Below are 115,343 nucleotides of genomic sequence, written 5' to 3' on the forward strand. Positions count from 1 at the left end.
CTCGCGAGCGACGATCCGGAACTCGGGCTTCAGGCGGCGAGGCGCCATGCCATCGACCTTTCGCGTGATCCGCTCGACGAGCATCTCCACCGCCAGCTCGGCGATGTCGGTGCGCCCCGCGTCGACGGTCGACAGTGAGGGGATCGAGAACTTCGTCGCGTCGATGTTGTCGAACCCGATGATCGCGACGTCGTCGGGCACGGAGACCCCCGCCTCGGCGAGCGCACGGAGCGCGCCGACGGCCATTGTGTCGTTGAGGGCGAACAGTCCGTCGAACGTCGCTCCCGAGTCGAGCAGTGCGCGCGTGGCTGCCGCCCCGGTCTGGAGGTGCCAGAGACCGGCGGGTACGACGAGCGCGGGATCGGCGGGGATGCCGGCGGCCTGAAGGGCCTGGTGGTAGCCGCGGACGCGGAGCGTCGCCGAACCGAACGCGTTCGCCTCTTCGTCGTCGTCGGCTCCGATCACCGCGATACGCCGTCGTCCCATGGCGATCAGGTGTTCGGTCGCCGCGCGGGCAGACGACACGTTGTGCATGGAGACGTGGTCGGTCGGCCCGCCGAAGATGCTCTCTCCGAGGATGACCAGGGGGAAGGGGACCTTCAGTAGCTCGGCGTCGGATTCGCCGATGTTGACGGGGCTGAAGATGATCCCGTCGGTCAGGCGCAGGCGGCGTCCGGCGATGACGTCCAGCTCGTGTTCGCGAACCTGGTTGGTCTGGTCGACGACGACGCCGAGGCCACGGCGCTCCGCGGCGGCGATCACGGCGTCGGCCAGCTCGGCGAAGTACGGTTCGCGGACGGAGGGGATGGCGAGTCCGATGACACCGGTCTTGCCCGAGCGCAGTCCGCGAGCGGAGAGATTGGGCTGGTAGCCGAGTTCCTTGATCGCGACGAGGACCCGGTCGCGGGTCGTCGCGCGGACGTGAGGGTACTCGTTGATGACGTTCGACACCGTCTTGATCGACACGCCCGCGACCCGCGCGACGTCGTGCATGGTCGCGTTCATCACGCCCCTCCCGGCCGTACTGCCTCGCTCTACGAGGACTCGGCAAAGTGTAGCGTCGAGATCGCCGCGGGGCTGGGAGCGGCCTGTCCGCCTCCGCGAGTCGCGCCTTCGTCGAGGCGTGCGTGATCGCCGGAACGGCCTTTCGGTGTGTCGGCGGGAACTTTTCGGGATTGTCTTGACACCGGTGTCGGCTTCCGGAATAGTCAATTTGCAACGTTGAATGTACAACGTTGCAAACGCGATCGGCAAGCATCCGAGCTCCGGCACCCCCGCGAGTGTGCGAGGCAGAGCGGTGGATCGGATCGCGGGCGCTCAGACAAAGATGTCCAGCATCCGAAAGGAACCCCCACAGTGAAGACGAAATCAGTCGCTGCGGCAGCCGCGACCCTCGTGCTCGCCGGCGCTCTCGCGTCGTGCTCCGCGGGCGATGCGCAGCCCGACAGCACCGGAGGCGGGGGCGGTGGCGACGCCTCGAACTGCACCAACACCATCCCGAAGACAGATCTGCCCGTCGTGACCATGTGGGCCTGGTACCCCAACATGGAGACGGTCGTCGACAACTTCAACGCCGACAACGACGAGGTCCAGGTCTGCTGGACGAACGCCGGCGCCGGTGGTGACGCGTACGACAAGTTCCAGACCGCGATCTCGGCGGGGAGCGGCGCGCCCGACGTGATGATGGTCGAAGCCGACCGCATTCCGACGTTCCAGGTGCAGGATGCCCTGGTCGACCTCAGTGGACTGGGCTACGAGGACGTCAAGGACAACTTCTCGGACGGCGCGTGGAAGGACGTGTCGGTCGGCGACGCCGTCTACGGCGCACCGGTCGACGGCGGCCCCATGGGCATGATCTACCGCACCGACATCTTCGAGCAGTACGGCGTCACGCCCCCGACCACCTGGGAGGAGCTGGAGGCGACGGCCCAGACGGTGAAGGATGCCGGTGGTCCGGTGTTCGCGAGCTTCGCGGCGAACCAGCCGGCGACGGCCACCGCGTACTTCTACGGCAACGGCGCAGAGCCCTTCACCTATGACCCGAGCAACGAGGGCGAGATCGGGATCAACCTCAACAGCCCCGAGATCAAGGAGGTCCTGGACTACTGGGACGGCCTGGTCGACAAGGGCCTCGTGGGCACCGAGGACCAGTTCACCCCCGAGTACATCGCGGGTGTCATCGGCGGCGACTACGCGACATACCTATCGGCCGCGTGGGCACCCGGCTACCTCCAGGGCGCGGGCGTCGGCGAGGGCGCGGATTCCGGTGTGTGGGCCGCCGCGCCGATGCCGCAGTGGGACCCCGACAGCCCGATCTCGATCAACTGGGGCGGCTCGGCGTTCGTCGTGAGCAGCCAGGCATCCAACCAGGAGCTGGCCGCCAAGGTCGCGTTCGGCGTATACGCCGACCAGGCCTCGCTCGACGAGGGCTGGCAGCAGCAGATCATCTTCCCGCTCAACGCCAACGTGCTGTCGTCATCGGAGTTCCAGGACTACGAGGTGCCGTTCTTCGACGGCCAGCAGGCCAACAAGGAGGTGTACGTGCCGGCGGCCGACGCCTACACCGGCATGACGTACACGCCTCTCGGGCAGTACTACTACTCCGCGCTGACGAACCAGATCGCCGCCATCATCAACGGCTCGGCGACCGGCTCCGAGGCTGCGGATGCACTCCAGGCGGACGTCGTGGCGTACGCCGAAGAGCAGGGCTTCACCGTCCAGTGAAGCGAACCGGGGGCCGGTCCGCGACAGAGCGGACCGGCCCCCGGCCATCCCCATCACCTGATCTTGGAGCAACCATGACCGCCACACTCGCCACCGACAAACGCCCCAAGCGGCGCAAGTCGGCTGCCGCTCGGCAGAACCTCACCGGATGGCTGTTCGTCGGCCCCTTCGGCATCATCTTCCTCGCACTCCTCGTGCTTCCGATCGGCTTCGCGCTCTACCTCAGCCTCTTCCAGAAGTCACTCATCGGCGGCACGCGGTTCGTCCTGTTCGGCAACTACCTGAAGGCCTTCACCGACCCGTCCTTCCTCGACGGCGTGTGGTTCGTCGTCCGGTTCTCTCTCGTCCTCATCCCGCTGCAGATGGCGGTCTCGCTCGCGATCGCGCTGATCCTCGACATCGTCGTCACCCGGTACGCGCGCTTCTCGCGCCTCATGATCTTCATGCCCTACGCGATTCCGACCGTCATCGGCGCGCTCATGTGGGGTTTCCTCTACAGCGACAACTTCGGCCCGCTCGCCGAGATCTTCGAGCTCTTCGGGGCGTCGGCGCCCGACTTCTTGAGCACGAGCCTCATCTTCTACGGACTCCTCAACATCGTCACGTGGCAGTGGGCCGGGTACTACATGATCATCATCTACGCCGCTCTTCAGGGCATCGATCCGACCCTCTATGAAGCGGCCCGGATCGACGGCGCCTCGCAGTGGCAGATCGTGCTGCGGATCAAGATCCCGCTGCTCACACCGGCCCTCCTGCTCATCCTCGTCTTCGCGCTCATCGGCACGCTGCAGTTCTTCAACGAGCCGAAGATCCTCCAGCAGCTCGCCGCCGGCGCCATCCCCGACGACTTCACACCCAATATGTACGCCTATCAACAGGCGTTCTCGCTCGCGAACTACAACTACGGCGCGGCGATCTCCTTCGCCCTCGGCGCGGTGGTCTTCGTGTGCGTCTACATCTTCCTGTTCGCGACCCGCAAGCGAGGGAGCTTCACCTCATGAGCGTCACGCCCATGGAGCGCACGAGCGCTCGCCGCCCGTCCCGCCCCGTTCTCGAGCGTCGCTCGAGGCCCCGCAGTCCCGGACGCATCCCGCTGAACATCGTCCTCGGCTTCCTGATGCTGTACTTCCTGGTGCCCTTCTGGTGGCTCATCGTCAACAGCTCGAAGAGCTCGGCGGGGCTTTTCGGAGGCGGCAGTTCGCTGTGGTTCGCCGACGACATCAACTACGTCCAGAACTTCATCGACCTCTTCACCTACGGAGGCGGGATCTACGCCCGGTGGCTCGGCAACTCGGCGCTGTACGCCATCGCCGGGGGTATCGGCGCCACCGCCCTGGCGGTGCTGGCCGGCTACGGACTCGCGAAGTACACCTTCGTCGGCAAGCGGTTCTCCTTCGCCATCCTGCTCGGCGCGGTCATGGTGCCCACGACCGCGCTCGTCATCCCGACGTTCGTGCTGTTCGCGCAGATCGGCTGGACGAACACGATCTGGGCGGTGATCTTCCCGACTCTCCTGAACCCGTTCGGCGTGTATCTCATGAACGTCTACGCGCGCGATGCGGTCCCGGACGAGCTGCTGGATGCCGCGCGGGTCGACGGTGCGGGGGAGTTCCGGACGTTCCTCCAGGTCGCGCTCCCGCTCCTCCGTCCGGCGATCGTGACGGTCCTGCTGCTCTCGGTCGTCGCTTCGTGGAACAACTACTTCCTGCCGCTCGTCATGCTCTCCGACAACCGGCTCTTCCCCGTCACGGTGGGGATCGGGCTGTGGCAGTCGACGGCCTCGACCTATGGCGCCGCGGGTGGGCAGAGCCTCTGGAGCATCATCGTGCTCGGTTCGCTCGTCTCGGTGATCCCGCTCATCATCGCGTTCCTCACGCTGCAGCGCTATTGGCGAGGGGGTCTGGCCATCGGAAGCCTCAAGTAGCTCCACCGTCCCGCCTCCTCCCGACCGATCCAAGAAGAGAAGTATGATTCCCGCACGCCTCACCCTCGACCCCCATTTCGCGGTCGGGCCCGTCAACCGCCGCCTGTTCGGCTCCTTCGTCGAGCACCTCGGCCGGTGCGTCTACGACGGGATCTACGAACCGGGGCATCCGGCCGCCGACGAGCACGGATTCCGCACCGATGTCATCGACCTGGTCCGCGAGCTCGGCGTCTCGGCCATCCGCTACCCGGGAGGCAACTTCGTCTCGGGCTACCGGTGGGAAGACGGTGTCGGCCCGCGAGACGAGCGGCCGACGAGGCTCGACCTGGCGTGGCACTCGCGGGAGACGAACGAGATCGGTCTCGACGAGTTCGCCGTCTGGCTCGGCAAAGTCGGCAGCGAGATGATGTACGCCGTCAATCTCGGCACCCGTGGCGTGCAGGAAGCACTCGACGTGCTCGAGTACGCCAACCTCCGCTCGGGCACGACGCTGTCGGACCAGCGCTTCGCGAACGGGGCGGCAGAGCCGCACGACATCCGGATCTGGTGTCTGGGCAACGAGATGGACGGGCCGTGGCAACTGGGGCACGGTACGGCGCGCGCCTACGGCGAGCTGGCATCCAAGACCGCCCGAGCGATGCGTCAGATCGATCCCGACCTCGAGCTGGTCGTCTGCGGCAGCTCGAGCGCCCACATGCCCACGTTCGGCACGTGGGAGCGGGAGGTGCTGGAGGAGACCTACGACGACATCGACTTCATCTCGTGCCACGCCTACTACGAGCCGATCGACGGGGACTACGCCAGCTTCCTCGCCTCGGCCGTCGACATGGACGGCTTCATCGACTCCGTGGTCGCGACGGCCGATCACGTCAAAGCGGTGCGGGGGAGTGACAAGACGATCAACATCTCGTTCGACGAGTGGAACGTCTGGTACCAGTCCCGCTACAACGACGTCGACCGGATCACCGCCGTCGACGACTGGCCGATCGCGCCGCGACTGCTGGAGGACTCCTACTCCGTTGTGGATGCCGTCGTCTTCGGGAACCTGCTCATCTCGCTCATCCGTCACGCCGATCGCGTGACCGCCGCGAGCCTCGCCCAGCTCGTCAACGTCATCGCTCCGATCATGACCGAGCCGGGCGGGCCCGCCTGGCGGCAGACGACGTTCTTCCCCTTCGCCGCTGCGTCGCGGCTCGCGCGCGGAGTGACGCTCGAGCTGAAGCTCGAGTGCCCGACGTACGAGACCCCGCGCTACGGTGACGTGCCGATCGTCGACGCCGTCGCGACGTGCGACGAGGAGGAAGGCCGGACGGCGGTGTTCCTCGTGAACCGAAGTCTCGACGAGGAGGTCACGATCGAGGTCGACGTGCGGCTGCTCGGCGATGTCGACCTGGGCGACGTCGAATCGCTCCACGATGACGACATGCACGCGGCCAACACCCTCGAACGACGGGACCGGGTGCGCCCGAAGGCGAACACGACCGCGACCCTTCATGACGGGATCGTCGCCGTGACCCTTCCCCCCGTCTCGTGGACGACCCTCACGCTCGCTCGGCGCGCCGGCTAGTCGGATCGCCGGGAGTTCCATGAGCGGCGCGAAGCGGGTGACGCTCGAAACCCTCGCGCGTGAGACGGGCGTGTCCATCACGACGATCTCCAAGGTGCTCAACGGCCGGGGAGACGTCGCGCCCGCGACGCGCGAGCGCATCGAGGCGCACCTCCAGGAGCGCGAGTACTCGCGACCGGGCACGAGTCGGAGCGATGTTCTGGAGGTGGTGCTGCACGAACTCGATCCGCACTGGTCGGTCGAGGTCGTCGACGGCGTCCGCGCCGCCGCGGAAGCCGCAGGACTCCATGTGTCACTGGCGGTGAACGGCGACCGACACGCGCCGTCGGCCGACTGGGTCGCCGATGTCGTGCGTCGGCGACCGGCCGGCGTGGTGCTCATCTTCGCCGGGCTCCGGCCGGATGATCGGCGGAAGCTCGAGGCACGCGGCATCCCGTTCGTCGTCCTCGATCCCGCGGGCGACCCCGCGAGCGGGACCTCCGCGGTGGGATCGACGAACTGGCGCGGCGGGCTGCTCGCCACGAGACACCTGATCGATCTCGGCCACCGGGCGGTGGCGACGATCACGGGTCCGCCCGACATGATGTCCGCCCTCGCTCGCGCCGACGGGTACCGTTCCGCTCTGGCATCCGCAGATCTCGTGGCAGACCCCGCCTGGGTACGTCACGGCGACTTCCATGAGGGGAGCGGTGACTTCCACGCGACCGCGCTCCTCACGTCCCCCGACCCCCCGACGGCCATCTTCGCCGGGAACGACCTGCAGGCCGTCGGCGTGCTCCGCGCGGCCGGCCGGCTCGGCGTCGACGTGCCGCGGGATCTCTCGGTGGTCGGCTACGACGACATCCCCATCGCCCGGCTCACGACTCCTCCGCTCACGACGATCCATCAGCCGCTGCGGCGAATGGCGGAGCACGCGACGCGGATCGTGCTCGACATGCGCGACGGTCGCTCTGTCGAGGCGACGCGCATCGACCTCGCCACCTCGCTCGTGGTGCGGGAGTCCACGGCGCCGCCGCGACGCTGACCGTCGCTGTCCGCTCGAGCCGGCGTCGGCCGACATTGCCCGCGAGACTACATCCGCCCGCCGAGACTGCAGCAGGCGGCCGCAGTCTCGGGCGGCAGGTGCAGTCTCGCGGTGGGTGGGTGGTTGAGAGCGCTCTCAGGAAGTGGTGCGGTTCGCGGGGCTCGAGCTGCCCGTTGACAGACGCGAGCGAGCGACCTAATCTGTGAGAGCGCTCCCACGCGCCATCCGAACTACCGACGAGGAAGTCTGTCTTGACCGGAACACATCTCGCCCGTCGCGGAATCGCCGCGGCAACGCTCTCAGCGCTGGTCGCCACCGCGCTCGTCCCCGCCGTCGCGGCCTCGGCCGCCGATGAGACGATCACCACCCTGTACGACTTCGAAGACGGCACGTCCTCGCACATCCAGTGGGGTGCCGCCGGCGCCGGGGTGCAGGCCGTCGCCGATTCGGGAGTCGGCTCGTGGTCTGACTCGGTGCCCAACACGAACGTGCTGTCGTACGGCTTCGATCTCGCCGCCGAGCCCTTCTACGGCGGCATGGGATTCGAGTTCAGCGGCGCTCAGCCTGCGCAGGACTGGAGCGCCTACGACGGCCTGCAGTTCTGGATGCACAGCGACGGCAGCGCGTCATCGATCCAGGTGGAGCTGCTCGACGCCGTCTCCGCCGATTCCACCGTCCACGATCGCTGGGATGTCGTCGTTCCGCTCGGCGCTGCCGGCTGGAACCTCGTGAAGCTGCCGTTCTCGAGTTTCGGCTATGCGACGGACTTCCAAGACGGTGGGGCGCCGCACGACGGGTCGCTCGACCTCGACGTCGTCCGCGGACTGCTCTTCCCGGCGAACGCGGGCACGGCCGTCGTCAAGCTCGACGAGATCGCGCTCTACGCCGGTGCGGTCGTCGCCCCCTCCGTCGGCGTCACCGCGACCGCCCTCGACGTCGTCGAGGGGTCGGACGCGACGATCCCCGTCCGACTGTCGACCGCGCCGACGAGTGACGTGACCGTCGACTATGCCACCGTGGACGGAACAGCCGCGGCGGGAACCGACTACCCCGCGACGAGCGGCACTCTCACTTTCGCGGCAGGCTCGCGGGACGCGCAGATCGTCGTTCCGACCACCGCCAACGACACCGCCGAGGGCAACCGCACCTTCACGGTCTCGCTCGCGAATCCTTCCGGCGCCACGCTCGGCGCGGCGACGACGACCGTGACCATCCGCGACGACGACTCCGCACCCGCCGGCGCACTCAGCCTGCTGACCGACCCCGTGGAGGATTTCGAGTCGGAGCTCGTGCTGGGCGATCCGGCGGCGGTGCCGCCGCTGGGGTGGTTCGCTGCGCAGGGTGCGGGGAACGTTCCGTCGTTCGAGCGGGTGGCGGATGCGTCGCGTCCGGGTGCTGCGGACGGCAATGACGCCCTGAGCCTCGGGTTCGACACGTCGTCGTGGGCGGTCGTGATCGACACGTTCACGACCGGCGGGTCGACGTGGGATCCCCAGGATTGGTCGGCCTACCGGGGTGTGGGGTTCTGGATGCGCGGGTCGAACTCGGGTGCGCCGATGTTCGTGGACGTGCTCGACAACCGGAACCCGGGGTCGACGGTCGATGACGCCGAGCGGATGTCGGTGCGGTTCGTCGACGACTGGACGGGCTGGCGGTTCGTCGAACTCCCCTTCGCGGACTTCACGCGCAAGAACATCGGCAACGGTGCCCCCGACGACGGGTTCACGCTGACCGAGGTGCACGGTATCGGCATCGGTGTCGAGCAGACCCCGGCTCCCGTGACGCCCGACATCCTCATCGACGACATCACGCTCGTCGGTCAGGCGGACGCCAACCGTCCGCTGACGATCAACGTCGCACGGGCGATCTTCACGGTCGACGAGGGCGATGACGCCGAAGTGCTCGTGCGGCTGACCCGCGCGTCGGACGAGGACGTCACGGTGTCCTACCGCACGGACGAAGCGGTCGACCGCACGTCGACGGAAGACCTCCCCGCGACGCCCGATGTCGACTACGTCACGACGAGCGGTACCGTCACGATTCCCGCGGGCTCGCGAGACGCGATCATCACGGTCCCGACGATCGCCGACGGCAAGGCAGAGGTCGACGAGACCTTCCTGGTCCGGCTGTCCGACCCCGTCGGCGCCGAGCTCAATCCGCTCGCGGTCGCCCGCGTCAGCATCCTCGACAGCGACGAGCCGGTCGCAGGCCTTCTCGACGACTTCGAGAACGGTACGGCGGGGCTCGGCCAGATCGGGGATGCCACGCTGTCGACGCGCCTCATCGCGGCATCCGATGCTGATGCCTACGAGGGTCAGGACGTCTTCGATAACGTCCTCGACATCGACGGCAACGGCGGGTACGCCCGCAGCTTCGCGCAGCCGCAGGATTGGAGCGCCCAGGAGGGCATCGGGTTCTGGTACGAGGGCGAGGGCGACGGCCGCGACGTGACACTGCGCGTGCAAGACGCGACTCCCGTCGAGGCTGCCCCCGAAGACTGGACCCTCGCGTGGTCGGACGAGTTCGACGCGCCGGCCGGGACGGCCGCCGACTCCCGCTACTGGACCTACGAGACCGGTGGATGGGGCTGGGGCAACGACGAGTTGCAGTACTACAGCGACTCGACCGACAACGCCGCGCACGACGGCGAAGGCAACATGGTCATCACGACGCGCGCGGTCGAAGACCCCGCCGCGGCGGGCCTCGAGTGCTGGTATGGGCCGTGCGAGTACACGTCGGCGCGCCTCATCACGGAGAACAAGGTCGAAGTGCTGCACGGACGCATGGAGGCACGCGCCCAGATGCCGGCCGGTGAAGCGGGAATCTGGCCCGCGATCTGGACGCTCGGCAACGACTTCCGCGATGTCGGATGGCCGCGCACGGGTGAGATCGACATCATGGAGTTCGTCGGGAAGCTGCCCGACGAGATCTTCGGCACGATCCACGGCCCCGGGTACAGCGGCGGTCAGGCGTACGGCGACACGTACGACTTCGGCGAGAACCTCGGCGGTCAGTGGCTGACCTTCGCGGTGGAGTGGGAAGAGGGCGAGATCCGCTGGTATGTGCAGCGCGACGGCGGCGAGGAGATTCTGTACCACACCGCCACGCCCGCCGACGTCGCCCCGAGCGACTGGGTCTACGAGCATCCCTTCACTCTGCTGATGAACATGGCGGTCGGCGGCAACTTCGGTGGCCCGCTCGCCGACACCCTCGCCTTCCCGCAGGAGCTGAAGGTCGACTACGTCCGCGTCTACCAGGCGCCGGATGCCGTGGAGAGCTTCGAGACGACGTTCGTCGACGACGAGCCCGGATGGCGCTTCGTGCAGCTTCCGTTCGCCGACTTCGAGCGGTCGGCGGAGCAGCCCGACGGTGCGGCTGACGACGGCTTCGGCCGCACGTCGGTGACCGGCTACGAGGTCGAGGTGTCGGGTGCGCCGGCGACGGTCGAGTCGTTCGCCCGCTCGATCGGGATCTTCGCGGTCGCGGACGGTGCCGTGAGCCTCGACAAGGTGCAGGTGCTCGCCGACGTGACCGACCCCGGCGCGGGTGGCGGCGGCACGGGTGGCGACGGCACGGGTGGCGACGGCTCAGGCTCGGGCTCGGCGCCGGGATCGGGCGCGGCTTCAGGATCGGGGCAGGGCGGTCTCGCCGCGACCGGCGGCGTCGACCTGACACCGTTCGCGCTGCTCGCGCTCCTGCTCATGGGTGTCGGGGTGACGTTCCTCCGGCGCAAGCGGCTCGGCGTGCGCACCGAGCGCTGAGCTCGGGGAGCGATACCGAGCGCGGCATCCGTCTTCTTCTTCGGGGGACGGATGCCGCGCATCCGCATGTCCGGCTCAGGCTGTGTGATTCAGGAGGATGCGCGCAGCACGACGGACACGGGCAGGATCACGCCCTCGTAGTCGGGGGCGGAAGCGTCGGACGCCGGCTTCTGTGTGATCCTGCGAAGGAGGAGTTCGGCCATCCGGCGGCCTTGCTCGACGGTGTCCTGTCGCACCGTCGAGAGCGGTGGCGACGACTGCGATGCGAGCGGAAAGTCATCGAACCCCATCACCGCGACGTCGTCGGGCACCCGTCGGCCCGCTCGGCTCAACGCCTGGAGCGCACCGATCGCCATGAGATCGGATGCCGCGAAGACTCCATCGATGTCGGGTTCCCTCTCGAGCAGGGCCTCCATCGCTGCGGCGCCGGACTCCGAGGTGAAGTCGCCGATCTCGACGAGGGCGGGGTCGAACGCGGCGCCGAGACCGCGCTGGAATCCGACGAGGCGATCGACTCCGGCCGTCATATCCTGCGGCCCGGTGATCGTGGCGATGCGAGAGCGCCCGGATCGCGCGAGGTGCTGAGCCGCCAGCTGTGCACCGCCGAGGTTGTCCTGGTCGACGTAGGACGCTCGGAGGGACGGATCCATCGGCCGACCGCCGATCACGACGGGCACGCCGATGTTGCTCAGGCTGCGGGCGAGATCGTGGCTGCCGTGCTCGGAGACGAACAGCACGCCGTCGGTGTGCCCGCCGGCGAGGTAGCGGGCGGCGTCGGCGACCTGGGCATCGTCGTGTGCCATGACGATCGTCATCCACCAGCCCGACCCGGCGAGTCCCTGGCTGACGCCGCGGATGATCGACGCGAAGAACGGATCGCCGAACACCCGATCCTCTGTCTCGGCTGCGACGAGGGTGACCGTGTTCGTGCGGTGGGTCATGAGCGTCCGCGCCGCCTGATTCGGCACGTAGTTGAGCTTCGCGATCGCGCTCTCGACCCTGAGAGCGGTCGCGGCGTCCACGGCGAACGACCCGTTGACGACACGCGACACCGTCGCGCGCGAAACCTGGGCTGCCGCGGCGACATCTTCGAGCGTCACGCGCCGCGTCGTCTGCCGTGCCACGAATCCACCCCGTCTCAGAGCGGCCGCAAGACCGCCCCCGTCACTTTACCGAGGCCGGATTCTAGGATGGGTACCACGCATCCCACTCGGCCCAGACGAGGAGTGTTCGACATCGACCGCGATCCGCACGTGTGGCAGGGATTCGTCGTGCGCACCGCTGCGTTTCCCATCGCCGACCTCGTCAGGGCGATCGATCAAGATCCACTCGGCGTTGACGCCCTCCTCGCTCTCGCCGAAGCGGAGCGGTTCAGGCGGGCGTGCGCGTGGCAGAACCGCAGCATCGTGACCGAGATGCTTCCCGCGCTCCATTCGGGACGAGCCACGGACAACGCTCGTGCCCGGCGGCGACTGCGCGTCCTGGCGAGCTATCTGCAGCGCTACTACACACGCAACGAGCTGATCGGATTCTTCGGTCCCGGAGTGTGGGGAACGATGACGTCAGACGACGGCGACATGATCGCCGTCGAGTACACCGACACGATCAGGCTCGAGCCGAGCCTGGAGACGTGGGCGCTGATCGAGCTCGCGAAGGCGCTGTCGCACGGGGTTCGCCACCTCATCGCGCCGCACCGGAAGCCGGGTACGCACGTCGGACGGCGCGGCGCGGTGATCGCCGGGCGCCGAGTGGAGATGGATGCCACGCGCTTGGCGGTCCTCGGTGCCGTCGACGGGGCGCGAACGCCCGCTGATCTTGCATCCGAGCTGTCGCTGACGCAGGCGGACATCATGGCCGCACTCGACGCGCTGTGCGAGGTGGAGGCCGTCACCCATGAGCTCGCAGTCGCTCCGGTCCTCCGCGGTGAGGCATCGCTCATCGCGCAGGTCGGGCACGACGACCCCGCGGCGCGGCGGGTGCGCGGCATCCTCGAGAGTCTCGTCGTCGCACGAGAGAGCACGCTGGAAGCGCGGACCGCAGACGAGCAGATCGACGCGATCCGCGCGTTCGAGTCTCAGTTCGCCGAGATCGTGCGCGCGGAGTCCCCGCGTTCCGCCGATGCGAGTACGCGCAGGTTCCACCAGGACCGGCGGTCGGCGACGGTCGGCAGGACTCCACTCAGTCTCATCGGCGAGCGTCGGGCGCGCATCTCACTTCCTCAAGAGGGTGCTCGTACAGCGAACGACGTCGCGCGGGTTCTCCGGCACCCCGCCCGATGGCTCACGGCATCCGTCGGTGACGCGTTCCTCCGGGAGTTCTCCGCGGCATTCGACACGATGAGTCCCGACGGCGCAGCGATTCCCCTTCGATACCTGATCCAGACGGCCTACGACCTCAGTGCCGATCGCATGCTTCTCGAAGCGCCGCGCGCCGAACTGTTCCGGCGGTGGCAGCTCGTCCTCGCGGGTGCGGACGTCTCACACGAGGGCGAGATCGACCTGGGCGATGTCGCCCAGGCGGTCGCTGTCATCGAGGGCGTCTTCGCCTCCAAGCGCCCGATGTGGTTCTCCGGCAGGCTGCACAGTCCCGATGTCATGTGGCGTGGGGCACGGGCGTCGACCGGCGCCGTCGTCGGCGAGCTGCACCTCGCCACCGTCACGGCTGACGAGCACATCGGTGCGAGCTTCGCCCGCGCCGCGGAGCTCATCGCCGACGGATACGCGGCCCACCCCGGGCCGCACCCGCAGTTCGTCGTCCTCCACCCCACGGGACGCGACGAGACGAGTGCCTTGAGCTATCCCTCTCCACACCTCGCGCACGACCGCGCCGTCTACATATCTCTCGACGAGCCTTCTCGCGAGTTCGTTCCCACTCGCGGACGTGTCGTCAGCATCGGCGACTGCACCGTCTCGCGTGGTCCGGGGGGCGATCTGGAGATCACCGCCGGGGATGTCGGAGCGTTCCCCGCACTCGTCGTGCTCGGTGAGTTCGTGTCCAACCTCGTCTCGAGCGCCCATTCGCTCTATCCGCGCGATGTCCCGTCGCCGAGGGTCCGCGTCGGACCGATCGTGATCCATCGCCGTTCATGGGTGCTGCCGCTCGAGGTGATCGTCGGCCTGTCGGGTGAGGAGCTGCGCGACGTCCTCGAGGAGAAGGGCGTTCCCCGTCACACCTTCTGGAGGATCGGAGCGACGCGAAAGCCTCAGTTCCTGGACTCGCGCTCGGAACTTCTGTGCGCGAGTCTGCGTGATGCCGCGGATCGAATCTCGGGCGATACGAGCGCGGAGACCGTTTCACTCGTCGAGATGCTCCCCGCCCCGGAAGAGGCGTGGTTCCCCGACGAGGACGGATTCGCCCTGACCTCCGAGTTCCGCATGACGTTCATCGACTGACTCCTTTCACCGCTGTTGCACTGTCGGCGGACAGGTGCACCGCGACGCCATCGCTGCGCAGCGCGACATCCCGCATTCCGCGAGCAGCGTTGCGCACCGCCTCGGCATAGGAGGGCCCCTCCGCCATGATCGCGACCTGGCGGTCGTCCGTGTCTTGGATGGGTCTCATGACTCTTCTCGAGGTTGCGGCCGCATCGGCATGCACGACCCCGCGCCGGGCTCCCGCCTCCGCGAGTCCTTCGACGGAGCGCAATCGCGCGTGGCGATCTCCACCGCCGTACAGGATGGCCGCACCTCGACGGCTCGGATCCGACCAGGCGGGAGACTCCGCCAGGACCGGTCGCGGGTCGGCTCCGATGAGCGCGAGCGCCCAGAGGTCGTACGTGTCCGGCCCGCCGCTGAGCGCCGTGAGCTCCGGGAACTCGCCGCCCAAGCGCAATTGGCATTCGAGGATCTCCATCCCTTCGGCGCTCACCAGGAGCTCGGTGTGTGCGGGGCCGATTCGGTGGCCGACGACGGTGAGCATCGCCTCGACCTTCGCGATCGCCTCGTGCATCCTCTCCATCGGGAGCGGTGCGGGCATGCCCGAGCAGACGATGACGGGCGGATCCATCGCCATGACCTCGCACCCGGTCGCCGTGACGATGTGTTCACCGTGGACCGAAAACGTGTCGACGACCAGCACATCGCCCGCGATGAACTGCTCCACCATCACGGCGCCGGTGGGCGTGTCGGCCGTGCGAGTCGCCGCACGTCGCCAGGCGTCGTCGACATCTGATCTGCCGCATCGACGCGTGACTCCCGTGCTTCCTGCACCGCTGAGGGGCTTGACGACGACGGGCCAGCCGTGCGCATCACCGAAGCGGCGAATGTCGTCGGGGCCGTCGACGACGGCCGCCGGGACTCGCTGGAGCCCGGCGTCGCGGAGGGTTGTCCGGAAGACGGACTTGTCGAGCGTTCTGCGGACGGACTCGGGAGTCGGCGCCGTCGTCAGCCCCCACTCCTGCGCCAGCGTCGCGGCCGCGTGAGTGAGCGGGTCCAGCGGCGAGATGACCGCGGTGAAGGGATCCTCGCGGTGAAGTCGGCGGGCCACATCGAGATAGCGCGCCTCGTTCGCCTCATCCGACAGCACGATGACGTCCTCCAACTCCTCCATGCTGCGAAAGATGCGCGCCGCCGACGGGCCGATGATCGCGCTGATGCGTGCGTCCCAGACGTGGTGCAGCACCCGCTCAATCACCCCCGTCGGCGCACCGAGTACCAGGAGATGAACCCCGCCGGTCATCGCCATGACTCCGGTTCAGCCATCTGGGCGAAGTCCGCCCCTGCGAAGCGTGGAGGCAGATCGACGACCGGCACGAGATGCTGCGCCGCTGTCGCCGCGGCGGCCACGGCGCGTGCGGAGTCGGGCGCCGCGGAGAGGATGACGGCGACGGCATCCTCAGGCCCCCGATAGCACTGCACGGGATCCTGCGGCGAGCGCGGGCTCGTGATGTCGGTGACTCCCGCGACACCGTGAGCGGCGTCAACGTTCTCCACTCCCACCCAGCTGCCGTCCACATCGACACCGACGTAAGCGACGGCGACCACGCCGGCGCCGGAGGTATGTGTGGGTGCCGTCTGGGCGTCCACAAGCAGGTCCGTCATCCCGCCGTAGCGCTCCGCCGCTGACACCAGAAGAGGATCGCTGGGCGTCCAGGCGCGCATGGCGCTGGCTCTCCACCCGTCGCGGTCGCGACGGAGGTCGATCGTCCCGACGAATCCGGGAGGGAGCGTGACGTCCCCCGGCAGAGCGAGAGAGCCGTTCGGCTCGACGACCTCGCCGAGCACGGGAGCGCCGGCTTCCGCGCGCAGGAGGCGGGTGGCGGCGACCACCGTCGGCCTCCCGCTCGCCGAGACGATGATGCGCGCGCTCCGTTCGGCGCGGGAGTCGGCGGCGGGGAGGTGAGGGAGAGGGAGGATGCCGCGAGCGGCGCGGATCGCCTCGGCGACGGCGCTCAATGCGCCATCGAAGCAGGCGACGGCGTCGATGCGCTCGGGGACGAGAGCGTCGATGAGCCGGACGATGCGCTCGGCGTCGGCACCACGCGGGATCATCCCAGCGCGGTCGACCATGCTCGCGTGCGTGACGATCTGCGCAGCGTGCGCGATCAGGACCGTCGTGACGTCGGGCCGAGGATCTCCGCCCGCGTCCGGCGGAAGTGCTCCGAGGCAGAGCAGCACCGGTCGCTCGTCGACCGAAGCGGAGCGGTCAGTCACGCCGACCACCCCCCGGATGTCGCCGTCGGCTCATGAGGTGTCGGCAGACACCGCGCGGATGCGTGCGACCGAAACGCGACCCCGGCGAAGGCATCGTGGGCGCGTCTTGTCGCCTGCCGCGAGTCGGAACCCACCGCGAGCACTCCGACCGGGATGTGCAGGAGCGAGCGAACCTCCGGTGCGGAGTACGGGGGCGACGCGATCTGAGAGACGAGACCGACGCCGGCGCTGCTCTCTGCCCGATCCGCGCCGACGACGGCCACGACGACTCCCGGCTGCTGCGGCCCTGCCCAGAGCATCGAGGCCGCCTGGGCTCGAGGGTGTGCCTGCGGTGACTCGACGTCACGTCCGCACACGTGCGCTGCCCACAGCGCATAGACGTCGATCTCCGTGACGGCCAGGGTCAACTCGGCGTAGTCGCCGCCGGGACGCAACTGGACCTCGATGATGTGCGCGTCGTCCGCGGTGACGGCGAGCTCGACGTGACTCGGTCCGTCCCGCACGTCGAGCGCGTCGAGCGCGTCGTGAGCGAGTCGGATGGCGCGATGGGTCCAGTCGGCGGGCACCGGCGGGGTCGTCGCCGTCATCACGACGACGGGAGCCTCACGGGCGAAGGACTCGAATCCCACGATCGTCGCGGTGTGCGTTCCGGCGCGCGAGAAGCTGTCGACGGTCATGATCCGCCCGGACACCTGCTGCTCGACGAGCGCCTCTCCCGAGCGTGTGTCATCCGTCACCGAAACGGCGCGCGCCCACGCCTCGCCGATCGCCTGCGGACCAACGCCCGTCGTGACGCCGATGCTCCCGCATCCCCGCCGCGGCTTGATCACGACGGGCCAGCCATGCGTCCGCCCGAACTCGTCGATCGTCGCGAGGCTGACCGCGGAGGAAGCGGCGACATCATCGACCCCGCGTTCTGCGAGCCGGCGCCGTTGCAGGAGCTTGTCGTTGACCGCGTCGGCGGTGGCAACGCTCGTTCCATCCAGTTCGAGCCGCTCGGCGATGCGCGCAGCGACAGGCAGCCACCGGTCGTTCGTCGCGACGACCCGGTCGATGGGCATCCACTCGTGCAGCTCGACGCACAACGACAGGACGCGGTCGAGGTCGAGGTCCTCGTCGACGACGAACAGGTGTGCGAACTCGTCGGGTCGCTCCGCGGCGCGCAGTTCGCTCGCCGACAGCACGACGCTCAGCTGAGCGAGTGGATCGATATCCCAGACGGCGGCCATGACCGGATTGGTGGGCCCACAGAAGAGGAGGTGCATCGCGACCTCAGAACTGGGAGATCGTTCCGTGGCGACGAATGACGCGCACGGCTCGCGAGAACAGGAACATCCCGACAATGAAGGCGAGCGCCGACTCGAGAAGGAAGAACGTCCACATCGTGGGCTCCGGGAAGATCGTCCGCGAATCGATCAGCGCGTGTCTGAGCAGATCGAGCCCCCACGTCGTCGGCCACACGAGCGAGAAGGCGAAGAGCGGGCCCGGCAGTACGACGACGGGAAAGGCGATTCCGGAGAAGATCGCGATGACATAGCCGAGGATGTCGAGCACGGCGTCTCCGCGGCGGATGAGGAGGATGAGCGCCGCGAGTGCCAGCGCGATGCCCGTCACGGCCACGAGCATCACGAGCGAGATGAGCAGTGCGACGGGAAGACCCTCCAGGCGGAACCGGGCCCCGAGGAGGAAGACGGCGAGCACGAGCAGAAGGAGGCTCGCGAGTGTTGTGAGCGCGAAGCCCGCGAGCGCGGAGCCGAAGGTGAGCACGGTGGGCCGCACGCCGCCGGTCCACTGGATCTCGAGCGTTCCCGTCGCCCGGCCCGATTGCAGGTCGACGGCGACCGTCGTGATGACGCCGATGATCCAGGCGGAGACGGCCATACCGAGCATGAGCCAGCCTGGCAGGTCGTCCGTTCCGGCTGTCTGTTCGAGCCCGCTGGCGTTCCCGTTCACGAGGAAGGCCGCCCCGAGGAGAAGCGTCGGGAGGACCATCTGGTAGAGCGGCGTGAAGAGGACCGTGTTGGCCAACCCGAGCGGGTAGCGGATGGCCGTGCGGATGTTGCGGGAGAAGACGGCGAAGACGGCGATGAGCGAAGTCAATACTGGGACAGCCTTCCTGTCTTCTTCCCCCGCGCGACCGCGCGACGAAACGCGACGTCGGCCAGCGCCAGCAGGACGATCCCGATGAGGAGGAGATACGCGATCCGCAGGACGACGTCGGTCAGCTCGACCCCGAGCACGGCGTGACGGAGCAGAAGAATCGTCTCTGTCGGCGGCATGGCGCTGGCGACAGCCTGCAGCCAGCCCGGAAGGATCGCCAGCGGATAGGTCACGCCGCACAGGATCGCGACGGAACCCTCGAGAAGCGACAACACGCCGCCTGAGTCGCGCGTCGTGATGGTGACGGCGCTGAGGATCGCGCCGATGCCGATGAGAGCGGGGACCGAGGCAAGGAGGGTCGCGACGCCGCCGACGATCTGCGGCGCCCCGATGTCGACGCCGATCACGAACTTCAAGAGCAGGCCCACCATGAAGAAGACGATGGCGGCCGGGATCAGTTGCGCGATGCACGAGCCGACCAGCAGCGTCATGCGGGAAACGGGGGACAGGAGGATGACCTCGAGCGACCCGCGCGCACGTTCTTCCTGCAGCGACGATGCCGGACCCCACAGGACGACGCTCACCCACATGTACACGGACCATCCGATGTAGATGTACGCCGCGATCTCGGTCGTCCCGGCAGAGGCTTCGAAGGCGCCGATCGCGGCGGGGGAGGTGCCGGCGAATCCCGCCGCCTGCGCGACATAGGCCGCGGGGAGCGCGAGCGCCGATACGAGGACGGTGATGATGTTGGTCTTGTAGCGCCAGAAGGAGCGAATGTCGCGTGCGACGACCGCGCCGAGCACCGACGTCTCGCGGGCGACGCTCTCGGTGAGGGTCGTCATATGGTCCTCACTTCTCGGTGAGGTCGAGGAAGGCGCGGCGGAGGGTGACGGGAGACACGGTCAGGCCGCGCAGATCGAGGCCCGCGGCGATCATCGCCTGGGTGAACGCGGGGATGAAGTGCTCGTCGATCGAGCCCGTGAGCGTCACGTGCAGCTGCGTGTCCGTCACCTCCTCAGCGACGACAGCCACGGGAGCAGGACTGGCCGCGGCAGCGCGCGCGGCCGTCTCGGCATGCGCCTGCGCGAACGAGCACTCGATCGTGTGCGAGGCGCCGACCGCTGCTGTCAGCGCCCGCGGCGAGCCCGTCGCACGCAGAACCCCGTGATCGATGACGACGACGTCGTCGGCGATGAGTTCGGCCTCTTCGATGTGGTGCGTCGTGATGAGCACCGCATGGCCGTGATCGCGCAGGGACAGGATAAGTTCCTGCAGCGATGCTGTCACGTGGGGATCGAGTCCCGCCGTCGGCTCATCCATGATGAGCAGCGGCGGCGAACCGAGAAGGGCTCGTGCGATGACGAGGCGCTGCCGCATCCCCGTCGAGTAGGTCTCGACATAGTCGTCGGCACGCGATGTGAGATCGATCGCGTCGAGCACTCTGTCGATCTCATCCCGCTTCGCCTGCCCGCGCAGCCCCTTGAGGGCGCTGAAGAATGCCAGGTTCTGGCGACCCGTCAGCTTCCAGTAGACGCTGCGCTCCCCGCCGAGCACGACGCCGATGCGCCGACGGGCGGCCGCTTCGTCCGCCGCGGTGTCCACGCCCGCCACCTCGATCCGTCCCTCCGTCGGCGTGATCAGTGTCGAGATCATGCGAACGAGGGTGGACTTGCCCGCCCCATTCCGACCGAGGAGCGCTGTGACGGAGCGTTCGGGCACCGAGAAGGAGACGTCGCGGACCGCCCAGATCCCGTCTTTCGAGCCCGGATACCTCTTGCCCGCACCTTCCAGGCGCAGAGCCACGCCGTCATGCATGCGCAATCCTCTCCCGCGTTCGTTCGATGCCATCGTTTTCGCCGAGGGATGAGTCCAGAACCTCCAGCACCTCGGCGGTCGCCGCGTCGGTGAGGAAGTGCCCGGCCTCGACGACGACGATATCCACGGCGCCGTCGGTTTCGTGCCGCCACGCGTGGAGAATCTCCACCGGCACGCTCGCGTCATGGGCCCCGCCGACCACGAGGAGTGGGCAGGTCAGCCGCACCGTGGACGGTGCGGCAGTCTCGACGAGGCGCAGATCCGCGCGGAGGGTCGCGAGCACGAGCGCCATGAATTCGCGATCCGCGAAGGCGGGCTCCGGGATGCCGCCCCAGTTGCGCAGCTTCCCCGTCAGCACCATGTCGCCGTGGCGGTGGAGCGGACTGAGGGGATCCGGCACCGACGGCGGACGCGAACCCGAGACGATGATGCGGCGCGGAGCAGGGAGTCCTCGGGCAACGGCGCCGCGGGCGACCGCGAGTGCGATCGAACCGCCGAGGCTGAAGCCGAACAGGCTGTAGCGCCCCGCGGCGACCTCGGGTCCGTAGGCGTCCAGGACGTCGGCGACGAACGCCTCCAGCGAAGTCGCGAACGGCTCCGCGTGCCGACTCTCCCGGCCGGGGAGGACGATGGGATGCACGACGCTGCCGCCGACCCGCCGGGGCCACGAGCGGAACGCGGCGCCCCCTCCGCCCGCGTGCGCGAAACAGAGCAGGACGTCATCCATAGAGCGCCTCCACCGTCGACTCGAACGCTGCGATGTCGGCATCCATGACACCCGGAACCGGAGTGCACCCGAGCTCGCGGTACTCAGCGAGTCGCTCTCGGACGAGTTCACGGGAGCCGATCGCGCCGATCTCCCTCGCACCGAAGGCGCCAGTGTCCTCTCCCCTCGCCTGCGCGGCGATGAGTCGTCCGTAGACCGGTACCTCGGCGTAGCTGGCCGCGTAGGACTGGAATCGTTCGGTGTGCCGTGCGATGTCCGGTCCGCTGTAGCAGGGGACGACGACCGTGACGGGGAAGGACGCGGGATCCCGGCCGAATTCCTCACAGGCGTCGAGGACGAACGGCATGACGATGTCGCGGACGTAGGCGGGCGAGGCGAGATACACGATCGCGCCCTGGGCGATCTCGACGGCCAGGCGCAGCATGCGAGGGCGCATCGCGCCCATATGAAGGGGAACGGGAGCGAACGGTGCGTCGTGGGCGAAGGTGCCGCGTGCGATGCCGGAGTCGGCGTGGGTGGATCCGTGCGCAAGTGCGTCGGCCAGCGGTGTGACCGCCTCGCGCATGAGGTCGACCGTGGGCGTGTGGTCGTATCCGAGCAGCGTGCCGTTGACGAGGCTGTGGCTCGCGCCGACGCCGAGAACGAATCGGCCGTCGAAGATCTCGGAGATCGTGAGCGCGGCGCGCGCGAGGACGGAGGGGTGCCGCTCCCGGATCGGCACGACCGCCGTCCCGACGCTCCAGTGCGGATCGAGTCCGAGGGCGAAGGTCGCGACCGTGAGCAGATCGCGCTGGCCGATCTGCTGATCGAACCACACCTGGGACACACCGGCGTCTCGGGCGATGCGCAGCCGGGTCTCGACGTCGGACCACCGCGGGTAGACGGCCGGCATCGAGAGCGGAGCCGCGCCCGGCGAGGGGGCGGAAGGGGCGCCGCTCACCGGGCGTCCGCCAGGCTCAACGCCGAGCTGAGCGCCCGCACCGTCGGGAACTCGAAGATGTGCGCGATCGGCACCGAGACCTCGAGGCGTGCGCGCATCCGGGAGGCGAGCTGGACCGCGACGAGGGAGTTGCCCCCAATATCGAAGAAGTCGTCGTCGATGCCGACCTGTGCCGACCCGAGCGCATCACCCCAGATCGCGCACAACTCGCGCTCCACGGTCGTGCGCGGCGCGACATACTCCGTGTCGGTCAGACGCTCGCTGCTCGCCGCGCCGAGGTTCTCTTCGCCGAGGGCATCCTCGAGCAGCGTCGTGGTGAATCCTTCCGACCACGCCATCATCTCGACGATGCCTTCGGGGCACACGAGGACGTGCGGGGCGGCACCCCACTGGATGATCCGGGCGAGTGCCGCGATGCCGAAGGCGGGAGTGATGCTCGCGCCCGTCGTCGTCGTGGCCGTGTCGAGCTCGTTCGCGAGGCCATCGAAGGAGGCGACGAGCTCTCCGCGCACGGCCTTGCGGGTCGTGAACCTCTCGACCGAGACGAGCAGCCTCCCCGAGGCGTCGTAGATGTCGACATCGACCGTGACGACGTCGCCGTCGACATCGTCCAGATGCCGGATGTGGGAGTAGATGACCGGCTCCAGCGGCGCGTGGACGGTGATCCTGTCGAACCCGAGCGGCAGGTGGCTGTCTCCGCGGGCGAGGATGAGCGGGCGTACCTGCGCGTCGGCGACGGCGAGATCCAAGAGCGAGGGATGGATCACGAACTGCGCGCACTCGCTCCAGTACTCCTGGGCCAGCGAGATGCGGGCGAGTTCCTCCTTCTCACCGACGAGGGTGCTCTCGATGCGCCTCCAGTGGGCGCCGAGGTCGACGAGCGTCCCCGGCGCAAGGAGCTCGTCGTCGCCGATCGCACCGCGATCGCATCGCTGTGCGATCGCGTCCAGATCGATCGTGACGGGCACCGACGGCACCGCGACGGGGACGGCTCGGCACACGAGGGCGGTTTGGCGATCCGCCCCGTCCCTCACGACATCGACCGTGCATTCCCAGCCCTCCGAGCCCTTGACCGCGCGGGTGACCAGCATCGTCTCTCCCACGACGGTGACCGGCAGGAGGTAGACCACGTCGCGCAGCTCGACCTCGCCGTCGTGTGCGAGCGCGGCGCGGACGGCCTCGACGATCGCGGCGCCGACGAGGACTTCACGACCGTCGATGCGGTGCTCGGCGTGCGTCCAGTGACCGCCGGGTGCGAGGTCGGTCTCGTACTCGACGATGTCATCGCTCAGCTGCACCCAGCGTGACAACAGGGGATGCTCGACGCTGCGCCCCGCTCCCGTCCGCTGCAGAGCGCGATACGCCTCGGGCGCGTTGGTCTGGTTGTCGACGACCATCCCCACCTCTGACCATCCGCTCCATCCGATCGAGATGATGCGGGTCGCGCCCGTCGCGTGAGTGCGGGCGAAGGCGTCCATGTAGGCGTTGGCCGAGCAGTAGTCCACCATCCCGAACGTGCCGTTGATCGCGGTCGAGGATGAGAAGAGGACGAACATCTCAGCGACCCCGTTATATGCCTCCCACAGGGCATTGGTCGCGAGCACCTTCGGACGCAGGACGCGCTCGGCCTCGTCCGCCGTGCGCACCGCGAGCATGCCGCCGCCGGCGACTCCCGCGCAGTGGAAGACGGCTGTGGGTTCGGGATGCCTTCTGCGCAGTGCCGCGATGGTGTGCTCGTCGGCGATGTCACCGAGGATGATGTCGACCACCGAGCCCGCGGACTCCAGAGCGAGTACCGCCTCGAGACGGTCGCGGACAGCCGCAGGCGTGTCGGGATCGTCCAGCAGCAGGCCCCACTGTTCTCGCTCGGGCAGGGGAGTCCGCGCGACGAGGACGATGGTGGCGCGGACGCTGCGGGCGATCCAGTCCGCCACTGTGCGGCCGATGCCGCCGAACCCGCCCGTGATGAGGTAGACGCCCCCCTCGCGCAGGGGCGCCGTCGCCGTCTCGGGGTCGTCGGGAAGCCCGAACGGAACGTGCTCGCACTCCCACCTCCGCCCGCCACGGAGGCGGACCGGGTGGCTGCTCTGCGGCGCCGCCGACTCTCGGAGGATCGCCACGCCCGACGCGCGACCGTCCGTGTCGACGATCTGCGACGTGACGCCGGCCAGCTCGCGCTGCGCGAGCAGCGTCGGGCCGATCGCGAGCGCCATCGACGGATCTCCGTCCGGGCCGTCCGCCCAGAGGTTCGCTGTCACGGTCGTCACGTGGACCGACGTCCCGTCGCGGCGCGACTCGAGTGCCTGAGAAAGGGCGTGTGCGATGTGGAACGGCGCAGTGAATCGGTCGTGCTCGGTCCGCCCGGCCACGACGTGGACGATCCGCAGCGTTCCGCTGCCGGTCGAGGCCTCCGCGACCGCGCTCGACAGCTCGCTGCGCACCGCGCGTTGTGCCGCCGCCAGGTCCGTCCAGTCGTCGTGACCGACCACGCGGTCGGTCACGACGGCCCCGGCCGATGAGAGGGCCTGCACCATCTCGGCGGACAGTGCGCTCTCCTCGTCGGCGACGATGAGCCATCGCGACCCGGAGAGCTCGGCCCGATCGACCCGGGGTGCCGTCTCGCGCCAGGTGACGAGGCCGAGAGCGCCGTCATCGAGGGAGTGAGCGGCTTCGGGCCGCGCGTCCGCGACGGTCTTCCAGTCGCGATCGGGGTCCACCCAGTACCGCGTGCGCGCGAACGGGTACCCGGGAAGGTGGATCTTCGGGGGCAGCGAGCTCCACAGGCGGCGCCAGTCGACGTCGGCGCCGCCGACCCACATCCGCGACGGTGCCGCCGCGGCATCCTGAGCCGTGTCGTTCTTGCGGAAGGGTGCTGCCTCGGTCGCGTCGGGGCTGATCGCCGCGACGAACCTGCTCAGCGTTGTGGTCGGGGCGAGCTCGACGAACAGCGGTGTCTCCCCTTCGCCGAGCAACGTGCGCACACCATGCTCGAACTGGACGCCCGACCGCATCTGCGCGGCCCAGTACGAACCACGAGTGACGGCGGCATCCGCCCATTCTCCCGTGAGGTTCGACACGAAGCGTCCCGTCGGCGGGACGATCGGCAGTTCGTCGACGATCCGCTCGAACTCTGCGCGCACGCCGTCGAGCGCAGCGGAGTGGAACGCGTGCGACGTCGTGACGCGCACGGCCCCGATTCCCGCCTCCGTCAGCGCTGCCTCGGTTGCCTCGATGAGCGGCGTCGGCCCCGACAGGGTCGTCGAGACGGGAGAGTTGAACGCGGCGAACTCGACTCCCTCGACGAGGTGGGGCGCGATCTGGTCGGGTCCCGCCATGACCGCGAGCATGCTGCCCGGCGCCGCCGTCGACATGAGCCGCGCGCGGGCGTGCACGAGTCGCACGCCATCCTCGACGGCGAGTGCGCCCGCGGCGCACGCGGCGGCGATCTCGCCGACGGAATGGCCGATGGACGCCGTCGGCTGGATGCCGAAGGACCGCAGCACTTCGAGGCACGCGACCTGGCAGAGGAATAGGGCGGGTTGGACGACCCGAGTGTCGGTGGTCGCCGGGGAGTCGGGGTCGAGCAGGAGCGCGCGCACCGCCGGCTCGGTGGGATCGTCGCCGTCGAGCGTGGCCAGCAGAGCCAGCCCCGACTCCACGGCCTCTTTCGCAACCGGAAACGCTTCGGCGATCGCCGACAACATGCCCGGGAACTGGCTTCCCTGTCCCGGGAACAGCGCGACGATGGGGGCACCCGCGCGTGCCTTCGTCGGGGTCAGATTGCGAAGGGCCGCCACGCACTCCTCGATCGTCTGCCCCGCGACAGCGCCGCGGTGGGCGAAGAACGCGCGCCCGGTCTGGGTGACGGCCGCGGCGGCCGGCAGCTCGGACTCGTCGAGTGCCGAGATCGCGTCGGCGAGGTTCTTCGCTGCCGCCTCGAAGGCCTCGGGCGTGCGAGCAGAGACGAGCAGCTGTTGTGTCTGCGCGGGACGACCGGCACGCGCGGGGACCGGAGCCGGCGGTGCCTCGACGATGATGTGCGCATTGGTCCCGCCGATCCCGAACGAGCTGATGCCGGCGCGGCGCGGCCGATCGGCCTCGGGCCAGTCGATCGGCTCGACGGGGATGAAGAAGGGACTCGATTCGAGCTCGAGCCGGGGATTGATCCGTTCCAGGTTCACGGTGGGCGGGATCGTCCCGTGTCGCATCGACATGAGCACTTTCGCGAGGCCCGCCATCCCCGCGGCAGGCCCCATGTGTCCGATGTTGCCCTTGACCGAGCCGATCGGGATCGAGCCGGGGGCGAGCTGGGCATGCGCGTACGCGCGCCGCAGTCCCGCCACCTCGATGGGGTCGCCGACGACTGTTCCCGTGGCGTGGGCCTCGATGTAGTCGATCGAGCCTGCGGGCACGTCGGCGTCTGCCAGCGCTTCTGTGATGAGCATCGCCTGCCCGCTCACGCTGGGGGCCGTGAACCCCGCGCGGTCCGATCCGTCGTTGTTGACGGCGCTGCCACGGATCACGCCGATGATCGCGTCGCCGGCTTCGAGGGCGTCGTCGAGTCGACGGAGGAGCACGACTCCCACACCGCTGCCGAAGATCGTCCCGGTCGCCTCGGCATCGAACGGCCGGCAGCGCCCGTCCTTCGCGAAGATCCCGCCCTCGCTCCAGTGGTATCCCGCATCGAGGGGAAGCTCGACCTCGACCGCGCCCGCCAGAGCGAAGTCGGACTCGCCTGCGCGCAGCGACTGGCATGCCAGATGGATCGCCACGAGAGCCGTCGAGCACGCCGTCTGCACGTTGACGCTGGGGCCGTGCAGCCCGAGCCGATAGCTCACCGTCGTGCAGAGGTAGTCGACACTGTTGCTCACATCGATCGCCATCTGACCCACAGCGGACTTCATGTCGCGGTTGCGAGAGACGTGGTGCTCTCCGTAGAGGCTGTTGGCCATGCCGCCGAAGACACCCACGTGCGCGTCGAGGTCGGCTGGATTGTATCCGGCGTCCTCGAAGGCGTGGTAGCAGCTCTCGAGGAAGAGGCGTCCCTGAGGATCTCGGATCTCCGCCTCGCGCGGCGAGTACCCGAAGAATTTGGCATCGAAGCGGTCCACGCCGTCGAGTGTCGACGAGACGGGCACGAACTGGGGATCGGCTCTCATCTGCTCGGTGACCCCGGCGGCCTCGAGGGTCTCGGGACTCAGCGTCTCGACCGAGACGACGCCGTCGCGGAGATTGGTCCAGAACTCATCCGCGGAGGATGCACCCGGGAGCCGGATGCTCATGCCGATGATCGCGATCAATTCTGAAGCGTCAGCCACAATTCCTCCCGAAAATTCGCGCTCTTTCACGATGGAAAATCACCGTGAAAGTAGGAAATCTCTCGCGGTTCCGCCGGGAGCCCGCTCGCCACCGCACCGCGACCTCCCGATTCTTGCTCAGGGCCGAAAGCCCCGGCATCTCGCGAGATTGCGGCGATGCTAGCACAGGTCCACGTCGTGTCCAGGAGCCTTGTTCACGCCCATCGATGCCAGGGCGGGCGCGAGAAAACTCGGGGTAGCGCAAGCGGCGTTCTTTGAATAATCTCGTCGTTTATCGAGCCCGGTGTGAAGGGAAAAGATCGAAAATGACGTCGCATTCCGGCAACCCTTCTCGTGTCGCGATCATCGGGATGAGCCTGCGGTTTCCGGGTGCGGACAGTCCCGACGAGTTCTGGCGGAACCTGGTCGAAGGCCGTGAATCGATCGACGAGCTCGATCGCGACAGGCTCCGCGAGGAGGGCGTGTCCGAGTCGTATCTGAGCAGCCCGGACTACGTGCTCCGCAAGCCGATGATCGGGGACATCTCGCACTTCGACGCCTCGTACTTCGGTCTCACGCGACTGCAGGCGCAGATCATGGATCCGCAGCACCGCATTTTCCTCGAAGTGTGCGAGGCCGCGCTCCAGACCGCCAACATCGGCGATCGCGCCCGGGTGCCGATCGGTGTCTTCGGGGGCGCGGCGCCGAACCGCTACATCGAGAAGGTCTACCGAGACGTCGACCTCGTCGAGAGCGCGGGACTCATGGCGATCGAGATCGCCAATCAGCCCGACTACCTCGCCACCCGCGTCTCGCATGTCCTCGGTCTGCGCGGACCCAGCCTGTCGGTCCAGACGGCGTGTTCGACGGCGCTCGTGGCGGTGCACCTGGCCGTCCGGGCCATCGTGAACGGGGAGTGCGACGTCGCACTCGCGGGCGGCATATCGGTCGAGATGCCCTACTGGACGGGAGTCGACTGGACACCGGACTCGATCTTCTCCAAGACCGGGCGGTGCCGGGCGTTCGACGCGGCCGCCGACGGGACGATCTTCGGGGCCGGTGCCGGTGTCGTGGTGCTGAAGTCCCTCGAGCGCGCGATCGCCGACGGCGATCGGATCCGAGCGGTCATCAGCGCGAGCATGACCAACAACGACGCTGCGGACCGCAACGGATTCACGTCGCCGGGCGGACCGGGGCAGGTCGATCTGCTCATGCGGCTGTTCGACAACTCCGGCATCGACAGGGCGAGCATCGGTTACGTCGAATCGCACGGCACGGGCACAGCGGTGGGCGACCCCATCGAATTCGCCTCGCTTACGGAGGCGTTCACCTCGGTCTGGGACGACGACCCGCAGTGGGGGTGTCCCATCGGGTCGGTGAAGACCAACATCGGCCACCTCGGTGCCGCCGCCGGCATCGCCGGACTCATCAAGGCCGTCCTCGCTCTCGAGAACGACTACATCCCACCCACACTCCACTTCGAGAAGCCCAGCGAAGCGATCGATTGGGTCAACAGTCCCTTCCGGGTCTGCGCCGTCGGCGAGGAGTGGGCAGGCCGCGAGCGCCGCCGCGCTCTGGTCAGCTCCTTCGGTATCGGCGGAACGAACGCCGCCGTCGTCGTCGACAAGGCGGATCCCGCCTGGTGGACGTCCTCTCGGTCAGAGAGCGATACCGATACGGATACCGACGGTCTCACGCTCGTGCCGATCGCCGGGCCCACACAGGGCGCCGTCGCGCGGTTCGCCGCCGAGATCGCAGACCACCTCGACGCGCATCCGGACACGAGCCTCGTCTCCGTCGCCAAGACGCTCGCAACGGGCCGTCCGCACGGCCGGTTCCGCCGCGCGATCCTGGCGGGAGGGCGTCGCGAGGCCGTCGACGCCCTGCGGGCGCTCGGCGAGGCGGACGCGATCCGCGCCGTCGACGACGCGCGGTACGTCGCGATGTTCCCCGGGCAGGGCTCGCAGTTCCCGGGGATGGCCGCCGCTCTCGCGCGAGAGTCGGTCGCGTTCTCGGACGCGCTGGAAGAGGCGCTCGACGCGCTGCGCGTAGCGGGCGCAGACGTTCGCGCGGCCGTCCTCGATCCGGCGAGCGACCCCGATGCGCTCATGGCGACGGAGGTCGCTCAGCCGGCCCTCTTCGCTGTCGAGTACGCCCTCGCACGCGCCTGGATCGCCGCTGCGGGCGATCCCGTGGCCGTGCTCGGTCACAGCATCGGAGAGTTCGCCGCCGCGTGCATCGCCGGTGTCTTCACGCTCGAGGACGCGGCGGGCGCTGTCGTGCAGCGAGGGCGGCTCATGCAAGCGATGGCGCCAGGGGCGATGGCGGCCATCACGGGTGAAACGAAGCTCGTGTCGGACATGCTCCCGGCAGAGCTCGCCGTGGCTGCACGTAACTCGCCGTCCTCGACGGTCGTGTCGGGGCCCGAAGACGCCGTCGAGCGATTCATGCGCCGCGCGACGCTTCTCGGGATGAAGGCGACGCGGCTGAAGACGTCGCACGCCTTCCATTCGCCCATGATGCGCGAGGCCCGTGATCGTTTCGCGGAGCATCTCCGAGCCGCGCCCTTGTCGATTCCGCGCATCCCCGTCGTCTCGACGCAGACGGGGCTCGAGCTCACGAACGAGCAGGCCGTGGACGCCTCCTTCTGGGCTGACCAGATCCTCGCTCCCGTCGAATTCATGAAGGCCGTCCGTCGTGCCGTGTCCTTCTCGGGCAGCTTCGTCGAGATCGGTCCCGGCACGGCGCTCACGGTGCTGGCTCGACAGTCGCAGCGCGGCGGGATCACGCGCGTCGATTCGACACCCCTCCTGCCGCGGGGGGACGAGGGTGAGGCCGACTCGCGGTCGTACCTCTCCGCGATCGCCGCGCTGTGGACGCGAGGGCACGCGATCGACTGGACGCAGGTGTTTCCGGCAGAATCACCGCGCACCGACGTCCCCGTCTATCCCTTCGAGCGGGTGTCGCACTGGTTCGACCGTGAGGCGGTCGCGCGCAGCCGTGACCAGGATGACGACGACGGCGACATCCAGTCGGTGGATCGCTCGGTGTACGAACCGACATGGAGACGACGCGAGCTCGTCACCGAAAGCGGCGAGACCCCCGCGCGCTGGTTGCTCTTCGGAGACGGGCGGTCGCTCGGAGCGCTCCCGGACCATCTGGAGGCCCGCGGTGCCGACGTCCGCGTCGTCGACGTGTCGGCGGCGGTCGCGGGCGCCGGGTCTATCGACGAGACGATCCGTGTGCAGGTCGAGAGGATCGAGGACTCCGGATTCGTTCCCGAGGCTGTCGTCTTCGCGTCATCCGAGAGGACCGGCAACGGTCTCGACACCGACTTCTTCGCGCCGCTCGCGCTCGTCACGGCGCTCGTGCGACTGTGGCCGGACGAGCCCATCGCCGTCGCCGCGGTCACATCCGGGGCGCTGGACGTCTCGGGAGCGGATCCGCTCGATCCCCTGCGCGCACTCCAGCTGGGTCCGTTCACGGTCGTGCCTCGCGAGATGCCGTTGTTGAGCGGCGCGCTGATCGATGTGGCGGGTCGCGGCATCGATGCCCGCACCGCCCGGGCGATCGAGGGAGAGTTCGCCGCAGGCCTGCCGACCTCCGTCGTCGCCCTCCGGGGTTCGGCGCGGTGGGTCCGCGACTTCACTCGTGTGCCGCTCCCGGCCAAGGACACGCAGCCGCCCGCCGTCCTGGCGGACGGGGGAGTCTTCGTGATCACGGGCGGGACGGGCGGGATCGGGCTCGCCGTGGCCGCCTACCTCGCCGAGTGGCCCGGCCTGCGCGTGGCCCTCCTGGCCCGCCGCGGGCCCGCCGCGCTCGGCTACCAGGACACACGCCTGCAGGTACCCGACGCGCGGTCGTCCGGCGCTCTGCTGAATCCCGCGCTGCGACGCATGGCCGCAGAGGGCCGTCTGCTGGCGCTTCGGTGCGATGTCGTGGATGCCGAATCCGTGGCATCCGCCGTCGCCGATGTGCGATCGGAGTGGGGCCCCATCACCGCCGTCGTCCATGCCGCCGGCGCGATCGCGAGCGGTCTCGCAGTCGATCGCACCGCCGATGTGTCGCGCGGCGTGCTCGAGCCGAAGGTGCGCGGGGCCGATAACATTCTCGCCGCCGTCGAGGGCGAGGCAGCACTCGTCATGCTCTTCGCCTCGATCGTCGGCGTCACGAGCGACCCGGGGAACGTGGACTACTGCTCAGGAAACGCCTACCTCGACGCGCTCGCCCGGCATCGCGACGGCGCGACGACGCGCGTCGTCGCGATCGACTGGTGCGGCTGGACCGACGTCGGCATGTTGCGTGCGACGACGTCACGCCCGGCGGCGGCGGCGACACCCCTCGGCACACGGCATCCGATCCTCGAGGCCGTGACGAGGTCGGACGATGCCGTGACGGTGACGGGTCGTATGCTGCCCGAGACCTCCGGACGCCTCGACGATCACCGCATGTTCGGGGTCCGTGTGCTGTCCTCCACGACCGTCCTGGATCTCATCCTCACCGCCGCCGGAGAAGCTGCCGGCGGACCCGTGGAGGTGTGCGACGTCTTCTTCGGGAGCCCCGTGCGCGTGGAAGCCCCCACGGACGTGCGGATCGTCGGGACGGATGACCTCGACGGCGAGGGGATGTCGTGGCACGCGCAGTTCCGCACGAGCGACGCCGTGCCCTGGGAGACGCACGGCGTGGCACGTTCGCGGACGCTCGCTCCGGCGCACGACGCCGCCCCCGCATGGGCGCGCGCGCAAGAGCTCGAGACCAGGGCAGCACGTCTCGTCGACTATGACGCCATGACGGCCGTTGAGATCCGCGATCGCTGGCGGGAAGTGGACGCCGTGCACGATGGCGTCCATGAGCAGCTCGTGCGCGTCGGATCGGGGGGTGCGGCGGCCGACGGGTGGAGCGCTGACCCGGTCTCCATGGACAACGCGCTGACCCTCGGCCTGACGATCACGGAAGACTCCCCGGACGGCACCGCGTGGTTGCCCGCCGGGATCGACGCGGTCCGCGTGTACGGGCGCCTCGAAGGGGAGTTGCTCTCCTACATCCGTCGCGTCGATCTCGACGACCGCTCGTCCCTCACCTTCGATGTCACCGTCTTCGACCGTGGAGGACTCCTTCTGGCATCCGCGACCGGCATGCGGCTGCGGCAGGTGCCGGTCGACGCTGCGGCGACGCCCGAAGCCTCGACGGCGGCGTCGACGGACATCGCCGTCAACGGCGACCTGTCCGACTACTTCGTGCGTCCGGAGGAAGGGATCCGCCTGTTCGACGCGATCCTGCGCTTGCAGGGCGGCGACCGCTACGTCATCTCACGCATCGCCCCGGGGCACCTGCTGGACGCCTCGACGTTGCAGCGCCGCCGGTCGACGGACGCGTTCGACATCGCGGCGGAGCACGAGCTCGACGTGGACCCGACGGTGTTGCGCCTCATGCGGATGATGGCCGATGCCCTGGGAAATCCGCGGCTGGATGCCGACGAGGACTTCTTCGATGCGGGTGGCAACTCGCTCGTCGCCGTCCAACTGCTCAGCAGGGTGCGCGCGGAGTTCGCCGTGACCATTCCGGGTACGGCGCTCATCGACTGTCCCACTCCGCGGTCGCTCGCGGGCCTCGTCGAGCGACTCCGGCCCGCCGCCTGAGGCGACGCGGCACCACGTGACCCATCCGCTGTACCCGAAACGAGGAGAGACCGTGCGCGGCTTGTTCGTTCATCTCGACGCGATCAGAACCCCCGAGGATTTCGACCTTCTCGCACGCTGGTCCGCGGCCCCCGGAAGCACGTTCGCATCGGGCGGCCCGAGCTTCATCAGCGGCGACGAGCTGCGCGAGCGACTCGCGTCGTATCCCAACACGATCATGATGATCCGCAGCAACGAGGACGAGAGGGCCGTCGGATCGGTCTCGTATCAGGACTTGGCGTACCACGGCTCCTACACGATCGGGGTCCACATCGCGGACCCGGAGCACTGGGGCGGCGGTTACGGCATCGAGGCCATGAAGCTCCTGCTGACCTACCTGTTCCACGTGCGGAACGCGCATCGGGTGCAGCTGACCGCTGCGGCCTACAACGCCAACGTCCTCATGGTGTTCACGTCCGGTCTCGCCACCGTCGAGGGGCGACTCCGCGACTACCACTTCATGGATGGCCGATACCACGATGCCATCGTCGGCTCGATCCTTCGCCACGAGTTCTACGAGATCATCGACAACTGGGGCACGGGGGAGTCGCCGGACATGCTCTCGGCGGAGACGAAGGACGCCGCCGAAGCGGCGATCCGCCAGCTCTTTCCCGAGGACATCCTGTGACGATCGCGAGCGCCGAGGCGTTCCTTCTCGCAGATGCACGCTACTTCGAGTCCCCCGTGCTCTGGCGTCAAGGCGGCGCGCAGATGCTGGACGAGGATGCGCGATCGGCTCTCGCGGCGGCGGGCTTCGCGCGCCGCTCCCTGGGGGTGTGGACCGTGTGGGATGCGCCGGAGGAAGAGCTGCCGAATGCGGGATGGAAGATCCACCTGTCGGCGACGGCGGGATCTGCGCGGGAGGTCGTCGCCGCCGCGGCAGCCTACTGCGCTGAGGAGGGCGTGTCGTTCAAGCACCTCATGACGGTGTCCGCGGCGCGCGCCTTCAACCTCAAAAATGCTCCGCGCAGCTCCAGCGGGAAGGTTGTCACGATCTACCCGCGGGCCGAAGATCTGGTGCGTCACGCCGATGCGCTCGCCGAGCGACTGCAGGGGTTCGTCGGACCGCGTATCCTCACGGATCTGCCGTGGGGTGACGGGATCGTGGGCGTGCGCTACGGCGCATTCCGCAACGTCGTGCGGGTCGATGCGACAGGACGGATCCGCAACTACTTCCGCACGGAGGCAGGCGGTCTCATCCAAGACGAGCGCAACCCCTGGTTCGAGGCGCCCGACGACATCGAGGTGCCCCCCGCACCACCCGCGCGCGCGTCGGCGGGTCCCTCCCCGCTCGAGGCCTACCGCGACTACTCCGCGCTGCACTTCTCTAATGCGGGCGGCGTCTATCGCGCATGGGACCCGGCGGGCGAGCGCTGGGTCGTCATCAAGGAGGCGCGGCCTCACGTGGAGCCTGGAGCAGAAGGGGAGTCCGCCGACGCTCATCTGCGCCGAGAGCTCACGGCACTCGCGGCGCTGCGGGGGACGAGGGGCGTGCCGCCGCTCATCTCGTCGTTCGAAGACGAAGGCCACTTCTTCGTCGTGACGGAGCTCGTCGAGGGTGAAAGCCTGCAGCGTTGGCTGGCCCTCCATCATCCCCTCGTGCTCAGCGCGTTCCCCTCGGCCCGCGACGTCGACGACTATGTGACCCGCGCGGCACGGCTGTTCGAGCGCCTCGAGCGACTCTCTGACGCTGTGCAGGCCCGCGGATGGGTGCACGATGACGTGCACCCGGGGAACATCCTCGTCGATGACGACGATGAGGTCGCCCTCGTGGACTGGGAGTGCGCCAGCGAGATCGAGGCCGCGGCGCGCTGGGCTCCACTGCGTCGCCAGGGCTTCGGGTCGGCGCTCGTCGCTCCGCGCGAGCGGGAGCGGCAAGCGCTCGATCGCATCGCCTTGTGGATGTTGGCCCCCTATCAGCACGTCGTCGCCCTGGCACCCGAGCTCGAGCATGTCCACATCGCGTATGCGCGCCGGCGGTACGGTGCCCTCCCGGAGCGGCTCGAGCGGGCGCTGGTGCGGCTCTCGACGGCACAGAGCGCGGAGCGGGGCGGTCCCGTTCCGGTCGACCGATCCTTGACGCGTCGTCTTGCGACAGGCGTACGCGCGTCGATGCAGCCCGCACGCGCCGATCGGCTCTTCCCGGGTTCCCTCGAGCAGTTCTCGCTCGGCGGAGCCACCTATGCCTTCGGCGCGGCGGGAGTCGTCCACGTCCTCGAGCGCCACGGCGGGGGTGCGCCGCGAGAGGCCGTCGCATGGCTCGAGAGCGAGTGGGTGAAGGGCGTGCCCGCCTCGGGGCTCATGGATGGTGAAGCGGGCGTAGCCCTCGCCCTCGCGGACACCGGCACGATGGTTCTTCCGACGCGCGACGTCGGTCCTGCGCATCCCGACGACATCACCTACGCCACGGGAGCTGCGGGCCGTGCGCTCGTCGCCCTCGAGCTGGGCGACAGGACAGGAACGGCCGAAGCGACGGCTCGCGCGTTCGCTGCGGCGGAGCAGATCGCCGCGATGCTCTCGCACGACGACGTCCTCCCGTCCGCGGGCTTGCTGTACGGGTGGAGCGGCCCCGCGCTCCTTTTTCTTCATCTGTTCCGTCGTACGGGCGACAGCGTGTGGCTGGACCGTTGTGTCCGAGCCGTCGACATCGACGTGAGCAGGTGCGTGGACCGTGGAGCCGGCGGTCTGCAAGCGCTGGGCGAAGGGTCGCGGGCCATCGCGTACCTCGCGCACGGATCGAGTGGTATCGGACTCGTCATCGACGAGCTTCTCGACGTTGTCGATCTCCCCGAGCTCCGAGCGCGGCTCGAACCGATCACCGCAGCCTGCTCGCCCGAAGTGGTCGTCCAGCCGGCGCTCTTCAGTGGGCGTGCAGGTCTCGCGCTCGCTCTGCACCGGCTCGTTCCGCGGCTGACCGGCGCGCCGGCGGAGCGCGCGCGCACCGCTCTCTCGCGCCACCTCGACTGCCTTCCGCTCACGCTCATCGACTCCGGTGCGGACGACGTGCGCGTGCCGGGCGATCACTGTCTCCGGCAGTCGATGGACTTCGCCAACGGCGCGGCCGGACTGATCGCCGTGCTGGGCGAGATCGCGTCGGGGACGCCCGCGGTCCCGTTCCTCAGCAGACGAACCGTGCCCCGCGACCGCGGGGCCGGCGTGCCAGCGTTCCTGGTGCCATCCGGCATCGCGGACTCGTCGAGGTGAGAAAGGAGGAAGACACGCATGAAGATTTCGTCCGTCACGGAGCTGCAGGCGCTCGTCGCGCCGGTGGCCGACGCCGAGCTGCTCGGCAGCAGCGTCAGCTACAACTGTGGCTGATCAGTCCACCCCTGTCCCTTCGAGAAGAAGAAAGGAGTCCCGCATGACGATTCACTCTCCTCGTGACCTGCAGATGCTCACGAGCCCCGTGGCCGATCTCGAGATGGCCAACAGCTCGGCGAGCTGGAACTGCGGAGGCTGATCGACGTTTCGACCGGCGGGATGCGGGTCTCGGCCCGCATCCCGCCCCTGGCAATCTCACCCCGATCGATCAGAAAGGACCGCCATGCGGATCACATCCGAACCCGTCGGACAGGTCATCCCGCTGTCGACGGCCGCCCGCCACCGTCTTTATCAGGTCGAGCGGATGCCGCGCCCTCTTCATCTCGAACACTGCGTCAACGTGACCATCGAGAGTGCGAACCCGATTTCCGCGGGCGCCGCACAGCGCGCATTGTGCGACGTCATCGCGGCACATCCCGCCCTGCGGTCGACGGTGGACACCGCAGGATTCTCGACCGCCGAACACCCTGCGGCGATCGATATCCCGGTTTCGCACGCTTCGAGCAAGCAAGCGGCGTACGAGCGCGCTCGTGTTTCGAACGTCGGCCTCATTCCTCCAGACAGCCCCGTCCGGCTCCGCGCCGAGATCGTTGAGTTCGACGGCTCCGCGATCCTCGTCATCGCGGTGGATCCGCTCGTCTGCGACGCATGGTCGGCCAACATCATCGCGGCGGAGGTCATGTCGGCCCTTGCGGGGGATTCCGCTACCCGCTCAGCACCGGACGAGTGGAGCGCGAGCCTCGCGCATCGTGTGGAGTGGCTAGAGTCCGACGAGGGTGCAGTAGCACGCGCGAGTGTCGCGGCGCGCGCCGAGGGCGCCGATCGCAGGTGGTGGCGGGGAGACGAGTTCCGACTCGGCGCCACCGACACCTCCGCCGACGCGCGACTGGACCTCGACGACGACGACGCGCGCGCACTACTCGACGAGTGTCGCCGTCGCCGCGTCTCGATCTTCCACGTGGGGATCGCAGCGATGGCCCTGCTCGACCCCGAGCCGAGGCCGCGGCTGCTCACCTCGACATTCGCCGCCCGCTCGACCGAGGACGAGTTCGGCGCGGTTGGGCACTTCGCCACTGACGTTCCCATCATCGTCACGCCGCACGAGGGCTCGTTCTGGGACCTCGTCCGCGGCATCCGCTCCGAAGCCTATGCCGCGCTCGAGGCGCAGTGGATCGACGTCGCCGACCTCCCTCCGGCCGATCCATCTGACACAGCCGGGGCATCAGTGTCCCTGCTATTCCTTCCTTCGACCCTCACGGGCGCAGGCGGTGAGAGCGAAGACGGTGTCCTCACGCGCGGAGTCGTCGACATATGCCCGAGTGGAGCGGATGTCGACTTGTTCATCATCGAACGTCCGCCCGCTGACGGCGAAGGGGCGTCGCCCGTCATCAGGCTGTGCGCTCTCGTGTCCGGCGGCGATCTCGACGCTTTCGAGATCGTCGACAGGTGGGGCGCCGCGCTGCGGGTGGCGGCGCGGGGGGATTGGGACGCCATCCCGGCGCGAGAGCCGGAGGCCCTCCGGATCGATCCGATCGACGCAGGAAAGGACGCATGACATGAAGAGCACAGCCGAGCTCGAGGCAGCCCTGATCGAAGTGTGGACGGAGGTTCTCGGCACGCCGGGCATCCGCCCGGGCACGTCGCTCTTCGATGCCGGCGGCACATCGCTGACCGCCGTCCGCATCAGAGCGAGGATCAACGCTCTGCTCGATGAGGACCTCGTCGTCGGTGACGTGCTGGAGAACTCGACCCCCGAAGAGATGGCCGAGTTCATCCGTGCGAGATGACGGTGGCGCGGGGTCGGGGTTTCGCATCGAGCACGACGACCGTATCCACGGCTCGTCGCGCGTGGCGCGCGATATCGACGTTGTCGCCTCGCGTCTCGACGAACGCGGCGTCGCGTCTCGCGGCGTCGTCGGCGTCGTCGCCGGCCGCTCCCTCGACTGCGTGCGGGCGATCGTTGCGTTGCTGCACTCGGAGCGCACCGTCGTTCTCTTCGACGCGGTCGGATTCTCGTCGGGACGCGCCGAGAGCGTGCGCAGACGCATCGAGGACAGCCCCCTCGATGTGCTGCTGAGTGATGACGTCGTGCGCGACGGAGGGTCGAAGCACCCGGTCCTGTCGCTCGCCGACGTTCTGGTCGATGAGCCGGGTGCCGTCACGGCGCGCGGTTCGCGCCCCGGTCGCATTCCCGTCGAGGGCAACGCCTACTACATCCACACATCGGGGTCGACCGGTGCTCCCAAACTCGTAGCCGTATCCCGACGGTCGGTGCGTGTCGCGGCGAGGGACTGGGTCCAGGCGCACGGGCTCGATGGCCGGTCGCGGATCCTGCAGCTCGCCGCGATGTCGTTCGACGTTTTTCTTCAGGACATCCTCCGCGCGCTGACCGCTCAGTGCTCCCTCGTCCTCGCGGCGGACGACGCGCGCATCCGCCCCGCGATGTTGGCGGATGCTATCGCGCAGGCGCGCGCGACGTTCCTCGACACGACCCCGTCGATTCTCGCGGGGCTCGCGGGGATCGGGGAGGACATGGGCCCGGAAGAGGCTGCGCGACGGCGGACGGCGCTGCAGTCGCTCCGCACGATCGCCGTCGGAGGCGAGTCGCTCTCCGCATCCGTCCTCGATGCCACGATGGCCCTCTCGCCGGGCCTGACGGTCCTCAACACCTATGGACTGACCGAGACGGCAATCGACAACATCGGCGGTCGCGCTCGCGATCTCGCGGGTGACATCGTCCTCGGGCGCCCCTATCCGCACTGCGAGACCGCACTGCTGCACCCGACACGTGACGAGATCGTCGAGGACGAGGGGGAGTTGTGCATCATCGGCGACTACGTCGCGTCGGGGTACGTGCGCTCCGACGGCACCATCGACACCGGACTGTTCCGGATCCCCGCGCTGTTCGCAGACCGACCGGCATTCCGAACGGGTGACCTCGTTCGCCGTCGCGGCGAGGGGTACGCCTACGTCGAGCGGCTCAACGGGAGGGTCAAGATCCACGGCGAACAGGTCTCGCTCCCGCGGGTCGCCGAGATCGTGTCGCGTCTTCCCGGGATCGGCACGGCCGTCTGTCTGGCAGACCCTCCTGCGGGCCTCGTGATGCATGTGACGGGCACCGCCGGCGACGACGTGATCCGACGCGCAGTCCGCGCCGCAGCAGGTCCGCTCGCGGTGCCTCGCCGCATCCATCGGCACGCGAAGCTACCCCTCACCGCGAACGGCAAGATCGACACGATGGCGCTCGCCGAGTCGTTCCGCCCGGCTGAGGAGACCCCCGTGCTATCCGACGGCCTCGCGGCCCTCCTCTCGGACCTCTTCGGTGCCGTCCCTGCCCGCGACGATGACGTGCTGGCGGACCTCGGCATCGACTCGCTGCGCGCTGCACGGCTTGCCGTCGCACTCGAACGTCGCAACGGGGCGGCGCTCGCTCAGCGCGTCACGCCGCTCACCTCGATCGCCGAGCTGCGCGCGCTCTCTGCCGGCCCGGCACTCGACCGGCAACCCGAGCCGGTGTCGCAGGGGCCGATCTTCGCATCGACCGCCCAGACCGGGGTCCTCCTCGACGAGCAGACTCGCGACTGCGCGGCCGACTACACCGTGTCAACGGCGTTCCGAATCGACGGTCCAGTGTCGAAGACGGATCTCGCCGAAGCCATCGAGCACGTCGTCGACCGTCACGTCATGCTGAGAGTGCGTGCCGCAGAAGAAGGCGACGGGTGGAAGTTCCTCCCCGACGAGGGTGCGCGCCTCGCGGCGCGGCTCAGGGTGGTTGCACCCGCAGACAAAGAGTGCGATGCCCTCGTCGCGCGCGAACTGACCCGGCGGATCGACATCCTGCACGAAGGGTCCTTCCGATCCACGCTCGTCGATGCGGGATCCCACGCGACTCTCGTGCTGGCGGGACATCACACGGCCGTCGACGACCACGCGCTGGGGCTCATCGTCGACGCCCTCTGCGCGCGGAGGGACTCCCGGCCGGACACCCTTCCGGATACCGACCACGTTCGTTCGCTCCTCCGGTACACGCCTTCGGAGCATCACGTCGATTACTGGCGGCGGCGTCTCGCCAGCGGACCCGACATATCTCCCGCTCCGTCACCGCGCACGTCCCACGTCGAGTCGGCGACCGCAGCGCTTCCCCACGGTCTGTGGAAGCGCGTGCGGTCATACGCAAGTCGTGAGCGCACGACCGCGTTCGCGGTTCTGCTGGCAGCGGTCGCGGTGTGCGAGACGCGGTGGGAGCACAGCGGAGCGTGCCGCCTCGGTTACCCTCGTGCGCGCAGAGAGACCGCCGCCGCCGTCGACGCCGTCGCATTCCTCGTCGACACCCAGTTCGTCGATGCGCGCGTCGACGGCGTATCGGCCGTGTGCGAGATCGTCCGGTCGATCGCCCGGCAGCTCCATGAGCACTCGCTGGGGGATCCGGGAGCAGCGGCGGAAGCGCTCGCGGACGTCCCCGGCGGGGCGCGCGGCGTCTTCCGCACCTGGGTGAACGATCTCGGGCCGGTGCGTGCGCCCTCCACGTTCGGCGACGCCGTCGTCTCCGAGCTGCCCGGCTCGGAGACGTCAGGCGCGCTGTTCTCGCGGAACATCTACGTACGTCACGACGACGACGACGCCACGATGAGGGTGCTCGTGCACGATCACGACAACGGCATGGCCGCAATCATCCTCGACCGTGTCATCGAGACGCTGACGCTCCTCGTCGACGACCCGGATCGTTCCGCCGCCGCGCTCGCAGCGGCCGCACGCGGCATGCTCATCGAGGGCCCGCGAGGCTCGACGGATCAGTCCGTGTCCCCCCTCGCCCTGCTCGCCCGCCGCGACCCGTGCGACGCGCTCCTCGTCGGCGAGCGAACCGTGAGCGTCGCCGAGTTGCTCGCGGCGGCGAGGGCGCAACGCGATCCGAAAGGCCTTCGACCGATCCGGCTGCGGCGAGACGTCGACTCGGCGCTCATTCTGCTCGCAGGTCTGCTGGGGTCCGAGGACATTCTCGTGCCGCTCGACTCCGACGACCCGTCCCCTCGGAACGAACGCATCCTCGCGGCCTGCCAGGAGCTCGCGGGGAACGCCGCCGCGGGCGGCGGGTACGTTCTGGCGACGTCGGGAACGACGGGCGCACCCCTTCCTGTCTTGGCGCCGCGGGCCGCGCTCTTCGCGGCTGTCGGGGACATCGCCCGGCGTCTCGCGTGCGGCCCCGCCGATCGCTACCTCCTGCTCGCAGGGCTCTCGCACGACCCGCTGCTGCGTGAACTCCTGCTGCCGGTGCTGTCGGGGGGAGTCCTGGTCGTCCCCGACGCCGGCATCCATCGCGATCCGGCGGCTCTGGCCGCTGAGATCGTGCGCGCGGAGGCCACGGTGCTTTTCCTGACTCCGCCGCTCGCGCAGCTCCTCGTCAGTACGCACATGCCCTCGTCGCGAGTGCGTGCGATCGTCCTCGCGGGCGACCGTACGAGCAGGGCTCTGCTCGCGCGGCTCCGTGAGGCCTTCCCGGTGGCGGAGATCTACAACGGCTACGGCGCGACGCAGACGCCGCAGCTGCCGCTCTTGCGCCGCGTGGCTCCCGACGAAGACGAGGCGCTGCTCGGAGACCCCGCCCCCGGGGTCGATGTCGTCGTCCGGGGGCGGGACGGAGCCGACAACGCGCCGGGCGAGCCGGGGGAGATCGTCCTCATCACCCGTCGTGTCGCGACGCGCCTCGGCGGCGGTGCGCTGGGCATCCGTCGGACGACCGGTGAGGTCGAGTACCGCACGGGCGACCGTGCCGTCCTGCTCCCGTCGGGAGCGATGCGTTTCCTGGGCAGGATGACACGCGGTGCGAGCGTCGACGGCGTCCACGTCGACCCCTCCGAGATCGAGGCCGCGCTCGAACACGACGCGCGTGTTCTCGCCTGCCGCGCCGAGGTGCTTTCGCCCGAGGGCGATGGCGAGGACGAACGGATCCGCATCGTCCTCGTCGTCCGCGCCGCGGACGACGAGTACTCCGAGTCTCACGTGCGCCGTCGCCTGCGCGCCGAACTCCCGGCGGCCTTCATGCCGCACCGCATCATCGTCGCGCGCGACCTGCCGCTCACTCCGAACTCCAAGATCGATGCGCGTCGCGTGATCCAGGAGGCAGCGCAGCCCCCCGTCACCCGTCGTCCGGTCGCACGCGCCTCGGTCGTCAGGGCCGCGTGGGAGTCGGTCCTCGGCCGTGTCGATCTCGACGCCGACGATCACTTCTTCGATCGGGGCGGCACCTCGATGCTGCTCCTCGCGGTCCAGCGTCGAATCCAGGCGGCATCCGGGTGGGCTCCCGCGCTCATCGATCTCTACCAGCGCCCGACATTGAGGGGGATGGAGGAGCTGTGCGCGCAGCCCGCCGGTGTCGACGTGGGACGCACCCCCGTCGCCGCTCGTTCGCGCTCGCGCGCCGACGAACGACGCCGACGTCTCGAGGCGCGGACGTCAGCCTCGGGGGGAGGTCGGCGTGACGTCGGTTGATGTCCTCTGCCTCCCCGCGGCAGAAGAGCTCTGCGCTGATGCGCCCCTTCTCCTCACACGCGCGCAACTCGAACGTGCCGCCCGGTTCCACCACGATTCCGACCGCAGAATGTATGTTGCGGCACGCGTCGTGGCGTGCCGCGTCGTCGCGCACGGACTCGGTGTGCCCTGGTGGCGGGTTCGCGCGGTGCAGTGCTGTCCGGACTGCGGAGGGGCGCACGGTCGACCTTCCATGTGGGTCGACGGGCACCCGGCACCGATCGGGGTCTCCTGGAGTCACGCGGACGACCACATCGCCGTCGCATGGTCCCGCGACGGTGCCGCCCTCGGCGTCGATGTCGAAAGGCGCGACGCGGTCACCGCACTCGACGTCGGCGCCTTCAGCCCCGAGGAGCGCGCGGCGATCGAGGGGGGAGTCGACGCGGCGATGCTGTGGACGGCCAAGGAGGCCGCCGTCAAGGCGTGGGGCACGGGGTTCGCACACGACCCTGCCGAGTACCTGGTGTCGTCTGACCGACACGCCTCGCGCACGGGAGGAGTCCGCCACGGCCGACGTACCGCGCTCTGGCGGAGCGTCACGGTATCCGACGGCGTACACGTCGTGACGGTCGCTACCGTCGACGACGTCGTGCCGACGGTGACGGCTCATTTCGAGATGACGCCGTCTTGAGCGGCGGCGTCATCGGGTTGCCGCGACGTACTCCTCGAGGATCTGCCGGGGAAGCCTGCCTCGGGCGCCGACATCGAAACCGTGATCACGTGCCCAGCGCCGCGCCATGCGGAGGTCGGCATCTGAGATCGTCAGGTTCTTTTTCGGCGGAGCGGCGTTTCTCGCGGCGTTTATGAAGGGGTTCAGGGCGTCGCGCAATCGAGAGATATTCTCGTCACGGAGATCGATCGTGTAATCCGTACCGTCGAACGAGAAGTGCAGCGTCCTGCCTTCGCCCTGCCCGATTCCCAGCCCGTCGATGTCATCGACGAGTTCCCTCAGAATTCTTGTCGCCATTTCTCCTCCTCGACTTCGGGTACGAGGATAATTTTATTCCAGCTTCGGCCTGTGGATATCGTACTCCTAAAAGGCCCGTCGCAGAGCAGAGATTCTGCGCGGCGAGAGACTCCCGTCACGCTGTCCGCATCGCCGCTTCCGCGGCGGGCGTACCTATAGCTTCTCCGAGAGCTCCGCACCAGTCCTCGTCCTGAGGGAGCGAAGTCCGTAGCGTTGAGGGATGGCGCGCGACGACTTCCGGCCGGAGGACCTCTACACCGGCCCTATCGACCTTCCCCTCATGGACACGATCGAGGACGGGGACGCGGACTCCGAGAAGAGCGAGATCAGCTACGACGAGCAGCGGTACCCCGCTCGGCCGCGGCGTCTGCGCCCCCGGGACCACATCCGCGGGAGCAGCGTGCGGCGCATCCGTACCGATCCGCGCACGGCGAACGGCACGAATCCCGCCTACGTGGAATGGCTCGTGCGGCAGTCGATGCTGAGGGATGCCGATGTGCTCGCCCGCCAGCTGTCAGGACAGCCGTCGATGTGGCGCAACCCCTACGCGCGTCCGGATGCGCGGCGCGCGATCGAGACGAGCGACGTGTGGTTCACGGCGTATCCGATTTCGCTCATCACGCGGCCGGGGCAGTCCTTCCTCGCGGCGCTCGGCGACGACGCACTGTGGTCGGCGTTCGAAAGGGTCGGCATCACGGCCATCCATACGGGTCCGGTCAAGAGGGCGGGCGGGATCGCCGGATGGATGGAGACCCCGAGCGTCGACGGTCACTTCGACCGGATCAGCACGTCGATCGACCCCGCGTTCGGGACGGAGGACGAGTTCCGCGCCCTGTGCGATGTCGCCGAGAGTCACGGCGGCAGCGTCATCGACGACATCGTGCCGGGTCACACGGGCAAGGGTGCCGACTTCCGCCTCGCCGAGATGGGGTTCAAGGACTACCCGGGGATCTATCACATGATCGAGATCCCGCGGGAGGACTGGGCTCTCCTTCCCGACGTGCCCGACGGCGTCGACAGCATCAACCTCGACCCGGCCACGGAGCAGGAGCTCGCGGAGCGCGGGTACATCATCGGTGCCCTCCAGCGCGTCATCTTCTATACGCCGGGCGTGAAAGAGACCAACTGGAGCGCGACGGCTCCCGCGATCGGCCCCGATGGCGTCACGCGCCGGTGGGTCTACCTCCACTACTTCAAGCAGGGCCAGCCCTCGATCAACTGGCTCGATCCGACGTTCGCCGGCATGCGCCTCGTCATCGGCGACGCGCTCCACTCGCTCGGCGAGCTCGGCACGAGCGCTCTGCGCCTCGACGCGAACGGCTTCCTCGGCGTGGAGAAGAGCGCGGAAGGCCTTCCGGCGTGGTCGGAGGGGCACCCGCTCTCGCACGCGGCGAACCACATCATCGCCGGCATGGTCCGGAAGGTCGGTGGCTTCACCTTCCAGGAGCTCAACCTCACGATCGAGGACATCCGTGACACGGCGGCCGTCGGCGCCGACCTCTCGTACGACTTCATCGGGCGCCCGGGGTATCAGCACGCCCTTGCGACGGGGCAGACGGAGTTCCTCCGCCTCGCGCTGACGACATCGCTCGAGCTCGGCGTCCAGCCGGTGCAGCTCGTGCACGGCCTGCAGAACCACGACGAACTCACCTACGAGCTCGTGCACTGGGCGACCCGCCACGAAGACGATCGCTTCCGCTTCCGCGGGCGCGAGATCTCCGGTGGGCAGCTCGCCGAGGAGGTGCGGGCCGACCTCACCGAGCGCCTCACCGGGACGGCGGACTTCAACCGCGTCTTCACCCAGAACGGCATCGCCTGCACGACGACCTCGCTCATCGCGGCGACGCGGGGAGCCGAGCGCCTCGATGACATAGCGGATGCCGATGTCCCGGCCATCCGCGATGCCCACCTCCTGCTGTGCGCCTACACGGCATGGCAGCCGGGCGTCTTCGCGCTGTCCGGATGGGACCTCACGGGCATGCTCACCCTGCCGTCGAGCGAGGTCGCCGACCTCCTGTCGGCCGGCGACACCCGGTGGATCGAGCGGGGCGCGCACGACCTCCTCGACGTCGACCCGAAGGCCACGCGGTCCGCTGCGGGCATGCCGCGCGGGCGCGCGCTGTACGGCCCGCTCCCCGCGCAGCTCGACGACCCGTCGTCGTTCGCTTCGGGACTCGCCGGCATCCTGGACATCCGTCGCGCATACGACATCGCGACGGCCACGCAGATCGACATCCCCGAAGTCGCGCACCCCGCGATGCTCGTGCTCGTCCACCTCCTCGACCACGGCGACGCGACGGCCGATGCGCGCATGCAGGTGACGGTGCTGAACTTCTCGGCAGAGCCGATCGAGGGCACGGTCCGGTCGGAGCAGCTCGTTCCGCACAGCGCCGTGACGGATGCCGGCTCGGGCGACACCGTCGGTCGTGTCGACGACCTGCAGAGCTTCTCGGTGTCGCTCCCCGCTTACGGGGCGCTGTTCCTCCTCCTCGAGCCGGAGGAGGAAGCCGCCGAGTGAGTCAGGCGAGGGCCGCGTCGATGCCGGCGAGCGGCACGGCGAGCCAATCGGGGCGGTTCCGCGCCTCGTAGATCGACTCGTAGACGGCCTTGTCGAGGACGAACGCCTTCAGGATCACCGGATCGAGTTCGATCGCGCCGTCCGCACCGGTGTAGGCGTCGAGGAACGCCGCCTGGCATGCCGCTGCCCATTCCGCAGCGCCGGGACCGTCGCCGACCGCCGCCGCGTAGTCGAAGGACCGCAGCATCCCCGCGATGTCCCGTGGTGGAAGGTCGGGGATCGCGCGCTCCTCCATCGGGCGGAGGGGCTCGCCCTCGAAGTCGACGATGCGCCAGCCTCCGTGGGGCACGGCGAGCACCTGGCCGAGGTGCAGGTCGCCGTGGATGCGCTGCAGCCGCGGCCACGGACGCTCGAGAGCCTCGCGGTAGAGGGCTTCGCTCGCGTCGAGCCGGTCGGCGACCGCGGGCACTTCGGCGGCCGCGATCGCGAGCCGGCGACGCCAGGCGATCGCGGTCGAGGCGACGTCCTCCGGTCGGGGCTCTGCCGTCCCGAGCGCCGCGCCGAGAGCCGCATGCACGCCGGCCACGGCCGTCCCGAGGTCCCGCGCCGCGCCGGTGAAGTCCTGGCCCGCGCGCGCCGCGTCGAGGGCGATGCTCCACCCATCGCGCACACCGGGAAGGAACTCCTGCGCGAAGGCGAGGGTTCCCCGGGCCGTGCCCGAGTCGCGTCCGACGTCCGGCCACTCCGCGTCGAGACTGCCGAGGAATCGCGGCACGAACGGCGACCCCGCCTCGCTGAGCGCCCGCTGCACCGTCACATCGGGATTCTCGCCGTGGTGGAGCGTGCGGAAGAGCTTCAGGATGATCGTCGGCTCCCCGTCCTCGTCGAAGACGATCGAGGTGTTCGACTGCTCGCCGGTGAGGACGCGCGTCCCCGTGATGCGGCTCACGTCGAGACCCATCTCGGCCAGCATCCCGATGGCGAAGTCCGCGTGCCGCGTCGCGTCGACGAGGAAGCCGTCGGCGTCGCGATCGATGACCTCGTCGCCCTCGGCGGGCGTCGCGACCCGGGTCAGCGGCACGTTGTAGAGCATGGGCGGCGACCCCGCGTCATCCATGAACAGGTAGCGCGTGGCGGCCGGGGCCGGCTGGGCGTCGAGGACGCGGAATTTCGGCTCATGGCTCTTGCCCGCGTACCACCGCTGGCGCGCCACCCAGGCGCTGGGGTCATTCGTGAACTGCTGCACGCTCCACTATCCCCCGATCCGGACGGAGGAGGAAAGGGGCTGGACGCGACCCGCGCGAGGGGCGTAAGGGCGACCCCCGCCTTCCCGCACACCGCCCTATCCCAGCTCACTTGTCTCAAAAGGTGGGGTGCGAGGGGTTGAGCCAGCCCTTTGGGACAAGTGAACGGACGGATGCCGCGGGGCTGGGAATCCCCGGTCGCATCGGTACGCTCGAGGCGTGCGCGCCGACCGGCGGGGCGCCCTCGCGTCGGGAAGGTGCATGACCACGTCGTCCGATCCGTCCGATGGTCTCGCGGGCCTCGCGGAGCTCCTCCGCCAGGATCCCGCCCCCGAGGCGCCTTCGCCGACCGAGCGCGACTCCGATGAGGTGCGACGACGTCGGCGGCGGCGGCGCATAGGGCTCATCATCACCGCGATCGTTCTCGTCGTCCTGATTGCGGTGCCTGCGGGGTACGCCGCGTGGGCGCTCACGGCGCCGCTGGCATCCCCGATCGAGACGTCGCAGGCCCCGCGCGTGCCACCCGGCGAGCCCGTCGCGCTCCGCCTCCCCTCCGAGGGGGCGTCGGCGATCAGCGTCGCGGGGGCGGACGAGTATCTCGGTCCGGATGCCGCGGGGATCTGGGCCTCGAGCGGAGGCGACGAAGCGCGCCCCATCGCGAGCATCAGCAAGCTCATCACGGCCCTCGTCGTGCTCGACGCGAAGCCGCTCGCGGGCGTCGACGATCCCGGCCCCACGATTACCTTCAGCGAGGCCGACCACGACCTCTACGACACCTACTACGTACAGGGGGCGACGATCGCCGCGATGCCGGCGGGAAGCTCGATGTCGCTGCACGACGCGCTCGCGACGATGCTCATCCCCTCGGCGAGCAACTACGCCGAAGCGGTGTCGACATGGGCGTTCGGCTCGCAGCGGGCATTCCTGAACGCGACGCGCCGCTGGCTCGAGGCCAACGGGCTGACCGGCACGACGATCGTCGAGCCCACCGGCATCAGTCCGCGCAACATGAGCACCCCCGCCGACCTCCTCGCGATCGGCAAGCTCGCCGCGGCGAACCCGGTCATCGCCCAGATCGTCGCAACGCGGTCCCTCTGGCTGCCGGTCCCCGGTCCGATGGCGAACACCAACACGCTCCTCGGGATCGACGGCGTCACGGGGCTCAAGACGGGGAATCTCGGCGAAGGGAGCCACAACCTCGTCTACACCGCGACGTTCGAGGTCGGTGCTGCCGAGCCTCTCCGTGTGACAGGCGTCGTCCTGGGCGGGTTCTCGCGCGACACCGTCAACACCTCCGTCGTCGCGCTGCTCGACAGCATCCGGTCGGGGTTCCACGACATTCCGGTTGCGACCGCGGGGCGCGACGTGGGGGAGTACTCGACGCCGTGGGGGTCGACGGCGAAGATCGTCCTGGCGGAGGACGCGTCGATCTTCACGTGGTCGGACACCCCGATCGTCGTCACGATGGAGACGCTGCCGCCCGAGACCTACCGTGATGGCGAGGTCGTGGGAAGCATCACGTGGACGGCCGGACCGCAGTCCACGACGGTGCCGCTAGAGATCGAGGGCAGCATCGAGGACCCCGAACCGTGGTGGCGCCTCACAAACCCCGGCGAGCTAGGGCGTTGATCCGCCTCATCCTCGTCGAGTAACCGGCTTCTCGCCCACACACCCCGTTGTTGCACGCAAACAGCGGGGTGAGTGGGCGACAACCCGGTTAGTCGACGGAAGGTGCGTCGGCCCGGGGTTTACCGAGGCGCGGAGGGAGCGCCGATCGAACCGCGATCCTTGATGCGCATGGGGATGAGGACGTCCTCGGTGGGCTGGCGCGCGGCCGTGAGGATCTCGATGGCGGTCGCCCCCATCGCCTCGTGCGGGATGGCGATCGTCGTCAGACCCGGATGCAGCGCCGCGGCGATCTCGTCGTCGTCGAACGACACGACGGAGACATCGTCGGCGACGCGCTTGTCGGCCTCTCCGACGGCCTGATACGCGCCGACGGCGATGCGGTCGTTGAGGCACAGCATCGCCGTCAACCCGTCGAGCCGGAGGGCCTTCTGCGCGGCCTGGTAGCCGAGTTCGGGCTGCCAGTCCTCGCAGCCGAACTCCCCGACGAGCCGCATCCCGCGCTCGTTCATCTCGAACGCGATGCCGTCGAGCCGCCGCCGCGCCGTGAGCGCGAGAGTCGGATCGTCGCCTGGAGCGAGATCGTGGCCGATGAGCGCGATGCCGTCGCGGTGCCCCGCCTCGGCGAGGAGGCGGACGGAGTCGCGACCGGCGTTGAACTCATCGGGGAGGACCGAGACGGCGCCTTCCGTGTTCGACAGGTTGACGTACACATGGGGGAGTCCGGCCGGCAGCGTGTAGGGGCGCGGGATGCGGGACTTCATGGCGGCGAAGATGATGCCGTCGACACCGCGGTCGACGAGAGACTCCACGGCCCTCCGCTCCCTGTCGGGATCGCCGCCGGTCTCGGCGATGAGGAGGAGGTGGTCGACCTCGTCGGCAGCCGACAGCGCGCCTCGCAGCATGCCCGTCGCGAAGCGCGTGATCGTGACGCTGTCGGAGACGAAGCCGAATGTCTCGCTCTTGGCCATCCGCAGGCTCCGTGCGACGCGGTTCGGTCGATAGCCGAGCTCTTCGACAGCACGATTGATGCGCTCCCGCGCTTCGCTCGAGATCCGAGCCTGCGGGTGTTCGTTGAGCACTTGCGATACGGCCCCCGGCGACACCCCGGCTCGCTCGGCGACCTGCGCCAGCGTGACTCGGTTGGTGTTCGGTGTGGTGGCCATGCTCCGTGACTGATCGAGTGCCCGACAATGTGCGGTCAGTCTACTCAGACGCACACTCCACCACTCGTTCTGCAGTCGGGGTCGAGGGGGGACTCGGGCTGGCCCCTCCCCTCGACCCCGACTGGTCTCAGCCGCAGACCCGTTCTGCGTAGGGGACGGTCACGGTCGTCGTCGCGTCCGCCCCCATCAGTTCGCCCGTCGCGGCGATGGTGACCGACCCGCTCGGCATCGTCGTCTGCCGGGTCGTGAACGCGTGGAATGCGCTCTTGCCCGATGCCATGCCGGCGACGCTCTTCGTGCCGTAGGCGGAGGTGAGTTCGACGTCGATCGGGACGCCCGTCGCGCTCGACGCCGTCACGAGGAGGAACGCCTTGCCCGCGATGCAGCGCGATGTCGCGCTCGTGGTGATCTCGGGATGCGGCGTGAGGTCGGTCTGCTTGTTCTGCGCCAGCAGCCACTGCAGGATCGTCTCGTCCTCGTAGGTCGGAGCCGCGGCGAGGTGGCGGTCGAGATACTCGAACGACGCGTCGCCGTACTCGGTGAACTTCAGCACGCGGTCGATCTCCGCGTCGGACAGGCCCCGTTCGGCATAGGCCGCCCGGAATGCCGTGTGCGCATTGCGGATGCTGTTGATGTTGAGCAGGTGGTCGCCCGTGCCGTGCGTGATCCAGACGGGCACCTCCGCTGCGGCGATCGCCGTGCGCTCCGCGGCACTCGACGCGAAGCCGCCCGTGATGAGCGCTCCGGCGATGAGATCCGGACGGTTGGCCATGATGTTCCACGCGAGCCGGGAGCCCCACGAGACGGTGCTGAGGTAGACCCGGTCGGTGTCGACGGCGAAGGTGCCGCTGAAGTGCTCGATCAGTTCACGTGCTTGGGATGCCTCGTTCGCCACTCCGATGCGCGGGCTCTGGATCGCCAGCACGATGACCTTCTCGTCGGTGCCCGTCCATTCCTCCTGGAACCATGCGGTCGCGGGGATGTCGGCCACGATCTCCACACGGTCGTTGACGCCGTCGTATCCCATGCCGTTGCCGGGGAGGATCACGACGAGCGGGTACTCCTCGTCGGGGTCGTACCCGTCGGGGAGCCGGTAGTCGTAGGGCACGTTGCCGGCGGGCGCCGTGGCGGCGAAGGTCGCGCGCACGAACTCGTCGACTTCGAGGTTCACGGCGGGGCGCGAGAGGGGGTGGGCGACCTCGGGTGCGGCGGCACTGAGCGTCGCGCCCTCGGTCGATCTCACATCGCCCAGCTGGAACACCCGGGTGGGCTGTGCCGGGTTGATCCGCACATAGCTCGTGTTCGTGGAGGTGCGCACGGTCCATCCGCCGGGGGCGGCGCTGGAGAGTTCGAGGATGACGTAGGTGCCCGCCGCCGAGGTGCCGTCCTCACGCAGGTTCGCGACCGAGTTGGTGTAGGCCCTGGTGATCGGGCGGTCCACCAGATTGGCCAGGGCGCTGATGTTGTCGAAGCGGAAGTTGTAGCTCGAGTCCTCGACGGTGAAGTTCTGGGGCACGGCGCTGGCCGGATCGACGGTCGCGGCATATTCGACGGCCACCGCGGTCACGCGCTGTCCGAACGCGGACACCTGGGTGATGGGGGTGACGCTCACGACGCCTTCTTCGGCGGCGGATGCGGACTGCGCGACGGTCGTTCCGGCGAGCAGCAAGCTGGCAGTGATCGCGGCTGTGACGAGTGCTCTCGCCATCCGCTTCAATCGCCCGGTCTCTCGGGTCATCTCGATCTCCTTTGATCCGGCGCCTCTGGGATAGGTCGCCAGACCCGAGGATAGGACGTTTTATCACGACGCGATAGAGACGTGCGCGAACGCGGTCGGACGGATGCCGCGAGGGTGCGACCGATGACCGGGGGTCTTGACCTGTGCGTGAGCCGAGAGCTACTCTCCAGACACGCTAAGTCGATTTAGCACTGGCGGTGCGACAGAACGATCCCCCTTCCCGAGCGCCGCCGCACGACCCCGCGAGACGGTCAAGGGAGACCGATGACGCGATGACGCGTCGGCAGCTCGTGGGACATCGATGAAGAGATACAAGGAGGTCATCTCGTATGAAGAAACCACGCAGAAGACGCACCGCCAGCCGTGCTGTCGCGGTGCTGACAGGAATGGCACTCGGGCTCAGCGCCCTCGTGGCGGCACCCGCCGCGCTCGCCGATGACGCCGACGTCGTGCAGGGCCCGACGCTCGTCGAGGACCCGAATTCCCCCACGGGATACACCGTCACGTTCGTCTACAACAACCCCGATGCGACACAGGTCCGTCTCGCGGGAGACCTGACGCTACGCGGGATCGGCGAAGGGACCACTCGCTTCCAGCCGGAAGAGTGGCAGACCGGCCGCTATCACGCGGGCGGCACGGAGTTCCTCCGCGATATGACGAAGGATGCCGACGGCAACTGGTCCGTCTCGGTCCCGCTCCACGCGGGTGGACTGAGCTACTGGTACCGCGTCTGGGATCCCACGCAGGAGTGGGTCAACAAGAGGATCTGGGACCCGGCATCCGACAAGCCGCGTCCTGCGGGCGACTCGTTCCGAGTTCGCAACAATGACGTCCTCGACGCCGTGTACGTGCCGTACGCCGAGAAGCAGAACGATCCGCTCCTGGCCAGCCGGGCTGCGTACGAGCTGCCGGTCGCGGACGAGTCCCAGCGCGGAAGCCTCAGCTACATCGAGTACACGACGATCCTCGGGGACGACGGGCACTATCTGGGCGTCTACCTGCCGGCCGGCTACGACCCGAACCGCGCCGAGCCGTACAAGGTCGCGTACCTCGCGCACGGGATCTTCGGCGACGAGACGGACTTCATGGTGCCGGTGGGTGTTCCGAACATCCTCGACAACATGACGGCGAAGCGCGAGATCGAGCCGACCGTGGTCGTGACGATGGGCAACCACTTCACCGGCACGAGCCTCGGCTTCGCGTCGTACAACCAGACGAACGCGGCGAACAACCTCGTCCAGACGATCCTCCCGCTCATCGAGAACCAGTACAACGTCTCCGACAAGCGCGAGGATCGCGCCTACGCCGGCTTCTCGTACGGCGGAATGACGAGTGCGCACGTGCTGCGGGGCTACCCGACGACGTTCAGCTACTTCGGTCTGTTCTCGGGCAATCCGTCGCTGACGGCGGCGGAGTACGACACGATCGCTGCCGCTGTAGGCGACGAGGACCTGTTCGTCTTCGGCGGCAACGGTGTCTTCGAGGGCAGCCTCGCCGCGACCGACGCGGTCGCGAACAACTTCCGCAGTCGCGGCATCCCTGCCGTGACGACGCAGGTGCCGGGCGCGCACGACGGCATGACGGCGGCCCAGCTGTTCACGATCTTCGCGAAGAACTACCTGTGGCAGGACCCGCTCGAGGTCTCGGCTTCGGTCTCGCACCGCTGCATCGCGGGCAAGGTCTTCCTGACGGTGACGGCTCCGAACGCCAACGACGGTGCGGTGGATGTCCAGTTCACGACCCCGTACGGCACGAAGTCGTTCGCCGGTGTGACGGCGGGGAAGAACTCCTTCCACGGCTTCACGACACGCGCGACGGCGGTTCCATCCGGAACAGTGACGGTGACGGCATCCGGCACGTTCCACGGTGCCGCACTCTCGGAGACCATCGAGGTCCCCTACGCAGCGGTGAGCTGCAACTAACCCCCCCCGGGTCGCTGAGGGCGGCGCTGCCGCATTCCCGATAGCGCGTCGAGCGTCGCCCTCAGCACATCATTCACGACACATCTCCGCCGACCTCTGTGCCGGCGCACACGATTGGAAGAACAATGAACAAGACCACGTGGGTCAAACTCGCCGTGGGAACAGCGGGAGCCGCGCTCCTCGTCGGCGTCGCGGGTGTCGCCGTCGCCGATGACAACTACGGCGACAGCGACGTCGACGTCAGTGTCACGATCGAGGAGCTCGTCGAGCCGGGCGTCCTCGCGATGACGGTCGAAGGCACCGAGGCGAGCCTGACGGAGAACGGATCGGACGAGATGATCCGGCAGTTCACGGGATCGCTTCCCACCGTCACCATCACGGACACGCGAACCGCGGACGAGATCCCCGAGGGCGCGGCATGGTACGTCCTGGGCTCGGCGTCCGACTTCGTCGGCGACGCGGATCAGCCGGACATCGGCGCGGAGCATCTCGGCTGGGCGCCGCGCCTGATCGATGGTGGCGAGTCGGGTCTCGTCGCGGCGGGTGACGAGGTCGAGACGGTCCTCGACGCGCCCCCGTCGAACGTCGGCCTCGTCGACCAGGAGCTCTTCGCCATGGCGGCCGACTCCGGGGCGATCGCGGGGGAGGGATCCTGGACGGCCACGGCCGACCTCTTCCTGCGGACGCCGGCGAACATCGCCTCCGGCAGCTACTCGGCGACCGTCACCCTGTCGCTGTTCGAATAGGCCCTGCCCGACGGTGCGGCCGTGTGCGTCTGAGACGCGCGCGGCCGCATCGTTCTCTGCCCGGAGGAGTCGGCGGTGCTCTGCGCGTCGAGGACGGACGGTGATCTACCGCAGGCCGTTGCTCCGGCGAGGATCGAGCAGGCGCTCGAGCCATCGCGCACGCGCCTCTCGGGCATCCCGGGAGAGCACCGCGTCGGGGACGAGCGCATCGAAGCCGTGAACCCCGCCCGGCCAGACATGGAGCTCCGCGTCGCCCCCGGCGGCCCAGATCCGCGACGCGTACGCGACGTCCTCGTCGCGGAAGGTCTCGGCCGACCCCACGTCGATGAAGGTGGGCGGAAGGCCCGACAGGTCGGTCGCGCGGGCAGGGGATGCGTACATCGGGACGGCATCCGGTTCGAGATCGCCGATGTAGGCCGCCCACGCCGTCGCGTTCGCCGTGCGATCCCACGCTCCGTGGCCCGCCATCTGGTGCCCCGACGCCGAGTCGTTGCGATCGTCGAGCATGGGGCAGATCAGCATCTGCCCGAGAAGCGGCGGGCCGCCCCGATCTCGTGCGAGGAGCGCCGCGGCGGCCGCGAGGCCCCCGCCCGCGCTCACTCCGTCGATGATCGTGCGCTCGGCATCGACGCCGAGTTCCTGTGCGTGCGCGGTGAGCCAGGTGAGACCCGCGTACACGTCCTCGACGGCAGCCGGGTAGGGATGCTCGGGGGCCAGGCGGTACTCGATCGAGGCGACGGCGGCGCCGATGCGGTCGGCGAGCACTGCCATCGTGGGGAGCACATCCACCGCGGTGCCCAGGACGAGCCCGCCTCCGTGGACGTGGTAGATGACGGGCGGATTCTCGACGCCCTCGGGGCGGATGAGAACGAGATCGAGCTCGTTGCCGTCTGGTCCCGGCACGACGTGGCGCGTGAGGTCGAACCGTCCGTCGAGCGTCAGTTCGGCGTCGCTGTACGTGATCGCCCGCGTTCGCAGCTCGAAGATGTCGTCGTGGCTGAGGGTCGTGACGATGTCGTCGCGCACGTCGAAGGCACGGGCGACGTCGGGATCGAACGCGGGTCGCGGGTCGCGGACCAGTCGATCGGCGCGGGTTACCTCATCGTCAAGCTGCGACATCTGTGTCATCTCCCCAGGCCGGTATGTGCGGTGCTAAATCGGGTTAGCACACTCATGGTCGAGGACAGGGGTCAGGATGTCAAGTCTGCGATCGCCCGAGCGCTCGGCGGCGGCGGGCGATCCGGCGTGCGCTCGTGGTCAGGGCGCGGACGAGCCGGGAAGCGGTGCGGGGTCGTCGATCGTGCGCACCGAGTCGCGCACGCGGACGGGCAGATGCAGGCGCTCGACCGTGGGATGCGGGTGCGCGGCGTCGTCCAGCAGGATCTCGATGGCTCGAAGTCCGAGCTCGCGGTGCGGGATGGCGAACGTCGTCAGGCCCGGGTGGAGCCAGCCGGCGAGCTGGTGGTCGTCGAATGAGACGATCGAGAAGTCGCCCGGGATGGAGAGTCCGGCTTCGGCGATCGCCTGGTAGGCGCCGAAGGCGAGCCGGTCGTTGAACGTGATGAGAGCGCCGCTGCGGACACCCGACGAGATGAGGGAGGACGTCGCCTTCCAGCCGTCGAAGGGCAGCCAGATCGGAGACCGGTGGCCGCTCGCCGGCGCCAGCCCCACCGAGTCGAGCTCGGTCAGGATGCCGGACAGTCGCTCGTCTCCCGCGATCGTGTCCGCCGGCACGTCGGCGGCTGTCGGGCCGGCACCGATGAGGTGGATCTCGCGGTGCCCCGCGTCGAGAAGGAGCCGCACCGCTTCGCGTCCCGCCGTGAACTCGTCGGGGATCACGGCCGATGCCGGCGGTCCGTCCGCACCGGGGACGGTGTTGAGCAGAACGACGTGTCGACCCGAGAGCGATGTGGGGAAGGACCGTTCCCGTGTGAACATCGACGCGATGACGAGACCGTCCACCTGGCGGTCGAGCATCGCTTCGGCGAGAAGCTCCTGCTGCCGCTCGTCACCCTCGGACTCTCCGATGAAGAGCATGTAGCCGTGTCGTCGTGCGCCCTCGAGAGCGCCTTTGATCATGTCGCCCGCGAGCTGCGACGTCGCGACGGTGTCGGAGATGAAGCCGATCGTCCGGCTCGTTCCACTGCGCAGGCTCGCCGACAGCATGTTGGGGCGATAGCCCAGCTCCGCCGCGACGCGTCTCACGCGGTCCTGAGACGCCTCGGAGATCCTGAGTTCGGTGCCGCGGTCGGACAGGACGAGCGACGCCGTCGTCCGCGAGACGCCCGCGGCCTCCGCGACGTCTGCCAGCGTGACGCGCTTCCTGCTCACCGTTGTGCCTCCTTCCGTGATCCTACTGACGACTTCCGTCGTCGCCCATTCGTTATCCTCGGCGGTTGACATCGTGGAGGAACGTGGCGCATGATGACCTTGCTAACCCGATTTAGCATGCGATCGACTGCATCGGCGATCGTATTCAGACAACGCGGTTTCTGAAAGGAGACACAGGTGTCTCACATGCAAACAAGGCCCCTTCGTCCGCTCGTCCTGCTGGGTGCCATGGCCACGGTCGCCATCGGTCTGACGGCGTGCGCGCCTCCCGGCGGTTCGGCCACGCCCGACGCCTCGGGAGGCTCCGCAGGCACCGGAACGGCCACGTGCGGCGACGAGGACATCGTCCTCGACGGCTACTTCGAGACGGGCTTCCCGCTCCCCACAGCACTCACGGAAGAGTTCACGAAGCAGTTCCCGAACGTGACGTTCGACATCCGCGAAGACCAGTTCGCGGTCATCACGCAGAACGCCCCGCGCGTGCTCCAGGACTCGCCGCCCGACCTCATGCGTCTCCCGCAGATGTCCGAGCTCGCGACCGACGGCCTGCTCCTCGACCTCGACCCCTACGCCGAGCAGTTCGGTTGGACGGAATGGCCGGCGTCGCAGCTCTCCCAGCTCCGTGTCGACGACGAAGGACGCCGCGGTGACGGCCCCCTCTACGCGCAGGGCCTGAACTACTCGATGACGGGCGTGTTCTACAACCGGGAGCTCGCTGCTCAGATCGGCATGGAGGAACCGCCGCAGACACTCGACGAGTTCGACGCGGTCCTGCAGGCGGCGAAGGATGCCGGCATCGTTCCCATCGTCCAGTTCAACGGGGGAGCAACCGGCGGTCTGGCCTTCCCGCTCCAGGGCCTCATGGCCTCGTACGGTGACCCCGCCGCGATCAACGACTGGATCTTCCAGCAGCCCGATGCGACCATCAACACCCCCGAGAACGTCGCCGCGGCCGAGCACCTGCAGCGCTGGATCGACGAGGGCTACTTCGCCGAAGACATCAACTCGATGGACTACGCACAGATGATGAGCCGCTTCATCGGCGGCGAGGCGCTGTTCATCTTCAACGGCGACTGGGAGTCCGGCACCCTCGACGCGCAGATGCCCGGCAACGCCGGCTTCTTCCTCGTACCCCCGCTGGAAGAGGGCGGGCAGATCGGTGCGATGTCGGCGCCGCTGACGTTCGGTGTCGCCGCTGCGGCCGAGAACCCTGACTGCGCCGCGTTCTTCCTGGATTGGACCGCAACGAACGACGAAGCCCGCGCGCTCACCGTCGAGGTCGGCGGATCCCACCCCATGGGCCCCGCTGACGCCTTCATGCCGGCCATCGAAGAGGGCTCGACCACCGAGGCGACGCTCGCCGCCGGTGCGCAGATGGCCGAAGCGAACGGGTCGATGGACTTCATCGCGAACGCGACCGGTGCCATCTACGCGCAGAGCTGGACGCCCAACCTCCAGAAGATGGTGGCGGGGGAGCAGACGGCTGCAGGAATGCTCGAGTCGGTGCAGGCTGACTACGAGAGCCAGGTCGGGAACTAACTCTCCATGACCGACGTTCGAACCGCTGCTGCGCCGGTGTCTGGTACCGGCGCAGCAGCGCTCTCCCCTGACGCGCTGCTGCGCCGTCGCCGCCGCCGGCGGGCGATCCGCAATCTCAGCGCCTATCTCCTGGTCCTGCCCGCTGCGGCCTTCTACGGATTCTTCGTGCTGCGCTCGATCATCCTGTCGGCGCAGTTCTCCTTCTACGACTGGAACGGCATCTCGCCGGCGACGTGGGTGGGGTTCGCCAACTACCTCGAGGTCTTCAGCAACCCCAAGCTCGTCGGCGCGATCCTCAACGCGTTCGAGCTGATCCTGTACTTCAGTGTCATCCCGGTCATCATCGCCCTCCTGGCGGCCAACGTCATCCGCGCCATCGCCGAGAGCAAGCTCGCGGGTGTCGCGCGTACCGTCCTGTTCCTCCCGCAGGTCATTCCGCTCGTGGCCGCCGGCATCATGTGGAGCTGGCAGCTGTCGACCGACGGTCTGGTGAACCAGATTCTCCGGCTGATCGGGTTGGGCGGACTCACGCGCGCGTGGCTCGGCGACTTCACCACGGCGCTCCCCGCCGTCGGCGTCATCGGTGCGTGGGTACTGGTGGGCCTCTGCCTCGTGCTCATCCTCGCCGGCATGACCAAGATCGACCCCTCCCTCTACGAGGCGGCGCGCATCGACGGCGCAGGACCGATCCGCGAGTTCCTCACGATCACGCTCCCGGGCGTGCGTCAGGAAGTCGCCGTCTGCGTCACCGTCACCGTCATCGCCGCCCTCGCGAGCTTCGACATCGTCTACATCGCGACGCAGGGTGGGCCGGGCGACAGCACCCTCGTCCCGGGTCTCCAGATCTTCTATCTCGCCTTCTATCAGCGCGAGATCGGCATGGCTTCCGCGTTCGCGATCGTACTCATGTCGCTCGTGCTCATCGTCGTCCTTCCCCTCCAGCGCATCCTCCGAGGCAAAGAATCATGATCGTCAACGCCCGCGAGAAGTGGACGGGACGCGTCGTCCTCGTGATCCTCATGGTCATCACGATCCTCCCGTTCATCAGCCTCTTCGTGACGGCTCTCCACGAGCCGGGAACCTATCCCCGCGGACTCGAGTGGCCCGAGGAGCCGCACTGGGGGAACTTCCTCCTGGCCTTCCAGTCGGCCAACATGATCGAACTGCTCATGTCGAGTGCGCTCATCGAGCTCGGCGTCGTCCCGATCGCCGTGCTCATCGCGACGCTGGCCGGCTTCGCTCTCGGTCACCTCAAGCCGTGGGGGAGCCGGGCCGTGTTCATCGTCTTCCTCTTGGGGTTGACGCTGCCGTTCGAGGGCATCATCACGCCGCTCTACTTCCAGATCCGTGAGCTCGGCATCCTCAACACGCGGTGGGCGATCATCCTGCCGCTCATCGGATTGTTCATGCCGTTCGCGGTCATGTGGATGCGAGCGCACTTCGTGACGATGCCGGCGGATCTGTCCGAAGCGGCGCGGGTCGACGGTGCGACGACATGGCAGCTGTTCTGGCGGATCCACGTGCCGCTGTCCATTCCGGCGCTGTCCTCACTGTCGATCCTGCTGTTCCTGTGGACGTGGAACCAGTTCCTCTTGGCGATCGTCCTCGTCGACGACCCGGCCAAGCGGACGATGGCCGGTGCGCTGGGTGCGTTCCAAGGACGTTACGGAACCGACATCCCCCTCCTGTGCGCGGGTTCGCTGCTCATCCTGACCCCGACCCTCATCGTGTTCCTCATCTTCCAGCGCCAGTTCGTCACGGCGCTCATGCAGGGATCGCTCAAGGGCTGAGACGAAGACTGCCCGGGATGCCGCGGCAGATCGCGAGCGCGCGGGGGAGAGCCTTCCCACCCGCGCATGGATTGGAGAACCGAATGGCGTTCCGCCTCGACAACCACTGGGTGTGGGACTTCTGGCTCGCCGACGATGGGACGGACTTCCACCTGTTCTATCTGCACGCGCCGAAGTCGCTGGGCGATCCCGAGCTCCGCCACCGCAACGCGCGGATCGGACACGCGACCTCATCGGACCTCATCGCGTGGACCGATCACGGAGAGGTGCTCGGTCCCGGACCGCGCGGGAGCTTCGACGAGAGCGCCACGTGGACGGGTTCCGTCGTACGTGCCGACGACGGGACGTGGCGCATGTTCTATACGGGCGCTGTCTTCTCCGCAGAGGACAGTGCCGTCAACGTCGAGTCGATCGGGATGGCGACATCGGACGACCTCTTCACGTGGACGAAGCGCGACGGATTCGTGCTGCGCGCGGACAGCGCCTTCTACGAGAAGCTCGGAGATACGGTGTGGCCCGAAGAGGCCTGGCGCGATCCGTGGGTCTTCCGGGACCAGGGCGGCGACGGATGGCACATGCTCATCACGGCGCGGGGCAAGGGCGGCGACCTCCACAGCGGCGGGGTGATCGGTCACGCGTGGTCTGCCGACCTCGAGTCGTGGAGCGTGAAGCCACCCCTCAGCGCGTCGGCGACGACCTTCCCGCACTGCGAGGTCTTCCAGCTCGTCGATCTCGGTGACCGGGAGATGCTCGTCTTCTGCGGACCCCGTACGGACCCGCGCGCATCGCGATCGGCGGTCCCCACCGTCGGCATCTGGGCGGTGACCCTCGACGGCTTCCCGCGGGGGGTCGACCTCGAGGAGGCCGAGCTCATCGCCCCGGCCCCGTACTACGCGGGACGGATCGTGCGCGACCGTTCAGGAGCGCCCGCGCTCCTCGCCTTCGTCGGCGCCCCGGGGTCGGAGTTCGACGGCAGCATCTCCGATCCCCTGATGCTCGCGACGCTCGCATCATGAGCGCGACCGCGGCCGACGTTCTCGTCGTCGGCGAAGCCCTCATCGACATCGTCCGCGACGACGCGCGCGCGACGGAGTCGGAACACGTGGGCGGGTCGCCGGCCAACGTCGCGCTGGGTGTCTCCCGGCTCGGCGCCACGACCCGGCTGCGCACGGCTCTCGGCGATGACGCGCGCGGCCGGCGAATCGCCGGTCACCTCGAGTCGTCGGGTGTGCTCATCGACCCGGCATCCTGGTCGCTCGCGGAGACGTCGACGGCTCACGCCACCATCCGACCGGACGGCGCGGCCGACTATGTGTTCCGGGTGGAGTGGCCGCGCATGGACATCTCGACGGAGGGCGCCGAGCGGGTCCTCCACATCGGTTCGATCGCGGCGGTCGGCGAGACGGGATTCGAGAGCGTACGAGAAGCCGTCGCGTCCGTCTCCGGCCGCCTCATCGTCTCGTTCGATCCGAACATCCGCCCCGCGCTTCTCGGAGATCGCGCGAGCACGGTCGACAAGGTCGAGGCGCTCGCCGCGCTGTCGGACATCGTCAAGCTGAGCGATGACGACGCGGCGTGGCTGTACCCGGGCCTCGACGTCTCCGACGTCCTCGTGCGGATGCTCTCCCTCGGCGCTGATGTCGCGGTCGTCACGCGCGGCGGCGACGGCGTCACCCTGGCATCCGCTGTCGCCCGTGCCGACATCGGCGCCCCGTCGGTCGAAGTGCGCGACACGGTCGGCGCGGGGGACAGCTTCTCGGCGGCGCTCATCGACATGGTCGTCCGCGATCCGTCGGTCCTCGTGCACCCGGAGCGCGAGGTCCTGCAACGCCTCGGCTACTATGCCGCGACGGCAGCCGCCATCACGGTGCAGCGCGAGGGCGCCGATCCACCGTCCCGCCGCGACCTCGACCGCGTGCTCGGCGTCCCGCCCTTCGTCGACTAACCGCGATCTCGCCGAGTGACCCCGTCGTTGCGCGCAGATAGCGGGGTGCCTCGTCGACAACCCGGTGAGTCGACATCAGGAGGGCAGGGCGTGAGGGGGCGAGGCGGGGCGGGGCGGGGCGGGGCGTGAGATGACGGATGCCGCGAGTCGGGGTGACTCGCGGCATCCGTTCCTCACGGGATGGGCGAGGGTCAGTTCCCCGCGAGGGTGAAGGTCAGCGTCGTGGAGTTGCCCACGACGTCGTACACCGTCAACTCGTTCACGCCCCGCTTCCCCCCGAACGCGCCCGGAGTCACACCGTTGAGGTCGGACCAGGTGTTGTCGGTCAGGTTCTTCTCCACACCGTTGAGCGTCAACCGGTCGATCTTGTACTGATCGAACAGCTTGAACGACACCCGCGCATACGACCCGTTGCCCGTCGTCACCGTCTCACCCCGCCCGGTCTTCACCGTCACCGTCGGCCCCGTGACATCCAGAACGAAGCTGACCGTCGTGACATTGCCCGCCACGTCGTACACCTTCAACTCATTCACCCCGGACTTACCCCCGAACACCCCCGGCTTCACACCGTTCAGATCCGACCACACATTGTCGACGAGATCCTTCTCGACACCATTGAGCGTCAACCGGGCGATCTTCCCCGCATCGAACAACTTGAACGACACCGACCGATACACCCCATCCTTCCCCTGCGACTCCGGCTTCACCGTCACCGTCGGCGCCGTCACATCCGGCCCCTCCGGGATGACGATGTCCGTGCGCTTCGACGGCAGCGGTGCCTCGTCGCCGAGATAGAAGCTCGCGAACCCGACCTGGTCGTATCCGGTGTTCTTGTTCGCGACACCGTTGCGGTACATCGGGTCGTGCATGAGGGTGCGGATGCCGTACTCGGTGGGCGCGAGCGTCGTGACGATCGCGAGCCGGTTTCCGCCAGCGCGCAGCACGACCTCTTCACGCCAGTCCCCGAGGAGGTCGGCCTTCAAGGTCGGCGTTCCCTTGTTCCCCGTCGACGTCATACCGGTTGCGAGGTACGACGTCGTCGCGAACGTCAGGTCGTCGACGGCGTTGATGTTCGCACCGGCCGCAGCCATCGCCGTGAGGCCGCCGCCGAACCAGATCGCGTTCTGTCCCTGGGCGATCCCTCGCGGTGTGTTCGTCGTCGTGAGGATCTCGCCCGTGACGAGACTGCGCACCTCGCGGGTCGCGCTCGCGGAGCCCGCCTGAGCGCCGGGCCAGCGGTTCGAGAAGTTGCCCGCAACACTGCCCTCGTCGTCGCTTCCGGCGTAGACGCCGTAGACGAGCGCATTGTCGTAGACGACCTCGCCCCGCTCGTCGAGACGCTTGCCCTTCAGGGGATCGTGCGCCTCGGGACCGGGGATCCAGCCGCTGTGCACACCCGTCCGAAGGTCGTCGAGGAGATGCTCCTCGCTGCCCGACCACATGCGGATCGTGTCGTCCTTGTCGACCGGCAGCAGCGCGCTGCGGTCGCCATGGCGGAGCGGAGCCCACACGTTCTCGGGGTTGTCGCGCACGGCATCCGTTGCGAACTGGAACTGACCCGCGACGGGCGGAACTCCGTCTTGCCCGTCGATCGTCGGCATCGTGTCGCCGTTGATGACACGGGGGAGGATCTTCGTCCCGTCGTCGTTGAGGCCCAGCACCATCGCCTTCATGACGATCTCGTCGCGCCCGTCACCATCGAGGTCGGCGGAGTCGGAGAAGTGGTTGCCCCGGTTCTGGTAGTCGTAGGCGCTTCCGCCGAGCGACCAGAACTGCGGATCGGCCGAGTCGAACGTCGCCTGCAGCTGCACATCGCCGTCGACGATATGGAAGGCGGCGAACGTCGTCCGCGCGTAGTAGCCGCGCTGCGAGACCGCATACGTGTGGGCGCCGTCGAGGTTCGCGACGACACCGAGGTAGCGGTTCGCGCGGTTGCCCTGCGCGTCGCCCCACGAAGCCTGCTTCCACGGGTTCTCCAGCCAGTAGGCCTCCTTCTCGGCCATGATCTGGGCCTTGTAGTCGCTCGTCGACGTGCCCGCGCCCGGGCCGGGGAAAGCCAGGTAGGAGTAGTTGCCGCGCTGCGTCGCCGGAGTCATCGCCCAGTTGTCGCCGTCCACGCTGCCCTCGTACGTGTGCGGGTAGCGCGCGCTGTCGACGAGGACACCCGCGCCCTTGTCGGCATCCCATTCGAAGGCGGAGAAGAACTCCTGGTCGTCCTTCGCGGGACCGATCGGACCCACGTGGTACGTCTTGATCCAGCGCTTGAGTGCCGGGTCGTTGACCCCGTCGTTGCCGTTCGCCGCGACGGGGCTGCGGTAGGAGATCGTGAAGCTGTTCAGCAGCGACCAGTAGGTGTCGAGCGCCTCCTCGTCTCCCTCCGCGAAGTACTCGCGGAACTTGTCCTGCGTCGCGTTGAGACCGTCTTCACCGCCCACGACGGTGTCGAGGGTGTTGGCGTAGACGACCGACTGCGACGCGTCATCCCAGTTCCCGATGCGCGTCCCGAGGGCCGACTTCAGCATGAGCTCCGATCGACCGTCGGCATCGAAGTCGCCGGCCATGAGCGTCGTCTCGTGATCGTTCCCGGCGCGGACGTTGTATCCCATGTCGACGCGGAAGAGGAGTGTGCCGTCCAGCTTGTAGACATCGACGTACTCGGGTGCGGTCGTGGTGTTGCTGCCGCCGAAGATCGGCTCGGAGTACATCGGGTCCTGCTGCGTGCTGCGCCACTTGACGACGATCTCGTATTCGCCGTCGCCGTCGAAGTCGCCGACCGTCATGTCGTGCGTCGAGTACGGCGCGCTCTGCGACGTGTAGATCGCACCCGAGTCGGTCGTGGCGTACGGGAGCGAGGTGCCGCTGTCGAGCTGCTCGACGTATGTGATGAACTTCGCCTCCAGCTCGGCGAAGAGGGCATCGCCGATCGTGCCGTCGGCGTCGAGCCCTGCGGTGGGCTGCCACGACTCGTCGTTGTGAGCGTTGAGCGCGTCCACCCATCCGGCGAGATCTGCCGCGGTGATGGGCGTGCCGTCGTCGTGCGCCTCGCGGAAGGCGCGGAGCAGATCCATGTCGACCGTGTACCAGTGCTGGCCGTCGGTGCCGGGGATGACCATGTTCGCGGCAGTGAGGTTCGTTCCCGGGCCGAATCGCTGGTCGCGGTAGGTGAAGTGGGCGAGCGGCACAGGGTCGGGAGCGGGCTTCAGCGGGATGTAGTGCGCCGCGCCGCGTCCTGCCTGCCCGGACTGCCCCGCGATCGAGGACAGCATCGGCGCGCTCATGCCTTGTCGGGCGCCCTCCTCGCCGTCGATGACGGGAGCGATTTCGTAGACCGAGGCGAGCGTGCCGTCGAGGTCGGTGTAGTTGGTGGGAGTGGTGTCTTCCTTGACGATGCCGGGATTGGTGTCGTAGTCGCTCTCTGGCTGCACGTCACGGGGGGCGATCGTCGTGATCTTCGTGAATCCGGTGCCGTCGTCGTCGCGGTAGACGTTCCACGACACGCGGTCGGGTTCGTCGCCGAGGTAGCGCCAGCTGAGGAAGATCCCGTCGGTTCCCTGCGCGGCGACGAGGCCGCGGGTCAGGTACTCCATGGGACGCAGATCGGATGCCGGATCGGCAGCCGCTGCGGATTGGCTGATCCCGAGGCCGGATACGCCGACGGCAAGTGCCAGCGAGAGCGGTCCGAGTCGGCGGAGGGTACTTCGCACGTTCGTTCTCCTCATTGAGTGGTGGGTGGAGTTCTTTCGGCGGAGAGGCGCGCCGAAGCACCGGCCTCGCGGGCAGGGGAGTGCCCGACCGGGGGTGCGGTACGCCTCGGGGATGTGTGTGATTCCACGGCGCGTCCCCGTCCTTGGGGAAACGCTTTCCGAGATCCATCTTCGCGCAATGTCACAGAGTGCGCAAGCCCCCACACCCCTCGCGCCTCTGCGTCGAGACACCGGGTTGTCGTCGAGTGACCCCGTTGTTGCGCGCAGATAGCGGGGTGGGTGGGCGAGAAGCCGGTTAGTCGACAAGGGGTAGTCGCGTCAAGACCGGGCGAGGGATGTTGGAGGCGCAATAGGGTGAGAGGCTCCACCCGCAATCCGCTGCAGACGTGTCTCCTGGGGCCTTCGACACGCGCTTCTCGTTGCAAGGTCGTCCGGCGATCCGTCCAAGCGTGCCCGAGAGGACGGCCGCATGAGCATCTCGCGTCTGCGCTACTTCGTCGCGATCGCGCAGGAGCGGAGCTTCGTGCGGGCCGCAGCGCGTCTTCATGTGACGCAGTCCGCACTGAGTCAGCAGCTCCGCCGGCTCGAAGAGGAGATCGGCCGGCCCCTCGTCGTCCGGACGCCGCGCGCCGTGACGCTGACCGACGCGGGGCGGGCCCTCCTGCCGGAAGCCCGCGACATCGTCCGCCGCTACGACCACCTTCCCCGCGTCGCAGAGGATGCCGCGCGCCGGGCATCCGAGGTGATCAGGCTGGGCGCCGTCCCGTCCGCGCTCATCGGGCTCGTGCCCGCACTGAGCGCCGACTTCCACGCGGAGATGCCCGAAGCGGAACTCGTCGTCGAGGAAGTCTGGACCCCCGAGCAGATCGACCGCCTCCGGGCGGGAACACTCGACGTCGGCATCTTCCGCAGTCTCTACGACCCCGACGGTTTCGACTCGATCGACCTCGACCCGGACGACTACTGCGTCTGCCTCCCCGAGTCGCATCCGCTCGCCCGGGCCGCAACCGTCGCGTGGAGCGACCTTCGAGGGGAGAAGATCGTCCTGCCTCGCCGAGACATCGGCCACGCGGAGTTCGATGCCGTCGTCGCGGCGTGCCACACTGCCGGATTCGCGCCGGACATGCTTCCCGTGACCGTCTTGGGCTTCCACTTCGCCGCCTGGGTGGCGGCAGGGTCCGGCGTCGCGATCCTGCCCGCCTATGCGACACGGCAGCGGCAGGCCGGAACCGTCGTCCGTGCGCTCGAGCCGCGCATCCCGACCATCCCGTTGAGGATGGCCATGCCGCGGATGGGCTCCACGCCGGCAGGCCGCGCTTTGGCGGCCCTGGCGACGCGCCTCTCACCGCCTCGCCCGCTCTGAGGCCGTGGCGCTGATTAGTAGAGCTAATCCCTAGCAGTGCAATTGCACTCGGTCGGCAACGATTCCCCTGCCCGATGGCAACGTGCGCGAAACACGCCGCCGCGAGCGTGGGGTGTGCGCCTTCGGGCGGCGTAGATGCCGCCATCCGAGTGCGTGATCCCGAGAACCATCCCTGGCTTCATCCTTGAACGGAGAACTCGTGACATCACCCACCATCCACCGCCCGCGACGCACCGGCCTCGCCGCTGTGTCGCTTCTGGGGAGCCTCAGCCTCGCTGTCGCACTCGCCCCCGCCGCATCCGCGGCGCCGACCGAGGTCGCCCCTCTCGCGGTCTCGAGCGCCGAGCCGTTCACCGGCATCGACCCGACGAAGCTCACCATCACGCAGACGCTCGACCTCCTCGCCGCGGGCGAGATCTCGACCGTTGCCCTCGTCGAGGACTTCCTCGCGCGCATCGATATGTACGAACCGGCATACAACGCCTTCACGCAGATGAACCCCGACGCGCTGGCCGACGCCGCGGCATCCGATGCCCTTCGCGCCGCAGGCGCTGCACCCCGGCCGCTCGAAGGGGTGCCGCTCGTGATCAAGGACTCGCTGGACGTGAAGGGGATGCCGACGACGTCGGGCTGGCCGCTCACGTCGCCGGTTGCGGGGGGCCTCGCGCTCATTCCCGAGACGGACTCGCCCGTCGTGAAGCGACTGCGGGATGCCGGTGCCATCATCATCGGCAAGACGAACCTTCCGATCCTCGCCGGGAGCGGGTCCAACGCCAACAACAGTGCGTACGGTCCGACGTACAACGCGCTGAATCAGGCCTGGGTGCCGGGCGGATCGTCGACGGGCTCCGCGACGTCGGTCGCGGGCGGCTTCGCCGTCACGGGCATCGCCGAGGAGACCGGCGGATCCATCCAGAACCCCGGCGCGGCGCAGAGCCTCTTCGCCGTCAAGCCGACCTTCGGCCTCATCCCGAACGTCGGGAACTTCCCGCTCCAGGGCATCACGCGCGACGTCCTCGGACCCCTGACGAAGACCGCGGAAGATGCCGCGATCATGCTCGACGTGCTCGCCGGATACACGCCGGAGGACCCTAAGACGGAAGGGGCCGTCGTTCCGGAGGGCGGCTATGCGGCGGGCCTGTCGACGACGGCGCTCGAAGGCAAGCGCATCGGCCTGTGGGGTGACGGATGGCGGATCGGCGCGAACAGCGAGCTCTCACCCGAGACGGCCGAGCTCTACGCGGAAGCCGTCGCCAAGCTCGAGGCGCAGGGCGCGATCGTCGTGGCCGATCCGTTCGCCGGATCCGGGTTCGACGCGCTCCGCGGTGCCGGCGGGGCCACGGGGGGCGGCAACAACTGGGCGATCCAGCAGTACCTGCTGCGCCTCGGCCCGAGTGCCGCTGCCAACTCCGTCGAAGAGCTCAACGCCTGGGCCGACGCCAATGGCTTCGAGGGTGACACACGCATCAACAACATGCTCGCGGGGGCCAACGAGGTGCCGGACCTCACGGCCTTCAACGAGAACCGCGACAACTACCTGCGGATCTATGACGCCGTCATGGACTCGCTCGACCTCGATGCCCTCGTCTACCCCCAGCAGGTGCGCGAGATCGGTCCGATCGTCGGCGGCTCGTTCGCGGCGAGCACGGTCTCGGAGATCAACATCGCACAGCTCCCGGGAGTCGTCGTGCCCGACGGCGCCTACGCGAGCGGCAAGCCGTTCAACCTCATCGTCATGGGCAAGAAGTGGACCGAGGCAGACCTCCTCGCCTACGCCTACGACTACGAGCAGGCGTACGGCGGCCGGCTCTTCCCGACGCTGACGACGACGCTTCCTGACACGACGGCGCCGACGATCACGGTCAAGCCCGAGTCGATCGGCAAGGCCGGCGTCTACTCGAACGTCTCGTTCAAGCTGTTCGATGCCGGGAAGGTCGCGCGGCTCGAACTCAACGGTGTCGAGAAGGACTTCGTCGATGACGTGTGGTCGGATCTGAACGGCGTCGTGCCCGGGCAGTTCGGCGCTGTCGAAGGCACCAACACGCTGCGGCTCTTCGACGTCTACGGCAACTCGAGCGTCACGGAGTTCACCTTGGACACGACGGCGCCGACGGCGACCGTCAAGGAGGGCACGTCGTACACGACGCCGATCGCGGGCGGCTACGGACAGGTGTCGTACAAGCTCTACGACGCCAAGAAGGTCGACAAGGTCGTCATCAACGGGGTGACGAAGGACCTGTCCGACAACATGTGGTCCGACGTCAACTTCATCAAGCCCGGCACCTTCGGGGCCGTGCTCGGCGCCAACACGATGCAGCTGTACGACATCGCGGGCAACGTCACGACGGTGACCTTCACCCTCGGCTGATCCCCCCCGCGCTGATCGCCCATCCTGTCGAGACACCGGCTTCTCGACGAGTGACCCCGCTGTTGTACGTAGACAGCGGGGTCACTCGGCGAGAACCCGGTTAGTCGACGAGGGGTGGGGTCGGTGGGGGTGGGGGTGGGGTGGGTGGGGGGCGCAGGGTTACGGGAGGAAGTTGTCGCGCGCGAGGGGGGCGACCTCGAGGTCCGCGGCGTCGGCGCGCGTGATCCACCGCAGCTCCTCGATCTCGGCGCCGATCGTCGGGATCTGCGCCCCGATGTCGGCGACGAAGACATCGGCGACGACGAGGAAGCCGGGCTCGTTCGCGGCATCCGCGACGAACCGGCCGAGCGGATGCAGCGCGTCGGCCTCGACGCGGAGCTCCAGCTCCTCCGCGAGCTCGCGGCTCAGGGTCTCGCTCGCGGATTCGCCGTGCTCGGGTTTGCCGCCGGGCTGCATGAACGCCGTCGTCCCGGCTTTCCGCACGAGCAGCAGTCGTCCCTCGGCGTCGTGGATGACAGCGGCGGAGACGTGGATGCGGCGGGGCTCGTCGTTCGTCACCCTCGCACGCTAACAGCGCGGCAGCGGGGGTGCGGGCGTCCGACGTAGAATCTCGTGTGCCCGCCGAGACCCCCTCCCCGTCCGCCCTGCCGCCGAGCGGCATCGATCCGGACGATCTCGCCGCAGCTCTCCGCGTGCTCGACGGCATGGCGGGTCTCGACGAGACGCACCCCGACTTCATCGCCGTCCGGCAGGCGACGGCGAAGATGTTCAAGGCCGTCAAGCGCGAGCGACGCCGCGAGATCCGCGCTGCCAACGCCGAGGCCGATCGCTCGGTCGTGGCGGCGACCGCGACGGGAGCGGCCGACCGGATCGACGACGAGACGCGTGGCATCCCGATCAGCACATCGACGACCACCCCGACGGCAGGAGTCCTGCGGAAGGCGCACGACTGCTACATCTGCAAGCAGCCCTACACACTCGTCGACGCCTTCTATCACCAGCTCTGCCCCGACTGCGCCGCCATGAGCCACGCCAAGCGCGACGCCCGCACCGACCTCACCGGCAAGCGCGCGCTGCTGACGGGCGGGCGCGCCAAGATCGGCATGTACATCGCGCTGCGGCTCCTCCGCGACGGCGCCCACACGACGATCACGACGCGTTTCCCCCGAGACGCCGTCCGTCGCTTCAGCAGCCTCCCCGACGCACCGGAGTGGATCGACCGCCTCAAGATCGTCGGCATCGACCTGCGCGACCCCGCGCAGGTCATCGGCCTCGCCGAGGACGTCGCCGCCGCGGGAACGCTCGACATCCTCATCAACAACGCGACGCAGACCGTCCGCCGCTCGCCCGGTGCCTACCAGCCCCTCGTCGATGCCGAACTCGCGCCGCTCCCCGACGGACCGCTTCCCGAACTCGTGACCTTCGGTCACACGAACGACCAGCACCCGCAGGCGCTGGAGCGCTCCGTCTCGGCCCACCCCATCCTCGCTTCTGCGGCGGAGCGCGCGGACGAGCTGACGGAGCAGGCGATGGCGGCCGGGTCGAGCTCGCTCGAACGCCTCGCCGCCGGTACGGCGATCGATGCGGGCGGTCTCATCCCCGACCTCGCTCAGGTGAACTCGTGGACGCAGCGCGTCGACGAGGTCGATCCGCTCGAGATGCTCGAAGTGCAGCTCGCCAACACGACGGCGCCGTTCCTCCTCGTGTCGAAGCTGCGGCCCTCGCTCGCCGCGAGCCCTGCCCGTCGCACGTACGTCGTGAACGTCAGTGCGATGGAGGGTGTCTTCAATCGCGGATACAAGGGGCCGGGGCATCCGCACACCAACATGGCGAAGGCTGCCGTCAACATGCTCACGCGCACGAGCGCCCGCGAGATGTTCGAGACGGACCGCATCCTCATGACGAGCGTCGACACGGGCTGGATCACCGACGAACGGCCGCACCCGACGAAGGTGCGTCTGGCAGAAGAAGGCTTCCACGCGCCCCTCGACCTCGTCGACGGCGCGGCGCGGGTATACGACCCGATCGTCCGCGGCGAGGCGGGCGAAGACCTCTTCGGCGTCTTCCTCAAGGACTACGCGCCCGGAAAGTGGTGACGCCGCCCCGCATGCCTCCCGCCCGGTAGCAGGACGAGGGACCTGCGACAAGCCCCGCGCGCCGCGGGAGGGGTGCCGCGACAATCGGACCGGACGGATGCCGCGAGATCCGCGGCGCGGAGGGACCGATGTCGAGCGAACGCGGAGAGACGGTGGCGCCGGACTGGCCGCATCCTTCCCTCGGGAACGACCTGACCCCCCGCGTCGCCGCGGCGCTCGCCGCCGCGATCGACGTTCCCGATTTCGGGACCGATGTCGACGCGACCCTCGCGTGGGCCGTCGCGACGGGCGCGGACGTCGCGACGGCGCCTCTCGCGGAGGCGTGGCAGCTCCTCGCGTCGACGGCCTTCGTCGACGTCGGCGCCGCGCGCATCATCGAGCCTCACCTCGACGCCCTGCGCATCCTCGCCGAGGCCCAGCGCGACGGCGTCGCAGCCGACCTCTCCTCCCTCGGGGCCGACGAGTCCTCCATGTGGGGCGTCTTCGCCGCTGAAGGATCCGGGATGCGACTGACCGCCCGCACCTCGCCGGGGGGCTGGACCATCTCGGGGACCAAGCCCTGGTGCTCCCTCGCGACATCTCTCACGCACGCTCTCGTCACGGCCTGGATCGACGACGACACACGGGGGCTCTTCGCCATCTCCCTCCGCGGTCCCGACGTCGTCTGCCATGAGGGTCCCTGGCACGCGCGCGGTCTCTCGCAGGTGGTCAGCGCGCCCATCGACCTCGATGGGACACGCGCTGTCCCCGTCGGCGGACCCGGATGGTACTTGTCGCGGCGGGGATTCGCGGAGGGCGGCGTCAGCGTCGCGGCTGCCTGGTGGGGTGCCGCGTGCGCGCTCCTCGTGCCCCTCCGTCATGCGGCGCGGACCGAGCGCGCCGACCAGATCGCCCTCCTCCACCTCGGTGAGGTCGATGCGGCGATGTGGTCCGCCCGGGCGAGTCTCATGGCTGCCGCCGAGGAGTTCTCCCACGACGGCGGCGACACGCTCGTCGCGTCACGTGTCAGGACGATCGTCGCCCACGCCGCCGAACAGGCGCTCCGGAGCTCCGATCATGCACTCGGTCCCGCTCCTCTCGTCGGCGACGCGGCCCACGCGCGCCGCGTCGCCGATCTCGGGCTCTACCTCCGCCAGCACCACGGAGAGCGGGACACGGCGCGGATCGGACGCGACCTCGTGCGGGGTCCGGCATCGTGGTGAGCTTCAGCCATCTCGACGAGGGCACTCCCGAGGCCGTCTGGGCCGAGGCTTTCGCCGACGTGGAGCTTCCCCCGTTAGAGATCGATCACGACGAGCTGGTCATCGTGGCGGCTCACCCCGACGATGAATCGCTCGGCGCGGGGGGACTCGCGCACGACGCGGCGCGACGTGGCATCCGTGTCCGGGTCGTCGTCGTGACCGACGGCGAGAACTCGCACCCTGCATCGCGCACGATCGCTCCCGTCGACCTCGCCGCCGTGCGCCGGCGTGAAGTGTCCGCCGCGGTCCGCGAGCTGAGTCCGCACGCCACGGTGGAGTTCCTCGGGATCCCCGACGGCGGCATCGAGGGCGAGAGCATGCGCGTTGCCGCATATGTGCGGCGGATCGTCGCGGATGCCGCGGCCGCCGCCCCGCGCGTCCTCGTCGTCGCGCCCTGGGAAGGCGATGGCCACCGCGATCACCGTCTCGTCGGGCGGGTTGCCCGGGAGGTCGCCGAGGAGCTCGGTGCCGACTACCGCGGCTACCCGATCTGGCTCTGGCACTGGGGGACCGCCGCCGACGCCCCCTGGGCCTCGATGGAACGCGTCCGGCTCGACGACGCGGCGTGCGCGGCGAAGCGTGCCGCGCTCGCCCGGCACGAGAGCCAGAACGCTCCGCTGTCACGGGAGCCCGGCGACGAGGCGATCCTCCACGACGGCATGCGCGCCCACTTCGCGCGACCGTTCGAGATCCTCGTCCGTCCCGACGCGCGGCCGGCCTCGCGCGAGCACTTCGACGCGGTCTTCCGGCAGAGCGACGATCCGTGGGGATTCGAGTCCCGCTGGTACGAGGAGCGCAAACGGAGTCTTCTCCTCGCAGCGCTCCCGCACGAGCGATACGGCGCAGTCCTCGAGCTCGGCTGCGCGACGGGCGTCCTCACGGAGCGACTCGCAGAGCGCTGCGACTCCGTCGTCGCGATCGACTTCTCCTCGACGGCTCTCGCGCATGCGCGCGCACGACTCTCGGATCGTCGTCACGTCGACCTCCGCGTCGCGGAGCTTCCGCGCGAATGGCCCGACGGCCGCTTCGACCTCATCGTCTTCTCCGAGATCGGGTACTACTGGGATGCGGCCGCCCTCGACGAGGGGATCGTGCGGATGGCCGCCTCCCTGACGCCGGGGGGACACCTCGTCGCCTGCCATTGGCGGCATCCGATTCCCGAAGGGCCGTACACGGGTGACACCGTGCACGCGGCGCTTCGCGCGAGCAACCTCGATCGCGTCGTCCGGCACGACGAACCGGACTTCCTCCTCGACGTGTTCTCGAGGCGCTCGACCGACGCCGACGCGACTCCGCCGGGAACCCTGCCATGAGGCGCCCACACGTCGCCGTCGTCATCCCCGTGCACGACGAGTCCGACCTTCTCGCCCGATGCCTGCGGTCGGTCGTGGCAGCAGCGGATGCCGCGCGACATCGTGCACGGACGTCGATCGTCGTCGTCCTCGACGACTGCAGCGACGACTCCGCGCAGATCGCTGCGCGTTTCCCCGTCACGACGCTCACGATCGGTGCCGGGCGGGTGGGAGCGGCGCGACGCGCGGGAGTCGAGTGGGCTCTCGCGCGGTTCCCCCTGGCGCAGGACGCCGGCATCTGGCTTGCTCACACGGATGCCGATTCCGTCGTCCCCGCGCACTGGCTCACCCACCAGCTCGATCTCATGGACGCGGGAGCGGGGCTCGTGATCGGCACGGTCCGGCCGGACTTCGCCGATCTGACGCCCGCTCACCGCGCACAGTGGCTCGCCACCCACCACCGCGGACGGCCCAACGGGCACGTGCACGGGGCGAATCTCGGCATCCTCGCGGAGGTCTACCGGGCCGCCGGCGGCTTCCCCGATGTCGCGGAGCACGAGGACGTCCTGCTCGTGCAGGAGGCGGTGCGCGCCGGTGCCGCCGTCGTGGCGAGCGACGACGCCGAGGTGGAGACGTCGGGTCGCCTGGTCGGCCGCACTCCGGGTGGCTACGCGGGGCATCTGCGCGCCCAGGCGGACGCGATCACGTCGCAGCCCGCCTGACGCCTCACGACGCCGAGGTCACGGTGTCGGGATCGGCGACCCATCGCCCGTCCCGTCGTCGGAAGGTCACCTGCACGGCACTGAGACCGAGCTCGGCATCGCTCCCCGCTCGCCGCAGACGGCCGCGCACCGTCACTCGGACGACATCGTCTCGCTCGCTCGCGTTCGACACTTCGAGGTACGCGAGATCCTCCGTCTCCCCGCCGGGTCCTTCGACATCGATCGTCGTGAGTTCCGTCCCGAGAGCAGCGCCCGACAGCGAGCCGGGGAGCCCCCGGCTCGACACGAGGATGGCGTCGTCGCGCCGGAGGAAGTCGAGATCGGGGAGGTGGACGACCGTCCCCGATCCTGGAAGGGGTGCCCCTCCCAGGATCGAGTCGACGACGGCCTGGTCGAGCGCCAGAAGGTCAGCGTCGTCAGCCACGCTCGGTCATCCGAACCATCGGTGCCACAGCGCGTTGTCGGTGCCGCGCGCGAACACGTCGACGCGTCCCCGGCCCCACGAGACGGCGTCGGGGTCGGACGTGATGACGCCACCGAGCGTCTCCCATCCGCTCCAGCTGCGATCGAACCACTTGTGCCAGAGGGCGTTGTCGGTGCCCCGGACGAAGACGTCCAGTCGTCCGGATGCCCAGGAACTGGCCCCCGGTCCCGACGTCAGGACGCCGCCGAGCGACTCCCAGCCGCGCCAGCGTCCGTCGAACCACTTATGCCAGAGGGCGTTGTCGGTGCCGCGGACGAACACGTCGATCCTGCCGTTGCCCCACGACACGGCCGCCGGGTCGGAGGTGAGGACGCCGCCGAGGGATTCCCAGTGGCTCCAGCGGCCGTCGAACCACTTGTGCCAGAGGGCGTTGTCGGTGCCGCGGACGAAAACGTCCAGCCGCCCCGATGCCCACGAGCTCACCGCGGGACCCGAGGTGAGGACGCCGCCGAGGGATTCCCAGTGGCTCCAGCGGCCGTCGAACCACTTGTGCCACAGGGCGTTGTCGGTGCCGCGGACGAACACGTCGATGCGACCGTTCGACCAGGAGACCGCCGCCGGGTCCGACGTGAGGACGCCGCCGAGCGTCTCCCAGTGGCTCCACCCCCCGTTGAACCACTTGTGCCACAGGGCGTTGTCGGTGCCGCGGACGAACAGGTCGAGCCGCCCCGACGCCCACGAGCTCACTCCGGCACCGGAGGTCAGCACGCCGCCGAGCGACTCCCATCCACGCCACCCGGTCCGGCTGCCGTAAAGGGCCTGGATGCCGGCGATGTCGTCGGCCTCGAGGGTGCGGTGCGCACCCGCGTAGAACGGGGCCATGACGGCTCCCGCGACGGCGGAGTGGGCCAGGCCCAAGGAGTGGCCGAACTCGTGAAGTGCAACGCTCACGAGGTCGACGCCCGTCGGCGGAGTGTTGACCGTCCACGTCTCGGCTTCGTCGAAGTGCAGGTCGCCGGCGATCGCTCCGCCGTTCGGCGGTGGATAGAAGGCGTGAGCCAGCACCCCTCCCGCCCCGTCGAACGTGCTCCCGTCTCCGTGGTCGCCCGTGACGAAGCGGACGATCATGTCGGGGCTCGCCGCCGTCGGTATCTCGGTGAAGGTGAGCGGCGTGACGGCACTCCACTGCGCGAGCGCCTGCGTGAGCGCCGTGCGGACAGCGGCCTGAGACAGATCGGACGAGAAGTTCTGATACCCGAAGGTGAGCGCCGTCCGCCCCCACTTGTTCCCCTGCAGTGTGAATTCCGCGAGGTCGGGGAATCCGCACCGCGGCCTGTGCATGAGGGCGACGGTGTCCTCGTCGAGCTCGCCCGTGACCGGCAGGTTGTTGAACTCCTGGAACCCACGGAGGGCTTCGGCGGTCGTGGCGTCGAACACACCCTCGACTTCGCCTTCGGCGGCTGCGCGTCCGCGCGGGACGCCGAACGCTTCGAGCGTCTCGCTTCCGAGATACCCGAAGGTCTTGAGATAGTCCTGGAGCTGGGAGACGGTCTTCCCCTCGTCTCCCTCCCGGAGCCCCGCGTGCTCCGGCACGGAGGGCTTCCTCGTCGTGAGCTCGATGAGCTCGGCCGGGCTGACAGCCGCCAGCTTGTCGTCGTGTGCAGTCATCGCAGTGTCCTCGTTCTCGTTCACTTCTCCGTGCCCGGTTCCGGTGTGAGGGTGAGTCGCCAGAGACCGGGGATCTCGACGACCCCCGGCGCGGATGCCGCACCCGACGCCGCGGCATCCGTCATGGATCCGGTCGGCATTCCCCCCGGCCCTGCCGCGGACCCCTCGACGGAACCGGCCGCCGCGAGCTCGCCGTCGAGGCTCATGCCCCCGCTCGGCATGGCGGTGTCCTCCGAGGGGGTTGCGTCCGCCATGGCGCCCATCGGCATCTCATCGCCGGGAGGCTGCGCCTCCGGCATCTCGTCCTGCTCGGCATCCTGCTGCGCGTCCATCGCTGCTCCCCAAGGTCTGGACCGCGTGGTCCGCGGTCGATTCGCCCCCACAGTGCTCGTCGAGCGCGGATGTGCGATACGGGGGAATCCCTGCATTCGTGCAAATAGAGGGGTCGCTCGCATCACGACGCGGGGTCGAGGGCAGACGTGAGAGCGAAGCGCACGAGTTCCGTCCGTGACCGGATTCCGAGCTTGCGGTAGACACGCGTGAGGTGCGCCTCGACGGTCTTGGGCGACAGGAACAGGGTGCGGCCGATCTCGATGTTCGTCATGCCCTGGGCCATGGCGTTCATGACTCGTCTCTCCTGCCGGGTCAGCGGCACGGGGAGCGGGGCCGCCGCGACATGCACGGCGATACGAGGCGCCATCACCGGGGTCGGGGGTGCCGCCTCCCGCACGACCGCGGGCATTCGCGCGCGGGCGAGCGAGCGGAGCAGCGGATGCTCGACGAGGATCGCGTTCTGCCGGCGGACGACGAGGCCCGCGGCCTCTGCGGGGGTGAGAGCGGCCATCGGCACTCCGAGGCGCCGCAGCGCCGTCGTCACGCTCTCCTCGGTCGGGTCGTGCGCCGTCGCGACGACGGTCACGGCGATGCGGGTCGATTCCTCCCACCGGCTCCACAGTCGCCCCCAGGCACGATCGAGCGACTCGGGAAGCCCCTCCGCGATGCGCGCCAGCGGGTCGATGGTGCCGTCGGAGCCCGCACGGAGGCACCATCGCACGGCGAGCGGGTTGCCTCCCGTGATCGCCTTTAGCGCCGTCGCGTCGTCGGAGGTCAGCTCGTGGCCGAGGAGGGCCGCGAGCCGGCGGCATCCATATTCGTCCAATCCGCCGAGGGGGAGCGGATCGACAGGCAGTCGCGTTGTCGGCGAACCGGGCTCCCTCCGCGCGGCGATGAGCATCGCCACGCGCGAGCCCACGAGTCGGTGCGCGACGAAGCGCAGCACGCGCGCAGACTCTGCATCGCTCCAGTGCAGGTCGTCGACGAGGACCGCGAGCGGTCGAGTCGCCGACGCCCTCCGGACGAGGGAGAGGGTGCCGGCGCACACGGCCATCGTCTGTTCGCCGGTTCCGCGGCGGCGCGCGCACGCGACCTCGATCGCGTGGCGCTGATGCGCGGGGATCTCGGGGAGCACGTCATCGAGCTGAGCGACGAGGGTGCTGAGGACGGCATAGCGCAGCTCGCTCTCATCGTCGAAGCCCGCCACTCTCACGACGCGCATCCCCCCGGAGGATGCCACCCGTGCCAGGGCGGCGAGCATCGTCGTGCGCCCGATGCCGGGATCTCCTGTGAGCGCGGCAACCGCTCCGGTCCGCGCGCCGCTGCGAAGTGCGGACGTCAGTGCCGCGAGCGGCTCCGCGCGCCCGACGACCCCCTCGCCGGCCGCGCGGGCGGCGGTCCCGGTGCCAGGCCCGTCACGGAGCTGGACGAGACTCATCGACGATCATCGCCGAGTCGCGGCCCGCCTTCGCGAGCATCCGACGTCTCTCGTCACCAGTCATGTGCGCCTCCGAGATTGGTTGCTGTGAGGAGTGCCGACGCGAGGCGACTGATACTGCGGGTGAAGTCGGTGCGCAGAGCATCCGGAAGATCCCCGGATGACTGCGCAGATCACCTACTGCGCCGCGGTGGGGGAGTGCAATACGTTCGACACGGGGTGGAAACCTGCCATCCCTACCGTTGAGTCGCGCTCTTACTGGGGGAGCGCGCAATGCACCCGAAGGAGCACGCCATGACCACACAGACTCCCTCTCGGCGAGCGGTACGGAGGGGGCTCGCCGCCCTCACCGTTCCCCTCGTCATCGCGGCCGGCATCGTCGCCACGCCGCTGGCGGCCAGCGCCGCCGACGAGCCGATCGACGGCGCCCGCACGTCGACCGACCCGATGTTCCCGAATGTCGGCAACGGCGGATACGACGCTCTCGACTACGACGTCAACATCGCATGGACCCCTGATGCCGTGCAGTCCGGTTCGACCATCGCCGGCTCGATCGTCGCGACGAGCACGATGACGGCACGTGCCGATCAGCCCCTGCGCAGCTTCTCGCTCGACTTCGAGGGCCTCGAGATCGACTCCGTGACCGTCAACGGTGTGCCGGCCGCGTGGACGCGCGACGTCGACCCCGCCGCGATCAAGTTCAAGCTCATCGTGACGCCCGCGACCCCCGTCAGCGGCGAGTTCACGACGACCGTCACCTACCACGGCGTCCCGAGCGCGCACGTCGATCTCGACGGCTCCTTCGAGGGATGGAATCGCACGACCGACGGGGCGACGATGCTCGGTCAGCCGATCGGCAACATGACGGGGTACCCCCACAACAACACCCCGGCCGACAAGGCGACGTACACCTTCACGATCGACATCCCCACGACGCTCAACAACGTCGCCGGGACGGCTCCCGGAGCGGGCGCCGCCGTCAGCAACGGCGAGCTCATCGCCAAGACGCCCTCGGCAGACGGCACCCGCACGACGTGGGTGTGGGATCAGACCCTCCCGATGGCATCCGAACTCGCCGTCATCTCGATCGGCAAGTACGACGTCATCGAGTCGCAGGTCGCGATCTCGGGCGGACGGACGATCCCGTCGTGGTCGTTCATGGACTCGAACCTCTCGGCCACGAACAAGGCGACGATCACGAACCGCGTCGCCCAGCTCGGCACGATCATCTCGAACCTCGAGACCCTCTACGGCCCCTACCCGGGCAAGAGCACGGGCGTCATCGTGGACACCGTCCCGAGCGGCATCAACTACGCGCTCGAGACGCAGGACCGCTCCTTCTTCCCCTCGACCAACTCGGTGGCCGGGAACACCCTCATCCACGAGCTCGTCCACCAGTGGTACGGCAACAACGTCGCACCCACGACGTGGACAGACATCTGGATCGGGGAAGGAATGGCCACGTGGGGTCCCACGTACTACAACTCCTCCGAGGGCTTCGGAACCGGCGCGAACCCGTCCGAGCTGACCTACTACAACTCCTGGAACAACACCGCGCCCACGAGTGCGAACTGGAACACCCCGCCGGGAGCGCAGACGAACTCCGCGATCCTCTACGGCTACCAGACCTACACGCGTTCGGCGCAGTTCTGGGCGGCCCTTCGCGTCGCCATCGGGGATGACGCGTTCTTCGCGCTCATCAAGGAGTGGCAGGTGCGCTACGCCGGCACGAGCAAGACGACGGCCGACCTGAAGGCGCTCGCCGAGGAGATCTCGGGCCGTGACATCACGGCGCTGTGGAACGACTGGATCCTCGAGCCCGGCAAGCCGGCGTGGCCCGACAAGCTGAGCCTCGCCCTCGCGGCATCCGCGCCGGAGGCTCCGCTCGAGCGGGGCGACGTCGTCACCTACACCCTGACAGCGACGAACACGGGACGCTCGTCGCTCTCGTCGAGCGTCGTGACGGTCGACGTCAGCAGCGTCCTCGCTCAGGCGTCGATCGATCCGGCGACCCTGCCGGCGGGCGTGACCCTCGACGGCACGACGCTCACGTGGACCGTTCCGGTGACGCCGACGACGGCCCCCGTCGCGACGGTGTCGTTCGCGGCGACCGTCGCGGCATCCGCTCAGGGCGGTCCGCTCACCGCGACCGCCCAGGTGGCGACACTCGGCGGGACGTGCACGGCGTGCGAGTCGACGCTCGCCGTCCGCGACTACGCCAAGCCCACCGCGACGCTCGTGTCGCCGACGACGGCGGGACCCTTCCCGGTCCTGCAGCTGCAGGTCGACGCGACCGACAACCTCGGGCTGAAGCGCATCGTCGCGAACGTCTACCAGGGAGCGACGCTCGTGAAGTCCACGCAGACGGCGATCGCCGACGGCGCGCTCACCGGCACGCACTCGGCCACCGTGACGCTGCCCGACGGCGCGTACACGGTGCGCTACAACGCCGAGGACCTCGAGGGCAACGTCGCCACGACGGGAACGTTCGCGTTCTCGATCGACGCGACCAAGCCCACGGCGACGGTCAAGGACGGATCCTCGTTCACGGTCGGATCGGGCGGGGTCTACAGCCTCGTCTCGTTCAAGCTGTACGACGCCCAGAAGATCGACAAGGTGACGCTCAACGGCAAGGTGAAGGACCTGTCGAACAACCAGTGGTCGGACATCAACTTCGTCAAGCCGGGCACGTTCGGAGCCGTCGCGGGGCAGAACACCCTCGTCGTCTACGACGTGGCAGGCAACACGCAGACGTACACGTTCACCCTGAACTGACGCTCTCGACACTGTTCACCCGGAACGCCCCGGTCGGCCCCGTGCCGCCCGGGGCGTTCCCCCTTTCCGTCGACATCCCGGTCACTCGCCGAGACACCCCGTCGTTGCGCGCGTATGACGGGGTGTCTCGGCGACATCGCGGTGTCTCGACGGGTGGGCGGGGTCTCGACGGGTGGGCGGTGACGCCGCGAGGTCGAGTCGGTGAACGTTGTGGGCGGAGCGGCCGGGGGCGGCGGCAGCCTGCATAGGTTCGGGAGTGGGCACACGCCCGACTCGCTCTCGAACACTCACACTGGGGAAGAACCACCATGCGACTGGAACACCGCTCCGTCATCGCCGCGGCATCCGCTGCCCTGATCGTCCTCGTGGCAGCGCCGCTGCCCGCGCTCGCCGACGAGACCTCCGCGACGGGCGACCTCACCGTCACCCGCTTCGACGACCGCTACGCCGACGGGCTCTTCGACACCAGCAAGACGTCGCCCGCGGGTGATGTCGACCGTCTCAACACGTCGCTCGCGGCGCAGCTCATCGATGTCAACGGCACGCGTCACTACAAGAGTGCGGATGCCGATGGCCTCTACCGCTTCACGGACGTTCCGGTCGGCCCCGCCACCCTCTACCTCGGTCACCCGAACGATCCCGCCAACGAGGTCTTCTTCGACGCGACCGGTGCCACGAGCGCCGCCGAGATCCGTCGTATGGAGACGACGCAGTACTTCGGTGCGCAGGGAACGCTGCCGGTCGTGATCGACGAGGATGGCGAAGAGCGCCTCATCGGCATGACGGCGCTCGGCGTCGTCGCGAAGGTCACGAAGACCGACGGCAGTGTCGTCAGCGGACTGACCTCGATCGAGTTCGGCTCGGGCGGTCAGTGGTTCCCCGGCAGTGAGTACGCCGGTCTTCCGGGCGGCTACGAGGCGCAGACGACGGGCTACCGTGTCATCCGTCACCTTCCCGGCGAACTCGGCATGCGCATCACGGCCCCCGAGGGCTACCGCGTCGCTTCGGTGACGGCCGCGACCGGCAGCGCTCCGATCAGCTACCCCGACATCCCGATGACGATCACCGAGCGCGACGGCGCTTACTGGGTCGACTCGGCGGCTGTTCCGCTGTACTTCTTCAGCGCCGCGTTCCACGTGACGCTCGAGGAGCTGCCCGACACGACGCGCCCCACGACGACGCTCGTCGCACCGACGACCGCGGGCCCCTTCTCCTCGCTGTCGTTGCAGGTCGACGCCTCCGATGACAAGGGTCTCCAGCGCATCGTCGCCAACGTCTACAAGGGAGGAGTTCTCGTGGCCTCGACGCAGACTCCGGCGAACGGCGCCCTCTCGGCATCCCATGTCGCAACGGTCACGCTGCCCGACGGCGCCTACACGGTGCGATACAACGCACAGGACCTCGCGGGGAACATCTCCGCGACGCGCACGTTCGACGTGACGATCGATGCCACGAAGCCCGTCGCGACGGTGGAGACCGGCGCGCAGTACACCGTCGGAGCGGATGGCGTCTACGACCTCGTCAGCTTCAAGCTGTCTGACGCGGGGAAGATCGACAAGGTCGTGCTCAACGGCGTCGTCAAGGACCTGTCGAACAACGCCTGGTCGGACGTCAACTTCATCAAGCCGGGCACGTTCGGCGCTGTCCGCGGAGAGAACACCCTCGTCGTCCACGACGTCGCCGGCAACACGCAGACGGTGACCTTCATCCTCAACTGATCCCTCCCCATGACCGTGACCCCGCCGGTCTCGCACGATCGTCGTCGAGATCGCGGGTTCTCACCGAGGCACCCCGTTGTTGTGCGTCAACGACGGGGTGCCTCGTCGACATCACGGAGTGTCGACGGGGACGGTGCGGTCGACAGAGGAGGCGGGGCGGGGGATGCCGGGGAGAGGCGGATGCGGACGGCGAGAGCTGCGCACGCGATGACGGCGAGGCCCCCGACCACGGTCGGCCACGTCAGCCGTTCGTGGAGGAGGAGGGCGGCCCAGGTGATCGTGAGCACCGGCTGCACGAGCTGCGTCTGGCTGACGGTCGCCATGGGGCCGATCGCGAGTCCGCGGTACCACGCGAAGAACCCGAGGAACATGCTCACGACGGCGAGGTAGGCGAACGACGCCCACTGCGCGGGGTTCGCCTCGACGGGATGCTGCGCGACGGATACCGCCGTCAACCCGAGCATGAGGGGGGATGCCAGGACGAGCGCCCACGACACCGTCTGCCACGAGCCGAGCTCGCGCGCGAGGAGGCCGCCCTCCGCGTAACCCCCGGCCGCGGCGACGACGGCGCCGAAGAGCAGGAGGTCGGCCCACGTGATTCCGCCGAGACCGCCGCCCTGCAGGAACGCGAACGCGACCGCGGCGGCAGCACCACAGGATGCGGCGATCCAGAAGCGACGGGGCGGGCGCTCACGCCCGCGGAGCACGGCCGCGACGGCCGTCGCCGCCGGGAGGAGCGCGATGACGACGGCGCCGTGGCTCGCATCCGCCGTCGTGAGGGCGAACGATGTCAGGAGGGGGAATCCTGCGACGACGCCGGCTGCGACGACGCCGAGCCGAAGTGCCTGGCGCCGGGTAGGACGGCGCTGACGCGTGGCGGCGAGAGCGATCCCGGCCAGTGCCGCGGCCACGACGGCCCGGCCCGCACCGATGAAGAGCGGCGGGAGGGCTTCGACGGCGATCCGGGTGAACGGCACCGTGAACGAGAAGGCCAGCACACCCAGGAGGCCCCAGGCGATGCCGGCACGAGTCGAGAGCGTCGGGTTCATCCCCCGAGTGTGCCGGGCGCGGACCGCCTGCGGCCCCTCAGGGCCACGGGCCAATCAGAGGCGTCTGGACCGGGGCGTCAGCGAGGTGTCGTCGCGTCGGCGTGTTCGGGTGCCGTCGTCGGGGCAACTGTCTGCAGCGGGGCGGGAGCCGCGGCAGCGGGAGCCACGGTCGTCGCCGCGGGAGCGTCCTCGGCCTTCATCGCCTTCATCTCGCCCTTGAAGGCGCGAGCGGACTGGCCCATGCTCTTCGCCAGCGCGGGGAGCTTCGCGGCGCCGAACAGCAGGAGGATGACGGCGAGGATGATCAGAAAGTGCCAGCCGGTGAGTCCTTGCAGCATGTCAGCCCTCCATTGGGTGCGGCGTGTGAAGCATCCGGCGAAAATGCGGATGCTGACAATCAACTTTTGCTTGTCTCATGGAAAAAGTCAACGGCCGGCCTCGACGCGGCCCCGGCGTCGGACGCCGATGGCGACGAAGACGCCGGCGATCGCGACGGCGATTCCGCCCGCGAGAGCGAACGGCCAGATGGATGCCGCAGCGCTGTCTGCGCTCGCGAGGGTGACGTCGGACCCGCCCGTGACGTTCACCTGCACGGGGTCGGGCACCATGCCGTCCTTGCCGTGCTCGGTGTAGCGGACGGTGAGGCTCCAGCGACCGTCGGGGAACACATCGCTCGGGCTCTCCCAGCGTCCGGGCGACGTCGTGCTCGCGACGAGCTCGATCGGCCCGACTTTCTGGTCGTCGAGCGTGCCTTCGACCGTCGCGCGTGTCACGTCGTCGACGGCGTGCAGGTCGCGCTCATAGAAGATGTAGACGTAGACGCCGCCACCGCCCGTGGGCCCTGCTTGTGCGCCGACCGGCCCGCCATGACCGGATGCCGGGAGTGCCCCGAGAATGACCGAGGCGACGAGGACGACGCTCGCGATCAGGAACATCATTCCGCGGCTGGGGCGTGTCAGGACGCTTTCACGCGAATAGTCTTGGTTCAACATCAGTCACCTTCATCGTCGAAGTGAGAGGCGCGGGAGAGGGCTCTCGCTCCTCGTTCTCCTGCACCCGCCAGCAAATGGTACCTCGCTCGCCGCCAGGATAGTAACCACCTTCACGCAACTTTTGATTGACGCGTGGCAAAACCTCAGCCAGTATGTCGATTGCCGGTCATCCCAGTGCCGTGCCTCGGTCGCCGCGAAGAGGGGCGCCCGTCAGACCAACACTCGAAGAAGAGCGGAGGACGAGCTGTGAGGCCCCCAGCGGGCCGACTGCCGACAGCACGATCGGGTCGCCCCTAGAGATGCACGCGACCCGACCGTGGTGACAAACCCTGATCAAACTCGCAATCCAACCAGGAGATGTGTCACATGAATGATACTTCCCGCAGGCTCGCGCTCCCTCAGAGAGCACTTGCCTACGCGACCGCCGCGGTACTCGCCGTGGCGGGCTTGACGTTCGCGCCCTCGGTGTCCCAGACACCCAGCGCGAGCGCCAACGAAGCCGAACCCGCCCTCGCGTGGGGCAACTATGAAAAGTCCCTGCTGACCAAGGACATCGGGGAGCCGATCGGCTTCACGATCTTCCCCGACGGAAAGCTGCTCCACACCGCTCGCAACGGTGACGTGCGCCTGACAGATCCCGCGACGGGCGTCACGAAGATCGTCAACCAGCTGCCCGTGTACCTGAACTCCGAAGACGGACTCCAGGGCATCGCGGTCGACCCCGACTTCGAGGACAACGGCTGGGTCTACCTCGTGTACGCGCCGCTCGATGCCGACGGCGACGGACAGCCCGACACCCCGACCGGCTCTGCTCCCAACTCGCTCCCCGCGGGCGCGGACGAGAGCTACTGGGACCAGTGGAAGGGTGTCAACCGCCTCGCCCGCTTCACGTGGGACGGCAGCAAGCTCGACATGGCCTCGGAGAAGACGATCCTCGAGGTCGAGGTGCAGCGCGGACAGTGCTGCCACGTCGGAGCTGACATCGACTTCGATGCCGACGGCAACCTCTACCTGACGACGGGCGACAACACGCCCGCCTCGACGCCCGGTGCGGGCGGCTTCGCCCCCAACAACGACGCGCCCGGCATGAACCCCGGCTTCGACGCTCGTCGTGGTGCGGGCAACACGAACGACCTCCGCGGCAAGATCCTGCGCATCACCCCCCAGGCAGATGGCTCGTACACGATCCCCGAGGGGAACCTGTTCGCTCCGGGAACCGAGGGAACGCGTCCCGAGATCTTCATCATGGGCGTGCGCAACCCGTTCCGCTTCGATGTCGACGCCGAGACCAACACGATCTCGTGGGGCGACTACGGACCGGACGCGTCGAAGGCCGCCGCGGCCAGCGGCGTGCGTGGCCCGATGGGTCTCGTGGAGTGGAACATCGCGAGCCTCGACGACCCGCACAACTCGGGATGGCCCTACGTGCACGGCCCGAACGCCGCGTACAACGACTGGGACTTCGCGACGGCGACGGCGGGCGCGTTCTTCGACCCGCAGAACCTCGTCAACGACTCGCGGTGGAACACGGGTCTGACGAACCTCCCGCCGGCACGTGAGGCGACGCTGTACTACGGCGACAACCCCGGCGACCAGCCGTGGGACGAGCTCGTCAACTTCGGTTCCGGCTCCGGCCAGGGCCCGATGGGTGGACCCATCTACCACTTCGACGAGACCAACCCGTCGACGGCGAAGTTCCCGGCGTACTGGGACGGCAAGGCGTTCTTCGGCGAGTTCTCGCAAGACTACATCGCGGCGTTCACGTTCAACGAGGAGCTCGAGGTCACCAACATCGAGGACTTCCTGCCCAACGTCGCTCTGACGGCGGCGGCGCAGCCGATCCACGACAACCCGATCGACATGGAGTTCGGACCCGACGGTTCGCTCTACGTGCTCGAGTACGGTGACGGCTTCTTCCGTCAGAACCCCGACTCGGGCTTCTACCGGATCTCGTACGCCGAGGGCAACAAGTCGCCGCAGGCTCGCGTCACCGCGACGCCCATCTCGTCGTCGACGGCTCCGCTCACGGTCTCGTTCGACGCGACGGCCTCCACCGACCCCGACGGCGACGCACTCACCTACGAGTGGGACTTCACGGGTGACGGAACGTTCGATGCGACGGGTGCGACGACCTCGTACACGTACACGGAGCTCGGCGCCTACACGGCTCGCCTCCGCGTGTCCGACGGCAAGGGCAAGTTCGCCCTGACGTCGCGCGTCATCTCGGTCGGAAACCAGGCGCCGACGGTCAATGTCGGGTTCCCCGGCAACGGCTCGTTCTTCGACTGGGGTCAGGCGATCCCGTTCAGCATCACGACAGCGGATGCGGAAGACGGAAACGCGACCGTGTGCTCGCGCGTGGCATGGACCTACGGTCTCGGTCACGATGAGCACGCTCACCCCGAGGTGGCAGGCACGGGCTGCACGGGCGCATGGCGCACCGACCCCAACTCGCCTCAGCACGGCCCGGGCGCGCTCCTCTACGGCACCGTCGTGGTGACATACACGGATGCTGGTGCCAACGGCATCCCGGCGGCACAGGGTGAAGCGGCTCTCCGCCTCAACCCGAAGACGCAGGAGGCCGAGCACGCGATCCAGCGCAGCGGCGTCGTCATCTACGGTGACGAGTCGGCATCCGGCGGCAACGCCATCCGTGGCCTCGGCAACGGTGACTTCCTCCGCTACGACCCCGTGAACTTCGCGGGGATCGACGGAGCGGTCGTCCGCGCCAACGGTGGCGGGACCGTGCAGCTGCGCTGGAACTCGGCGACCGCCGAGCCCTTCGCAACGGCGACGATCCCCGGTGGCTCCGGATGGAAGGACGTCACGGTTCCGTTCACGAACAAGCCGACCGGCACCGGTCAGCTGTTCATCACGTCTGCAGACGAGCTCGCGGTCGACTCCATCCGGATGACCGGTGCGGGTGTCGGCGACGTGACGGCTCCGACGGTCGCGCACACGCTCGCTCCGGCTACCCCCACGGGCGTCGGCGGCGTGTTCAACGAGCCGGTCCGCTTCTCGGTGCAGGCCACCGACAACGGAGCGCTCGCGAGCGTGCAGTACCAGCGCGACGGCGGCAACTGGACGAACCTCGCAGCCAACCAGCAGTACGGCGTGACGTTCAACCAGAACGGCGTGTACAACCTCTCCTACCGGGCGACCGACACGGGCGGCAACGTCTCCGAGGTCAAGACGGTGTCGTTCACGATCGACCTGGACGCTCCCAACGAGCCGACAGTCGACTCGCAGACGTTCGTGACGCTCGCTTCGCCGCGCGTGACGTACGGCGCGACGGGATCGGTGGGCGTCCGCGTCCTGGGCGAAGGCGGAACCCCCACGGGTGACGTCGTCCTCACGGTCGGCGAGACCGTCATCGGCAACGGCACCCTCGGTGCCGACGGCACGGTCCAGATCGACCTGCCGGACGATCTGCCGGTCGGAACGCACACCATCCGCGCCACCTACGGTGCCGATGAGGTCTTCAAGACGTCGGCGGGCATCGCTCGCCTGACGATCTCGCAGGCCAAGTCGTCGTCCGAGGTGTCGGTCGCGCCCAACCCGGTCAAGCCGGCGGTTGCCGCGAAGGCGACGATCACGGTCGAGTCCTCGACCGGTATCGCGCCGACGGGCTCCGTCACGGTGACGGTCAAGCGCGGTTCGTCCACGGTGGCAACGGTTCAGGGCACGCTCGACGAGGCCGGAAACGCCGTCGTCACTCTGCCGAAGCTCGGCACGGTCGGCACCTACCAGGTGCAGGCCGCCTACAACGGGTCGAGCGGAGTGGCCAAGAGCACGGCCACGACGAGCCTCGCCGTCAAGCAGTAGATCGCAGGTGGTGGGGTCGGCTCCGGCCGGCCCCACCACCCACCCGAAACCGATCCGGGACTCCGGTTCGGATGCACCTCGAAGGAGAGAGATGAGTCACCACCACGATCATGGGCACCCCACGGTGTCGGCCAAGCCGATGTCGCGCCGGTCGCTTCTCAAGGCGCTCGCGGCGTCATCGGTCGCGATCGGAGCGGGGGCGGCTCTGACAGCACCCGTTGCGGCCTCGGCCGCCGGCACCGCCCAGGCGGCATTGCCGACCGTGAGCTCGGGCCGCCGGCTCGTTCCCATCAACCGCATCGGCATCCAGCTCTACACGATCCGCGACAAGGTCAGCTCGCTGGGCTTCCGCGCCGTGTTCGAAGAGCTCGCGAGCATCGGCTACTCCGAGATCGAATTCGCCGGCTACACGCAGAACCAGGTCGGCCCGATCACGCCCGCCGAGATCCGCCAGCTGCTCGACGACAACGGCCTGCGGGCGGTCGGCGCGCACAACAACCTGAACCCGAACAACATCGACGCGCAGATCGAGACCGCGAACATCCTCGGGATGCCTCACCTCGGCCAGGGTGGCCCCCTTGCCGGCGGATACGGCGGACCGATTCCCCGTTCGCAGTGGATGACGGCGATCGAGACGTGGAACCAGATGGGTGAGAAGACGAAGGCTGCAGGGCTCAAGCTCTACACCCACACGCACTCCCAGGAGTGGGGTTTCACGACGGACACGAACGAGCGCGTCTACGACCTGTACCTCGAGAACCTCGACGCCGACAAGGTGTTCTTCGAGATGGACGTCTACTGGGCGTTCGTCGGACAGTACCGCTTCCCGGGGTTCGAGCCCGTCGACTACGTCAAGCGGTACCCGCGACGCTTCCCCCTCCTGCACCTCAAGGACGGAAAGCTCAACCCGGCGAACTCCAACGGCTACGACATCATCGAGTTCGGCGCCGGCGACATCAATTACACCGAGTTCCTCTCCCAGCTGGGCGACCGTGGTCAGAGGTTCGGTATGTACGAGCAGGACAACGCTGCCACGGCGGCGGTGCCGCCGAACCCGCTCAACTCTCTGGGCAACGCGGACCGTAGCTATCAGAAGATCGCCGCTCTCCGCGGCTGACCCGGATCAGGAGAACATCAATGAAGAATCGTTGGAAAGCATCCGCTGTTGCGGTGCTGGTCGTCGCGGGTGGGGCCATTGCGGTTCCTGCGTATGCGGCGGATCTGAGCTGCTCGGGTGATCTGGGCGACGTCACGGTCGATGGGAACCTGATGGTCGCGGGTGGCGCGGATTGTGTCCTCGGTGGCGCGACGGTCACGGGCGACATCATCGTCGATGCTGATGGTTGGCTCGACGCGACGTCGGTCACGGTCGGTGGCGACGTCGTCGCGACCGACCCGTATGGTGTGTCGCTGGATGGGACGAGCGTTGCGGGTGACATCAGTGTCTACTCGATCGAGAACGCCGGGTTCCTGTACATCAACGACCTCACGGTCGGCGGGAGCGTCGCGGCGGGTGGTCTGGATGTCGAGATCGTCGACGCGACGATCGGTGGGTCGGTCCTGACGCAGGAGGCCAGCTATGTCGACCTGATCCGCACGTCGGTCGTCGGTGACGTCGACATCCAGGACTCCGACTTCGGTGTCTCGGTGAGCGGTGCGATCGTTCAGGGCAGCATGTCGGTGAGCGGGAGCTCGCGTGACGTTCTGATCGGTGCGGACTCGGATGGTGGAGCTGACGCGTTCGGCAACAAGATCGGTGGAGACCTTTCGCTGACCGACAACACGGCCAACCTCCGTGTTGCCGGGACGACGGTCTACGGTGCGATCGCGTTGTCGGGCAACGACCCCGTCGCTGCGTTCGGTGCCGGAAACGCGGCCGGTTCGGTCACGGGCGACTTCACGGGCGACGCGCCCGGTACCCCGCCCGCGGGTGACCAGTCGATCGCTGTCACGGTTCCCGAGCAGGCTGCGGGCGAGCTGTCGTGGTCGCTCGAGGGCACGTCGGACCTCGTCGACCTCGGTGTCGCGACGGAGGAGCTGGACTACTTCCTCGCGGAGGGTTCGATCGTCCCGATCCGTGTCCAGGACACGCGTGCCGGTAACCCGGCGTGGTCGGTCACCGCTCAGGTGTCGGACTTCACCGCCGGTGGTCAGACGGTCTCCAGCAAGTACCTCGGCTGGATGCCCGAAGTCCTCGAGAACGAAGGCAGCGCTGTCGCCGGTGCCGCTGTTCCCTCGGGCTTCGACAGCGGTGACGGACTGTCGGTCGCTCGCACCCTCGCGAGCGCTGACACCGGTCACGCACGTGGAGCCTCTGTCGTGGGCGCCGATCTGGAGCTGAAGCTCCCGCTCGACACCCCGCAGGGAACCTACTCCGCGACCATCACGCTGACCGCGCTCAGCTGATCCCCCCGTCCGCCCGGACCCCGGTTCACGTCGAGGTCCGGGCGGACATCCCCCCGTCCATCCACGTAGGAAAGCACGCCGCATGCCGCCTGAGTCCCGACTCGCACCAGCGTCTCAGAACGCGCAGAGCGAGTCCGGAGGTGCCCCGTGACTCTTCCTCAGCCCACGACGAGCCTGACCGTCGTCAACACACAAGTCGCAGGTGGTGGGCCGGCTCCGGCCGAGCTGCCACCCACCCCAAACCGAACCGGGACCCCGGTTCGGCTGCACCTCGAAGGAGAGAGATGAGTCACCACCACGATCACGCGCACCCGACGGTGTCGGCCAAGCCGATGTCGCGCCGGTCGCTGCTCAAGGCGCTCGCGGCGTCATCCGTCGCCGTCGGCGCCGGGGCTGTCATGGCCCCGACCGCAGCATCGGCGATCAACGGCTCGGCCGCCGCGGCCGTTCCCACCGTCAGCGGGGGAGCGCGCCTCGTGCCGATCAACCGCATCGGCATCCAGCTGTTCAGCGTTCGCGACAAGGTCAGCTCGCTGGGCTTCCGTGCCGTGTTCGAAGAGCTCTCGCGCATCGGCTACTCCGAGATCGAGTTCGCCGGATACACGCAGGGTCAGGTCGGTGCCATCACGCCGACCGAGATCCGGCAGCTGCTCGACGACAACGGGCTGCGCGCCGCCGGCTCGCACGTCAACCTGAACCTCAACAACATCGACGCACAGCTGGAGACGGCGCAGATCCTCGGACTGCCGAACCTCGGCCAGGGTGGCGCCGTCGCGTCGGGCCGGACGTCGGCTGCGTGGCTCACTGCCGCCAACAACTGGAACATCATGGGCGAGAAGGCGAAGGCTGCGGGCATCAAGCTCTACATGCACAACCACGCCGGCGAGTTCAACTTCACGACCGACACCAACCAGCGCATCTACGACCTGATGTGGGAGAACGTGCAGCGCGACCTGGCGTACTTCCAGATGGACGTGTACTGGGCGCACGTCGGCGCCTACCTGTACCCCGGGTTCAAGCCGATCGACTACATCAAGCGCGACCCCCGCCGCTTCCCGTTCCTGCACCTCAAGGACGGAAAGCTCAACCCGGCGAGCTCCAACGGCTACGACATCATCGAGTTCGGCGAGGGCAACATCAACTACGCCGAGTTCCTGGGAGCGCTCCGCGACAAGGGCCAGCGCTACACGTCGTGGGAGCAGGACAACGCCAGCTCGACGGCCGTCGCACCGAACCCCGTCAACTCGTTCGGCAACGCCGAGCGTAGCTATCAGAAGATCGCCGCTCTCCGCGGCTGACCCGGATCAGGAGAACATCAATGAAGAATCGTTGGAAAGCATCCGCTGTTGCGGTGCTGGTCGTCGCGGGTGGGGCCATTGCGGTTCCTGCGTATGCGGCGGATCTGAGCTGCTCGGGTGATCTGGGCGACGTCACGGTCGATGGGAACCTGATGGTCGCGGGTGGCGCGGATTGTGTCCTCGGTGGCGCGACGGTCACGGGCGACATCATCGTCGATGCTGATGGTTGGCTCGACGCGACGTCGGTCACGGTCGGTGGCGACGTCGTCGCGACCGACCCGTATGGTGTGTCGCTGGATGGGACGAGCGTTGCGGGTGACATCAGTGTCTACTCGATCGAGAACGCCGGGTTCCTGTACATCAACGACCTCACGGTCGGCGGGAGCGTCGCGGCGGGTGGTCTGGATGTCGAGATCGTCGACGCGACGATCGGTGGGTCGGTCCTGACGCAGGAGGCCAGCTATGTCGACCTGATCCGCACGTCGGTCGTCGGTGACGTCGACATCCAGGACTCCGACTTCGGTGTCTCGGTGAGCGGTGCGATCGTTCAGGGCAGCATGTCGGTGAGCGGGAGCTCGCGTGACGTTCTGATCGGTGCGGACTCGGATGGTGGAGCTGACGCGTTCGGCAACAAGATCGGTGGAGACCTTTCGCTGACCGACAACACGGCCAACCTCCGTGTTGCCGGGACGACGGTCTACGGTGCGATCGCGTTGTCGGGCAACGACCCCGTCGCTGCGTTCGGTGCCGGAAACGCGGCCGGTTCGGTCACGGGCGACTTCACGGGCGACGCGCCCGGTACCCCGCCCGCGGGTGACCAGTCGATCGCTGTCACGGTTCCCGAGCAGGCTGCGGGCGAGCTGTCGTGGTCGCTCGAGGGCACGTCGGACCTCGTCGACCTCGGTGTCGCGACGGAGGAGCTGGACTACTTCCTCGCGGAGGGTTCGATCGTCCCGATCCGTGTCCAGGACACGCGTGCCGGTAACCCGGCGTGGTCGGTCACCGCTCAGGTGTCGGACTTCACCGCCGGTGGTCAGACGGTCTCCAGCAAGTACCTCGGCTGGATGCCCGAAGTCCTCGAGAACGAAGGCAGCGCTGTCGCCGGTGCCGCTGTTCCCTCGGGCTTCGACAGCGGTGACGGACTGTCGGTCGCTCGCACCCTCGCGAGCGCTGACACCGGTCACGCACGTGGAGCCTCTGTCGTGGGCGCCGATCTGGAGCTGAAGCTCCCGCTCGACACCCCGCAGGGAACCTACTCCGCGACCATCACGCTGACCGCGCTCAGCTGATCCCCCCGTCCGCCCGGACCCCGGTTTACGCTGGGGTCCGGGCGGATACCACCGTCGCACGCCCAGAAAGCTCTCCCATGCCGCACGCAGCACCCGTCACGACCGCCCCGCGCCCGCGGGGCTTCCGCGTCCTCCGCTGGACCATCGCGCTCGCCCTCGCCACAGGGTCGATCAGCGCGGGTGCGTCCGTCGCCGTCGCTGCACCCGCCGAGGACGACACGACCGTCTCGTGGAGCGCGCGACCCGCCGACACCGCACAGGGGAGCGGTCGCCCCAACTTCTCGTACGAGGCATTGCCGGGGGCGATGTTCTCCGACGCGATCCTCGTCACGAACCGAGGCTCGAGCCCCATCACGCTCGAGGTGTATGCCGCGGACGGATTCCTCACCGCCGACGGATCACTCGACCTGCTCGCCCGCAGCGAGCCGTCGACGGAGCTCGGCAGCTGGATCGATCTCGGACAGGATTCGATCACCTTGGCCGGCGGCGAGACGACGGAGGTGCCCTTCGAGGTCGTCATCCCGTCTACCGTCCAGCCCGGAGACTACGCGGCAGGTGTCGTGGCATCCATGAGCGTCGAATCCGACAGCGGCGTCATCACGGAGCGGCGGCTCGGGTCGCGGATGCATCTGCGCGTCGCTGGTGACATCGTGCCGTCCCTCACTGTGAGCGACGTGCGCATCGACTACCAGGGCGAGCTCAACCCGTTCGCCGCCGGCGCCGCGACCGTCACCTTCGCCCTCACCAACACGGGGAACGCTCGCATCGCGCCAGGGGGCTCGGTCGACGTGTCGGGACTGTTCGGGTGGGGAGCGACGACGGTGTCCCTCGCCGACGTGCCGGAGCTCCTCCCCGGAAGCTCGCTCGAGCGCACGATCGAGGTGGACGGAGTTCTGCCCCTCTTCTTCACAACCGCCGACGTCTCGGTGGGCGGCGATGTCGTGCAGCGCCCCGGCGCTCCCGTCGGCGATGCGCTGGCCGTCACGGCTGTCGCCGCATCCGCGTCGACGTGGACCATCCCGTGGACGGCTCTCGCGGTCCTCCTCGTCGTCATCGGGCTCGTGGTGTGGTTGATCGTCTCGCGGCGCCGTGCCAAGCGCACACGTCAGCGTGAGGTCGACGAAGCCGTCGCCGCAGCGCTAGCGGCGCGGGATGCCGCGGATGCCGACGCGCCCGCCGATGCGTCCGCCGATGCCGACGCGCCCGTCAACGCCAACGCACCCGCAGAGCAGGCAGCCGACCGGGGCGTCTGAGCTCAGGCGGTCGTCAGGCGAGGAGTGCCGGTTTGGCCGGCTTCCTCGGCGCACTGTCGGGGCTCCCGTGCAGTTCTCGGTGGAGACGCTCCATCTTCGCGTCGAGTTCTGCCGCGGTGTCGGCCGCCGCCTTGAGCTCGCCGAGCAGTTCGGCCGGGACGAGGCTGTCGTACTTGTAGTAGATCTTGTGCTCGAGGCTCGCCCAGAAATCCATCGCGATGGTGCGGAACTGCACCTCGACGGGGACCGCGATCCGACCCGTGGAGAGGAAGACGGGAACTTCGACGATCACGTGGAGGCTCTTGTAGCCGTTCGGCTTGGGTTCGGCGATGTAGTCCTTCACCTGGAGGACGCGGATGTCGTCCTGCTGCGTCAGAAGGTCGAACAGACGGTAGGCGTCGTGGATGAAGCTGCAGGTCACGCGGACGCCGGCGATGTCGGTGATGTGCGCGCGGATGCTCTCGAAATCGGTCTCGATCCCTTTGCGGCCGACTTTTTCCACGAGGCTGTCCGGTGACTTGACGCGACTCGTCACGTGCTCGATCGGGTTGTAGTCGTGGGTCAACTGGAATTCCTCGCGCAGGATCGCGAGTTTCGTCTCGACCTCGCGGAGGCCGAACTGGTACTCCAGGAGGAAGCGTTGGAACGCGTCGCGGAGCGTTCGCAGTTCGCCGGGTGAGAAGGTGACCGACTCGTCTGACTGGTGCAGGATGCCGGCGCTGTCGACCATGGGATCGACGCTATCGGCGCTCCCTACGAGGCGACTGGGAAGACGGGATGCCGCCAGGCGTCCCGTGCAGGGATCTCAGGCCGAGACGAGTGAGGCGAGAGTGTCGGGGGAGAGGGCGTGCTCGATGGCGAGCATGCTCGCCCCGAGGACGGCGGCGTTCTCGCCGGCCGCGGATTGCACGATCGCGAGGTGCTCGGTCGCGAGCGGGATCGAGCGCGTGTAGACGACCTCCCGCACCCCGGCGATGAGGTGCTCGCCGACACGCGCCATGGATCCTCCGATCGCGATGACCGACGGATTGACGAGGCTCACGCACGTCGTGAGCACTTCGCCGATATCGCGTCCGGCCTGCCGCACCGCCTGGATCGCGTCGATGTTGCCGCGCTTGACCAGCTCGACGACGTCGTTGCCGCTCTCGGCCGGGACGCCCTGCGCGCGGAGAGTCCGGGCGATCGCCGGACCCGAGGCGAGCGCTTCGAGGCATCCCTTGTTGCCGCAGTGGCAGGGGACTCCGGCGCCGCGCGCCACCTGCACGTGTCCGATGTCACCCGCGATGCCCTGAGCGCCGCGCTGCAGGAGGCCACCCGAGATGACCCCCGACCCGATGCCCGTTGCGACCTTGACGAACATCAGGTGCTCGACGCCGGGCCATGCGATGGCCCGTTCGCCGAGAGCCATGATGTTGACGTCGTTGTCGACGAGGACGGGGACATCGAGGTGCTGGCGAGTCCACCCGGGGACGTCGAAGCGGTCCCAGCCCGGCATGATCGGCGGATTGACGGGCTGCCCCGTCGAGTGCTCGACGGGGCCTGGGATGCCCATGCCGATCGCGGCGAGGTCGGACGTGCTGCGCCCGATCCGCGCGAGCAGATCGCCGGCGCGCTCGACCATCCACGTCAGGACGGGCACAGGACCCAGCGTGACGTCGAGGGGTTCGCTGTGCTCGATGAGGATCGATCCCGCCAGATCCGTCACGGCGAGCGTCGCGTGCGAGGCCCCGATGTCGGCGGCGAGCACGAGGCGCGCCCCCGGATTGAGGGCGAACTGCGACGGAGGACGTCCGCCCGTCGAGACGGTCTCTGCGATGGGAGTGATGAGCCCCATTCGCATGAGCTCGTCGACGCGGGCGGCGATCGTGGAGCGAGCGAGCCCGGTCGATTTGGCGAGTTCCGCGCGGGTGCGCGGGACTCCGTCGCGCAGGAGCTGGAACAGCTGTCCTACGCCCGATACTCCGGTCGAGTCGATGCTCATATCGTCACACTTCAGTCTTCTTATTGTGGTTCGCCGTCAGAAGTCGACGGACTTATGACGATTGTGGCATCGGCTTCCTGCATATCCGTCGATAGACGGCCGTGCAGAAGCGCAAGTTTTCCTCAGGTTCGGCCGCCGGGTCGGGCGAATCGCTGTTGGAGGAGGACGGCGACGACGATGATGACGCCCTTGGCGACGGCTTGGACGGATGAGGTGAGGTTGTTTTGGACGAAGACGTTGGTGAGGGTGGCGAAGATGAGGACGCCGAAGACGGTGCCGACGATGGTGCCGCGGCCGCCGATGAGGAGTGTTCCGCCGACGACGACGGCGGCGATGGCGTCGAGTTCGTAGAGGAGGCCGTGGGTGGAGGTTCCGGCGGTGGTGCGGCCGAGGATCATGACGGCGGCGATGCCGGCGGTGAGGCCGGCGATGGCGTAGAGCCACATGGTGTGGCGTTTGACGTTGATGCCTGCGAGGCGTGCGGCTTCGCGGTTGCCGCCGATGGCGACGGTGCGGCGTCCGAAGGTGGTGCGGTTCAGGACGATCCAGCCGAGGATGGAGACGATCGCGAAGATCCAGATGAGGATGTCGACGCCGAGGAGGTTGGTGTTCATGAAGTCGATGAAGTCGCGGCTGTTCACGACGAGGGTGCGGCGTTCGGCGAGGATTTCGGCGAGGCCGCGTGCGGCGACGAGCATGGCGAGGGTGGCCATGAAGGCGACGACGTTGCCGTAGGCGATGACGATGCCGTTGATGAGGCCGGCGGCGACGCCGACGGCGAGGGCGATGAGGATCATGAAGATCCAGTGGGTGTCGCGGACGACGTCTTGGATGACGGCGAGGGTGGCTGCGACGGAGGCGAGGCCCATGACGGCTCCGACGGAGAGGTCGATGCCGCCGGCGATGATGACGAGTGTCATGCCGATGGAGATGACGCCGATGATGGAGGCCTGGCGGAGGATCGTGAGGAGGTTGGAGACGCCGAGGAAGCTGTCTCCCGCTGTCACGGCGCCCACGATGATCAGGAGGATGAGCGCGACGACCAGGCCGAGGTTGCGTCCCACGGAACCGGACAGGATGCGGCGGAGGGGAGACTTCGGGGTCTCGATGGCGACACTCGACGTGGTGGGGGGCGCCGTCGAGGCTGTGGGGGTGGTCTGCTCGCTCACGCGGCGGTTCCTTTCATGACGAGATCGAGCACGCCGTGCTCATCGATCTGCGAAGCGGGGAGGGTCTTCAATACGCGGCCGTCCGAGACGACGAGGACGTTGTCGGCGAGGCCGAGGACCTCTTCGATCTCGCTCGAGACGATCACGACGGCGTTGCCGTCGGCGGCGAGCTGGCGGATGAGGGCGTAGATCTCGGCGCGAGCACCGACATCGACGCCGCGAGTCGGCTCGTCCAGCAGCAGGACTCGTGTCCCGTGCACGAGCCAGCGCGCGAGGAGGATCTTCTGCTGATTGCCGCCGGAGAGAGTGGCAGCGGCTCGATCGGGGTCGGCGGGGCGCAGCTCGAACGCCTCGATCTGCTCCCGCGTGGTGGCGCGTGCTGAGCGGTCGTCGAGGAAGCCCGCCTTGGCGAACCTGCTGAGGGAGGCCAGCGTGACATTGACGAAGATCGGTTCGGTGAGGACGAGGCCCTGACTCTTCCGTTCTTCGGGCGACAGTCCGATGCCGGCATTGACGGCGGCGACGACGGAGCCGGGACGCAGGCGTTCGCCTCCGACGCTCACACGACCCGAGGTCGCCCGGCGCGCGCCGTAGACCGTTTCGAGGATCTCGGATCGACCGGAACCGACGAGACCTGCCAGGCCGACGATCTCGCCGGCGCGCACCGTGAAGGACACGTCCTCGAAGAGGCCGGAGACTCCGAGCGACTCGACTTCGAGCACGAGCGGCGCGTCGTCGGGGATCGGGACGGCGGGCGGGAAGACGTTCTCGACCGAGCGTCCGGTCATGAGCTTGATCAGCTCGCTCGTCGGAGTGTCCGCAACGGGGAGGCCGGTCGCCATCGTGCGTCCGTCCTTCAGGACCGTGATCCGGTCGCCGATCTCGCGGATCTCCTCGAGTCGGTGCGTGATGTACACGACGGCGATGCCCGCCGACGTGAGTTCTCCGACCACGTGGAAGAGGTTCTTCACCTCCTCGGTGTCGAGAACGGCAGACGGCTCGTCCATGATGATGAGCTTGATGTCGTGCGAGAGAGCCCGCGCCATGCTCACGATCTGCTTATTGGCAGCAGACAGTGTGCCGACCTCGGCGTGGGGGGAGAGGCCCTCGTGGCCGAGGCGGCGCAGGAGCTCTCGGGTCTGCTTCGCCGCCTCCGAGCGCCGGGTGAATCCGCCGCGCGCCAGTTCATGGCCGAGGAAGATGTTCTCGGCGATCGTCAGGCCGTCGACGACATCGAGCTCCTGGTACATCGTGGCGATGCCGAGCTCGATCGCCGCCTCGGGAGTCGCGATGTCTACGCGTTCCCCCTGCCAGGAGATCTCGCCACTGTCAGGCTTGTGCACGCCCGCGAGAGTCTTGATGAGCGTGGACTTGCCCGCGCCGTTCTGCCCGAGCACGCAGTGCACCTCGCCCGGAAGGATCTCCAGATCCACTCCGCGCAGCGCGCGCACACCCCCGAAGGACTTCGTCACGCCTCTGACATCGAGTAATGCCGATGGATGGTCAACTTTGATCACCCGCCGAACATAACACGAGTTGAAGGGCCGTGTGCAGTACCAATCTCACGGCGCATGACGGACGGTGCAGGTGCAGAGTCGGCGGGAAACGCGGCGACTTCGGCTGATAACTAGAGGATTCGGTACTTCTGACGACTGAAAATCAAAAGATGACAAATCCGCGCACACTTCTGCTACGGTGAGTGGCGTCAGCGTGGACACCACGAGTGTGGGCGGCTTCCCCCTCGGGTTCACCTGTCGAAGCTGCATCACATTCAAGGAGGAACTAGAAATGCGCTCACACATCACAGCGCGATCGCGACTCGTCTTGGCGGGCGTCGCGGCAATCGCTTCGATCGGCCTTCTCGCCGGCTGCACCAGTGGTGCGACGGAGGAGGAGGTCGTCGATCAGGGCACGACGAGCGAGGAGAATGCGGAGGCTGGTGAGACGGTCGTCATCGGCTTCTCGGGTCCTGCTGCCGATCATGGTTGGCTCGGTGCGATCAACTCGGGTGCTCTTGCCGCTGCGGAGAGCTTCGACGATGTCGAGCTGCGTCAGGCGGAGGGGACGAACGACGCCAACGCGCAGATCGCCGCGGTGGAGACGTTCATCAACGAGGGCGTGGACGCGATCGTTCTGCTCCCCACTGATGGTGCGGCGCTCACCGAGGTGGCGATCAAGGCGATGGAGGCGGGGATTCCCGTCGTGAACGTCGACCGTGAGTTCTCCAGCCCGTTCGCTGCGCGCGCCACGATCCTCGGTGACAACTACGGCATGGGTGTTTCGGCGGGTACGTATTTCTGCGAGCAGTTCGGTGACAACCCTGACGCGGTCATCGCGGAGATCGCCGGGATCGACTCGCTGCCCCTCACGCAGGACCGTTCGGCGGGCTTCGCGGACGCGCTCAGCGACTGCGGCCTCGAGGTCGGCCCGCGTGTGGCGGCGGACTTCACTGTTGCCGGTGGTGAGGCTGTCACGTCGCAGCTGCTGTCGGCCAACCCGCAGATCGATGGCATCTGGAACCACGACGACGACCAGGGCATCGGTGTGCTGGCTGCGATCAACGCGGCCGGTCGTGACGAGTTCATCATGATGGGCGGCGCGGGGAGCCGTAACGCGATGGAAGCCATCGAGGCCGACGACTCGGTCCTGAAGGCGACCGTCATCTACCCCTCGACGCAGGCCGCTGACGGTATCGCGCTGGCACGCCTCATCGCCCAGGGCAAGACGATGAGCGACCTCATCACCCCGTCGGTCCCGAACCGGATCGTGCTCGACGCTCCCGTCGTCACGAAGGACAACGTCGCCGACTTCATCGGCCTCTCGTTCGATTCCTGACGACACACCACCGGGGCGTCCGTCCATCCGGGCGGGCGCCCCGTTGCCCTATCCACGAGAGGATCTCGCGATGACAGACTCACCCCGCGATCGCCCGCTGCGCGTCGCCATGATCGGCCACGGCTTCATGGGCGCAGCCCACTCCCAAGGGTGGCGCGTCGCCCCCCGATTCTTCGAACTTCCGCGCCCCGTCGAGATGAGCGTCGTCACCGGACGCGACGCCGACAAGGTCGCGGCATGCGCACGTAAATGGGGGTGGGACGAGAGCGCGACCGATTGGCGCGAGGTCGTCCAGCGCGACGACATCGACGTCGTCGACATCGTCACCCCGGGTGACACCCACGCCGAGATCGCGATCGCCGCTCTCGACGCGGGCAAGCACGTCCTGTGCGAGAAGCCCCTGGCCAACACCGTCGAAGAGGCGGAGGCGATGACTGCCGCCGCCGAGCGCGCTGCGACCCGCGGCGTCCGTTCCATGGTCGGATTCACGTACCGCCGGGTCCCCGCCACGACGCTCGCCCGCGACCTCATCGCGGAAGGGCGCATCGGCGAGGTGCGCCAGGTCCGCGCGGAGTACCTGCAGGACTGGCTCATGGATGCGAATGCGCCGCTCACGTGGCGCATGAAGAAGGAGCATGCCGGATCGGGTGCCCTCGGTGACATCGGCGCCCACGCCGTAGACCTGACGGAGTACATCACGGGCCAACGCGTGACGTCCGTGTCGGGCATCATCGAGACGATCGTGAAGGAACGCCCGCTCCTCGGCGAGGGGCAGGGTCTCTCGGGCACGGCGTCCACCGAGCGCGGCGAGGTCACGGTCGACGACATCGCCCTCTTCACGGGCCGTCTCACGTCGGGAGCGCTCGCGTCGTTCGAGGCGACCCGCTTCCGCACCGGCCGCAAGAACGCCCTGCGGATCGAGATCTCCGGATCGGCCGGTGCGATCTCGTTCGACCTCGAGCGCCTCAACGAGCTCGAGTTCTATGACGCGACGCTCCCGTCGACGGGTCAGGGCTTCCAGCGCATTCTCGTCACGGAGCCCGACCACCCGTATCTCGCCCCCTGGTGGCCGAGCGGTCATATGCTCGGCTACGAGCACGGGTTCTCGCACCAGGTCTACGACTTCGTCACGGCGATCTCCGACGGCACGCAGCCGCACCCGTCTTTCGCCGACGGACTGCACGTGCAGCGGGTCCTCGACGCGGTCGAGAAGTCGTCCGAGGCGGGAAGCGCCTGGACCCCGACGGGCGTCTGAGGTCCGCAGCATCCGCAACGACACGCAGATTCCGAAACGTCACAACGGAAGGACAACGCAATGACGCGACCGATCACTCTCTTCACGGGTCAGTGGGCCGATCTGCCGTTCGAAGAGGTCGCTCGGCTGGCAGGCGAATGGGGCTACGACGGCTTGGAGATCGCCTGCTGGGGCGATCACCTCGACCCGTGGCGATGGGACGACGACGCCTACGTCCAGGGCAAGCTCGACGTGCTCGAGCGCAACGGGCTGAAGGTCTGGACGATCTCGAACCACCTCAAGGGTCAGGCGGTGTGCGACGACCCGATCGATCAGCGTCACCGCGACATCCTGTCCGACCACGTGTGGGGCGACGGTGATCCCGAGGGCGTGCGCCAGCGTGCGGCCGAGGAGATGAAGAACACGGCACGCCTCGCCGCCAAGCTCGGTGTCAAGACAGTGACCGGCTTCACGGGCTCGTCGATCTGGAAGTACGTCGCGATGTTCCCGCCCGCATCGCAGGCGATGGTGGATGCCGGTTATCAGGACTTCGCAGACCGGTGGAATCCGATCCTCGACGTCTTCGACGAGGTCGGTGTGCGTTTCGCGCACGAAGTTCACCCGTCGGAGATCGCGTACGACTATTGGACGACGGTGCAGACCCTCGAAGCCATCGGGCACCGGGAGGCGTTCGGACTGAACTGGGATCCGTCGCACATGGTGTGGCAGGACCTCGACCCGGTCGGGTTCCTGTGGGACTTCCAGGACCGGATCTACCACGTCCACTGCAAGGACACGAAGAAGCGCCTGAACAACGGACGCAACGGTCGCCTCTCGTCGCACCTGGCATGGGCCGACCCGCGTCGCGGATGGGACTTCATCTCGACCGGCCACGGCGACGTGCCGTGGGAGGACGCCTTCCGCATGCTCAACGCGATCGGTTATGAAGGTCCCCTCTCGGTCGAGTGGGAAGACGCGGGCATGGACCGTCTCGTCGGCGCTCCCGAGGCGCTCGCGTTCGTGCGGCGGCTCTCGTCGTACAAGCCGTCTGAGGCCGCATTCGACGCCGCCTTCTCGACGAAGTAGGACGTCGAGGTCATGGGGTCCGCATGCCCGCGGGTACGCTGACCCCATGACCTCGATGCCGCCCGGATGGTACGACGACGGACACGGTGCCCTCCGGTGGTGGGACGGATCGGCCTGGACGGAGCACGTCGCGAATCCGGATCCCACCGCGGATTCCGATGCTGATCGCGACACCGACGTGCCGCCCGAGCTCGCCGACTTCGCCGAGATGGCGGATGCCGCATCCCCCGATCATCAGGGCGGTGCCTTCGTCGCGGCCACGCAGCCCGAGCGATCCAAGGTGTGGATCGTGTGGGTCGTGCTGGGCGTCGTTCTCCTCGGGATCGTCATCGCCGCCGCGGTTCTCATCCCGCTCCTCTTCCTCAACCTCGCGACGTCGTCGTCATCGCCATCGGGCGTGGCTCCCCAGACCGATGACGAGCGGGCTGCCGTCGCGGTCGTCGAGCAGTACAACGACGCGTGGCTCGACGGCGACTGCGACGAGTACTTCGCCGTCACGAGCGAGGACATGCAGCTGTTCGAGCAGATCCGCGACTGCGACGGCTTCGAGGAGTCCTCGCAGTACTTCAGCGACTCCGTCGAGGACTACAGCCTGTCGATCACCGGTATCGAAGACGACGGTGCATCGTTCGTCATCGACACGCTCGAGAGCTACGACAGCTACATCGATGAGAACGGCGAGCTCGTCGAAGAGCCGACGCCCTTCGCCGACCGATGGACCTATGTCGTGGTCCCGTCCGGCGATGGCTGGGTGATCGACGAGGTCCGTTCGTGACGGGTGCCGCGTCCCGGTCACGCAACGCCGGCTACGTCTTCGCGTGCATCGGGATCGGCTTGGCGTCCGGGTTGCTCTCGGGGCTCTTCGGTGTCGGCGGCGGCACGGTCATCGTGCCGCTCCTCGTCCTCATCCTCGGCTTCGACCAGCGCCTGGCGGCAGGATCGTCGCTGGGGGCGATCGTCCCCACGGCGGCGATCGGTGTCATCTCGTACGGTGTGCACGACTCGGTCGCCTGGATCCCCGGCCTCATCCTCGCCGCCGGCGCGGTCGTGGGTGCGCAGATCGGCACCTGGCTGCTCCCGAGGGTTCCGCTGACGGTGCTGCGATGGGGTTTCGTCGGCTTCCTCGGGATCGTCATCGTGAGCCTCTTCGTCGTCATCCCCTCGCGTGACGCGGAGCTCGTCCTGACGTGGCTCACGGGCGCGGGACTCGTCGTGCTCGGTGTCGTCACGGGTATCCTCGCGGGGCTCCTCGGTGTCGGGGGAGGCGTCGTCGTCGTGCCTGTCCTCATGCTGCTGTTCGGCGCGAGCGACCTGATCGCGAAGGGGACGTCGTTGCTCATGATGATCCCGACCGCCATCTCGGGCACGATCGGCAATGTGCGCCGCCGCAATATCGACCTCGTCGCGGCGGCGATCGTCGGCGGCGCAGCGTGTACGACGACGGCGCTCGGTGCGTGGTTGGCGACACTGATCGACCCCCTCACGGGCAATATCCTCTTCGCCGCCTTCCTCGTCGTGATCGCCGTCCAGATGGCGATCCGTGCCGTGCGCGGACGCTCGCGCTGACATGATCCGCGCGCGAGCCCGCGCGTAGGATGAGACGGTGCCAGTGAACCCCGAACTCGTCGAGCGCGACTTCGCTCCGACGGCGCCGTATCTCGTCGGTCGTGAGAAAGTGCGCGAGTTCGCCCGCGCGGTCTTTGCGGATGACCCGTCCCACGTGGATCCCGCGGCCGCGCAGGCACTCGGATACCCGGACGTCGTCGCCCCGCCCACATTCGCGATGGTCGTCCAGGATCTGACGCTCCAACAGCTGCTGGCGGAGCCGGACTCCGGCATCGAGCTCTCGCGCGTGCTGCACGCCGAGCAGCGCTTCACCTATTCGCGTCCCATCGTCGCGGGCGACGAGCTGACCGCGAAGCTCGCCGTCACCGGCATCCGCACTCTCGGTGCGAACGCGATGGTCACGAGCGATGCCGTCGTGACGGATGCCGCCGGGGCCCACGTCGTCACGGCGACATCGGTTCTCCTCGTCGGAGGCGATTCATGACCACGCACGATGTTTCGGCTGTTCCGGGCGCTCCCGCCGTCGGCGATGTCGTCGCCGAGCGCACCGTCCACCTGACGCGCGAGTCGCTCGTTCGGTACGCGGGAGCATCGGGAGACTTCAATCCCATCCACTATCGCGACGACGTCGCGGCGGCGGTCGGTCTTCCGGGTGTGCTCGCCCACGGCATGCTCACGATGGGGCTCGCGATCGGCACGATCACGCCGTGGGTCGGCGACATCGCGCGACTGGTCGACTACGGCGTGCGCTTCACGCGACCCGTCGTCGTCGATCCGGAAACGGGCGCCGATGTCACCGTCGTCGCCAAGGTCGGTGCCGTGGACGAAGAGACGATGCGCGTCGATTTCACGGTGACCCATTCGGACACGACGGTTCTCGGCAAGGCGCAGGCGCGCGTACGTCTCGTATGACGTCCGAGATGCTCGAGGTCGAGCCTGTCGCGCTCGCTCAGCTCACGACGCTGAGAACCGGCGGCGTCCCCGACCGCATGATCGAGGCCCGCACGTCGGACGACCTCGTGAAGGCTCTCCGCGACGTGTGGGGGAGCGGTGACGCTTGGCTCGTCCTGGGCGGCGGGTCGAACCTCTTCGCCGGCGACGACCCCTTCGAGGGGGTCGTCGTGCGGATCCTCACGTCGGGCATCGAACGGCTGCCGTCGCCGCGCGCGGGCTTCGTGCGCGTGCGGGTTCAGGCGGGGCACGACTGGGACGCGCTCGTCGCGTACGCCGTCGAAGAGGGGCTCGCGGGAATCGAGGCCATGTCGGGCATCCCCGGCACGGTGGGCGCCGCCCCCGTGCAGAACGTCGGCGCGTACGGGCAGGAGATCATCCAGACGCTCGTCGAAGTCGAGCTGATCGACGAGTCCGACGGCGAAGTGCGCACTGTTTCGGCCGCGGAGCTCGCGCTGGGCTTCCGCACCTCCGCGCTCAAGCGGCATTACGGATCCGTTCCGGAGCGTTCGGCCGTCATCCTCTCGGTGACGCTCGAGCTGGCCGAGGTGGGGGATGCTCCGCGCCCCATCGCCGGTGCGCAGCTCCGCTCGGCCCTCGGGCTGGCGGAGAGCGATGCCGTCACGGTGGCCTGGATCCGCGATCACGTGCTCGCGACGCGTGCGCGAAAAGGGATGGTGCTCGATCCCGACGACCCCGACACGTACAGCGCCGGCTCGTTCTTCCAGAACGCGATCGTCTCCTCATCGTTCGCGGCATCCCTCCCTGCGGAGTGTCCGCGATGGCCTGTCGCGCCCGATCTCGATACCGTGCTGGTCTTCCCGCTCTCGACGTTCGACGGCTATGTTCCCGCGCCCGTCGAGCAGGAGACGTCGGTCAAGGTGAGCGCCGCGTGGCTCATCGAGCACGCGGGGCTGCGCAAGGGGTTCCGCCTTCCACGCTCGAGGTCGGCGCTGTCGACCAAGCACGCGCTGGCTCTGACGAACCGCGGCGGTGCCACGGCGGCCGAGATCGCCGAACTGGCTCGTTTCATCCAGGGGCGTGTGCAGGCGGAATTCGGGCTCATCCTGCAGCCCGAGCCTGTCCTGGTCAACGTCGAGCTGTGAAGAGTATCCGCCGGGTGAAACCCGCCGATTCCGCGGTGTGTTGAGCGCCTGCGCGCAGGCGTTCGACCGGTAGTTTCGCAGAGCGAGAGAGGGGACCGCACGACCATGGCATCGCGCATATCGAAGAAATCGGCTCTGCCGCGGCACGGACGGGCCCACGTCACGATGACCATTCGTGACTCGAACGGGTTCCTCCACCATTTCGGTGACATCGACACGAGTGTCGGGGCCGTTCACGAAGCGCTCGCGATCATGCAGTTGCAGTCGCCCGAGATGGATGCCGCGCAGCCGGGCCACGAGCAGCTGGCCTGAGATTCGGACTTCGGGGTTCGGTCCGGCGGTGTGGTCCGCTGCTGCCGTCCGGTGCGGGGCATCGCGGGTCCTCCCTGCGGTGTCAGGGTTCGGTCAGAACGGCGCGCGGGCGCGACTGTTCTGCATATCGTCTGAGTTGTCGACAGCGACGGCGTGCCAGTCGGTCGGCACGAACCTCACGGTGCTCGGTGGTCGATCACGGTAGGTGCGTGACGTCGGCGAGATCCACTCGATGATTCCTCCCGGTCGTTGTCGCACCCGCCACGCCGTGTGGTGTTTCAGCGTGTGGTGTCGACGACAGAAGTGGGCAAGATTCGTCTCGCTCGTCGGGCCGCCCTTCGCGGCATCCTTCGTGTGATCGATGTCGGAACGCCTCGCGGACCGGCGGCATCCGGGCATGCGACAGTGTTCGTCACGTGCGCGCAAGTGGCGCCGAAGGCTCTCGTCGGGACGGTAGCGGTCGACCGCGAGCACAGCACCCGTGTGCGGGTGAGTCAGGACGCGATCCCAACCCGACGCCTTGCCCGCGAGCCGGAGAGCCAGCGTCGTTTCGATCGGACCGTATCCTGCGAGCAGGCAAGGTTCCGTGCCGACACCGGCGGCCGTGAGCACGGGCACCGTGACCTGCACGTGCCCCGTGACGGCCCCGAGCGCGCCGTCCCCATGCGCGGCGGGCGCTCCCGCAAGAAGCAGGTCGGCGAACACGTCGGCGCGCAGCTGGTCGATCGTGCGCGTATCGGCGATGGCGGACTGCGAATCGGGAACGCCCAGGTCGTGGCCGGCGTCGCTTCCTTCCTGTCGCAGCTTCGTCGGTCCCGTCACGAACGCGGGTTCCGCCGCATCGCCGCGCGCGCACTCCGCGGTCGTGCCCGCGCCCGCATCCTCTGCACCCGCGGCCGCACCCTCCGCGTCGTCGAGCCCAGGCTCGGCGTCCGACGCTCCACGCACCTCGCGCGCCAACTGCGTTAGGCGGTCGAAGATCGCGTACGCGAGCGGTGCCGGCTGATCGGCGATGATCCGAGCGAGACCGTCGTCGAGATCGATCAGTCGGACGAGCCGGTCGTCGAGGGCGCGGCGTTGGCGGTCGGCCGTCTCTTCCGGATCGAGCCGCGCTGCGACGGCACGAGCGAGCGCCCGAAGACGTGCGGGGGCTTCGGTTTCTGCAATACCGAGCGCCGTCGCTTCGAACTGAGCGAAGACAGCATCGTCGGAGATCGCGGCACCGATGTCGAGGATGATGCGCGCGTGCGCCGCGGAGATCCGCCCGTCTTCCCACGCGCACAGAGTCGCCTGGAAGCGGGACGTCAGACTCGCGGCATCGCCCATGCGTGACTGCACCGTACGGTCGGACACACGCATCGCGGCGCCGAGTTCGGCGGCGACCTCTCGAATCGCGAGGTCGCCGCGCGTCATTCGTCGCCCCGCCGCCCGCGCCTGTGCGGTCCGAGCGATCGTGAGGTCGACAGCCTCCGACAGGAGGCGCTCCTGTCGCGCTTCGAAAGCCGCGATCTGCCGCCGTGTCTCGATCATCCCCGTGACGAGGTCATCGAGCGCGTTCGTCCACCCCTCGTCGGTGGTCAGATTGTGGCTCATGCATATAAGCGTAGTACGAACATACGACACAGATCGAAGAGGTGTCGAATCTGTGTACTATTCAGACGTCTGGGGGGATGTGGATTCACCGCGCGACCGAAGGCCGTTCGTAAGATCGAGGCATGGCGAACGATTCCGCAGCGGGTGTGCCCAGGTGGGTGAGGGTCGCGGTGTGGAGCATCGCACTCAGCATCGCGGTGCTGGGGATTGTGTTGGCGATCGTGGCGAACAGCTTGTGGCCCCTGATTGCTTTTGCGGGCTTGGCTATTCCGATGTTCCCGATCGGGTCGCCTCGAACGTCGGGTTCCCGGTCCGCTGACGTGTGATCACGCGATCAGGCTGCGAGTTCGCCGCCCGCGACACTCGTCAGTCTGAGAACAGATCCTGCAGGCGGCGCACACCCTCGAGCAGCGCGTCGTCGCCCAGGGCGTAAGAGAGCCGGAGATATCCGGAAGGCCCGAACGCCTCGCCCGGCACGACGGCGACTTCCGCCTCGTCGAGGATGAGGTCCGCGAGCTCGAGCGAGGTCTCGATCCGCTTCCCGCGCCACTCGCGCCCCAAGAGGCCCTGAACGTCGGGGTAGGCGTAGAACGCGCCCAGCGGATCGGGAACCGTGACTCCCGCGATCTTCGACAGCTCCGCGACGATCACCTGGCGCCGTCGGTCGAAGGCCTGCCGGAACTCCTCCGCCTCGGTCTGGGGTCCCGTCAACGCCGCGAGCGCGGCGCGCTGAGCGATGTTGTTGACGTTCGACGAGAGGTGCGACTGGAGGTTCGCCGCGAGCTTGATCGCGTCGGCGGGTCCGACCATCCAGCCCACGCGCCAGCCCGTCATGGCATACGTCTTGGCGACGCCGTTGACGAGGATCGTCTGGTTCGCGGCATCCGGAACGGCCTCGACGATCGACACGGCGCGTGCGCCACCGTAGACGAGGTTCTGGTAGATCTCGTCCGAGATGATCCAGATCCCGTGCTCGACCGCCCACTCTCCGATGGCCTGCGTCTCTTCGGGCGTGTAGACCGAGCCCGTGGGGTTTGACGGAGACACGAAGACGAGAGCCGTCGTTCGGTCCGTCCGCGCCTGTTCGAGCTGCTCGACCGTGACCTTGTAGTCCTGATCGGCCCCCGCGAACACTTCGACGGGAACACCGTCGGCGAGCGCGATCGCTTCGGGATACGTCGTCCAGTACGGGGCCGGGAGGAGCACTTCGTCGCCGGGGTTCAGGACTGTCTGGAATGCCTGGTAGACCGCCTGCTTTCCCCCGTTGGTCACGACGACCTGCGAGGCGGACACCTCGAGCCCGGAGTCGCGCAGCGTCTTGGCGGCGATCGCCTCCCGGAGGACGGGCAGGCCGACCGCTGGTGTGTAGCGGTAGTTCGCCGGATCGTGCAGGGCTTCTGCTGCCGCGTCGACGATGAACTGCGGTGTCGCGAAGTCGGGCTCGCCGGCGGCATACGAGATGACGGGCCGGCCGGCGGCTTGGAGGGCCTTCGCCTTGGCGTCGACCTTGAGGGTCGCCGATTCGGCGATGGAGCTGAGCTTGCGGGATAGAGGGGCGCGTTCGGTCACGCCTCCGAGCGTACTCGGGCGGAGCGTGAGCCGCGGGGCAGCCCCGGCGGAAAGTCGTGCTGGTCGTTCGCAGCTTCGGGTAGCAAGCTGGGGGGATGGAATCGACTGCGGTGCGCGTGAAGAACCTGCGCAAGACGTACGGTGATCGCGCGGTCGTGGACGACGTGTCGTTCGACATCGCCCGAGGAGAGACGTTCGCTCTGCTGGGGCCGAACGGTGCGGGGAAATCGACGACGGTCGAGATCCTCGAGGGCTACCGGAGACGCACGGGTGGCGAGGTGTCCGTCCTCGGTGTCGATCCGCAGACGGGCGGGCTGGACTGGAAGGCGCGGCTGGGCATCGTGCTCCAGTCGGCAGGGCAGGCGGGGCTCGTCACGGTCAGAGAGCAGCTCACCCTCTTCGCCGGCTTCTATCCGCGCCCGCGCGACGTCGAAGAGGTGATCGCCGCGGTCGGACTGCAGGACCAGGCGAAGACGCGCATCGCCAAGCTCTCCGGTGGGCAGCAGCGTCGCGTCGACGTCGCACTCGGGATCATCGGCCGCCCGGAGCTGCTGTTCCTCGATGAGCCGACGACGGGATTCGACCCGCACGCGCGCCGCGAGTTCTGGGACCTCATCCGTCGACTCCAGACGGAGGGCACGACGATCCTCCTCACGACCCACTATCTCGATGAGGCGGCGCAGCTCGCCGATCGTGTCGCCGTCATCTCCTCGGGGCGCCTGCAGGCCATGGGTCCCGTCGACGGGTTCGGTGATCCCGAGTCGCGGATCCCGATCGTGCGGTGGCGCGAAGACGGGATGCTGCGCGAGGAGCGCACCGACGAACCGTTCGCGTTCGCGCAGGCTCTCGCCCGACGGTTGGGGGAAGCTCCGCCGTCGCTGGAGATCGTTCGCCCGAGTCTCGAGGACATCTATCTCGCGCTCGTGGGCGAGGAGGCGGTTTCATGACGACGACGGTGCGGACGAGGACCCTCACGAAGCGTCGCAGCATCGTCGCCATCGGACTGTGGCGGGCGCGATTCGAGATCCTCCAGTACTTCCGCTCCGGCGACTCGCTTTTCTTCACCTTCCTCTTCCCGATCTTCATGCTGGGGCTGTTCAGTGTCGCGTTCGGCTCGGATGGTCAAGTCCAGCTCGACCCCGGTGTTCCTCCCCTCTCAACGGCGGAGCTCTACCTCCCGGGGATGATCGCGGCGGGGCTGCTCCTCTCGGGCTTCCAGAACCTCGCGATGGACATCGCCGTCGAGCGGTCCGACGGCACGCTCAAGCGGCTCGGGGGAACGCCCCTGTCGCCGGTCAGCTATTTCCTCGGCAAGTTCTGCCAGGTGGGTGCGACCGGTGTCATGCAGGCTGCGCTGATCCTGCTGTTCGCGACGGTCGTGCTCGGTGCCGAGCTTCCGACCGATCCGCAGCGCTGGCTCATCTTCTCGTGGGTGTTCGTGCTCGGTATCGCAACCTCCGCCCTCCTCGGGATCGCCCTGTCCGCCCTCCCTCGCTCGGGAAAGAGTGCGACGGCCGTCGTCGTGCCGATCGCGCTGGCCCTCCAGTTCGTGTCGGGGGTGTACCTCGTCTTCTCGCAGCTGCCGGAGTGGTTGCAGAACGCCGCGGGGATCTTCCCGCTCAAGTGGATGGCGCAGGGGATGCGCGCCGTCTTCCTCCCCGAGGACTACGCCGCGCTCGAGCAGGGCGGAGAGTGGAACCTCGGCGGGGTCGCGATCGCGCTCGGCGTGTGGCTCGTCGTGGGCCTCGTGCTCGCGCGACTCACCTTCCGCTGGATCCGCCGCAGCGCCTGACCACGGGTTTGTGAGGATGGTGCTTCCGGGGCGCGCGAGCGAGTGCGCGCGTGTGGAATCACGTCTGCGGGAAGCGGCGGGCGATCGGGTCATGCTGTTCCTCGAGGGGCCGATCGGGGCGGGCAAGACCGCGGTGCTGCACGCTGTCGTCTCGGAACTGGGATGCCGCGTCGTCCGCACCGGTCCGGTCACGATGGGCACGGATACGCCGCTGCAGTCGATCGAGCGGGCCTTGCACGCCCTGTCGATCAGTCCCAACCCCGCCGACGAGGAGCACTCGCTGGCGGAACGGATGGCGCGAGCGCTCGCCGAGGAGCCCACGGTTCTCGTCGTCGACGATGTCCATTGGATCGACCACGCATCCCTCGGCGTCCTCGTCTCGTTGCTCCTCCACGCCCCTCAGCTGGCGCTGCTCGTGGCTCACCGTCCGACGCAGGTGCCCCACGTGCTTCTCGAAGCGGCGCGCCGTTGCGGCATCCCCCTGGATCGTGTGCGCCTCGCGCCGCTCGCGCCCGACGCGCTGCGCCGCATCGCCGGAGACGCTCCGCCGGAGGCCCTGGACTGCATCGTCGAACGCTCCGACGGCAACCCGCTGTTCGCGACCCTCTTGACGCAGCTGTGGTGGGAGCGCCCGAGCGTCGATGCCTTCGAGGCTGCGCTGGACGGAGTGCGGCTCGACGAGATGCCGAGCGTGTACGGGGCGCTCCGCTCCGACATCCGCTCGCTCGACGACGACACCCAGGCGGTCCTGAGAGCCGTCGCGATCGTCGGTCACCTGCACGTCGAAGCCGTCGCCGCATTGACAGGTCTCGACCCTGCCGACGTCTCCCGGTCGGCCGACGTGCTGCGAGGACGTGAACTGCTCAGTCCCTCACCGCACGGACTGCGCATCTCGCATCCCCTCCTTCGCGCGTCCGCCTATCGCGGCGTCGACGCTGCGGAGAGGCTGCGGGCACACCGGATGCTCAGCGGCATGAGGGATGCCTTCTCGCAGCTGGAACGCGCCGAGCACCTCCACCTCCTCGGCGGAACCCAGACCCCGGACGACATCGAGGCGATCGTGGCGGCATCGGCGGTCGCGCTCGCAGACGACCCCGGGGCGGCCGTGCGCTGGCTCCGCTCGACGACGCACCGCCGCGACGCGGAACGCGATCTGCTCCTCGCCCGCGCACTCATCGTCTGCGGCTCGCCGGAGGACGCGGTGGACGTGCTCGACCGAGCGCCTGAGCACGGCACGGGTGAGGCGCTCGCCCTCCGGCTCCAGGCGCTGCGCATGGCGGGTCGACTGGACGAGGCGCACGAGCTCCTGGACACCGCTGTCGCGGTCGATGACCTCGCGTTCCAGATCGAACGCGCGTCGCTCGCCATCGCCCGTGACGCGTGGGACGAAGCGCTGGACACGCTCGAGCTCTTCGCCCGCGCTCACGCGAGCGGTGAGGTCTCCGCCGCGGCGGACATCGCGGTGCGGTCGCTGCGCACGCTCGGTCTGCTGAACGCGGGCGACATCGTCGCGGCGCGCGAAGAGTTCTCCTCCGTCGCGAACGTGCTCCGCGATGCCTCCGCCGCGCAGTGGCGCGACGTCAGCGAGGTGTGCGCGGATCTCGGCTGGGCGGCCTTCGTCCTGGAAGAGTACGAGACGGCATCCTGGATCGTCGACAGAGCGATCCGCGTCGCCCGGGACACGGGGAGGGTGCAGGCGCGAGCGGCTCTCCACTCCGTACGTGCGTTCACCATGGTGGCATCCGGACGCCTCGACGAGGCCGCTGCCGCCGCGCGAGCGGCCGGAGACGACGCGCGGCGGTACGCGGGGCCCGATGCCGTGTCGATCGCGGCCGCTGCGCGCCTGTACGTCGCCGAGTGGCGCGATGAACCCGAACGCCTCGCCGAAGCGATCGCCCTCCTGCGGGAAGCGGGGCTTCCGGCCGACACCTGGTGGCGCCGCACGGTGAGCACCCTCCTCCGTCGCGCCGAGGCGCGTCTCGCCCCTCCGATCTCGGCGCCCATGGTCGATCTCGCGCCCGATGCGCTGCTCACCTACAGGTTGCTCGACGCCGCCACCATCCATCTCTCCCTCGGGGCGGGGGAGGAGGCGACTCGCCTGGTCGCTCGGGCACGCACCGAGAGCGCGGGGTCGGGGCTCCGTGCACAGGAGGCGCACATCGTGATGGTCGAAGCACGGATCGCCGCCGACGTCGACGCCGATCCCGAACGGGCTGCCGCACTCGCGCTCTCCGCGGCAGGCGTGTTCGAGGAGCTGGGGATGCCGCTCCACTACGCGCGGGCCAGCCGTCGGGCACGCGCGTACC

The 115,343-nt window shown here is 68.5% G+C and carries 81 protein-coding genes (2 of these 81 only partly in view); 49 read left to right on the plus strand and 32 right to left on the minus strand.

Going from position 1 to position 115,343, the window contains the following annotated elements; all coding sequences use genetic code 11:
* On the minus strand, nucleotides 1-1,005 hold the 5' portion of the coding sequence (locus tag FBY39_RS07670; RefSeq protein WP_141931602.1) for a LacI family DNA-binding transcriptional regulator. Its footprint begins 72 nt before the window's first position; only the first 1,005 of its 1,077 coding nucleotides appear in the window; its start codon is at nucleotides 1,003-1,005; the stop codon falls past the left edge of the window.
* A gap of 351 nt (nucleotides 1,006-1,356) precedes the next feature.
* Here FBY39_RS07670 and FBY39_RS07675 point away from each other — a divergent pair, with 351 nt between their 5' ends.
* The 6 genes from FBY39_RS07675 (at nucleotide 1,357) to FBY39_RS07700 (ending at nucleotide 11,000) form a co-directional block, all read left to right on the plus strand.
* Nucleotides 1,357-2,724, plus strand: a complete 1,368-nt coding sequence (locus FBY39_RS07675) for an ABC transporter substrate-binding protein (protein ID WP_141931604.1) — start codon at nucleotides 1,357-1,359, stop codon at nucleotides 2,722-2,724.
* Nucleotides 2,725-2,798: 74 nt separating this feature from the next.
* On the plus strand, nucleotides 2,799-3,725 hold the full coding sequence (locus tag FBY39_RS07680) for a carbohydrate ABC transporter permease (RefSeq protein ID WP_141931606.1): 927 nt from the start codon (nucleotides 2,799-2,801) through the stop codon (nucleotides 3,723-3,725).
* Nucleotides 3,722-4,648, plus strand: a complete 927-nt coding sequence (locus tag FBY39_RS07685) for a carbohydrate ABC transporter permease (protein ID WP_141931608.1) — start codon at nucleotides 3,722-3,724, stop codon at nucleotides 4,646-4,648. Before FBY39_RS07680 ends, FBY39_RS07685 begins: the two co-directional genes overlap by 4 nt.
* Before the next feature lie 43 nt (nucleotides 4,649-4,691).
* Nucleotides 4,692-6,215, plus strand: coding sequence for an alpha-N-arabinofuranosidase (locus FBY39_RS07690; protein WP_141931610.1), 1,524 nt, complete (start codon nucleotides 4,692-4,694; stop codon nucleotides 6,213-6,215).
* Between the two features lie 19 nt (nucleotides 6,216-6,234).
* A complete protein-coding gene (locus tag FBY39_RS07695) occupies nucleotides 6,235-7,239 on the plus strand; it encodes a LacI family DNA-binding transcriptional regulator (RefSeq protein ID WP_141931613.1) in 1,005 nt (334 codons plus the stop codon).
* 251 nt (nucleotides 7,240-7,490) lie between these two features.
* Nucleotides 7,491-11,000: a carbohydrate binding domain-containing protein gene (locus FBY39_RS07700; protein ID WP_141931615.1), complete on the plus strand. Its 3,510-nt coding sequence runs from the start codon at nucleotides 7,491-7,493 to the stop codon at nucleotides 10,998-11,000.
* Between the two features lie 89 nt (nucleotides 11,001-11,089).
* On the opposite strand, the gene FBY39_RS07705 is transcribed toward FBY39_RS07700, so the two are convergent.
* Nucleotides 11,090-12,124: a LacI family DNA-binding transcriptional regulator gene (locus FBY39_RS07705; RefSeq protein ID WP_141931617.1), complete on the minus strand. Its 1,035-nt coding sequence runs from the start codon at nucleotides 12,122-12,124 to the stop codon at nucleotides 11,090-11,092.
* Between the two features lie 66 nt (nucleotides 12,125-12,190).
* Between FBY39_RS07705 and FBY39_RS07710 the strand changes: the two genes are divergently transcribed.
* The gene (locus FBY39_RS07710; protein ID WP_222115675.1) at nucleotides 12,191-14,392 is read left to right on the plus strand and encodes a hypothetical protein; all 2,202 of its coding nucleotides are present in this window, start codon (nucleotides 12,191-12,193) and stop codon (nucleotides 14,390-14,392) included.
* On the opposite strand, the gene FBY39_RS07715 is transcribed toward FBY39_RS07710, so the two are convergent.
* From FBY39_RS07715 to FBY39_RS07755, 9 genes are read right to left on the minus strand one after another with little or no spacing between them, the layout of a single operon-like run.
* Entirely contained in the window at nucleotides 14,382-15,620 is a 1,239-nt protein-coding gene (locus tag FBY39_RS07715; protein ID WP_222115676.1) for an ATP-grasp domain-containing protein, read from the minus strand. The genes FBY39_RS07710 and FBY39_RS07715 overlap by 11 nt on opposite strands.
* 53 nt (nucleotides 15,621-15,673) lie before the next feature.
* Nucleotides 15,674-16,651, minus strand: a complete 978-nt coding sequence (locus FBY39_RS07720; RefSeq protein WP_141931623.1) for a hypothetical protein — start codon at nucleotides 16,649-16,651, stop codon at nucleotides 15,674-15,676.
* Entirely contained in the window at nucleotides 16,648-17,880 is a 1,233-nt protein-coding gene (locus FBY39_RS07725) for an acetyl-CoA carboxylase biotin carboxylase subunit family protein (protein ID WP_141931625.1), read from the minus strand. Before FBY39_RS07725 ends, FBY39_RS07720 begins: the two co-directional genes overlap by 4 nt.
* Before the next feature lie 43 nt (nucleotides 17,881-17,923).
* Nucleotides 17,924-18,751: an ABC transporter permease gene (locus FBY39_RS07730; protein WP_141931627.1), complete on the minus strand. Its 828-nt coding sequence runs from the start codon at nucleotides 18,749-18,751 to the stop codon at nucleotides 17,924-17,926.
* Entirely contained in the window at nucleotides 18,748-19,596 is an 849-nt protein-coding gene (locus FBY39_RS07735; RefSeq protein ID WP_141931629.1) for an ABC transporter permease, read from the minus strand. Before FBY39_RS07735 ends, FBY39_RS07730 begins: the two co-directional genes overlap by 4 nt.
* A 7-nt stretch (nucleotides 19,597-19,603) precedes the next feature.
* Nucleotides 19,604-20,569: an ABC transporter ATP-binding protein gene (locus tag FBY39_RS07740; protein ID WP_160133027.1), complete on the minus strand. Its 966-nt coding sequence runs from the start codon at nucleotides 20,567-20,569 to the stop codon at nucleotides 19,604-19,606.
* A complete protein-coding gene (locus FBY39_RS07745; RefSeq protein ID WP_160133029.1) occupies nucleotides 20,562-21,296 on the minus strand; it encodes a thioesterase II family protein in 735 nt (244 codons plus the stop codon). The genes FBY39_RS07740 and FBY39_RS07745 overlap by 8 nt, the downstream gene beginning before the upstream one ends.
* Nucleotides 21,289-22,236, minus strand: coding sequence for an LLM class flavin-dependent oxidoreductase (locus FBY39_RS07750; protein ID WP_141931635.1), 948 nt, complete (start codon nucleotides 22,234-22,236; stop codon nucleotides 21,289-21,291). Before FBY39_RS07750 ends, FBY39_RS07745 begins: the two co-directional genes overlap by 8 nt.
* Complete coding sequence (locus FBY39_RS07755; RefSeq protein ID WP_141931637.1) at nucleotides 22,233-27,554, minus strand: type I polyketide synthase; 5,322 nt, start codon at nucleotides 27,552-27,554, stop codon at nucleotides 22,233-22,235. Before FBY39_RS07755 ends, FBY39_RS07750 begins: the two co-directional genes overlap by 4 nt.
* Nucleotides 27,555-27,859: 305 nt before the next feature.
* Between FBY39_RS07755 and FBY39_RS07760 the strand changes: the two genes are divergently transcribed.
* The 7 genes from FBY39_RS07760 to FBY39_RS07785 all read left to right on the plus strand — a co-directional run bounded on the left by FBY39_RS07760 (nucleotide 27,860) and on the right by FBY39_RS07785 (nucleotide 43,688).
* Nucleotides 27,860-33,172 (plus strand): type I polyketide synthase, encoded by a 5,313-nt coding sequence (locus FBY39_RS07760; RefSeq protein WP_141931639.1) that lies wholly within the window; start codon nucleotides 27,860-27,862, stop codon nucleotides 33,170-33,172.
* Between the two features lie 52 nt (nucleotides 33,173-33,224).
* Nucleotides 33,225-33,839 carry a GNAT family N-acetyltransferase gene (locus FBY39_RS07765; RefSeq protein WP_160133031.1) on the plus strand — a complete coding sequence of 205 codons (615 nt, stop codon included), beginning with the start codon at nucleotides 33,225-33,227 and terminating at the stop codon, nucleotides 33,837-33,839.
* Nucleotides 33,836-36,415, plus strand: a complete 2,580-nt coding sequence (gene lanKC / locus FBY39_RS07770) for a class III lanthionine synthetase LanKC (protein WP_141931643.1) — start codon at nucleotides 33,836-33,838, stop codon at nucleotides 36,413-36,415. Before FBY39_RS07765 ends, lanKC begins: the two co-directional genes overlap by 4 nt.
* 340 nt (nucleotides 36,416-36,755) lie before the next feature.
* Nucleotides 36,756-38,087: a hypothetical protein gene (locus FBY39_RS16410; protein ID WP_160133032.1), complete on the plus strand. Its 1,332-nt coding sequence runs from the start codon at nucleotides 36,756-36,758 to the stop codon at nucleotides 38,085-38,087.
* A gap of 1 nt (nucleotide 38,088) precedes the next feature.
* Complete coding sequence (locus tag FBY39_RS16415; RefSeq protein WP_160133034.1) at nucleotides 38,089-38,319, plus strand: acyl carrier protein; 231 nt, start codon at nucleotides 38,089-38,091, stop codon at nucleotides 38,317-38,319.
* Nucleotides 38,309-43,018, plus strand: a complete 4,710-nt coding sequence (locus tag FBY39_RS07780) for an AMP-binding protein (RefSeq protein WP_160133036.1) — start codon at nucleotides 38,309-38,311, stop codon at nucleotides 43,016-43,018. Before FBY39_RS16415 ends, FBY39_RS07780 begins: the two co-directional genes overlap by 11 nt.
* A complete protein-coding gene (locus FBY39_RS07785; RefSeq protein ID WP_141931649.1) occupies nucleotides 43,005-43,688 on the plus strand; it encodes a 4'-phosphopantetheinyl transferase superfamily protein in 684 nt (227 codons plus the stop codon). Before FBY39_RS07780 ends, FBY39_RS07785 begins: the two co-directional genes overlap by 14 nt.
* Nucleotides 43,689-43,697: 9 nt before the next feature.
* Here the strand turns inward: FBY39_RS07785 and FBY39_RS07790 are convergent, their stop codons facing one another.
* Nucleotides 43,698-44,024: an Lsr2 family protein gene (locus FBY39_RS07790; RefSeq protein WP_141931652.1), complete on the minus strand. Its 327-nt coding sequence runs from the start codon at nucleotides 44,022-44,024 to the stop codon at nucleotides 43,698-43,700.
* 220 nt (nucleotides 44,025-44,244) lie between these two features.
* Here FBY39_RS07790 and treS point away from each other — a divergent pair, with 220 nt between their 5' ends.
* On the plus strand, nucleotides 44,245-46,542 hold the full coding sequence (gene treS / locus FBY39_RS07795) for a maltose alpha-D-glucosyltransferase (RefSeq protein ID WP_141931654.1): 2,298 nt from the start codon (nucleotides 44,245-44,247) through the stop codon (nucleotides 46,540-46,542).
* A gap of 1 nt (nucleotide 46,543) precedes the next feature.
* Here the strand turns inward: treS and FBY39_RS07800 are convergent, their stop codons facing one another.
* Nucleotides 46,544-47,788 carry a phosphotransferase gene (locus FBY39_RS07800; RefSeq protein ID WP_141931656.1) on the minus strand — a complete coding sequence of 415 codons (1,245 nt, stop codon included), beginning with the start codon at nucleotides 47,786-47,788 and terminating at the stop codon, nucleotides 46,544-46,546.
* Between the two features lie 259 nt (nucleotides 47,789-48,047).
* On the opposite strand from FBY39_RS07800, the gene FBY39_RS07805 reads away from it, so the two are divergent.
* Nucleotides 48,048-49,415, plus strand: a complete 1,368-nt coding sequence (locus FBY39_RS07805; RefSeq protein WP_141931658.1) for a D-alanyl-D-alanine carboxypeptidase family protein — start codon at nucleotides 48,048-48,050, stop codon at nucleotides 49,413-49,415.
* 119 nt (nucleotides 49,416-49,534) lie between these two features.
* On the opposite strand, the gene FBY39_RS07810 is transcribed toward FBY39_RS07805, so the two are convergent.
* Both FBY39_RS07810 and FBY39_RS07815 read right to left on the minus strand, forming a co-directional pair.
* The gene (locus FBY39_RS07810; RefSeq protein ID WP_141931660.1) at nucleotides 49,535-50,578 is read right to left on the minus strand and encodes a LacI family DNA-binding transcriptional regulator; all 1,044 of its coding nucleotides are present in this window, start codon (nucleotides 50,576-50,578) and stop codon (nucleotides 49,535-49,537) included.
* 127 nt (nucleotides 50,579-50,705) lie between these two features.
* Entirely contained in the window at nucleotides 50,706-52,316 is a 1,611-nt protein-coding gene (locus FBY39_RS07815) for a hypothetical protein (RefSeq protein ID WP_141931662.1), read from the minus strand.
* Between the two features lie 329 nt (nucleotides 52,317-52,645).
* On the opposite strand from FBY39_RS07815, the gene FBY39_RS07820 reads away from it, so the two are divergent.
* Together FBY39_RS07820 and FBY39_RS07825 are read left to right on the plus strand one after the other, a co-directional pair.
* Nucleotides 52,646-54,238 carry an alpha/beta hydrolase-fold protein gene (locus tag FBY39_RS07820; RefSeq protein WP_141931664.1) on the plus strand — a complete coding sequence of 531 codons (1,593 nt, stop codon included), beginning with the start codon at nucleotides 52,646-52,648 and terminating at the stop codon, nucleotides 54,236-54,238.
* 125 nt (nucleotides 54,239-54,363) lie between these two features.
* Nucleotides 54,364-54,984 carry a hypothetical protein gene (locus tag FBY39_RS07825; RefSeq protein WP_141931666.1) on the plus strand — a complete coding sequence of 207 codons (621 nt, stop codon included), beginning with the start codon at nucleotides 54,364-54,366 and terminating at the stop codon, nucleotides 54,982-54,984.
* Between the two features lie 105 nt (nucleotides 54,985-55,089).
* Here the strand turns inward: FBY39_RS07825 and FBY39_RS07830 are convergent, their stop codons facing one another.
* Nucleotides 55,090-56,103: an alpha/beta hydrolase gene (locus FBY39_RS07830; protein WP_141931668.1), complete on the minus strand. Its 1,014-nt coding sequence runs from the start codon at nucleotides 56,101-56,103 to the stop codon at nucleotides 55,090-55,092.
* A gap of 138 nt (nucleotides 56,104-56,241) precedes the next feature.
* Nucleotides 56,242-57,315 carry a LacI family DNA-binding transcriptional regulator gene (locus FBY39_RS07835; protein WP_260837488.1) on the minus strand — a complete coding sequence of 358 codons (1,074 nt, stop codon included), beginning with the start codon at nucleotides 57,313-57,315 and terminating at the stop codon, nucleotides 56,242-56,244.
* A 186-nt stretch (nucleotides 57,316-57,501) separates the two neighbouring features.
* On the opposite strand from FBY39_RS07835, the gene FBY39_RS07840 reads away from it, so the two are divergent.
* The 5 genes from FBY39_RS07840 (at nucleotide 57,502) to FBY39_RS07860 (ending at nucleotide 62,589) form a co-directional block, all read left to right on the plus strand.
* Entirely contained in the window at nucleotides 57,502-58,854 is a 1,353-nt protein-coding gene (locus FBY39_RS07840) for an ABC transporter substrate-binding protein (RefSeq protein WP_186336933.1), read from the plus strand.
* A gap of 6 nt (nucleotides 58,855-58,860) precedes the next feature.
* On the plus strand, nucleotides 58,861-59,823 hold the full coding sequence (locus FBY39_RS07845) for a carbohydrate ABC transporter permease (RefSeq protein ID WP_141931674.1): 963 nt from the start codon (nucleotides 58,861-58,863) through the stop codon (nucleotides 59,821-59,823).
* Nucleotides 59,820-60,644 carry a carbohydrate ABC transporter permease gene (locus FBY39_RS07850; RefSeq protein WP_141931676.1) on the plus strand — a complete coding sequence of 275 codons (825 nt, stop codon included), beginning with the start codon at nucleotides 59,820-59,822 and terminating at the stop codon, nucleotides 60,642-60,644. The genes FBY39_RS07845 and FBY39_RS07850 overlap by 4 nt, the downstream gene beginning before the upstream one ends.
* 83 nt (nucleotides 60,645-60,727) lie before the next feature.
* Nucleotides 60,728-61,660, plus strand: a complete 933-nt coding sequence (locus tag FBY39_RS07855; RefSeq protein WP_141931678.1) for a glycoside hydrolase family 68 protein — start codon at nucleotides 60,728-60,730, stop codon at nucleotides 61,658-61,660.
* Nucleotides 61,657-62,589 (plus strand): PfkB family carbohydrate kinase, encoded by a 933-nt coding sequence (locus FBY39_RS07860; RefSeq protein ID WP_141931680.1) that lies wholly within the window; start codon nucleotides 61,657-61,659, stop codon nucleotides 62,587-62,589. The genes FBY39_RS07855 and FBY39_RS07860 overlap by 4 nt, the downstream gene beginning before the upstream one ends.
* A 191-nt stretch (nucleotides 62,590-62,780) precedes the next feature.
* Here the strand turns inward: FBY39_RS07860 and FBY39_RS07865 are convergent, their stop codons facing one another.
* Nucleotides 62,781-66,293, minus strand: a complete 3,513-nt coding sequence (locus tag FBY39_RS07865) for a hypothetical protein (protein ID WP_141931682.1) — start codon at nucleotides 66,291-66,293, stop codon at nucleotides 62,781-62,783.
* Nucleotides 66,294-66,762: 469 nt separating this feature from the next.
* Between FBY39_RS07865 and FBY39_RS07870 the strand changes: the two genes are divergently transcribed.
* Together FBY39_RS07870 and FBY39_RS07875 are read left to right on the plus strand one after the other, a co-directional pair.
* Entirely contained in the window at nucleotides 66,763-67,656 is an 894-nt protein-coding gene (locus FBY39_RS07870; protein ID WP_141931685.1) for a LysR family transcriptional regulator, read from the plus strand.
* 199 nt (nucleotides 67,657-67,855) lie between these two features.
* Entirely contained in the window at nucleotides 67,856-70,024 is a 2,169-nt protein-coding gene (locus FBY39_RS07875) for an amidase (protein WP_222115677.1), read from the plus strand.
* A 159-nt stretch (nucleotides 70,025-70,183) separates the two neighbouring features.
* Here FBY39_RS07875 and FBY39_RS07880 read toward each other — a convergent pair whose 3' ends face one another.
* Nucleotides 70,184-70,582: an NUDIX domain-containing protein gene (locus FBY39_RS07880; protein ID WP_141931687.1), complete on the minus strand. Its 399-nt coding sequence runs from the start codon at nucleotides 70,580-70,582 to the stop codon at nucleotides 70,184-70,186.
* A gap of 56 nt (nucleotides 70,583-70,638) precedes the next feature.
* Between FBY39_RS07880 and FBY39_RS07885 the strand changes: the two genes are divergently transcribed.
* The 4 genes from FBY39_RS07885 (at nucleotide 70,639) to FBY39_RS07900 (ending at nucleotide 75,375) form a co-directional block, all read left to right on the plus strand.
* On the plus strand, nucleotides 70,639-72,120 hold the full coding sequence (locus FBY39_RS07885) for an SDR family NAD(P)-dependent oxidoreductase (RefSeq protein WP_141931688.1): 1,482 nt from the start codon (nucleotides 70,639-70,641) through the stop codon (nucleotides 72,118-72,120).
* Nucleotides 72,121-72,248: 128 nt separating this feature from the next.
* Entirely contained in the window at nucleotides 72,249-73,322 is a 1,074-nt protein-coding gene (locus FBY39_RS07890; protein WP_141931690.1) for an acyl-CoA dehydrogenase, read from the plus strand.
* Entirely contained in the window at nucleotides 73,319-74,674 is a 1,356-nt protein-coding gene (locus FBY39_RS07895; RefSeq protein ID WP_260837489.1) for a bifunctional PIG-L family deacetylase/class I SAM-dependent methyltransferase, read from the plus strand. The genes FBY39_RS07890 and FBY39_RS07895 overlap by 4 nt, the downstream gene beginning before the upstream one ends.
* A complete protein-coding gene (locus FBY39_RS07900) occupies nucleotides 74,671-75,375 on the plus strand; it encodes a glycosyltransferase family 2 protein (RefSeq protein WP_141931695.1) in 705 nt (234 codons plus the stop codon). Before FBY39_RS07895 ends, FBY39_RS07900 begins: the two co-directional genes overlap by 4 nt.
* 4 nt (nucleotides 75,376-75,379) lie before the next feature.
* On the opposite strand, the gene FBY39_RS07905 is transcribed toward FBY39_RS07900, so the two are convergent.
* The 4 genes from FBY39_RS07905 to FBY39_RS07920 form a co-directional block, all read right to left on the minus strand.
* Nucleotides 75,380-75,799, minus strand: a complete 420-nt coding sequence (locus FBY39_RS07905) for a hypothetical protein (RefSeq protein ID WP_141931697.1) — start codon at nucleotides 75,797-75,799, stop codon at nucleotides 75,380-75,382.
* A 6-nt stretch (nucleotides 75,800-75,805) separates the two neighbouring features.
* Nucleotides 75,806-77,467 (minus strand): matrixin family metalloprotease, encoded by a 1,662-nt coding sequence (locus FBY39_RS16595; protein ID WP_141931699.1) that lies wholly within the window; start codon nucleotides 77,465-77,467, stop codon nucleotides 75,806-75,808.
* Between the two features lie 20 nt (nucleotides 77,468-77,487).
* Nucleotides 77,488-77,799, minus strand: a complete 312-nt coding sequence (locus FBY39_RS07915) for a hypothetical protein (protein WP_141931701.1) — start codon at nucleotides 77,797-77,799, stop codon at nucleotides 77,488-77,490.
* A 122-nt stretch (nucleotides 77,800-77,921) separates the two neighbouring features.
* Nucleotides 77,922-79,238 (minus strand): LuxR C-terminal-related transcriptional regulator, encoded by a 1,317-nt coding sequence (locus FBY39_RS07920; protein ID WP_141931702.1) that lies wholly within the window; start codon nucleotides 79,236-79,238, stop codon nucleotides 77,922-77,924.
* Nucleotides 79,239-79,532: 294 nt separating this feature from the next.
* Here FBY39_RS07920 and FBY39_RS07925 point away from each other — a divergent pair, with 294 nt between their 5' ends.
* On the plus strand, nucleotides 79,533-82,013 hold the full coding sequence (locus tag FBY39_RS07925; RefSeq protein WP_160133038.1) for a M1 family aminopeptidase: 2,481 nt from the start codon (nucleotides 79,533-79,535) through the stop codon (nucleotides 82,011-82,013).
* Nucleotides 82,014-82,321: 308 nt separating this feature from the next.
* The gene (locus FBY39_RS07930) at nucleotides 82,322-83,731 is read left to right on the plus strand and encodes a hypothetical protein (protein WP_141931706.1); all 1,410 of its coding nucleotides are present in this window, start codon (nucleotides 82,322-82,324) and stop codon (nucleotides 83,729-83,731) included.
* A gap of 86 nt (nucleotides 83,732-83,817) precedes the next feature.
* Here the strand turns inward: FBY39_RS07930 and FBY39_RS07935 are convergent, their stop codons facing one another.
* The 3 genes from FBY39_RS07935 to FBY39_RS07945 form a co-directional block, all read right to left on the minus strand.
* Nucleotides 83,818-84,780, minus strand: a complete 963-nt coding sequence (locus FBY39_RS07935; protein WP_141931708.1) for a DMT family transporter — start codon at nucleotides 84,778-84,780, stop codon at nucleotides 83,818-83,820.
* Between the two features lie 77 nt (nucleotides 84,781-84,857).
* Nucleotides 84,858-85,118 (minus strand): twin-arginine translocase TatA/TatE family subunit, encoded by a 261-nt coding sequence (gene tatA, locus FBY39_RS07940; protein ID WP_141931711.1) that lies wholly within the window; start codon nucleotides 85,116-85,118, stop codon nucleotides 84,858-84,860.
* A gap of 87 nt (nucleotides 85,119-85,205) precedes the next feature.
* Nucleotides 85,206-85,772 (minus strand): hypothetical protein, encoded by a 567-nt coding sequence (locus FBY39_RS07945; protein WP_141931713.1) that lies wholly within the window; start codon nucleotides 85,770-85,772, stop codon nucleotides 85,206-85,208.
* Nucleotides 85,773-86,138: 366 nt separating this feature from the next.
* On the opposite strand from FBY39_RS07945, the gene FBY39_RS07950 reads away from it, so the two are divergent.
* The 6 genes from FBY39_RS07950 (at nucleotide 86,139) to FBY39_RS07975 (ending at nucleotide 95,843) form a co-directional block, all read left to right on the plus strand.
* The gene (locus FBY39_RS07950) at nucleotides 86,139-89,597 is read left to right on the plus strand and encodes a PQQ-dependent sugar dehydrogenase (RefSeq protein ID WP_141931715.1); all 3,459 of its coding nucleotides are present in this window, start codon (nucleotides 86,139-86,141) and stop codon (nucleotides 89,595-89,597) included.
* A gap of 91 nt (nucleotides 89,598-89,688) precedes the next feature.
* Entirely contained in the window at nucleotides 89,689-90,714 is a 1,026-nt protein-coding gene (locus FBY39_RS07955; protein ID WP_260837490.1) for a sugar phosphate isomerase/epimerase, read from the plus strand.
* 20 nt (nucleotides 90,715-90,734) lie between these two features.
* The gene (locus FBY39_RS07960) at nucleotides 90,735-92,003 is read left to right on the plus strand and encodes a hypothetical protein (protein WP_141931717.1); all 1,269 of its coding nucleotides are present in this window, start codon (nucleotides 90,735-90,737) and stop codon (nucleotides 92,001-92,003) included.
* A 284-nt stretch (nucleotides 92,004-92,287) separates the two neighbouring features.
* Nucleotides 92,288-93,301 (plus strand): sugar phosphate isomerase/epimerase, encoded by a 1,014-nt coding sequence (locus FBY39_RS07965; protein ID WP_260837491.1) that lies wholly within the window; start codon nucleotides 92,288-92,290, stop codon nucleotides 93,299-93,301.
* A 20-nt stretch (nucleotides 93,302-93,321) separates the two neighbouring features.
* Nucleotides 93,322-94,590: a hypothetical protein gene (locus FBY39_RS07970; protein ID WP_141931717.1), complete on the plus strand. Its 1,269-nt coding sequence runs from the start codon at nucleotides 93,322-93,324 to the stop codon at nucleotides 94,588-94,590.
* A 77-nt stretch (nucleotides 94,591-94,667) separates the two neighbouring features.
* Nucleotides 94,668-95,843: a DUF916 domain-containing protein gene (locus FBY39_RS07975; RefSeq protein ID WP_141931719.1), complete on the plus strand. Its 1,176-nt coding sequence runs from the start codon at nucleotides 94,668-94,670 to the stop codon at nucleotides 95,841-95,843.
* Nucleotides 95,844-95,856: 13 nt separating this feature from the next.
* Here FBY39_RS07975 and FBY39_RS07980 read toward each other — a convergent pair whose 3' ends face one another.
* The 4 genes from FBY39_RS07980 to FBY39_RS07995 all read right to left on the minus strand — a co-directional run bounded on the left by FBY39_RS07980 (nucleotide 95,857) and on the right by FBY39_RS07995 (nucleotide 100,465).
* Entirely contained in the window at nucleotides 95,857-96,573 is a 717-nt protein-coding gene (locus FBY39_RS07980) for a GTP pyrophosphokinase family protein (protein WP_141931721.1), read from the minus strand.
* A 75-nt stretch (nucleotides 96,574-96,648) separates the two neighbouring features.
* Nucleotides 96,649-97,824 carry an ROK family transcriptional regulator gene (locus tag FBY39_RS07985; RefSeq protein WP_141931723.1) on the minus strand — a complete coding sequence of 392 codons (1,176 nt, stop codon included), beginning with the start codon at nucleotides 97,822-97,824 and terminating at the stop codon, nucleotides 96,649-96,651.
* A 122-nt stretch (nucleotides 97,825-97,946) separates the two neighbouring features.
* On the minus strand, nucleotides 97,947-98,993 hold the full coding sequence (locus FBY39_RS07990) for an ABC transporter permease (RefSeq protein WP_141931725.1): 1,047 nt from the start codon (nucleotides 98,991-98,993) through the stop codon (nucleotides 97,947-97,949).
* A complete protein-coding gene (locus tag FBY39_RS07995) occupies nucleotides 98,990-100,465 on the minus strand; it encodes a sugar ABC transporter ATP-binding protein (protein ID WP_141931728.1) in 1,476 nt (491 codons plus the stop codon). Before FBY39_RS07995 ends, FBY39_RS07990 begins: the two co-directional genes overlap by 4 nt.
* Before the next feature lie 316 nt (nucleotides 100,466-100,781).
* Here FBY39_RS07995 and FBY39_RS08000 point away from each other — a divergent pair, with 316 nt between their 5' ends.
* The 9 genes from FBY39_RS08000 (at nucleotide 100,782) to FBY39_RS16420 (ending at nucleotide 108,083) form a co-directional block, all read left to right on the plus strand.
* Complete coding sequence (locus FBY39_RS08000; RefSeq protein WP_141931730.1) at nucleotides 100,782-101,828, plus strand: substrate-binding domain-containing protein; 1,047 nt, start codon at nucleotides 100,782-100,784, stop codon at nucleotides 101,826-101,828.
* A gap of 109 nt (nucleotides 101,829-101,937) precedes the next feature.
* The gene (locus tag FBY39_RS08005) at nucleotides 101,938-103,083 is read left to right on the plus strand and encodes a Gfo/Idh/MocA family protein (RefSeq protein WP_141934012.1); all 1,146 of its coding nucleotides are present in this window, start codon (nucleotides 101,938-101,940) and stop codon (nucleotides 103,081-103,083) included.
* Between the two features lie 60 nt (nucleotides 103,084-103,143).
* Nucleotides 103,144-104,148 (plus strand): sugar phosphate isomerase/epimerase, encoded by a 1,005-nt coding sequence (locus tag FBY39_RS08010; RefSeq protein WP_141931732.1) that lies wholly within the window; start codon nucleotides 103,144-103,146, stop codon nucleotides 104,146-104,148.
* A 46-nt stretch (nucleotides 104,149-104,194) separates the two neighbouring features.
* Nucleotides 104,195-104,923 carry a DUF2510 domain-containing protein gene (locus tag FBY39_RS08015; protein WP_141931735.1) on the plus strand — a complete coding sequence of 243 codons (729 nt, stop codon included), beginning with the start codon at nucleotides 104,195-104,197 and terminating at the stop codon, nucleotides 104,921-104,923.
* Nucleotides 104,920-105,714 carry a sulfite exporter TauE/SafE family protein gene (locus FBY39_RS08020; RefSeq protein WP_260837492.1) on the plus strand — a complete coding sequence of 265 codons (795 nt, stop codon included), beginning with the start codon at nucleotides 104,920-104,922 and terminating at the stop codon, nucleotides 105,712-105,714. The genes FBY39_RS08015 and FBY39_RS08020 overlap by 4 nt, the downstream gene beginning before the upstream one ends.
* Nucleotides 105,715-105,751: 37 nt before the next feature.
* A complete protein-coding gene (locus tag FBY39_RS08025; protein ID WP_141931739.1) occupies nucleotides 105,752-106,198 on the plus strand; it encodes a MaoC family dehydratase N-terminal domain-containing protein in 447 nt (148 codons plus the stop codon).
* Nucleotides 106,195-106,626: a MaoC/PaaZ C-terminal domain-containing protein gene (locus FBY39_RS08030; RefSeq protein ID WP_141931741.1), complete on the plus strand. Its 432-nt coding sequence runs from the start codon at nucleotides 106,195-106,197 to the stop codon at nucleotides 106,624-106,626. The genes FBY39_RS08025 and FBY39_RS08030 overlap by 4 nt, the downstream gene beginning before the upstream one ends.
* An 8-nt stretch (nucleotides 106,627-106,634) precedes the next feature.
* Nucleotides 106,635-107,771 carry a UDP-N-acetylmuramate dehydrogenase gene (locus FBY39_RS08035; protein WP_141934013.1) on the plus strand — a complete coding sequence of 379 codons (1,137 nt, stop codon included), beginning with the start codon at nucleotides 106,635-106,637 and terminating at the stop codon, nucleotides 107,769-107,771.
* A 165-nt stretch (nucleotides 107,772-107,936) separates the two neighbouring features.
* The gene (locus FBY39_RS16420) at nucleotides 107,937-108,083 is read left to right on the plus strand and encodes a hypothetical protein (protein ID WP_160133040.1); all 147 of its coding nucleotides are present in this window, start codon (nucleotides 107,937-107,939) and stop codon (nucleotides 108,081-108,083) included.
* A gap of 93 nt (nucleotides 108,084-108,176) precedes the next feature.
* On the opposite strand, the gene FBY39_RS08040 is transcribed toward FBY39_RS16420, so the two are convergent.
* A complete protein-coding gene (locus FBY39_RS08040; protein WP_141931743.1) occupies nucleotides 108,177-109,676 on the minus strand; it encodes an HNH endonuclease signature motif containing protein in 1,500 nt (499 codons plus the stop codon).
* A 366-nt stretch (nucleotides 109,677-110,042) separates the two neighbouring features.
* Nucleotides 110,043-111,245, minus strand: coding sequence for a pyridoxal phosphate-dependent aminotransferase (locus FBY39_RS08045; RefSeq protein ID WP_141931745.1), 1,203 nt, complete (start codon nucleotides 111,243-111,245; stop codon nucleotides 110,043-110,045).
* Nucleotides 111,246-111,340: 95 nt separating this feature from the next.
* On the opposite strand from FBY39_RS08045, the gene FBY39_RS08050 reads away from it, so the two are divergent.
* The 3 genes in view from FBY39_RS08050 to FBY39_RS08060 are tightly spaced (at most 16 nt apart) and all read left to right on the plus strand, a layout consistent with a single transcriptional unit that may run on beyond the window.
* On the plus strand, nucleotides 111,341-112,192 hold the full coding sequence (locus tag FBY39_RS08050) for an ABC transporter ATP-binding protein (protein ID WP_141931746.1): 852 nt from the start codon (nucleotides 111,341-111,343) through the stop codon (nucleotides 112,190-112,192).
* Nucleotides 112,189-113,037 (plus strand): ABC transporter permease, encoded by an 849-nt coding sequence (locus tag FBY39_RS08055; RefSeq protein ID WP_141931747.1) that lies wholly within the window; start codon nucleotides 112,189-112,191, stop codon nucleotides 113,035-113,037. Before FBY39_RS08050 ends, FBY39_RS08055 begins: the two co-directional genes overlap by 4 nt.
* Before the next feature lie 16 nt (nucleotides 113,038-113,053).
* Nucleotides 113,054-115,343: the 5' portion of a LuxR C-terminal-related transcriptional regulator gene (locus FBY39_RS08060; RefSeq protein WP_141931748.1), read on the plus strand. Its footprint extends 206 nt past the window's final position; the window shows 2,290 of its 2,496 coding nt (coding positions 1-2,290); its start codon is at nucleotides 113,054-113,056; the stop codon falls past the right edge of the window.

Source organism: Microbacterium sp. SLBN-146, from assembly GCF_006715145.1.
Lineage (GTDB): Bacteria > Actinomycetota > Actinomycetes > Actinomycetales > Microbacteriaceae > Microbacterium.

Coding starts and splice junctions, on each gene's coding strand:
- FBY39_RS07680 (WP_141931606.1), top strand. CDS start 2,799: ATGACCGCCACACTCGCCACCGACAAACGCCCCAAGCGGCGCAAGTCG.
- FBY39_RS07685 (WP_141931608.1), top strand. CDS start 3,722: ATGAGCGTCACGCCCATGGAGCGCACGAGCGCTCGCCGCCCGTCCCGC.
- FBY39_RS07690 (WP_141931610.1), top strand. CDS start 4,692: ATGATTCCCGCACGCCTCACCCTCGACCCCCATTTCGCGGTCGGGCCC.
- FBY39_RS07695 (WP_141931613.1), top strand. CDS start 6,235: ATGAGCGGCGCGAAGCGGGTGACGCTCGAAACCCTCGCGCGTGAGACG.
- FBY39_RS07710 (WP_222115675.1), top strand. CDS start 12,191: ATGGGTACCACGCATCCCACTCGGCCCAGACGAGGAGTGTTCGACATC.
- FBY39_RS07725 (WP_141931625.1), bottom strand. CDS start 17,880: ATGGCCGCCGTCTGGGATATCGATCCACTCGCTCAGCTGAGCGTCGTG.
- FBY39_RS07735 (WP_141931629.1), bottom strand. CDS start 19,596: ATGACGACCCTCACCGAGAGCGTCGCCCGCGAGACGTCGGTGCTCGGC.
- FBY39_RS07740 (WP_160133027.1), bottom strand. CDS start 20,569: ATGCATGACGGCGTGGCTCTGCGCCTGGAAGGTGCGGGCAAGAGGTAT.
- FBY39_RS07745 (WP_160133029.1), bottom strand. CDS start 21,296: ATGGATGACGTCCTGCTCTGTTTCGCGCACGCGGGCGGAGGGGGCGCC.
- FBY39_RS07760 (WP_141931639.1), top strand. CDS start 27,860: ATGACGTCGCATTCCGGCAACCCTTCTCGTGTCGCGATCATCGGGATG.
- FBY39_RS16410 (WP_160133032.1), top strand. CDS start 36,756: ATGCGGATCACATCCGAACCCGTCGGACAGGTCATCCCGCTGTCGACG.
- FBY39_RS16415 (WP_160133034.1), top strand. CDS start 38,089: ATGAAGAGCACAGCCGAGCTCGAGGCAGCCCTGATCGAAGTGTGGACG.
- FBY39_RS07790 (WP_141931652.1), bottom strand. CDS start 44,024: ATGGCGACAAGAATTCTGAGGGAACTCGTCGATGACATCGACGGGCTG.
- treS (WP_141931654.1), top strand. CDS start 44,245: ATGGCGCGCGACGACTTCCGGCCGGAGGACCTCTACACCGGCCCTATC.
- FBY39_RS07805 (WP_141931658.1), top strand. CDS start 48,048: ATGACCACGTCGTCCGATCCGTCCGATGGTCTCGCGGGCCTCGCGGAG.
- FBY39_RS07810 (WP_141931660.1), bottom strand. CDS start 50,578: ATGGCCACCACACCGAACACCAACCGAGTCACGCTGGCGCAGGTCGCC.
- FBY39_RS07815 (WP_141931662.1), bottom strand. CDS start 52,316: ATGACCCGAGAGACCGGGCGATTGAAGCGGATGGCGAGAGCACTCGTC.
- FBY39_RS07820 (WP_141931664.1), top strand. CDS start 52,646: ATGAAGAAACCACGCAGAAGACGCACCGCCAGCCGTGCTGTCGCGGTG.
- FBY39_RS07825 (WP_141931666.1), top strand. CDS start 54,364: ATGAACAAGACCACGTGGGTCAAACTCGCCGTGGGAACAGCGGGAGCC.
- FBY39_RS07830 (WP_141931668.1), bottom strand. CDS start 56,103: ATGTCGCAGCTTGACGATGAGGTAACCCGCGCCGATCGACTGGTCCGC.
- FBY39_RS07840 (WP_186336933.1), top strand. CDS start 57,502: ATGCAAACAAGGCCCCTTCGTCCGCTCGTCCTGCTGGGTGCCATGGCC.
- FBY39_RS07845 (WP_141931674.1), top strand. CDS start 58,861: ATGACCGACGTTCGAACCGCTGCTGCGCCGGTGTCTGGTACCGGCGCA.
- FBY39_RS07850 (WP_141931676.1), top strand. CDS start 59,820: ATGATCGTCAACGCCCGCGAGAAGTGGACGGGACGCGTCGTCCTCGTG.
- FBY39_RS07855 (WP_141931678.1), top strand. CDS start 60,728: ATGGCGTTCCGCCTCGACAACCACTGGGTGTGGGACTTCTGGCTCGCC.
- FBY39_RS07860 (WP_141931680.1), top strand. CDS start 61,657: ATGAGCGCGACCGCGGCCGACGTTCTCGTCGTCGGCGAAGCCCTCATC.
- FBY39_RS07870 (WP_141931685.1), top strand. CDS start 66,763: ATGAGCATCTCGCGTCTGCGCTACTTCGTCGCGATCGCGCAGGAGCGG.
- FBY39_RS07890 (WP_141931690.1), top strand. CDS start 72,249: ATGTCGAGCGAACGCGGAGAGACGGTGGCGCCGGACTGGCCGCATCCT.
- FBY39_RS07900 (WP_141931695.1), top strand. CDS start 74,671: ATGAGGCGCCCACACGTCGCCGTCGTCATCCCCGTGCACGACGAGTCC.
- FBY39_RS16595 (WP_141931699.1), bottom strand. CDS start 77,467: ATGACTGCACACGACGACAAGCTGGCGGCTGTCAGCCCGGCCGAGCTC.
- FBY39_RS07915 (WP_141931701.1), bottom strand. CDS start 77,799: ATGGACGCGCAGCAGGATGCCGAGCAGGACGAGATGCCGGAGGCGCAG.
- FBY39_RS07920 (WP_141931702.1), bottom strand. CDS start 79,238: ATGAGTCTCGTCCAGCTCCGTGACGGGCCTGGCACCGGGACCGCCGCC.
- FBY39_RS07925 (WP_160133038.1), top strand. CDS start 79,533: ATGACCACACAGACTCCCTCTCGGCGAGCGGTACGGAGGGGGCTCGCC.
- FBY39_RS07930 (WP_141931706.1), top strand. CDS start 82,322: ATGCGACTGGAACACCGCTCCGTCATCGCCGCGGCATCCGCTGCCCTG.
- FBY39_RS07935 (WP_141931708.1), bottom strand. CDS start 84,780: ATGAACCCGACGCTCTCGACTCGTGCCGGCATCGCCTGGGGCCTCCTG.
- tatA (WP_141931711.1), bottom strand. CDS start 85,118: ATGCTGCAAGGACTCACCGGCTGGCACTTTCTGATCATCCTCGCCGTC.
- FBY39_RS07945 (WP_141931713.1), bottom strand. CDS start 85,772: ATGTTGAACCAAGACTATTCGCGTGAAAGCGTCCTGACACGCCCCAGC.
- FBY39_RS07950 (WP_141931715.1), top strand. CDS start 86,139: ATGAATGATACTTCCCGCAGGCTCGCGCTCCCTCAGAGAGCACTTGCC.
- FBY39_RS07955 (WP_260837490.1), top strand. CDS start 89,689: ATGAGTCACCACCACGATCATGGGCACCCCACGGTGTCGGCCAAGCCG.
- FBY39_RS07960 (WP_141931717.1), top strand. CDS start 90,735: ATGAAGAATCGTTGGAAAGCATCCGCTGTTGCGGTGCTGGTCGTCGCG.
- FBY39_RS07965 (WP_260837491.1), top strand. CDS start 92,288: ATGAGTCACCACCACGATCACGCGCACCCGACGGTGTCGGCCAAGCCG.
- FBY39_RS07970 (WP_141931717.1), top strand. CDS start 93,322: ATGAAGAATCGTTGGAAAGCATCCGCTGTTGCGGTGCTGGTCGTCGCG.
- FBY39_RS07975 (WP_141931719.1), top strand. CDS start 94,668: ATGCCGCACGCAGCACCCGTCACGACCGCCCCGCGCCCGCGGGGCTTC.
- FBY39_RS07980 (WP_141931721.1), bottom strand. CDS start 96,573: ATGGTCGACAGCGCCGGCATCCTGCACCAGTCAGACGAGTCGGTCACC.
- FBY39_RS07985 (WP_141931723.1), bottom strand. CDS start 97,824: ATGAGCATCGACTCGACCGGAGTATCGGGCGTAGGACAGCTGTTCCAG.
- FBY39_RS08000 (WP_141931730.1), top strand. CDS start 100,782: ATGCGCTCACACATCACAGCGCGATCGCGACTCGTCTTGGCGGGCGTC.
- FBY39_RS08005 (WP_141934012.1), top strand. CDS start 101,938: ATGATCGGCCACGGCTTCATGGGCGCAGCCCACTCCCAAGGGTGGCGC.
- FBY39_RS08010 (WP_141931732.1), top strand. CDS start 103,144: ATGACGCGACCGATCACTCTCTTCACGGGTCAGTGGGCCGATCTGCCG.
- FBY39_RS08015 (WP_141931735.1), top strand. CDS start 104,195: ATGACCTCGATGCCGCCCGGATGGTACGACGACGGACACGGTGCCCTC.
- FBY39_RS08030 (WP_141931741.1), top strand. CDS start 106,195: ATGACCACGCACGATGTTTCGGCTGTTCCGGGCGCTCCCGCCGTCGGC.
- FBY39_RS08035 (WP_141934013.1), top strand. CDS start 106,635: ATGCTCGAGGTCGAGCCTGTCGCGCTCGCTCAGCTCACGACGCTGAGA.
- FBY39_RS16420 (WP_160133040.1), top strand. CDS start 107,937: ATGACCATTCGTGACTCGAACGGGTTCCTCCACCATTTCGGTGACATC.
- FBY39_RS08040 (WP_141931743.1), bottom strand. CDS start 109,676: ATGAGCCACAATCTGACCACCGACGAGGGGTGGACGAACGCGCTCGAT.
- FBY39_RS08050 (WP_141931746.1), top strand. CDS start 111,341: ATGGAATCGACTGCGGTGCGCGTGAAGAACCTGCGCAAGACGTACGGT.
- FBY39_RS08055 (WP_141931747.1), top strand. CDS start 112,189: ATGACGACGACGGTGCGGACGAGGACCCTCACGAAGCGTCGCAGCATC.